The sequence below is a fragment of the Crossiella sp. NPDC003009 genome (assembly GCF_053591555.1).
The window spans coordinates 1-112,432 of the sequence record NZ_JBSFUA010000003.1; the positions used below are offsets into that span (position 1 = coordinate 1).

113 protein-coding genes and 4 tRNA genes are annotated in these 112,432 nt (G+C 70.1%); 26 read left to right on the forward strand and 91 right to left on the reverse strand.

From position 1 onward, the window contains the following. Positions 1–169 precede the first annotated feature (169 nt). The 9 genes from truA to ACWDY5_RS03965 form a co-directional block, all read right to left on the reverse strand. On the reverse strand, positions 170–1,030 hold the full coding sequence (truA, locus tag ACWDY5_RS03925; RefSeq protein WP_449720857.1) for a tRNA pseudouridine(38-40) synthase TruA: 861 nt from the start codon (positions 1,028–1,030) through the stop codon (positions 170–172). Next, entirely contained in the window at positions 1,027–1,584 is a 558-nt protein-coding gene (gene rplQ / locus ACWDY5_RS03930; protein WP_283661792.1) for a 50S ribosomal protein L17, read from the reverse strand. The genes truA and rplQ overlap by 4 nt, the downstream gene beginning before the upstream one ends. Positions 1,585–1,647: 63 nt before the next feature. Continuing rightward, entirely contained in the window at positions 1,648–2,700 is a 1,053-nt protein-coding gene (locus tag ACWDY5_RS03935; protein ID WP_252480575.1) for a DNA-directed RNA polymerase subunit alpha, read from the reverse strand. Between the two features lie 133 nt (positions 2,701–2,833). Next, on the reverse strand, positions 2,834–3,439 hold the full coding sequence (gene rpsD, locus ACWDY5_RS03940; protein ID WP_252480574.1) for a 30S ribosomal protein S4: 606 nt from the start codon (positions 3,437–3,439) through the stop codon (positions 2,834–2,836). Between the two features lie 22 nt (positions 3,440–3,461). Beyond that, positions 3,462–3,869 carry a 30S ribosomal protein S11 gene (gene rpsK, locus ACWDY5_RS03945; RefSeq protein ID WP_252480573.1) on the reverse strand — a complete coding sequence of 136 codons (408 nt, stop codon included), beginning with the start codon at positions 3,867–3,869 and terminating at the stop codon, positions 3,462–3,464. 31 nt (positions 3,870–3,900) lie between these two features. Continuing rightward, entirely contained in the window at positions 3,901–4,281 is a 381-nt protein-coding gene (rpsM, locus tag ACWDY5_RS03950; RefSeq protein WP_185000400.1) for a 30S ribosomal protein S13, read from the reverse strand. A 181-nt stretch (positions 4,282–4,462) separates the two neighbouring features. Continuing rightward, positions 4,463–4,576, reverse strand: a complete 114-nt coding sequence (rpmJ, locus tag ACWDY5_RS03955) for a 50S ribosomal protein L36 (RefSeq protein ID WP_010148647.1) — start codon at positions 4,574–4,576, stop codon at positions 4,463–4,465. A gap of 55 nt (positions 4,577–4,631) precedes the next feature. After that, positions 4,632–4,853 (reverse strand): translation initiation factor IF-1, encoded by a 222-nt coding sequence (infA, locus tag ACWDY5_RS03960; RefSeq protein ID WP_029136093.1) that lies wholly within the window; start codon positions 4,851–4,853, stop codon positions 4,632–4,634. A gap of 259 nt (positions 4,854–5,112) precedes the next feature. Continuing rightward, positions 5,113–5,301, reverse strand: a complete 189-nt coding sequence (locus tag ACWDY5_RS03965) for a hypothetical protein (RefSeq protein ID WP_252480571.1) — start codon at positions 5,299–5,301, stop codon at positions 5,113–5,115. A 155-nt stretch (positions 5,302–5,456) separates the two neighbouring features. On the opposite strand from ACWDY5_RS03965, the gene ACWDY5_RS03970 reads away from it, so the two are divergent. Together ACWDY5_RS03970 and ACWDY5_RS03975 are read left to right on the forward strand one after the other, a co-directional pair. Further along, positions 5,457–6,002, forward strand: coding sequence for an RNA polymerase sigma factor (locus ACWDY5_RS03970; protein ID WP_449720858.1), 546 nt, complete (start codon positions 5,457–5,459; stop codon positions 6,000–6,002). After that, on the forward strand, positions 6,002–7,030 hold the full coding sequence (locus tag ACWDY5_RS03975) for a CU044_5270 family protein (protein WP_449720859.1): 1,029 nt from the start codon (positions 6,002–6,004) through the stop codon (positions 7,028–7,030). Before ACWDY5_RS03970 ends, ACWDY5_RS03975 begins: the two co-directional genes overlap by 1 nt. Positions 7,031–7,078: 48 nt before the next feature. Here the strand turns inward: ACWDY5_RS03975 and ACWDY5_RS03980 are convergent, their stop codons facing one another. The 30 genes from ACWDY5_RS03980 to rpsL all read right to left on the reverse strand — a co-directional run bounded on the left by ACWDY5_RS03980 (position 7,079) and on the right by rpsL (position 25,991). Further along, complete coding sequence (locus ACWDY5_RS03980; RefSeq protein ID WP_449720860.1) at positions 7,079–7,660, reverse strand: peptidase inhibitor family I36 protein; 582 nt, start codon at positions 7,658–7,660, stop codon at positions 7,079–7,081. 40 nt (positions 7,661–7,700) lie between these two features. Further along, entirely contained in the window at positions 7,701–8,411 is a 711-nt protein-coding gene (locus tag ACWDY5_RS03985) for a LuxR C-terminal-related transcriptional regulator (RefSeq protein WP_449720861.1), read from the reverse strand. Between the two features lie 156 nt (positions 8,412–8,567). Beyond that, the gene (gene map / locus ACWDY5_RS03990; RefSeq protein WP_449720862.1) at positions 8,568–9,359 is read right to left on the reverse strand and encodes a type I methionyl aminopeptidase; all 792 of its coding nucleotides are present in this window, start codon (positions 9,357–9,359) and stop codon (positions 8,568–8,570) included. Positions 9,360–9,372: 13 nt separating this feature from the next. Further along, positions 9,373–9,924 carry an adenylate kinase gene (locus ACWDY5_RS03995; protein ID WP_252480566.1) on the reverse strand — a complete coding sequence of 184 codons (552 nt, stop codon included), beginning with the start codon at positions 9,922–9,924 and terminating at the stop codon, positions 9,373–9,375. After that, entirely contained in the window at positions 9,924–11,237 is a 1,314-nt protein-coding gene (gene secY, locus ACWDY5_RS04000) for a preprotein translocase subunit SecY (RefSeq protein ID WP_252480565.1), read from the reverse strand. Before secY ends, ACWDY5_RS03995 begins: the two co-directional genes overlap by 1 nt. Positions 11,238–11,512: 275 nt before the next feature. Then, positions 11,513–11,959: a 50S ribosomal protein L15 gene (gene rplO / locus ACWDY5_RS04005; protein WP_252480676.1), complete on the reverse strand. Its 447-nt coding sequence runs from the start codon at positions 11,957–11,959 to the stop codon at positions 11,513–11,515. Further along, positions 11,956–12,141: a 50S ribosomal protein L30 gene (gene rpmD, locus ACWDY5_RS04010; protein WP_252480675.1), complete on the reverse strand. Its 186-nt coding sequence runs from the start codon at positions 12,139–12,141 to the stop codon at positions 11,956–11,958. The genes rplO and rpmD overlap by 4 nt, the downstream gene beginning before the upstream one ends. 5 nt (positions 12,142–12,146) lie before the next feature. Beyond that, positions 12,147–12,788: a 30S ribosomal protein S5 gene (rpsE, locus tag ACWDY5_RS04015; RefSeq protein ID WP_247755561.1), complete on the reverse strand. Its 642-nt coding sequence runs from the start codon at positions 12,786–12,788 to the stop codon at positions 12,147–12,149. A 34-nt stretch (positions 12,789–12,822) separates the two neighbouring features. Beyond that, a complete protein-coding gene (gene rplR / locus ACWDY5_RS04020) occupies positions 12,823–13,224 on the reverse strand; it encodes a 50S ribosomal protein L18 (protein ID WP_449720863.1) in 402 nt (133 codons plus the stop codon). A 2-nt stretch (positions 13,225–13,226) separates the two neighbouring features. After that, a complete protein-coding gene (gene rplF / locus ACWDY5_RS04025; RefSeq protein WP_449720864.1) occupies positions 13,227–13,766 on the reverse strand; it encodes a 50S ribosomal protein L6 in 540 nt (179 codons plus the stop codon). Positions 13,767–13,781: 15 nt separating this feature from the next. Then, a complete protein-coding gene (rpsH, locus tag ACWDY5_RS04030) occupies positions 13,782–14,180 on the reverse strand; it encodes a 30S ribosomal protein S8 (protein ID WP_247755558.1) in 399 nt (132 codons plus the stop codon). Positions 14,181–14,268: 88 nt separating this feature from the next. Next, positions 14,269–14,454, reverse strand: coding sequence for a type Z 30S ribosomal protein S14 (locus tag ACWDY5_RS04035; RefSeq protein ID WP_185000420.1), 186 nt, complete (start codon positions 14,452–14,454; stop codon positions 14,269–14,271). A gap of 3 nt (positions 14,455–14,457) precedes the next feature. Further along, entirely contained in the window at positions 14,458–15,021 is a 564-nt protein-coding gene (gene rplE, locus ACWDY5_RS04040) for a 50S ribosomal protein L5 (protein ID WP_252480562.1), read from the reverse strand. Between the two features lie 2 nt (positions 15,022–15,023). After that, entirely contained in the window at positions 15,024–15,338 is a 315-nt protein-coding gene (gene rplX / locus ACWDY5_RS04045) for a 50S ribosomal protein L24 (protein ID WP_252480561.1), read from the reverse strand. A 1-nt stretch (position 15,339) separates the two neighbouring features. Then, positions 15,340–15,708: a 50S ribosomal protein L14 gene (gene rplN, locus ACWDY5_RS04050; protein WP_209707277.1), complete on the reverse strand. Its 369-nt coding sequence runs from the start codon at positions 15,706–15,708 to the stop codon at positions 15,340–15,342. Positions 15,709–15,792: 84 nt separating this feature from the next. Next, a complete protein-coding gene (gene rpsQ / locus ACWDY5_RS04055) occupies positions 15,793–16,071 on the reverse strand; it encodes a 30S ribosomal protein S17 (RefSeq protein WP_252480560.1) in 279 nt (92 codons plus the stop codon). Further along, positions 16,068–16,325, reverse strand: a complete 258-nt coding sequence (gene rpmC, locus ACWDY5_RS04060; protein WP_449720865.1) for a 50S ribosomal protein L29 — start codon at positions 16,323–16,325, stop codon at positions 16,068–16,070. Before rpmC ends, rpsQ begins: the two co-directional genes overlap by 4 nt. Beyond that, positions 16,325–16,744 (reverse strand): 50S ribosomal protein L16, encoded by a 420-nt coding sequence (gene rplP / locus ACWDY5_RS04065; protein ID WP_185000430.1) that lies wholly within the window; start codon positions 16,742–16,744, stop codon positions 16,325–16,327. The genes rpmC and rplP overlap by 1 nt, the downstream gene beginning before the upstream one ends. 3 nt (positions 16,745–16,747) lie before the next feature. Further along, positions 16,748–17,587 carry a 30S ribosomal protein S3 gene (gene rpsC / locus ACWDY5_RS04070; RefSeq protein WP_252480559.1) on the reverse strand — a complete coding sequence of 280 codons (840 nt, stop codon included), beginning with the start codon at positions 17,585–17,587 and terminating at the stop codon, positions 16,748–16,750. Continuing rightward, complete coding sequence (gene rplV, locus ACWDY5_RS04075) at positions 17,587–18,003, reverse strand: 50S ribosomal protein L22 (RefSeq protein WP_252480558.1); 417 nt, start codon at positions 18,001–18,003, stop codon at positions 17,587–17,589. Before rplV ends, rpsC begins: the two co-directional genes overlap by 1 nt. Positions 18,004–18,043: 40 nt before the next feature. Next, complete coding sequence (gene rpsS, locus ACWDY5_RS04080; RefSeq protein WP_252480557.1) at positions 18,044–18,325, reverse strand: 30S ribosomal protein S19; 282 nt, start codon at positions 18,323–18,325, stop codon at positions 18,044–18,046. 18 nt (positions 18,326–18,343) lie between these two features. Further along, entirely contained in the window at positions 18,344–19,177 is an 834-nt protein-coding gene (gene rplB, locus ACWDY5_RS04085) for a 50S ribosomal protein L2 (protein ID WP_247755555.1), read from the reverse strand. A gap of 21 nt (positions 19,178–19,198) precedes the next feature. Continuing rightward, a complete protein-coding gene (rplW, locus tag ACWDY5_RS04090; protein WP_283661799.1) occupies positions 19,199–19,498 on the reverse strand; it encodes a 50S ribosomal protein L23 in 300 nt (99 codons plus the stop codon). Then, positions 19,495–20,187, reverse strand: a complete 693-nt coding sequence (gene rplD, locus ACWDY5_RS04095) for a 50S ribosomal protein L4 (protein WP_252480555.1) — start codon at positions 20,185–20,187, stop codon at positions 19,495–19,497. Before rplD ends, rplW begins: the two co-directional genes overlap by 4 nt. After that, complete coding sequence (rplC, locus tag ACWDY5_RS04100; protein WP_449720866.1) at positions 20,187–20,837, reverse strand: 50S ribosomal protein L3; 651 nt, start codon at positions 20,835–20,837, stop codon at positions 20,187–20,189. Before rplC ends, rplD begins: the two co-directional genes overlap by 1 nt. A gap of 48 nt (positions 20,838–20,885) precedes the next feature. Continuing rightward, positions 20,886–21,191 (reverse strand): 30S ribosomal protein S10, encoded by a 306-nt coding sequence (rpsJ, locus tag ACWDY5_RS04105; RefSeq protein ID WP_003938093.1) that lies wholly within the window; start codon positions 21,189–21,191, stop codon positions 20,886–20,888. Between the two features lie 394 nt (positions 21,192–21,585). Continuing rightward, positions 21,586–22,779: an elongation factor Tu gene (gene tuf, locus ACWDY5_RS04110; protein ID WP_252480553.1), complete on the reverse strand. Its 1,194-nt coding sequence runs from the start codon at positions 22,777–22,779 to the stop codon at positions 21,586–21,588. Between the two features lie 179 nt (positions 22,780–22,958). Continuing rightward, a complete protein-coding gene (gene fusA, locus ACWDY5_RS04115) occupies positions 22,959–25,058 on the reverse strand; it encodes an elongation factor G (RefSeq protein ID WP_449720867.1) in 2,100 nt (699 codons plus the stop codon). Positions 25,059–25,146: 88 nt separating this feature from the next. Next, positions 25,147–25,617 (reverse strand): 30S ribosomal protein S7, encoded by a 471-nt coding sequence (gene rpsG / locus ACWDY5_RS04120; RefSeq protein ID WP_252480551.1) that lies wholly within the window; start codon positions 25,615–25,617, stop codon positions 25,147–25,149. After that, a complete protein-coding gene (gene rpsL / locus ACWDY5_RS04125) occupies positions 25,617–25,991 on the reverse strand; it encodes a 30S ribosomal protein S12 (RefSeq protein WP_086785056.1) in 375 nt (124 codons plus the stop codon). The genes rpsG and rpsL overlap by 1 nt, the downstream gene beginning before the upstream one ends. Positions 25,992–26,401: 410 nt before the next feature. Between rpsL and ACWDY5_RS04130 the strand changes: the two genes are divergently transcribed. Genes ACWDY5_RS04130 through ACWDY5_RS04160 form a run of 7 tightly spaced genes read left to right on the forward strand, consistent with a single transcriptional unit; the run spans position 26,402 to position 40,919 of the window. Beyond that, positions 26,402–26,920 carry a YbaB/EbfC family nucleoid-associated protein gene (locus ACWDY5_RS04130; RefSeq protein WP_252480550.1) on the forward strand — a complete coding sequence of 173 codons (519 nt, stop codon included), beginning with the start codon at positions 26,402–26,404 and terminating at the stop codon, positions 26,918–26,920. Next, a complete protein-coding gene (locus ACWDY5_RS04135) occupies positions 26,920–27,237 on the forward strand; it encodes a WXG100 family type VII secretion target (protein WP_449720868.1) in 318 nt (105 codons plus the stop codon). The genes ACWDY5_RS04130 and ACWDY5_RS04135 overlap by 1 nt, the downstream gene beginning before the upstream one ends. Positions 27,238–27,281: 44 nt before the next feature. Then, the gene (locus ACWDY5_RS04140; RefSeq protein WP_449720869.1) at positions 27,282–35,819 is read left to right on the forward strand and encodes a WXG100-like domain-containing protein; all 8,538 of its coding nucleotides are present in this window, start codon (positions 27,282–27,284) and stop codon (positions 35,817–35,819) included. Then, positions 35,812–36,816 (forward strand): nucleoside hydrolase, encoded by a 1,005-nt coding sequence (locus tag ACWDY5_RS04145; protein ID WP_449720870.1) that lies wholly within the window; start codon positions 35,812–35,814, stop codon positions 36,814–36,816. The genes ACWDY5_RS04140 and ACWDY5_RS04145 overlap by 8 nt, the downstream gene beginning before the upstream one ends. Positions 36,817–36,819: 3 nt before the next feature. Next, positions 36,820–37,812: a type VII secretion system-associated protein gene (locus tag ACWDY5_RS04150; protein ID WP_449720871.1), complete on the forward strand. Its 993-nt coding sequence runs from the start codon at positions 36,820–36,822 to the stop codon at positions 37,810–37,812. A gap of 6 nt (positions 37,813–37,818) precedes the next feature. Next, positions 37,819–39,816: a glycohydrolase toxin TNT-related protein gene (locus tag ACWDY5_RS04155; protein WP_449720872.1), complete on the forward strand. Its 1,998-nt coding sequence runs from the start codon at positions 37,819–37,821 to the stop codon at positions 39,814–39,816. Then, positions 39,813–40,919, forward strand: a complete 1,107-nt coding sequence (locus ACWDY5_RS04160; protein WP_449720873.1) for an ADP-ribosylglycohydrolase family protein — start codon at positions 39,813–39,815, stop codon at positions 40,917–40,919. Before ACWDY5_RS04155 ends, ACWDY5_RS04160 begins: the two co-directional genes overlap by 4 nt. 73 nt (positions 40,920–40,992) lie before the next feature. Here the strand turns inward: ACWDY5_RS04160 and ACWDY5_RS04165 are convergent, their stop codons facing one another. The 4 genes from ACWDY5_RS04165 to ACWDY5_RS04180 form a co-directional block, all read right to left on the reverse strand. After that, positions 40,993–44,904, reverse strand: a complete 3,912-nt coding sequence (locus tag ACWDY5_RS04165) for a DNA-directed RNA polymerase subunit beta' (protein WP_449720874.1) — start codon at positions 44,902–44,904, stop codon at positions 40,993–40,995. A 99-nt stretch (positions 44,905–45,003) separates the two neighbouring features. Next, positions 45,004–48,489, reverse strand: coding sequence for a DNA-directed RNA polymerase subunit beta (gene rpoB / locus ACWDY5_RS04170; RefSeq protein WP_449720875.1), 3,486 nt, complete (start codon positions 48,487–48,489; stop codon positions 45,004–45,006). A 783-nt stretch (positions 48,490–49,272) separates the two neighbouring features. Next, complete coding sequence (locus ACWDY5_RS04175) at positions 49,273–51,885, reverse strand: helicase-associated domain-containing protein (protein ID WP_449720876.1); 2,613 nt, start codon at positions 51,883–51,885, stop codon at positions 49,273–49,275. A gap of 25 nt (positions 51,886–51,910) precedes the next feature. Beyond that, positions 51,911–52,276, reverse strand: coding sequence for a hypothetical protein (locus ACWDY5_RS04180; protein ID WP_449720877.1), 366 nt, complete (start codon positions 52,274–52,276; stop codon positions 51,911–51,913). Between the two features lie 461 nt (positions 52,277–52,737). On the opposite strand from ACWDY5_RS04180, the gene ACWDY5_RS04185 reads away from it, so the two are divergent. From ACWDY5_RS04185 to ACWDY5_RS04200, 4 genes are read left to right on the forward strand one after another with little or no spacing between them, the layout of a single operon-like run. Further along, positions 52,738–53,868, forward strand: a complete 1,131-nt coding sequence (locus tag ACWDY5_RS04185) for a DUF6346 domain-containing protein (protein ID WP_449720878.1) — start codon at positions 52,738–52,740, stop codon at positions 53,866–53,868. Next, positions 53,865–54,311, forward strand: coding sequence for a YbaB/EbfC family nucleoid-associated protein (locus tag ACWDY5_RS04190; RefSeq protein ID WP_449720879.1), 447 nt, complete (start codon positions 53,865–53,867; stop codon positions 54,309–54,311). Before ACWDY5_RS04185 ends, ACWDY5_RS04190 begins: the two co-directional genes overlap by 4 nt. Next, positions 54,311–54,619, forward strand: a complete 309-nt coding sequence (locus tag ACWDY5_RS04195) for a hypothetical protein (protein ID WP_449720880.1) — start codon at positions 54,311–54,313, stop codon at positions 54,617–54,619. Before ACWDY5_RS04190 ends, ACWDY5_RS04195 begins: the two co-directional genes overlap by 1 nt. Then, on the forward strand, positions 54,616–55,623 hold the full coding sequence (locus tag ACWDY5_RS04200) for a hypothetical protein (RefSeq protein ID WP_449720881.1): 1,008 nt from the start codon (positions 54,616–54,618) through the stop codon (positions 55,621–55,623). Before ACWDY5_RS04195 ends, ACWDY5_RS04200 begins: the two co-directional genes overlap by 4 nt. Here the strand turns inward: ACWDY5_RS04200 and ACWDY5_RS04205 are convergent, their stop codons facing one another. The 14 genes from ACWDY5_RS04205 to ACWDY5_RS04270 all read right to left on the reverse strand — a co-directional run bounded on the left by ACWDY5_RS04205 (position 55,624) and on the right by ACWDY5_RS04270 (position 68,842). Continuing rightward, the gene (locus ACWDY5_RS04205; protein WP_449720882.1) at positions 55,624–56,493 is read right to left on the reverse strand and encodes a hypothetical protein; all 870 of its coding nucleotides are present in this window, start codon (positions 56,491–56,493) and stop codon (positions 55,624–55,626) included. 13 nt (positions 56,494–56,506) lie between these two features. Next, positions 56,507–57,055 carry a hypothetical protein gene (locus ACWDY5_RS04210; RefSeq protein WP_252480535.1) on the reverse strand — a complete coding sequence of 183 codons (549 nt, stop codon included), beginning with the start codon at positions 57,053–57,055 and terminating at the stop codon, positions 56,507–56,509. A gap of 17 nt (positions 57,056–57,072) precedes the next feature. Beyond that, entirely contained in the window at positions 57,073–58,329 is a 1,257-nt protein-coding gene (locus ACWDY5_RS04215; protein WP_449720883.1) for an MCE family protein, read from the reverse strand. Next, complete coding sequence (locus tag ACWDY5_RS04220) at positions 58,329–59,525, reverse strand: MCE family protein (protein WP_449720884.1); 1,197 nt, start codon at positions 59,523–59,525, stop codon at positions 58,329–58,331. The genes ACWDY5_RS04215 and ACWDY5_RS04220 overlap by 1 nt, the downstream gene beginning before the upstream one ends. Beyond that, positions 59,522–60,709 (reverse strand): MCE family protein, encoded by a 1,188-nt coding sequence (locus tag ACWDY5_RS04225; protein WP_449720885.1) that lies wholly within the window; start codon positions 60,707–60,709, stop codon positions 59,522–59,524. The genes ACWDY5_RS04220 and ACWDY5_RS04225 overlap by 4 nt, the downstream gene beginning before the upstream one ends. After that, positions 60,706–61,689 carry an MCE family protein gene (locus ACWDY5_RS04230; RefSeq protein WP_449720886.1) on the reverse strand — a complete coding sequence of 328 codons (984 nt, stop codon included), beginning with the start codon at positions 61,687–61,689 and terminating at the stop codon, positions 60,706–60,708. Before ACWDY5_RS04230 ends, ACWDY5_RS04225 begins: the two co-directional genes overlap by 4 nt. Continuing rightward, the gene (locus tag ACWDY5_RS04235) at positions 61,686–62,711 is read right to left on the reverse strand and encodes an MCE family protein (RefSeq protein ID WP_449720887.1); all 1,026 of its coding nucleotides are present in this window, start codon (positions 62,709–62,711) and stop codon (positions 61,686–61,688) included. Before ACWDY5_RS04235 ends, ACWDY5_RS04230 begins: the two co-directional genes overlap by 4 nt. Further along, on the reverse strand, positions 62,708–64,072 hold the full coding sequence (locus ACWDY5_RS04240; RefSeq protein ID WP_449720888.1) for an MCE family protein: 1,365 nt from the start codon (positions 64,070–64,072) through the stop codon (positions 62,708–62,710). Before ACWDY5_RS04240 ends, ACWDY5_RS04235 begins: the two co-directional genes overlap by 4 nt. Beyond that, positions 64,069–64,908 carry an MlaE family ABC transporter permease gene (locus ACWDY5_RS04245; RefSeq protein ID WP_283661823.1) on the reverse strand — a complete coding sequence of 280 codons (840 nt, stop codon included), beginning with the start codon at positions 64,906–64,908 and terminating at the stop codon, positions 64,069–64,071. The genes ACWDY5_RS04240 and ACWDY5_RS04245 overlap by 4 nt, the downstream gene beginning before the upstream one ends. Next, positions 64,908–65,696, reverse strand: coding sequence for an MlaE family ABC transporter permease (locus tag ACWDY5_RS04250; protein ID WP_252480527.1), 789 nt, complete (start codon positions 65,694–65,696; stop codon positions 64,908–64,910). Before ACWDY5_RS04250 ends, ACWDY5_RS04245 begins: the two co-directional genes overlap by 1 nt. Beyond that, positions 65,693–66,817 (reverse strand): ABC transporter ATP-binding protein, encoded by a 1,125-nt coding sequence (locus ACWDY5_RS04255; protein ID WP_449720889.1) that lies wholly within the window; start codon positions 66,815–66,817, stop codon positions 65,693–65,695. The genes ACWDY5_RS04250 and ACWDY5_RS04255 overlap by 4 nt, the downstream gene beginning before the upstream one ends. 247 nt (positions 66,818–67,064) lie before the next feature. Then, a complete protein-coding gene (gene rplL, locus ACWDY5_RS04260; protein WP_449720890.1) occupies positions 67,065–67,451 on the reverse strand; it encodes a 50S ribosomal protein L7/L12 in 387 nt (128 codons plus the stop codon). 60 nt (positions 67,452–67,511) lie between these two features. Further along, positions 67,512–68,078, reverse strand: coding sequence for a 50S ribosomal protein L10 (rplJ, locus tag ACWDY5_RS04265; protein ID WP_252480524.1), 567 nt, complete (start codon positions 68,076–68,078; stop codon positions 67,512–67,514). A 227-nt stretch (positions 68,079–68,305) separates the two neighbouring features. After that, the gene (locus ACWDY5_RS04270; protein WP_449720891.1) at positions 68,306–68,842 is read right to left on the reverse strand and encodes a DUF6886 family protein; all 537 of its coding nucleotides are present in this window, start codon (positions 68,840–68,842) and stop codon (positions 68,306–68,308) included. A gap of 56 nt (positions 68,843–68,898) precedes the next feature. Here ACWDY5_RS04270 and ACWDY5_RS04275 point away from each other — a divergent pair, with 56 nt between their 5' ends. Next, complete coding sequence (locus tag ACWDY5_RS04275) at positions 68,899–69,519, forward strand: hypothetical protein (protein ID WP_449720892.1); 621 nt, start codon at positions 68,899–68,901, stop codon at positions 69,517–69,519. 65 nt (positions 69,520–69,584) lie between these two features. Here the strand turns inward: ACWDY5_RS04275 and rplA are convergent, their stop codons facing one another. From rplA to ACWDY5_RS04300, 5 genes are all read right to left on the reverse strand, one after another. Continuing rightward, positions 69,585–70,301 (reverse strand): 50S ribosomal protein L1, encoded by a 717-nt coding sequence (rplA, locus tag ACWDY5_RS04280; RefSeq protein ID WP_252480521.1) that lies wholly within the window; start codon positions 70,299–70,301, stop codon positions 69,585–69,587. 92 nt (positions 70,302–70,393) lie between these two features. Continuing rightward, the gene (rplK, locus tag ACWDY5_RS04285; RefSeq protein WP_185000499.1) at positions 70,394–70,828 is read right to left on the reverse strand and encodes a 50S ribosomal protein L11; all 435 of its coding nucleotides are present in this window, start codon (positions 70,826–70,828) and stop codon (positions 70,394–70,396) included. A 118-nt stretch (positions 70,829–70,946) separates the two neighbouring features. Then, positions 70,947–71,741: a transcription termination/antitermination protein NusG gene (gene nusG / locus ACWDY5_RS04290; protein ID WP_449720893.1), complete on the reverse strand. Its 795-nt coding sequence runs from the start codon at positions 71,739–71,741 to the stop codon at positions 70,947–70,949. A gap of 71 nt (positions 71,742–71,812) precedes the next feature. Next, the gene (gene secE / locus ACWDY5_RS04295; protein ID WP_252480519.1) at positions 71,813–72,211 is read right to left on the reverse strand and encodes a preprotein translocase subunit SecE; all 399 of its coding nucleotides are present in this window, start codon (positions 72,209–72,211) and stop codon (positions 71,813–71,815) included. Between the two features lie 34 nt (positions 72,212–72,245). Beyond that, positions 72,246–72,318, reverse strand: a tRNA-Trp gene (locus tag ACWDY5_RS04300). A gap of 212 nt (positions 72,319–72,530) precedes the next feature. On the opposite strand from ACWDY5_RS04300, the gene ACWDY5_RS04305 reads away from it, so the two are divergent. After that, the gene (locus ACWDY5_RS04305) at positions 72,531–73,733 is read left to right on the forward strand and encodes a pyridoxal phosphate-dependent aminotransferase (RefSeq protein ID WP_449720894.1); all 1,203 of its coding nucleotides are present in this window, start codon (positions 72,531–72,533) and stop codon (positions 73,731–73,733) included. 72 nt (positions 73,734–73,805) lie between these two features. Here ACWDY5_RS04305 and ACWDY5_RS04310 read toward each other — a convergent pair whose 3' ends face one another. The 6 genes from ACWDY5_RS04310 to ACWDY5_RS04335 form a co-directional block, all read right to left on the reverse strand. Next, positions 73,806–74,243 carry a MaoC/PaaZ C-terminal domain-containing protein gene (locus ACWDY5_RS04310; RefSeq protein WP_252480517.1) on the reverse strand — a complete coding sequence of 146 codons (438 nt, stop codon included), beginning with the start codon at positions 74,241–74,243 and terminating at the stop codon, positions 73,806–73,808. Beyond that, the gene (locus ACWDY5_RS04315; protein WP_252480516.1) at positions 74,240–74,713 is read right to left on the reverse strand and encodes an FAS1-like dehydratase domain-containing protein; all 474 of its coding nucleotides are present in this window, start codon (positions 74,711–74,713) and stop codon (positions 74,240–74,242) included. Before ACWDY5_RS04315 ends, ACWDY5_RS04310 begins: the two co-directional genes overlap by 4 nt. Before the next feature lie 104 nt (positions 74,714–74,817). Next, complete coding sequence (gene rpmG, locus ACWDY5_RS04320; RefSeq protein ID WP_252480515.1) at positions 74,818–74,982, reverse strand: 50S ribosomal protein L33; 165 nt, start codon at positions 74,980–74,982, stop codon at positions 74,818–74,820. A 151-nt stretch (positions 74,983–75,133) separates the two neighbouring features. After that, a tRNA-Met gene (locus tag ACWDY5_RS04325) sits at positions 75,134–75,207 on the reverse strand. Positions 75,208–75,281: 74 nt separating this feature from the next. Then, positions 75,282–75,354 (reverse strand) — tRNA-Thr (locus ACWDY5_RS04330). Between the two features lie 94 nt (positions 75,355–75,448). After that, positions 75,449–78,094 carry a putative bifunctional diguanylate cyclase/phosphodiesterase gene (locus ACWDY5_RS04335; RefSeq protein WP_449720895.1) on the reverse strand — a complete coding sequence of 882 codons (2,646 nt, stop codon included), beginning with the start codon at positions 78,092–78,094 and terminating at the stop codon, positions 75,449–75,451. A gap of 369 nt (positions 78,095–78,463) precedes the next feature. Between ACWDY5_RS04335 and ACWDY5_RS04340 the strand changes: the two genes are divergently transcribed. Both ACWDY5_RS04340 and ACWDY5_RS04345 read left to right on the forward strand, forming a co-directional pair. Further along, entirely contained in the window at positions 78,464–79,477 is a 1,014-nt protein-coding gene (locus ACWDY5_RS04340) for an aldo/keto reductase (RefSeq protein WP_449720896.1), read from the forward strand. Positions 79,478–79,599: 122 nt separating this feature from the next. Next, positions 79,600–79,851 carry a hypothetical protein gene (locus ACWDY5_RS04345; protein ID WP_449720897.1) on the forward strand — a complete coding sequence of 84 codons (252 nt, stop codon included), beginning with the start codon at positions 79,600–79,602 and terminating at the stop codon, positions 79,849–79,851. On the opposite strand, the gene ACWDY5_RS04350 is transcribed toward ACWDY5_RS04345, so the two are convergent. The 4 genes from ACWDY5_RS04350 to ACWDY5_RS04365 all read right to left on the reverse strand — a co-directional run bounded on the left by ACWDY5_RS04350 (position 79,848) and on the right by ACWDY5_RS04365 (position 82,480). Further along, positions 79,848–80,684 carry a DivIVA domain-containing protein gene (locus tag ACWDY5_RS04350; protein ID WP_449720898.1) on the reverse strand — a complete coding sequence of 279 codons (837 nt, stop codon included), beginning with the start codon at positions 80,682–80,684 and terminating at the stop codon, positions 79,848–79,850. The genes ACWDY5_RS04345 and ACWDY5_RS04350 overlap by 4 nt on opposite strands. Positions 80,685–80,856: 172 nt before the next feature. Continuing rightward, complete coding sequence (locus ACWDY5_RS04355; protein WP_449720899.1) at positions 80,857–81,393, reverse strand: hypothetical protein; 537 nt, start codon at positions 81,391–81,393, stop codon at positions 80,857–80,859. Between the two features lie 436 nt (positions 81,394–81,829). Next, positions 81,830–82,234: a sigma-70 family RNA polymerase sigma factor gene (locus ACWDY5_RS04360; protein ID WP_449720900.1), complete on the reverse strand. Its 405-nt coding sequence runs from the start codon at positions 82,232–82,234 to the stop codon at positions 81,830–81,832. A gap of 165 nt (positions 82,235–82,399) precedes the next feature. After that, a tRNA-Tyr gene (locus ACWDY5_RS04365) sits at positions 82,400–82,480 on the reverse strand. 143 nt (positions 82,481–82,623) lie between these two features. On the opposite strand from ACWDY5_RS04365, the gene ACWDY5_RS04370 reads away from it, so the two are divergent. Both ACWDY5_RS04370 and rfbA read left to right on the forward strand, forming a co-directional pair. Further along, positions 82,624–83,115 (forward strand): YajQ family cyclic di-GMP-binding protein, encoded by a 492-nt coding sequence (locus ACWDY5_RS04370; protein WP_252480509.1) that lies wholly within the window; start codon positions 82,624–82,626, stop codon positions 83,113–83,115. Between the two features lie 128 nt (positions 83,116–83,243). After that, positions 83,244–84,134 (forward strand): glucose-1-phosphate thymidylyltransferase RfbA, encoded by an 891-nt coding sequence (rfbA, locus tag ACWDY5_RS04375; RefSeq protein ID WP_449720901.1) that lies wholly within the window; start codon positions 83,244–83,246, stop codon positions 84,132–84,134. On the opposite strand, the gene htpX is transcribed toward rfbA, so the two are convergent. The 4 genes from htpX to ACWDY5_RS04395 form a co-directional block, all read right to left on the reverse strand. Then, entirely contained in the window at positions 84,128–85,003 is an 876-nt protein-coding gene (htpX, locus tag ACWDY5_RS04380) for a zinc metalloprotease HtpX (RefSeq protein WP_449720902.1), read from the reverse strand. The genes rfbA and htpX overlap by 7 nt on opposite strands. Before the next feature lie 71 nt (positions 85,004–85,074). Next, on the reverse strand, positions 85,075–85,527 hold the full coding sequence (locus tag ACWDY5_RS04385; protein WP_449720903.1) for a 4Fe-4S binding protein: 453 nt from the start codon (positions 85,525–85,527) through the stop codon (positions 85,075–85,077). After that, the gene (locus ACWDY5_RS04390; protein WP_449720904.1) at positions 85,524–86,105 is read right to left on the reverse strand and encodes an NADH-quinone oxidoreductase subunit C; all 582 of its coding nucleotides are present in this window, start codon (positions 86,103–86,105) and stop codon (positions 85,524–85,526) included. The genes ACWDY5_RS04385 and ACWDY5_RS04390 overlap by 4 nt, the downstream gene beginning before the upstream one ends. Then, the gene (locus ACWDY5_RS04395; protein WP_252480504.1) at positions 86,102–86,518 is read right to left on the reverse strand and encodes an NADH-quinone oxidoreductase subunit B; all 417 of its coding nucleotides are present in this window, start codon (positions 86,516–86,518) and stop codon (positions 86,102–86,104) included. Before ACWDY5_RS04395 ends, ACWDY5_RS04390 begins: the two co-directional genes overlap by 4 nt. A 134-nt stretch (positions 86,519–86,652) precedes the next feature. Here ACWDY5_RS04395 and ACWDY5_RS04400 point away from each other — a divergent pair, with 134 nt between their 5' ends. Beyond that, positions 86,653–87,411, forward strand: a complete 759-nt coding sequence (locus ACWDY5_RS04400) for a GntR family transcriptional regulator (RefSeq protein WP_283661842.1) — start codon at positions 86,653–86,655, stop codon at positions 87,409–87,411. Between the two features lie 54 nt (positions 87,412–87,465). Continuing rightward, complete coding sequence (locus tag ACWDY5_RS04405; protein WP_449720905.1) at positions 87,466–88,437, forward strand: hypothetical protein; 972 nt, start codon at positions 87,466–87,468, stop codon at positions 88,435–88,437. A gap of 3 nt (positions 88,438–88,440) precedes the next feature. Here the strand turns inward: ACWDY5_RS04405 and ddaH are convergent, their stop codons facing one another. Continuing rightward, positions 88,441–89,325 carry a dimethylargininase gene (ddaH, locus tag ACWDY5_RS04410; RefSeq protein ID WP_449720906.1) on the reverse strand — a complete coding sequence of 295 codons (885 nt, stop codon included), beginning with the start codon at positions 89,323–89,325 and terminating at the stop codon, positions 88,441–88,443. Between the two features lie 74 nt (positions 89,326–89,399). Here ddaH and ACWDY5_RS04415 point away from each other — a divergent pair, with 74 nt between their 5' ends. The 4 genes from ACWDY5_RS04415 (at position 89,400) to ACWDY5_RS04430 (ending at position 93,873) form a co-directional block, all read left to right on the forward strand. Further along, complete coding sequence (locus tag ACWDY5_RS04415) at positions 89,400–89,852, forward strand: Lrp/AsnC family transcriptional regulator (protein WP_252480501.1); 453 nt, start codon at positions 89,400–89,402, stop codon at positions 89,850–89,852. A 61-nt stretch (positions 89,853–89,913) separates the two neighbouring features. Then, entirely contained in the window at positions 89,914–90,675 is a 762-nt protein-coding gene (locus tag ACWDY5_RS04420) for an enoyl-CoA hydratase (RefSeq protein ID WP_449720907.1), read from the forward strand. A gap of 250 nt (positions 90,676–90,925) precedes the next feature. Further along, entirely contained in the window at positions 90,926–92,806 is a 1,881-nt protein-coding gene (locus ACWDY5_RS04425; RefSeq protein ID WP_449720908.1) for a 2-oxoacid:acceptor oxidoreductase subunit alpha, read from the forward strand. Further along, a complete protein-coding gene (locus ACWDY5_RS04430) occupies positions 92,803–93,873 on the forward strand; it encodes a 2-oxoacid:ferredoxin oxidoreductase subunit beta (protein WP_449720909.1) in 1,071 nt (356 codons plus the stop codon). The genes ACWDY5_RS04425 and ACWDY5_RS04430 overlap by 4 nt, the downstream gene beginning before the upstream one ends. Before the next feature lie 49 nt (positions 93,874–93,922). On the opposite strand, the gene ACWDY5_RS04435 is transcribed toward ACWDY5_RS04430, so the two are convergent. Continuing rightward, positions 93,923–95,533, reverse strand: a complete 1,611-nt coding sequence (locus tag ACWDY5_RS04435; RefSeq protein ID WP_449720910.1) for a hypothetical protein — start codon at positions 95,531–95,533, stop codon at positions 93,923–93,925. A gap of 142 nt (positions 95,534–95,675) precedes the next feature. On the opposite strand from ACWDY5_RS04435, the gene rarD reads away from it, so the two are divergent. After that, entirely contained in the window at positions 95,676–96,614 is a 939-nt protein-coding gene (rarD, locus tag ACWDY5_RS04440; protein ID WP_449720911.1) for an EamA family transporter RarD, read from the forward strand. A gap of 1 nt (position 96,615) precedes the next feature. Here the strand turns inward: rarD and ACWDY5_RS04445 are convergent, their stop codons facing one another. From ACWDY5_RS04445 to ACWDY5_RS04505, 13 genes are all read right to left on the reverse strand, one after another. Continuing rightward, positions 96,616–97,626: a polyprenyl synthetase family protein gene (locus ACWDY5_RS04445; protein ID WP_449720912.1), complete on the reverse strand. Its 1,011-nt coding sequence runs from the start codon at positions 97,624–97,626 to the stop codon at positions 96,616–96,618. Between the two features lie 20 nt (positions 97,627–97,646). Next, positions 97,647–99,149 (reverse strand): NADH-quinone oxidoreductase subunit NuoN, encoded by a 1,503-nt coding sequence (gene nuoN / locus ACWDY5_RS04450; RefSeq protein ID WP_449721165.1) that lies wholly within the window; start codon positions 99,147–99,149, stop codon positions 97,647–97,649. A gap of 76 nt (positions 99,150–99,225) precedes the next feature. Then, positions 99,226–100,800 carry an NADH-quinone oxidoreductase subunit M gene (locus tag ACWDY5_RS04455; RefSeq protein ID WP_449720913.1) on the reverse strand — a complete coding sequence of 525 codons (1,575 nt, stop codon included), beginning with the start codon at positions 100,798–100,800 and terminating at the stop codon, positions 99,226–99,228. Continuing rightward, positions 100,797–102,758 (reverse strand): NADH-quinone oxidoreductase subunit L, encoded by a 1,962-nt coding sequence (nuoL, locus tag ACWDY5_RS04460; protein ID WP_449720914.1) that lies wholly within the window; start codon positions 102,756–102,758, stop codon positions 100,797–100,799. The genes ACWDY5_RS04455 and nuoL overlap by 4 nt, the downstream gene beginning before the upstream one ends. A 10-nt stretch (positions 102,759–102,768) precedes the next feature. Next, positions 102,769–103,068, reverse strand: coding sequence for an NADH-quinone oxidoreductase subunit NuoK (gene nuoK / locus ACWDY5_RS04465; protein WP_252480493.1), 300 nt, complete (start codon positions 103,066–103,068; stop codon positions 102,769–102,771). After that, entirely contained in the window at positions 103,065–103,943 is an 879-nt protein-coding gene (locus ACWDY5_RS04470; protein WP_449720915.1) for an NADH-quinone oxidoreductase subunit J, read from the reverse strand. The genes nuoK and ACWDY5_RS04470 overlap by 4 nt, the downstream gene beginning before the upstream one ends. Beyond that, positions 103,940–104,479: an NADH-quinone oxidoreductase subunit NuoI gene (gene nuoI, locus ACWDY5_RS04475; RefSeq protein ID WP_449720916.1), complete on the reverse strand. Its 540-nt coding sequence runs from the start codon at positions 104,477–104,479 to the stop codon at positions 103,940–103,942. The genes ACWDY5_RS04470 and nuoI overlap by 4 nt, the downstream gene beginning before the upstream one ends. Continuing rightward, positions 104,466–105,797 carry an NADH-quinone oxidoreductase subunit NuoH gene (nuoH, locus tag ACWDY5_RS04480; RefSeq protein ID WP_449720917.1) on the reverse strand — a complete coding sequence of 444 codons (1,332 nt, stop codon included), beginning with the start codon at positions 105,795–105,797 and terminating at the stop codon, positions 104,466–104,468. The genes nuoI and nuoH overlap by 14 nt, the downstream gene beginning before the upstream one ends. Beyond that, the gene (locus ACWDY5_RS04485) at positions 105,794–108,235 is read right to left on the reverse strand and encodes an NADH-quinone oxidoreductase subunit G (protein ID WP_449720918.1); all 2,442 of its coding nucleotides are present in this window, start codon (positions 108,233–108,235) and stop codon (positions 105,794–105,796) included. The genes nuoH and ACWDY5_RS04485 overlap by 4 nt, the downstream gene beginning before the upstream one ends. Before the next feature lies 1 nt (position 108,236). Further along, positions 108,237–109,532 (reverse strand): NADH-quinone oxidoreductase subunit NuoF, encoded by a 1,296-nt coding sequence (gene nuoF, locus ACWDY5_RS04490; RefSeq protein WP_449720919.1) that lies wholly within the window; start codon positions 109,530–109,532, stop codon positions 108,237–108,239. Between the two features lie 7 nt (positions 109,533–109,539). Continuing rightward, positions 109,540–110,262, reverse strand: coding sequence for an NADH-quinone oxidoreductase subunit NuoE (gene nuoE, locus ACWDY5_RS04495; protein WP_449720920.1), 723 nt, complete (start codon positions 110,260–110,262; stop codon positions 109,540–109,542). Positions 110,263–110,279: 17 nt separating this feature from the next. Then, positions 110,280–111,683: an NADH-quinone oxidoreductase subunit D gene (locus tag ACWDY5_RS04500; RefSeq protein ID WP_449720921.1), complete on the reverse strand. Its 1,404-nt coding sequence runs from the start codon at positions 111,681–111,683 to the stop codon at positions 110,280–110,282. Next, positions 111,680–112,378: an NADH-quinone oxidoreductase subunit C gene (locus tag ACWDY5_RS04505; RefSeq protein ID WP_252480665.1), complete on the reverse strand. Its 699-nt coding sequence runs from the start codon at positions 112,376–112,378 to the stop codon at positions 111,680–111,682. The genes ACWDY5_RS04500 and ACWDY5_RS04505 overlap by 4 nt, the downstream gene beginning before the upstream one ends. Between the last annotated feature and the right edge of the window lie 54 nt (positions 112,379–112,432).

The following is a 112,432-nucleotide window of genomic DNA, read 5'->3' on the forward strand; positions in this document are numbered from 1 at the left end:
TCCAACAAAGTTGCGCACAATGTGGTAGCCGCCACAGGCCGCTGTCAAGGCCGAGCCGGGACGCCCTCATACCGGGCGTATTCGGGCGTTGCGGCCGCGCCGCCAGCGGCCGAACCGGCGCGGCTATCGCGGGCGCGACATCGGAAACACGGCCCAACCCCCGGCTGCCTCAGCGGCAGCCGGGCACCGCGCGCACGTTGCGGGTCAGCTCGGCGCGGGCGGCCAGCTCGGCATCTTCCGGGTAGTCGACCCTGACCAGCACCAGCCCGTGCGCGGGGGCCACCGTGACGCCGTTGGCGCGTTCGGTGGACCGCAGCAGCTCGGCCGGCCAGCTCACCGGTTTGCGGCCGTCGCCGACCGCGAGCAGCGCGCCGACCAGGCTGCGCACCATGGAGTGGCAGAAGGCGTCCGCGGACACCGCGGCCAGGAGCACGTGTTCGCTCTCCGCACGCCATTCCAGCCGCTGGAGCTCGCGGACCGTGGTGGCGCCTTCCCTGCGCTTGCAGAAGGCGGCGAAGTCCCGTTCCCCGAGCAGCAGGGCGGCGGCCTCGTTCATCGCGGCCAGGTCCAGCTGACGCGGCACCGAGACGATCCGCCTGGCCTCCAGCGGGTCCACGCCGTAGGGCGCGGTGCCCACCCGGTACTCGTAGTGCCGCCGCAGCGCGGCGAACCGGGCGTCGAAGTCGGTGGTGACCACCCTGGCGGCGAAGACCCGCACGTCGGCGGGCAGCAGCCGGGCCAGCCTGCGCGGCAGACCGTCCACATCGGACTCGGCTGGCAGGTCGAGGTGGGCGACCTGGCCGGTGGCGTGCACCCCGGCGTCGGTGCGCCCGGCCACGGTCAGCGTGATCTCCCTGCGCAGCACCCGGGAGATGGCTTCCTCCAGCACCCCGCACACGGTGCGGCGGCCGGGCTGCTTGGCCCAGCCGGAGAAGTCGGTGCCGTCGTAGCCGAGGTCGAGGCGAACGCGCACGAGCCCGCCATCCCCAGCGGGGGTGGCGGGCTCGGCGGACTGGAGCTCAGTCGTCACTTCTTGGCGTCGTCGGCCTTCTCGGCGTCCTCGGCCTTGGCTTCCTCAGCCTTGGGCTCCTCGGCGGTCTCCGCCTTGGTGTCCTCGACCTTGGTCTCCTCGGCCTCGACGACCTCGGTACCGGTCACCGCGTCGGCCTTGGGGGCGTCCTTGGCGAACTTGGTGCCGCGGGCCTTCTCCGCCTCAGCGGTGACGGTCTTCTCGCCCACCAGCTCGATGATCGCCATCTGGGCGTTGTCGCCCTTGCGCGGCATCGACTTGATGATGCGGGTGTAGCCGCCGGGACGCTCCGCGAAGTGCGGGCCGATCTCGGCGAACAGCTTGTGCACCACGTCCTTGTCGCGGACGGTGCGCATGACCTCGCGGCGGTTGTGCAGGTCGCCGCGCTTGGCCTTGGTGATCAGCTTCTCGGCGAGCGGGCGCAGCCGCCGCGCCTTGGCCTCGGTGGTGGTGATCCGGCCGTGCTGGAACAGCTGGGTGGCCAGGTTGGCCAGCAGCAGCCGCTCGTGGGCCGGGGACCCACCGAGCCGGGCTCCCTTGGTGGGCGTGGGCATCGGTTACTCCTCTAGATCAAGCTCAACGCTGTGACGTGTCAGCGTCCACAGTGGACGGACAGCTCAGAGCTGCTCCGTCTCCGCGTAGTCCTGGCCATCGTCGTGGACGGTGTCGACGTGCCCACTTGCCCAACCCTCACCGGTGTACTCCGAGGCCGCGGCGGACGGGTCGAACCCGGGCGGGCTGTCCTTGAGCGCGAGCCCAAGGCCGGCCAGCTTCAGCTTGACCTCGTCGATCGACTTGGCACCGAAGTTGCGGATGTCGAGCAGGTCCGCCTCGCTGCGCGAGACCAGCTCGCCAACGGTGTGGATGCCCTCGCGCTTGAGGCAGTTGTAGGAACGGACCGTGAGGTCCAGGTCCTCGATCGGCATCGCGAACGCCGCGATGGTGTCCGCCTCGGCGGGCGAGGGGCCGATCTCGATGCCTTCGGCGTCGACGTTGAGCTCACGGGCCAGGCCGAACAGCTCGACGAGGGTCTTACCGGCCGATGCCACCGCGTCGCGGGGGGTGATCGACGGCTTGGTCTCCACGTCAAGGATCAGCTTGTCGAAGTCCGTGCGCTGCTCGACACGGGTGGCCTCGACCTTGTACGTCACCTTCAGCACCGGCGAGTAGATCGAGTCGACCGGGATCCGGCCGATCTCGGCGCCGGCCTGCTTGTTCTGCATGGCCGGGACGTAGCCGCGACCGCGCTCGACAACGAGCTCGATCTCCAGCTTGCCCTTGCCGTTCAGGGTGGCGATGTGCAGGTCGGGGTTGTGCACGGTGACACCGGCCGGCGGCACGATGTCGCCAGCGGTGACCTCACCGGGGCCCTGCTTGCGCAGGTACATGGTGACCGGCTCGTCCTCTTCGGAGCTGACGACCAGCTCCTTGAGGTTCAGGATGATGTCGGTGACATCCTCCTTCACGCCGGGCACCGTGGTGAACTCGTGGAGCACGCCGTCGATGCGGATGCTGGTCACGGCTGCCCCCGGGATGGAGGACAGCAGCGTGCGCCGCAGCGAGTTGCCGAGGGTGTAGCCGAAGCCCGGCTCCAGCGGTTCGATGACGAACCGGGAGCGGGTCTCGTTGACCGTGTCCTCGGCCAGCGTGGGCCGCTGGGAGATAAGCACTGTGGAACTCCTTTACCTGTCGGCGCCCGCTATTTGACGCCGTACTGGGCCTTGCCCCGGCGGCACACCCTTCGTGCCACCGGTCAGACGCAGTGCCGGGGCGACTGTCGCAAGACAGCCGCCCCGGTACACGTCACTTCGAGTAGAGCTCGACGATGAGCTGCTCCTGGACCGGGGTGTCGATCTGAGCCCGGACCGGGAGCGAGTGCACGAGCACACGCAGCGTCGACGGAACAACCTGGAGCCAGGCCGGCACCGGACGGTCGCCGAGGGCTTCCTTCGCGGCCAGGAACGGCAGCGTCGGCAGCGACTTCGGCTTCACGTCGATGATGTCGTACTGGGACACCCGGAAGCTCGGGATGTTGACCTTCTTGCCGTTGACCAGGAAGTGGCCGTGGGCCACCAGCTGGCGCGCCTGACGCCGAGTGCGGGCCAGGCCGGCGCGGTACACGACGTTGTCCAGCCGCGACTCGAGGATGATCAGCAGCGCCTCACCGGTCTTGCCGGTGACGCGACGCGCTTCCTCGAAGTAGCGACGGAACTGCTTCTCCAGCACGCCGTAGGTGAAGCGGGCCTTCTGCTTCTCCTGCGACTGCAGCAGGTACTCGGACTCCTTGATGCGAGTCCGGCCGTGCTGGCCAGGGGGGTACGGACGGCGCTCGAAGGAGCGGTCGCCGCCGATGAGGTCAACCTTGAGCCGACGAGACTTACGAGTCGCGGGACCGGTGTAACGAGCCATCGTGAATTACTCCTTCCCGCGCTTAGACCCGGCGCCGCTTGGGCGGGCGGCAGCCGTTGTGCGGCTGCGGGGTCACGTCCTGGATAGTGCCGACCTCAAGACCAGCGGCCTGGAGGGAACGGATCGCGGTTTCCCGGCCAGAGCCAGGGCCCTTCACGAACACGTCGACCTTGCGCATGCCGTGTTCAGCGGCCTTGCGGGCACAGTTCTCCGCGGCCATCTGGGCGGCGAACGGCGTCGACTTGCGGGAGCCCTTGAAGCCGACGTGGCCTGCGGACGCCCAGCTGATCACGTTGCCCGCGGGGTCCGTGATCGACACGATCGTGTTGTTGAACGTGCTCTTGATGTGGGCGAACCCATGAGAGACGTTCTTCTTTTCCTTGCGCCGGATTTTCTTGACCCCGGCGCCCGTACGGGACTTCGGTGGCATGTTGCGGTGATCTCCTAGCTAGCGCGAGGTCTTACTTCTTTCCGGCCTTCTTCTTGCCGGCGACCGTCTTCTTCGGGCCCTTGCGGGTGCGCGCGTTGGTCTTGGTGCGCTGGCCTCGCACGGGCAGGTTGCGGCGGTGCCGCAGCCCCTCGTAACAGCCGATCTCGATCTTCCGGCGAATGTCGGCCTGAACCTCGCGGCGGAGGTCACCCTCAACCTTGAAGTGGTTCTCGATGTACTCGCGGAGCTTGACGACGTCGTCGTCAGTGAGCTCGCGAACACGCAGGTCGGCGCTCAGGCCGGTCGCGCCCAGGATCTCCCGGGAGCGAGTACGGCCAATGCCGAAAATGTAGGTCAGCGCGATCTCCAACCGCTTCTCGCGGGGAAGATCGACGCCAGAGAGTCGTGCCATGCGGCGACTTTCTCCTTCGTCGTATCTCCAGGTCTTCTCCCCGACCGCCCCACGAGTCGACTCGATAACTCGTGGGCCCCGGCCTGGAGTCCGGGGGTCAGTCGCGGTACCTCAGTACCGGACAGGTTCGGGGAGGCTTGTGTGGTTTGTCGTCCGGATCAGCGACCCGAAGTGCGGGTGATCAGCCCTGACGCTGCTTGTGACGCAGGTTCTCGCAGATCACCATGACCCGCCCGTGACGGCGGATCACCTTGCACTTGTCGCAGATCTTCTTGACGCTCGGCTGGACCTTCACGGTCGTGCACTCCTGCTTGGCCGCGTGTCCTGGGGGCACCAGGACACCGTGGAGGTCACTTGTAGCGGTAGACGATGCGGCCACGGGACAGGTCGTAGGGCGAAAGCTCCACGACTACCCGGTCCTCGGGCAGGATGCGGATGTAGTGCTGCCGCATCTTGCCGCTGATGTGTGCAAGGACCCTGTGGCCGTTCTCCAACTCGACGCGAAACATCGCGTTGGGGAGCGGCTCGACTACGCGGCCCTCGACTTCAATGGCCCCGTCCTTCTTGCCCATGTCCTCCGCGTTTCGTGACGGTGATGATCTGGCAAACCCGATCAGACTAGGAAAGACCCCTGATCAGGCGGTGTACGGGCAGTCGAGGAGCCCGCTACCTTCGAGACCCTGGATGACCGCCGGGGTGCACACCAGAAGTGCGAAACACCGGTCGCCAGGCAGCTGAAGTACAGCCACGGGCACGTCGGAACGGGCACAACGAGATGCGCCGTTGCTCCAGTGTAGGCGCAGTATGCGCTGGTCTCCAAACCGGGGTGGTTCAGCCGCGCTCGCCGCGCTGCCGCTCACCGCGTCTGCTCATCCAGCTGAACAGCTCGATGGCCCCCCAGATGCCCACCGGCCAGAGGAACCAGGGGTAGATCCCCTCGCCAGTGACCAGCGCCATGCCGGCCCACACCGCGACCATGATCGCGCTGGCGATGAGCCACGTCCGCACTGATTCGCTCACGTCAGCCAGGGTGGCAGCACGCCCCGTCACCAGGCGTCATCCCCGATGGGGATTCGAGGGGGTCCCTGAGATGGAGCCTGGCCGGCCCGGCGCCCGGGTGGCGCTTGTTACGCCTCGTCCAGGTCCGGACACAGACAATGGCAAGAGGGGGTGCCATGACGAGCCCGGAGGAGCGCTTCACCGCGCTGTACGAGCGTCACTACGAGGACATCGCCCGGTACGTCCGCCGCCGCGCGCCCGATGTCGAGTGCCGGGACGCGGTCGCCGAGGTCTTCCTCATCGGCTGGCGCCGGTTCGCCGAGGTGGAGCGGACCAGGACGCCGCTGCCGTGGCTGTACGGGGTCGCGCGGCGTGTGCTGGCCAACGAGTTCCGCAGCGCGGGACGGGCGCGGAACCTGCTCGACCGGATCACCCGGCACACCGGCCCGGCCGAGGCTCCGAACCACGCCGAGGAGACAGCCGTGCGGGTGTCGGTGGCCGCCTGGTTCGACCGGTTGCCGGAACCCGACCGCGAGGCACTGCGACTGATCGCCTGGGAGGGCCTGTCCACCAGGGACGCGGCCCTGGCACTGGGCTGCAGCCCGGCGGCGCTGGCGATGCGGCTGCACCGGCTACGGCGCAGGCTGCGGCGAGAACTGGTCGCCACCACTCCACAGCCGGGCCCGGACAGGTTGGTCAACCTCTCGACAGGAGGCCAGTGATGACACGAGCACAAGACGAGCTGAGGCAGCTCATCGCCGGACTGGATCCCTCGGTCGCTGACCAGTCGAGCCCGGGTCCGGGCGAACGTGCGACTGACCTGCGCCGCATCCTCGGCTCCGAGCCGCCGGTCCGCACGCGGGGCACCCGGTCACGGCGTGTTCTGCTGCTCGCCGCAGCGGCCGCGGCCGTCGTGGTGACGGGCGCCGCCCTGCTGCCGGGGAGCAGTCCGCGCGCGCAGGCCGCGACACCGGCGCCGCTGGTCGTCGAGCCGCCGGCCGGACCGGGTCGTGCGGCCGCGGACCTCTTGCGGGAGCTGGCCACGGTCACCGAACGGCTGCCCGAGCCGCGCACCGACGGCCTGGCCGAGCACCTCCGGATGGAGAGCTGGTACCTCAACAGCCAGGTCGACCGCACCGGCGCGGTGTCGGCGGTGGTGCCCGGCGAGACGGATCGGTGGCGCTTCCCCGACGGTTCGGCCGCTGTGCGGACACAGGTCAAGGAACCGGCGTTCGACTCCACCGAGGACCGGCGGCGCTGGGTGAGCGAGGGCTCCCCCGGCTGGGACATGACGCCGAAGAACGAACGGTTCGGCCCAGGCGAAGAGGCCACGGCTTTCGACGGTCCGCCCCCTGGCGAGGCCGCTCGGTTCGCGCGCTGGTTGCGCCGGGGCTTCGACTTCGCCCAGGAGCCGTTCCGCGTCTTCACCGCGGCCACCGACGCCGCACGCACCCACGTCCTGCTCCCGCGCCAGCGTGCCTGGCTGCTCCGCGCGCTGGCGGACACCCCCGGCTTCACCTACGACGGGATGACCACCGACCGTGCCGGCCGCCGCGGCCACAGCGTCACCCTGATCGACGCCAGCGGGCCGCCCACCCGCCGGACGCTGGTCATCGACCCGGCGGATGGGCGCATCCTCGACCGGGAGGAGATGGTGACCTCCGATCCGGGGGAGCTCAACGTGCGGGTGCCCGCGGTCATCAGCTACGAGGTCTACCTGATCGCCGAGCACGCGGCAGGCCCGCGGTGAGCGCGGCGCCGCGGGCAGGGTAGTCCTGCCCGCGGCATCGCTCACGCCTCAGCCGTGCACGAGCCGGGCCCGGTCGTTGTACTCGCCGCCGACGGAGGGGCTGACCTCCCAGTACTCGACGTCGACCTGCCTGGCCCCGCCCGGCAGGTGGTATTCGAGACCGCCGTTGTCCCACCGGATTTGCCGGTTGTGGTACGAGGACATCTTGTAGTGGAAGTTCCAGATCGCGAGGTCGTGCCACTTCTCCTCATTGAAGATCAGCCGACGACCATGACCGTTCTCATGCTCGAACAGGCAGAACCACAGGTTCGAGCAGTCGTTGATATCCGCGATGCTCGCCGGAGCGACGCCGCGAGCTCGCGCCACGGACACGACCTTCGGGTCCTTGGCCTTGTCCCAGCCAACGGCCGCGTTGGCCTCGGCGTTGGTGCGGAAACACCGGGTGTCGGTATCGGAGAAGACCACGCACGACTGTGCCTCGCCCCAACCCTCCGCCAGGCTGATCTGCCTGCCCTCGAACTGCGCCATCGCCCCCATCGGCCTGGCCTCCCCGGCGGCCAGGGCGGCAGTCGTCACACCGGTCGTGATGACCATCGCACCGGCGAGCACCACGGCCAGCTGCTGTCGCATTCTCATCGAACCCCCTGAATATCGGTCTGACGAGAAGAAATTAGCGACAATCGGCGGATTTGCCCCTGTCCCGGAGACCGGTTCTCAACCTGTCCGCAAGAACAGGATTAGCCAGCGCGATGACCTGTCCTCGCCCGGTCAAGCCGAGCTTTCCGAGCACATTGGACACGTGGTATTTCACGGTGCGCACTGTGATCGACAGTCGTTCAGCCATGTTCGCGTTGGACAGCCCCGCGGCGAGCAGCAGCATGACCTCACGCTCACGCGCGGTGAGCCCCGCGTTGGCCACCAGCGAGGCAGGGCCCTCGCCTGCCGCGGCGGCCAGATCCACCAGCCGCGCGGCCAGCGGACCAGTGAGCCAGGCGTTGTTCCGGCCGACCGCGGTGACCGCCTGCGCCAGGTCGCCCAGGTTGACGTTGGCGTCAGCCAGGCCACGCGCCCCGGCTCGCAGCAGCTCGACAAGGTGCTCGTCGCTGCCTCCGGCGAGCAGGACGACCACACCGACGCCGAGTTCGGACCGGAGCCCACGCACCAGTTCCGTGGTGAGCGGCAGCACGTCCTCGGCGACGACCACGTCTGCCGCCAGCCGTCGCGCCTCCTCAGGCAACCTGGCGGCGCTGTCGAGCTCGCCGACCACCGTCAGGTCCGGCTCGGTGGCCAGCTGCGCGCGGACGCTGCGCCGCCAGGCGCGATAACGCAAGCACAGCAGTACCCGGACGCCGGCACGACGTCCTTCATCAATAACTCCCACGTCCTCGTCCCCCCTTGCCCACGACAGTTGTCGCGGGTTCAACGGGGAGCTTGGCGCAGGCGGACTTGCCCGGCCGGGTACTGCGGGCGGAATGACCTGAAGAGCGCAACGGCGCCCGGGGCCGAAGCCGCCGGGCGCCGTCGCGCGATGCTGTGGTCAGTCCTCCAGGGCGGTGAGCACCCAGGGGCCGTCCTCGGTGACCGCGACGCTGTGTTCCCAGTGCGCGGCGCGGGAGCCGTCGTCGGTGATGACGGTCCAGCCGTCCTCGAGCTCGATGGTGTCATCGCTGCCCAGGGTGACCATGGGTTCGACCGCGATGGCCATGCCGACCTTGAGCTTGGGGCCCTTGCCCGGCTTGCCGCGGTTGGGCAGGAACGGCTCCATGTGCATCTGGCTGCCGATGCCGTGGCCGCCGTAGTCGGCGACGATGGCGTAGGCCAGCCCGTCCCGCTTGGCCGCGGCCACCACCGCGGTCTCGATGGCGTGGCTGATGTCGCTGAGCCGGTTGTCCGGGCGGACCGCGGCGATACCGGCGACCATCGACTCCCGGCAGGCGTTGGACAGCTTCAGCTCCTGCTCGGTCACCGTGCCGATGGCCAGGGTGACCGCGGAGTCGCCGTGCCAGCCATCCAGGATCGCGCCGCAGTCCACCGACAGCAGGTCGCCATCGGCGAGCACCTGCTCCCGGTTCGGGATGCCGTGCACGACCTGCTCGTTCACCGAGGCGCAGATCGAGCCCGGGAAGCCGTGGTAGCCCTTGAACGAGGGCACCGCGCCGGCGTCCCGGATGGTCTGCTCGGCCAGCTCGTCCAGCTCACCGGTGCTCACCCCGGCCTTGGCCGCCGAGGCGACCGCGGCCAGGGTGCGTGCCACCACCAGGCCGGCGGCGCGCATGGCCTCCAGCTCGGTGCGAGTCTTGATCTCGATTCCGCGTCCGCGCCTGAGCACGGGCCCCGCCCTTCTACCTACGGTTGTTGAGCGCGTCCAGCGCGCGGCCGGTGATCTCTTCGACCGTGCCGACCGCGTCCACCTTCAGCAGGATGTCCGCGTAGTAGTCGAGCAGCGGTGCGGTCTCCGAGCGGTACACCTGCTGGCGCCGCCGGATGACTTCCTCGTTGTCGTCGGAGCGGCCGCGGGCGAGCAGCCGCTCCACCACGACGTCCTCGGCCACCGCGAACTCCAGCACCGCGTCCAGGGCCTCGTCGTTCTCCTTGAGGATCTGGCCGAGCACGTCCGCCTGCGCGGTGTTGCGCGGGAAGCCGTCCAGCAGGAAGCCGTTCACCGCGTCCGCCTCGGCCAGCCGCTCCCGCACCATCGAGTTGGTGACCGAGTCCGGCACCAGCTCACCGGCGTCCAGGTAGCGCTTGGCTTCCTTGCCCAGAGCGGTCTCCTGGCCGACGTTGTACCGGAACAGCTCGCCGGTGGAGATGTGCGGCACACCGAGCTTCTGACTCAGCACGGTGGCCTGCGTACCCTTGCCCGCTCCGGGCGGGCCGACAAGAACGAGTCGCACTAGCGGAGGAACCCTTCGTAGTTACGCTGCATGAGCTGGCTCTCGATCTGCTTCACCGTGTCCAGGCCGACGCCGACCATGATCAGCACAGCGGTGCCGCCGAACGGGAAGTTCTGGTTCTGCCCATCGCCGGTGACACCGAGGAAGAAGTTCGGCAACACGGCGATGATGCCCAGGTAGAGCGAGCCCGGCAGGGTGATCCGGCTCAGTACGAACTGCAGGTACTCGGCCGTCGGGCGGCCGGGGCGGATGCCAGGGATGAACCCGCCGAACTTCTTCATCTCGTCGGCGCGCTCGTCCGGGTTGAACGTGATCGCCACGTAGAAGTACGTGAAGAAGATGATCAGCAGGAAGTACAGCGTGATGTGCACCCAGCTGCGCTGGTTGACCACCTGGTCGCGCAGGAAGATCTGCCACCAGCTCGCCTCGCCCGCGCCCTGGGTCAGCCTGGTGATCAGGTCCGGCAGGTACAGCAGCGAGGAGGCGAAGATGACCGGGATGACACCGGCCTGGTTCACCTTCAGCGGCAGGTAGGTCGAGGTGCCGCCGTACATCCGGCGGCCGATCATGCGCTTGGCGTACTGGACCGGGATCCGGCGCTGCGCCTGCTCCACGAAGATGACGCTGGCGATGATGACCAGGCCGAACACGCAGATGATGGCGAAGGTGACGCCGCCCTGGCGCAGGATGTTGGCGCCCTCGGCCGGGATCCGGGCCGCGATCATGGTGAAGATCAGCAGGGACATGCCGTTGCCGATGCCGCGCTCGGTGATCAGCTCACCCAGCCACATGATCACTGCGGTGCCCGCGGTCATCGTGATCACGATGACGATCAGGCCGAAGATGCCCTTGTCCGGGATGATGTCCAGCGTGCAGTTCTGGAACAGCTGACCTCGCACCGCGAGCGCGGTGAACGCGGTGGCCTGCAGGATCGCCAGCGCGATGGTGAGGTAGCGGGTGTACTGGGTCAGCTTGCCCTGACCGGCCTGACCCTCCTTGCGCAGCTGCTCGAACCGCGGGATGACCACGGTGAGCAGCTGGATGATGATGCTCGCGGTGATGTACGGCATGATGCCCAGCGCGAAGATCGACAACTGCAACAACGCACCACCGCTGAACAGGTTCAGCAGGGTGTAGATGTTGTTGGCGTTGTCACCCTCGGCCTGCCGGATGCATTCCTGGATGTTGGGGTAGGAAACCCCTGGCGACGGCAGGGTCGCGCCCAGGCGGTAGACCGCGATGAGCGCGAGGGTGAAGAGGATCTTGCGGCGTAGGTCAGGCGTCGCAAGAGCCGAGCGGAAGGCGCTGAGCACGCAAGACCTCCTCGGCGTGGCCGGCCCGGTTGGCCGACTACTGACGGACCCGGCCCGCTGGCCGGCTGTACCTCACCTGGCGAGCGGAACTCGCGCAGTCCAGGGACGCATCGCACCACCACAGCGCGAAGCGTGCTGACGACTTTAACAGCCTGGATCTCCGTGCCCACCCCTACCGTCGGATTGACCTTGGGAATGCGTGGAACGGAGTACCGGGCCGCAAACTGGAACGGGCCGGCGGGTCGCCCCGCCGGCCCGTTCCACGAGCTAACAGCTCACAGCACGGTGGTGGAGCCACCAGCTGCGTTGATCTTGTCCATCGCGCTCTGGGAGAACTTGTGCGCGGTGACGTCGAGCTTCACCCCGCCCAGGTCCCCGTCGCCGAGGACCTTGACCAGCTTGCCCTTGCGGACCAGACCGGCGTTGACGATGTCCTCCACCCCGATGGCGCCCCCCTCGGGGAACAGCCGGGCCAGGTCGGTCACGTTGACCGGCTGGTACTCGGTGCGGAACGGGTTCTTGAAGCCCTTGAGCTTCGGCAGCCGCATGTGGATGGGCATCTGCCCACCCTCCAGGCGCGCGGGGACGTTCTTGCGCGCCTTGGTGCCCTTGGTACCACGACCCGCGGTCTTGCCCTTGGAACCCTCACCACGACCCACACGGGTCTTGGCGGTGTTGGAGCCAGGGGCCGGACGCAGGTGGTGCAGCTTGATAGTCATCAGTCAGCGACCTCCTCGACCGCCACCAGGTGCCGCACGGTGTGGACGAGGCCACGGACCTGCGGGCTGTCCTCACGGACCACCGACTGGCGGATCTTGCGCAGACCCAGGGTGCGAAGCGAGTCGCGCTGGTTCTGCTTGCAACCAATGGTGCTGCGCAGCTGGGTGATCTGGAGCTTGGCCACGAGGATCACGCCCCCTGTCCAGCTCGGGCCCGCAGCATGCCGGCCGGAGCAACGTCCTCCAGCGGCAGGCCACGACGCGCGGCGACCTCTTCAGGGCGCTGCAGCATCTTCAGCGCGGCGACGGTGGCACGCACGATGTTGATGGCGTTGTCGCTACCCAGCGACTTGCTCAGCACATCGTGGATGCCCACGCACTCCAGCACGGCACGCACCGGGCCACCGGCGATAACACCGGTACCGGGGCTGGCCGGGCGCAGGAGCACGACGCCGGCGGCGTCCTCGCCCTGGACCGGGTGCGGGATGGTGCCCGCGATGCGAGGGACGCGGAAGAAGCTCTTCTTCGCCTCCTCGACACCCTTGGCGATGGCGGCCGGAACTTCCTTGGCCTTGCCGTAGCCGACGCCGACCATTCCGTCGCCGTCACCCACGATCACCAGCGCGGTGAAGCTGAAACGACGACCACCCTTGACCACCTTCGCGACGCGGTTGATCGCAACCACGCGCTCGATGTGCAGGCTCTTCTCCTGGGGAGCTCCGCCACGACCGGAGTCGCGACGGTCGCGGCGGTCACGCCGCTCGCCACGCTCGTTGCCCTGGCCACCCGGACCGCCCTGGCCGCCGCCGAATTGCCGTGTACGTCCCGGCATCAGGCGTTCCTTCCTTCAGTGCTCTGCATGACTCTCAGAACTCCAGCCCGTGCTCGCGCGCGGCGTCAGCCAGCGCGGCGATGCGGCCGTGGTAGTCGTAGCCGCCCCGGTCGAAGACGACCTTGGCGATTCCGGCTTCCTTGGCCCTGGCCGCGACCAGCTCGCCCACCTTGGCAGCGCGAGCCTTCTTGTCGCCGTCCAGCGCGCGGATGTCCGCCTCCAGGGTGGAGGCCGAAGCCAGGGTGTGACCGGCGAGGTCGTCGATGACCTGCGCGACGAGGTGCCGCGAGGACCGGGTGACCACCAGACGCGGGCGATCCGGGGTTCCGCTGATCTTCTTGCGGAGCCGGAAGTGCCGACGCGTACGGGCCACGCGACGCAGGGTGGAGACGTCCTTGCCTGCGCGCTTGCGCTTGACGATTGTTGTCTCGCTCATGCTCACTTACCCGTCTTTCCGACCTTGCGGCGGATGTTCTCGCCCGCGTAGCGCACGCCCTTGCCCTTGTACGGGTCCGGCTTGCGCAGCTTGCGGATGTTCGCCGCAACCTCGCCGACCTGCTGCTTGTCGATGCCCTGGACCGAGAACCGGGTGGGGGACTCGACGACGAAGGTGATGCCTTCCGGCGGGGTCACCTTCACCGGGTGGCTGTAGCCGAGTGCGAACTCCAGCTCGGAGCCCTTCAGCGCCACGCGGTAACCGACGCCGTGGATCTCGAGCTTCTTCTCGTAGCCCGCGGTCACACCGACGACCATGTTGTTCACCAGGGTGCGCGACAGACCGTGCAGCGCGCGGCTGCGACGCTCGTCGTTCGGGCGCTTGACCTGGAGCACGCCGTCCTCGTCCCGCTCGACCAGAATCGGCTCGACGAGGGTGTGCGCGAGAGTGCCCTTGGGGCCCTTCACGGTGATGCTGGGGCCGTCGATCTTGACGTCCACACCGGCGGGCACGGGGATCGGGAGCTTACCGATACGCGACATGTCTACTCCCCTCCCTTACCAGACGTAGGCGAGGACTTCCCCGCCCACACCCTGCTTGTTGGCCTGCCGGTCGGTCAGCAGACCGGTCGACGTGGAGATGATGGCAACGCCCAGCCCGCCCAGCACCTTCGGCAGGTTGGTGGACTTGGCGTAAACCCGCAGACCGGGCTTGGAGACGCGCCGGAGGCCGGCGATGCTCCGCTCACGGTTGGGGCCGTACTTGAGCTCGACGACGAGATGCTGGCTCTTCTCGCCCTGCTCGGTCCGGTGGCCGGAGATGTAGCCCTCGCGCTGCAGGATGTCGGCGATCGACGCCTTCAGCTTCGAGTGCGGCATCACGACCTGGTCGTGGTACGCCGAGTTGGCGTTGCGCAGACGGGTGAGCATGTCTGCGATCGGATCGGTCATCGTCATGGTGACCTTGTCAACCTTTCTCGCCGGGGTTCCCGCACGGGCCTACGGCGAAGTGGAAATCAGCGGGGCGTGGGCCAAGCAGCCTGGATCACCAGGAGGACTTGCTCACGCCGGGAAGCTCGCCCCGGTGGGCCATCTCGCGGAGGCACACCCGGCACAAGCCGAACTTACGGAAGACCGAGTGCGGACGGCCGCAGCGCTGGCAGCGGGTGTAACCCCGAACCTTGAACTTCGGCTTGCGCGCGGCCTTCTGGACAAGCGCCTTCTTCGCCATGAATCAGTTCTCCTTGAACGGGAAGCCCAGGAGCTTCAGCAGCGCCCGGCCCTCCTCGTCGGTGCCGGCGGTGGTGACGACGGTGATGTCCATACCGCGCGGACGGTCGATCGAGTCGGGGTCGATCTCGTGGAACATCGACTGCTCGTTCAGACCGAACGTGTAGTTCCCGTTGCCGTCGAACTGCTTCGGGGACAGACCGCGGAAGTCACGGATACGCGGCAGCGCGATGGTCAGCAGCCGGTCCAGGAACTCCCACATGCGGTCGCCGCGCAGGGTGACCTTCGCGCCGATCGGCATGCCCTCGCGGAGCTTGAACTGCGCGATGGACTTGCGCGCCTTGCGCACCTCCGGCCGCTGGCCGGTGATGGTGGCCAGGTCGCGGATGGCGCCCTCGATCAGCTTTCCGTCGCGGGCGGCATCACCGACACCCATGTTCACGACGATCTTCACCAGGCCGGGGATCTGCATCCGGTTGGCGTAGACGAACTGCTCCTGCAGCGCGCCCGTGATCTCCTCGCGGTAGCGGCCCTTGAGCCGCGGAGCGATCTTCTCTGCGGTCGTCATGATCAGATGTCCTTACCGTTCCGCCGCGAGATACGGACGCGACGACCCTCGTCGTTGGTGCGGTAACCAACGCGGGTGGGCTTGCCGTCGGAGTCCACGACCATCACGTTGCTCACGTGGATCGAGGCCTCCTGGGTCACGATGCCGCCGGTCTGGGCGCCACGCTGGGTCTGCGAGACCCGCGTGTGCTTCTTGATCCGGTTGACACCTTCGACGAGGACGCGGTCGGTGTCCGGGTAGGCCTGGATGACCTTGCCCTTGGCGCCCTTGTCCTTGCCGGCGATGACGACGACCGTGTCGCCCTTTTTGATCTTCATGTCAGAGCACCTCCGGCGCCAGCGAGATGATCTTCATGAACTTCTTGTCACGCAGCTCGCGGCCGACCGGGCCGAAGATGCGGGTACCGCGGGGCTCGGTCTCGTTCTTGATCAGAACGGCCGCGTTCTCGTCGAACCGGATGTAGGAACCGTCCGGACGGCGGCGCTCCTTGACCGTGCGAACGATGACCGCCTTGACGACGTCACCCTTCTTCACGTTGGCGCCGGGGATCGCGTCCTTGACGGTGGCGACGATGACGTCGCCGATACCCGCGTAGCGACGCGACGAACCACCGAGAACGCGGATGCAGAGGATTTCCTTCGCACCCGTGTTGTCGGCGACGCGCAGTCGCGACTCCTGCTGAATCACTTACCTTCTCCTTGACCCATACTGGCGTGCCAGATTTCCGACCTGACACGCGCGGTCCCGTCCCGCTCGCGCGGGGCGGTGGTGTTACTTGGCCTTCTCCAGGACCTCGACGAGCCGCCAGCGCTTGGTCGCCGACAGCGGCCGGGTCTCCATCAGCAGCACGCGGTCACCCACGCCCGCGGTGTTGGCCTCGTCGTGCGCCTTCACCTTGGTGGTGGTGCGCAGGACCTTGCCGTACAGCGGGTGCTTCTTGCGGTCCTCGAGCGCGACCACGATCGTCTTGTCCATCTTGTCCGCGACAACGTAGCCCTCGCGGGTCTTACGGTTGTTGCGCACCTCAGTGCTCTCGACATTCTCGCTCATGCTGCACCTTCACCTTCAGCGGATGCCGTGACCTCGTCCGGCGAGACGGACAGGCCCAGCTCACGTTCCCGCATCACGGTGTAGATACGGGCGATCTCGTGCCGGATGGCACGCAGACGCCGGTTGTTGTCGAGCTGCCCGGTCGCCATCTGGAAGCGGAGGTTGAACAGCTCCTCCTTGGCCTCCCGAAGACGCAGCACGAGCTCCTCGTTGGTGAGCTCACGCAGCTCGGAAGCGGTGTTCGTCGCTGCCATCAGAACTCACCACCCTCACGCGTGACGATGCGGCACTTCATCGGAAGCTTGTGGATCGCGCGGCGGAGCGCCTCGCGGGCCACGGTCTCGTTCGGGAAGCTCATCTCGAAGACGACGCGACCCGGCTTGACGTTGGCCACCCAGTACTCCGGCGAACCCTTACCGGAACCCATGCGGGTCTCGGCAGGCTTCTTGGTGAGCGGACGGTCCGGGAAGATGTTGATCCAGACCTTGCCGCCACGGCGGATGTGCCGGGTGATGGCGATACGAGCGGACTCGATCTGCCGGTTGGTCACGTAGGCCGGCTCCAGAGCCTGGATGCCGAACTCGCCGAACGTGACCCTGGTGCCACCCTTTGCGGCGCCGGAGCGGCCGGGGTGGTGCTGCTTGCGGTGCTTGACCCTGCGCGGGATGAGCACGACTCAGCCCTCCGTCTTCTCAGCCGCGCTGCCGTTGCCGGACTCGGCCGCGGCGGGGGTGGTGTCGACCGGCTCGGTCGCGGCCTCGGCCGCGGCGCGCCCGGCCTCGGTGCTCGTCGGCGTGGTGCCGGAGGCGCCGGAGCGACGACGGCTCGGACGCTCGCGCCGCGGGGCGCGGTTGTCCGGTGCCGCGGCGGCGACGGTCTCGCGACGGCCGCCGATGACGTCACCCTTGTAGATCCACACCTTCACGCCGATCCGGCCGAAGGTGGTGCGCGCCTCGTAGAGGCCGTAGTCGATGTCCGCGCGCAGCGTGTGCAGCGGGACGCGACCCTCGCGGTAGAACTCCGAGCGCGACATCTCGGCACCGCCGAGGCGGCCACCGCACTGCACCCGGATGCCCTTGACCTGCGGCGAGCGCATGGCGGACTGGATGCCCTTGCGCATCGCGCGCCGGAAGGACACGCGGTTGGACAGCTGCTCGGCGACCATCTGGGCAACCAGCTGGGCGTCCGACTCGGGGTTCTTGACCTCGAGGATGTTCAGCTGGACCTGCTTCTTGGTGAGCTTCTCCAGCGCACCGCGAATGCGGTCGGCCTCCGCGCCGCGGCGACCGATGACGATGCCGGGCCGAGCGGTGTGGATGTCGACGCGAACCCGGTCCCGGGTGCGCTCGATCTCCACCTTCGAGATACCGGCACGCTCCATGCCGCGGGCGAACATCTTGCGGATCTTGACATCCTCCGCGACGTACTCCGCGTACTGCTTGTCTGCGTACCAGCGGGACTTCCAGTCGGTGGTGATTCCCAGCCGGAAGCCGTGCGGGTTGATTTTCTGGCCCACTACCGGCCACTCCCCTTCACGCTGGACTTGCGAGCCTTGCTGACCACCTTCGGACGGGACTCCACCTCGACGGTGATGTGGCTGGACCGCTTGAGGATCCGGAACGTGCGCCCCTGGGCGCGCGGCTGGATCCGCTTCATGGTCGGCCCCTCGTCAACGAACGCCGCGCTCACCCAGAGGGTGTCGGGGTCGAGTTCGAGGTTGTTCTCGGCGTTGGCCATGGCACTGGCGAGCACCTTCGCCACCGGACCGCTTGCGGCCTGCGGCGCGAACTGGAGCACGGCCAGGGCTTCCTGGGCGTTACGGCCCTTGATCAGCTCGACCACGCGACGCACCTTCATGGGCGTCATGCGGACGTAGCGGGCCCGCGCCACTGCGCGCGGAAGCTGCTCCACGCCTGCGGCATCGTTACCCATTGCTGTTACCCCTTGCTCTTTGTTCGTGTCACTGGCCGCGTCAGCGGCGACGCGACTTCCGGTCATCCTTGATGTGGCCCTTGAAGGTGCGGGTGGGGGCGAATTCGCCCAGCTTGTGCCCGACCATGGACTCGGTGACGAACACCGGGACGTGCTTGCGGCCGTCGTGCACCGCGATGGTGTGACCCAGCATGTCCGGGATGATCGTGCTACGACGGGACCACGTCTTGATCACCGTCTTCTTGCTGCCCTCGTTCTGCGCGTCCACCTTCTTGAGCAGGTGGTCGTCAACGAAGGGGCCCTTCTTCAGGCTGCGAGGCATCCTTCACTCCCTTCCTGCTCAGCGCTTCTTACCGGTGCGACGACGCCGGACGATGAGCTGGTCGCTTGCCTTGCGGCGGCGGGTCCGGCCTTCGGGCTTACCAGCGGGGTTCACCGGGTGGCGACCACCGGAGGTCTTGCCCTCACCACCACCGTGCGGGTGGTCGACCGGGTTCATGGCCACACCACGGACGGTCGGGCGCTTGCCCTTCCAGCGCATGCGGCCTGCCTTGCCCCAGTTGATGTTCTGGTGCTCGGCGTTGCCCACCTCGCCGACGGTGGCACGGCAGCGCACGTCGACGTTGCGGATCTCGCCCGAGGGCATCCGCAGCTGGGCGTAGGGGCCGTCCTTGGCCACCAGCTGAACGCTGGCGCCCGCGGAACGGGCGATCTTGGCTCCACCACCGGGCCGCAGCTCGATCGCGTGGATCACGGTGCCGACCGGGATGTTGCGCAGCGGCAGGTTGTTGCCCGGCTTGATGTCGGCCTTGGGGCCGTTCTCAATCGGGTCGCCCTGGCGCAGGTTGTTCGGCGCGATGATGTAACGCTTCTCGCCGTCCACGTAGTGCAGCAGCGCGATGCGTGCGGTGCGGTTGGGGTCGTACTCGATGTGCGCGACCTTGGCCGGCACGCCGTCCTTGTCCGCCCGGCGGAAGTCGATCAGCCGGTAAGCACGCTTGTGACCGCCGCCCTTGTGCCGCGTGGTGATCTTGCCGTGCGCGTTACGGCCGCCATGGCCGTGCAGCGGGCGGATCAGCGACTTCTCCGGGGTGGAACGAGTGATCTCGGCGAAGTCCGAGACGCTCGAGCCACGACGACCCGGGGTCGTAGGCTTGTATTTGCGGATGCCCATCTCTAACGCGTCCTCAATCCCTTAGGCGGCCGGGCCGCCGAAGATCTCGATGGCCTTGCTCTCGGCGGACAGCGTCACAATCGCGCGCTTGGTGTCCTTGCGCTTGCCATACCCGGTGCGGGTCCGCTTGCGCTTGCCCTGGCGGTTGATCGTGTTCACGGACACGACCTTCACACCGAAGACCTTCTCGACAGCAATCTTGATCTCGGTCTTGTTGGCATCGGGAGCCACGATGAAGGTGTACTTACCCTCTTCGAGCAGCCCGTAGCTCTTCTCCGAGATCACCGGAGCGAGCAGGATGTCGCGGTAATCGGGGATCACTTGTCACCCTCCTCTGCGACGACCTCGCTGGCGCGAGCGCTGGCCTTGACCGAGTGGCCCGAGGTCGGACCGGCGATGTAGAGCGCCAGTGCGTCCCTGGTGAACACCACGTCGTCGTTGACGAGCACGTCGTAGGTGTTCAGCTGGTCCTGCACGAGCACGTGGACGTTGTCCAGGTTGCGCAGGCTGACCCAGGTGAGCTCATCCGCACGAGTCACCACGACGAGCGTGCGCTTGCCGGTGCTGATGGACTCGATGATGCGGCGAGCGCCCTTGGTCGACGGCGCGTCGCCCTCGACCAGCGAGGTCAGCACGTGCAGCCGGCCGTTGCGCACCCGGTCGGAGAGGGCGCCACGAAGAGCGGCGACCTTCATCTTCTTGGGCGTCCGCTGCGAGTAGTCCCGCGGCTTCGGGCCGTGCGAGATGCCACCACCGGAGAACTGCGGGGACCGGGTCGAACCCTGACGGGCGCGGCCGGTGCCCTTCTGCCGGTACGGCTTCTTGCCACCGCCGGAGACCTCGGCGCGGGTCTTGGTGCTGTGCGTGCCCTGCCGCTTGGCGGCCAGCTGCGCGGTCACCACCTGGTGCATCAGCGGGATGTTCGCCTGAACGTCGAACAGCTCCGCGGGCAGCTCGATGGTGCCTTCGGTCTTGCCGTCCGGGGTCCGGACGTCAACGCTCACGGTCATCACGCACCACCCTTCGCGGCCGTCTTGACCAGCACCAGTCCACCCTTGGGGCCGGGAACGGCGCCCTTGATGAGCAGCAGGCCGGTCTCGGCCTCGATGCGGTGCACGGTCAGGTTCTGGGTGGTCACACGGGCGCTGCCCATACGGCCGGCCATGCGCACGCCCTTGAACACTCGGCCAGGGGTGGCGCAGCCACCGATGGAACCGGGCGAACGGTGCTTGGCCTGGGTGCCGTGGGACGCGCCGAGGCCAGCGAAGCCGTGCCGCTTCATGACACCCGCGTAGCCCTTGCCCTTGCTGGTGCCGACCACGTCGACCACGGCGCCGGCCTCGAACAGCTCAGCGGTGATCTCCTGGCCGACCTCGTACTCGGCGGCGTCAGTGGTGCGCACCTCGACCAGGTGGCGGCGCGGAGTCACGCCGGCCTTGCTGAAGTGGCCGCTCACCGGCTTGTTGACCTTGCGAGGGTCAATCGCGCCGAACGCCAACTGGACGGCCGAGTAGCCGTCATTCTCCTGCGTACGGACCTGAGTCACCACGCACGGCCCGGCCTTCACGACGGTCACCGGAACGATCCGGTTGTTCTCGTCGAAGACCTGGGTCATACCGAGCTTGGTGCCCAGAATCCCCTTGATCTGCCTGTCAGACATGGGTCTCGTTACTTCCTCGCCCCAAAAATCGAACGGTGCGTCCGGCTGTTACTGGATGTTGACGTCGACGCTCGCCGGCAGGTCGATGCGCATGAGCGCGTCCACCGTCTTCGGCGTGGGGTCGAGGATGTCGATCAGACGCTTGTGGGTGCGCATCTCGAAGTGCTCCCGCGAGTCCTTGTACTTGTGCGGGGAGCGGATGACGCAGTAGACGTTTTTCTCCGTGGGCAGCGGCACCGGCCCGACCACGCGAGCGCCGGTGCGCGTCACGGTTTCCACGATCTTGCGTGCGGACGCGTCGATCGCCTCGTGGTCGTAGGCCTTGAGCCGGATGCGGATCTTTTGTCCCGCCATGGTGGCTTGCCGTTCCTCTTCTCGTACCGCTGCGGTGCTGGCCAGCTGTGCCTTGGCCCGCTCGGGGGTCTTGGCCGCGCCAGGCGCCGCCTCTGTTGAGATGTCACGGTTCCCGGTCCACGCGGTCGGGCGTGTCGCGCCGTGAGGCACAGACCGGTCCCACTGACTTGAACCTGTGGGATGGGCCGCTAGGCCCGGGTCCTGCTGTCCTGGCTACGTACGCAAAGCAGCTAAGCCTCACGAACGCGGGACTACTCGTGGTGGGGCGGCCAGACGATCCATCTTGCCTGGCCGCCCCAACGAGCAACCCATACAGGATGCCACACCGGAGTATGGCGATCCAAATCGGGGCCGTGACAGGGAGAGGCAGCTCACGCCACCTCTCCCCCTGACATCACTTGACGATCTTGGTGACCTGGCCCGCACCAACGGTGCGGCCACCCTCGCGGATGGCGAAGCGCAGGCCCTCCTCCATGGCGATCGGCTGGATCAGCGCGACCTTCATGGCGGTGTTGTCGCCGGGCATGACCATCTCGGTGCCCTCGGGGAGGGTCACCACGCCGGTCACGTCAGTCGTCCGGAAGTAGAACTGCGGACGGTAGTTGTTGAAGAACGGCGTGTGACGGCCACCCTCGTCCTTGGACAGGATGTAGGAGGTCGCCTCGAACTCGGTGTGCGGGGTGACCGAACCCGGCTTGCAGATGACCTGGCCGCGCTCGACGTCCTCGCGCTTGATGCCACGGACGAGCAGACCGACGTTGTCACCGGCCTGGCCCTGGTCCAGCAGCTTGCGGAACATCTCGACACCGGTGACGGTGGTCTTCGCCGACTTCTCCTTGATGCCGACGATCTCCACCTCCTCGTTGACGTTGATGACGCCACGCTCAACACGACCGGTCACCACGGTGCCGCGGCCGGTGATGGTGAAGACGTCCTCGACGGGCATGAGGAACGGCTTGTCGATCTCGCGCTCCGGCTGCGGGATGGACTCGTCCACCGCGTCCATGAGGCCGATGAGCTTCTCGCCCCACTCCTTGTCGCCCTCCAGCGCCTTCAGCGCGGAGACGCGGACCACGGGGAGGTCGTCGCCCGGGAACTCGTACTCGGAGAGCAGCTCGCGCACCTCGAGCTCAACGAGCTCCAGGATCTCCTCGTCGTCCACCATGTCGGCCTTGTTCAGGGCGACCACGATGTACGGCACGCCGACCTGACGGGCCAGCAGCACGTGCTCCTTGGTCTGCGGCATCGGGCCGTCAGTGGCGGCCACCACCAGGATCGCGCCGTCCATCTGCGCGGCACCGGTGATCATGTTCTTGATGTAGTCCGCGTGACCCGGGCAGTCCACGTGCGCGTAGTGGCGCTTCTCGGTCTGGTACTCGATGTGCGCGATCGAGATGGTGATACCGCGCTGCTTCTCCTCCGGCGCCTTGTCGATCTCGTCGAACGGCGTGAAGGGGTTCAGGTCCGGGTACTTGTCGTGCAGAACCTTCGAGATGGCCGCGGTCAGCGTGGTCTTCCCGTGGTCAATGTGACCGATGGTTCCGATGTTGACGTGCGGCTTCGTCCGCTCGAACTTCGCCTTCGCCACTGGATTGTCCTCCTGGACTTCTTGTCTTGCCGCCGTGCCAACTGATCGTGGTCGGTCCGGCGATATCAGGGCCGGAGTGCGGACCCTGGGGAAGGCTCCCCGTTTTTGGCCCGCACGGGACGTGCGGTTCCGGCTGGAGCCTGCCCGGCCTCAGGTCGAGACCGGGCTGGCTCCCGGGGTCACTCCCCCGTCGCCTTCGCGATGATCTCCTTCGCCACGTTCTGCGGAACCTCGGCGTAGGAGTCGAACTGCATCGAGTAGTTGGCGCGACCCTGCGTCTTGGAACGCAGGTCGCTCACGTACCCGAACATCTCCGACAGCGGCACCAGCGCGTTGACCACGCGGACACCACTGCGCTCGCCCATGGACTGGATCTGCCCACGGCGGGAGTTCAGGTCGCCGATGACCTCACCCATGTAGTCCTCGGGGGTGGTCACCTCGACCGCCATGACCGGCTCGAGCAGCGCGGGGCTGGCCTGACGGGCAGCCTCCTTCAGCGCGATGGAACCGGCCACCTTGAACGCCATTTCCGAGGAGTCGACCTCGTGGTAGGCGCCGTCGAGCAGGGTCACCTTGACACCGACCAGCGGGTAGCCCGCGAGCACGCCGTACTGCATGGCGTCCTGCGCGCCCGCGTCCACCGAGGGGATGTACTCCCTGGGGATGCGGCCACCGGTGACCTTGTTGTCGAACTCGTACATCGCGCCTTCGGCGGTGTCCAGCGGCTCGACGGTGATGATCACCTTGGCGAACTGGCCGGAGCCACCGGTCTGCTTCTTGTGCGTGTAGGAGTACTTCTCCACCTTGCGGCGGATGGTCTCGCGGTAGGCGACCTGCGGCTTGCCGACGTTCGCCTCGACCTTGAAGTCGCTCTTCATGCGGTTGACCAGCACCTCGAGGTGCAGCTCACCCATGCCGGAGATGACCGTCTGACCGGTCTCCTCGTCGAGCTGGACCTGGAAGGTCGGGTCCTCCTCGGCGAGCTTCTGGATCGCGATGCCCAGCTTCTCCTGGTCAGCCTTGGTCTTCGGCTCGATCGCGACCTTGATGACCGGGTCCGGGAAGGTCATCGACTCAAGGATGATCGGCTTCTGCGGGTCGGCCAGCGTGTCGCCGGTGGTGGTCTCCTTGAGACCGGTGACGGCGTAGATGTGGCCGGCCGCCGCGTCGTCGACCGGGTTCTCCTTGTTCGCGTGCATCTGGAAGAGCTTGCCCAGACGCTCCTTGCGGTCCTTGGTCGCGTTGATCAGCTGAGCGCCCGCGGCGACCTTGCCCGAGTACACCCGGATGTAGGTCAGCTTGCCGAAGAACGGGTGCGTCATGATCTTGAACGCGAGGGCCGAGAAGGGCTCGGAGGAGTCCGCGTTGCGAACCGCCTCGGTCACGCCGTCCTGCAGCGTGCCCTTGACCGACGGCACGTCCAGCGGGGTCGGCAGGTAGTCGACCACCGCGTCCAGCATCGGCTGCACGCCCTTGTTCTTGAAGGCGGAGCCGCACAGGATCGGGTAGGCCTGGCTGTTGATGGTGATGTGCCGGATGCCGGCCTTGATCTCCTCGATGGTGAACTCGCCACCCTCGAGGTACTTCTCCATCAGCGCGTCGTCGGTCTCGGCCACGGCCTCGACCAGCGCGAGGCGGTACTCCGCGGCGCGCTCGGCCAGGTCGGCCGGGATCTCCTCGACCGCGTAGTCCTCACCCTTCTTGGTGTCGCCACGCCAGGTGAGGGCCTTCATCTGGACGAGGTCGACGACACCCTCGAAGTCGCTCTCCGCGCCGATCGGCAGCTGGATGACCAGCGGCTTGGCGCCCAGGCGCTCCTTGATGGTGCGCACGGTGAAGTAGAAGTCGGCGCCCAGCTTGTCCATCTTGTTGACGAAGCAGACACGCGGCACGTCGTACTTGTCGGCCTGGCGCCACACAGTCTCGGACTGGGGCTCGACGCCTTCCTTGCCGTCGAAGACCGCGACGGCGCCGTCCAGGACGCGCAGCGACCGCTCCACCTCGACGGTGAAGTCGACGTGACCCGGCGTGTCGATGATGTTGATCTGGTGGTTGTTCCAGAAGCAGGTGGTCGCGGCGGAGGTGATCGTGATGCCGCGCTTCTGCTCCTCCTCCATCCAGTCCATCGTCGCCGCACCGTCGTGCACTTCACCGATCTTGTAGTTCTCACCGGTGTAGTACAGGACGCGCTCGGTCGTGGTGGTCTTGCCCGCGTCGATGTGGGCCATGATCCCGATGTTGCGGACCTTGGCCAGGTCAGTCAGCACGTCGCGTGCCACGGGTCTTCCTCGTTTCCTGATTGCGTGAGGCGCGCGTTGTCAAGCGCGGGAAGGCGGATGGCGCCTGTCGGCCCCATCCGCCACGTCATCACCAGCGGTAATGCGCGAAGGCCTTGTTGGACTCGGCCATCTTGTGCGTGTCCTCGCGGCGCTTGACGCTCGCCCCGAGACCGTTGCTGGCGTCGAGCAGCTCGTTCATCAGGCGCTCGACCATGGTCTTCTCACGGCGCTGACGGGAGAAGCTCACCAGCCAGCGGAGCGCGAGGGTGGTGCTGCGCCCAGGCTTGACCTCGACCGGCACCTGGTAGGTGGCGCCACCGACACGACGGCTCTTGACCTCGATGGTCGGCTTGACGTTGTCGAGCGCGCGCTTGAGGGTGACGACCGGGTCGGCGCTGTTCTTCTCGCGGGCGCCCTCGAGCGCCTTGTACACGATCTTCTCCGCGACCGACCGCTTGCCGTCGACAAGCACCTTGTTGATCAGCTGGGTGACCAGCGGGGAGCTGTAGACCGGGTCGGAGATCAGCGGCCGCTTGGGGGCAGGACCCTTGCGAGGCATTAGCTCTTCTCCTTCTTCGCGCCGTACCGGCTGCGAGCCTGCTTGCGGTTCTTCACGCCCTGGGTGTCGAGCGAACCGCGCACGATCTTGTAGCGAACGCCGGGGAGGTCCTTCACACGGCCACCGCGCACGAGCACCATCGAGTGCTCCTGCAGGTTGTGGCCCTCACCGGGGATGTACGCCGTGACCTCGATCTGGCTGGACAGCTTGACGCGAGCGACCTTGCGCAGCGCCGAGTTCGGCTTCTTCGGGGTAGTGGTGTAGACGCGGGTGCACACACCGCGCCGCTGCGGGCTCCCCTTGAGCGCCGCGGTCTTGGTCTTCGTGACCTTGTCCTGCCGGCCCTTGCGGACCAGTTGCTGGATCGTGGGCATGGACCGTCTTTCTCTGTTCGCCTCTGGTGTGTCCGGTGGTTATGCGGGGCTCCTCCGTAACCCGAGGTCGGGCGTGTCGCCCGATTCCGCGCCCCATTTCCACCTGAGACGTCCCACTGGGATTGGGAGGATTCCGCGCGTGTCGCCTAGAAGTCAGCCCGGCTGCGACACACGAGCTGCGCCTCTCAGGCACGCGGAGCGGCCCGACGCAAGTCGGGCACGAGTAGCAAAGATACCTGGCTCCTACCTGGAGGGTCAAAACGGGGGCCGCCCCGCCTGTGGATACTCCCCGCGCAGGTGGTGGCGGGTGTGGATGCGCCGGATCGACGCACACCGTAACCGGCTTCACGGTAGCTTCCCTGTGACCCCGCCCGCCGCCGCGGTGGCCCACCAGCACGAGGAGTACCCGCATGTTCGACTTCGACGCCGAGAACGCCGAGCTGGAGGCACGCAACGCCCAGCTGCGCGATCGCGTCGACGACATGATGCGTGACCTGCGGGAGAAGACCGACAACCTGCGCGAGGCGCAGGCCAGGATGGCCGCCGTGGTGGGCGAGGCCAGCTCACCCGATGGTGTGGTGACCGCCACGGTCGGGGCCAACGGCGTGCTGAGCAAACTGACCCTCTCGCCGCGCGCCTTCGAGCGGGTCACCCCGGAGAGCCTGGCCAGGACCATCACCGGCGTGGTGCGCGAGGCCGCGGCCAACGCGCAGGAGCAGATCCAGGAGGAGCTGGCCCCGCTGGCCACCGAGGACGAGCCCATGATCGACCTGCCGGACCTGCTGCCCGGCGCGCCCTCCCTGCAGGACCTGCTCCGGATCCCGCCGATGGAAGAAGTGACGGAGAACACGAAACCGGCGCACCGCAGGCCGGAGTCGGAGGAGGACGAGGACGGCTACGGGTCGGTGTTCCGGAAGGACGGTTGGTGATGTCCGGCAAGACGCGGCAGAACGCCGACGGCATCCGGGCCGGAGCCGGCCGGCTCAGCCGGGTCGGCGACGACCTGGCCAAGGCGGCCACCAGCCTGCAGTCGGCGCTGACCGGTGAGGGGCAGTGCTGGGGCAACGACGAGTCCGGCCAGGCCTTCGCCAAGGACTACGTGCCCGCCGCGGACGCGGTGAGCAAGGGCATCGCCGACGTCGCGCAGGGTCTGATCAACGTGGCCAAGGGCCTCAACGACCAGGCGACCACCATGGAGCAGGCCGACACCGGCAGCGCGGCGAACCTCAAGGCGAGTGGCAGTTGAGCAGGGGCGCGCGCCGCTAGCGGCGGGATGGGGAGCACGAGCTCGTGGGAATCGAACTGCCTGGCTGGCTGCAGTGGCTGGCGCCCATCGTGGTGGGCTCGGAGTGGCCGGAGGGTGACGAGACCGCGCTGATGCGGCTCAGCCAGGCGTGGGAGAAGGCCTCGGGGGACGTCGAGACCGCGCTGCGCAGCGCCGAGAACGCCGTCCGTGAGGCCCGCTCGCACATGGAGGGCGACGCGGCCAAGGCCTTCGACGAGTTCTGGAAGAAGCTCGCCCAGGGCGGCGAGGGCGCCTTGCCCAAGCTCCAGGAGCTGACCAAGACCCTCAGCTCGGCCTGCAAGAACTGCTCCTTGCAAATCGAGTACGCGAAACTGTCCATCATCGCGGCGCTGATCCTGCTGGCTGCGCAGATCGCGGCCATGATCGCGGCCGCCTTCGTCAGCTTCGGCGCGAGCACCGCGGGCATCCCGGTCGCCCAGATGGCGACCAGGGTGGTCGTGCAGGGCATCTTCCGCAGGCTGATCCAGACCATCGTGCAGCGCTTCGGCACCAACCTGCTGCGCCGCCTGGTGATCAACGTGGGCATCGAGGTGGCCGCTGGGGTGGCCATCGACGCCGGCGTGCAGCTGTTCCAGATGGCCAAGGGCAGCCGCGACTCCTGGGACACCAGCCTGACCCTGGACGCGGCCAAGTCCGGCGCGATCTCCGGCCTGGTCGGCGGCGCGGTCAGCGGCGGCATGGGCAAGGCCTTCGGTGACGGCGTCGGCGACGGCATCGGCAAGACCATGGGCAAGAACGCGCTGGAAGAGGGCCTGACCGGGATGGGCTCGGCGGCCGCGGAAGGCGCGCTGAGCGGCAACTTCGACCTCAAGGACGTAGCCCTCGGCGGCACCTCCGGCGCGGTCTCCGGCGGCCTCGGCGGCGCCAAGGAGAGCTTCGACGCCAGGTCCATGGCCAACCTGGCCTCGCTGGACACCAACCTGGGCAACGTGGGCGGCACCGGCGACGGCGGCCGCGCGGCGCCCCCGTCGGCACCGCCGGCGCCCGACCTCTCCGGCCCGAGTCCGAGCCCCAGCCCGAGTCCGAGTCCGAGCTCCAGCTCCAGTTCCGGTGACTCGGGCGGCGGACCCGGTGGTTCCGGCTTCAGCGGTGGTTCCGGCGGCGGCTCCGGCGGCGCGCACAGCGGCGGGCCGGGCGGCGGCTCGGGTGACGGACCGGCTCCCCGCGGCAACCAGGACAGCACCTCGACCTCCGGCGTCGCCCCGCCAGAGGCCCCGCCGGTGCGCCCGCAGAGCGACGGCGGTCCCCAGGGCCAGCCCGCGCAGGGTCCGGCGCACCAGCAGCAACAGCAGCAGCCGCAGTTCGGCCCGACCGGTCAGCAGCCGCAGGGCGCGCCGCCACCGGGCGGTCAGCCGCCGGCGGGTGGCGGCGGCACGCCCGCGCCGCGCGGGCCGATGGGTGGCACGCCGCCGATGGGCGGCGGCCCCAGCCCGACCCCGGGCGGCGGTCCCTCGCCGTCGGGCTCCGGGCCGGCGCACTCGCCGAACACCTCGGGTCCCGGCCCGACCCCGAGCTCAGGCCCGAGCCAGTCGCCCGGCACCAGCCCAGCACCCGGCACCAGCCCCACCCCCGGCTCTGGCCCCACGCCCGGCACCAGCCCGACACCCGGCACCGGCCCGACACCTGGTTCCGGCCCCACACCGGGCACCAGCCCCACTCCCGGCTCCGGCCCCACGCCCGGCACCAGCCCGACACCCGGCTCCGGTCCTACGCCGGGCACCAGTCCCACACCGGGCTCCGGCCCAAGCCCCACCCCCGGCCACACACCGGGTCCGGGTCCCTCGCCGACCCCCGGCGGCCAGCCCGGCCACGCCCCCGGCACACAGCCCGCCCCGGGCACTCACCCGCCGGCGGGCCACGTCGGTGTGCAGCCGGTGCCGGGCGGAGTCGTGGGCCGTCCAGGTTCGACTCCTGGCTTCGGCCCCGGTTTCGGACCTGGCTTCGGCCCGACGCCGGGCCCCGCTCCCGCGCCGAGCCCGCCGCCGCCCGGCCAGCCGCCCGCGCCACCGATGAACCTGCGCCAGGACGGCGCCCCGGCCATGGCCCCGGACGCGGCGCTGATCACCACGCCTCCGATCCAGGTGGACGGCCCGGCCGCGCAGCCGCCCACGCGCCCGGCCGGTCCGCCGCAGCACGGTCCGGTCTCGCCAGGCGAGCAGCCGCCCGCGCGTCCCGCGCCGGTGACCGCCGACGGGGCGCCCGCGCCGCGCAGACCGGCGCCGCTGCCGGACCACCTGGCCGGGCTGGAGCCCAAGATCCAGCGGTCCCAGGCCGGAATCGTGTTGCACGCCTTCGAGGACCGGTTCTCCTCCGGTTCGCACGCCAGCATGCGGGTGGCGGCCGATCCTGGCCGGTTCACCGTGGACCTGCACGGCTCGGCGAACCAGGTCAAGGTCGGCGACCAGAAGCTGTCCGCGCGCGACCTGGCCGACATCATCCGGTCGAACCCGGACTGGGACGGGCAGCAGCCGATCCGGCTGATCTCCTGCCAGACCGGTGGCGGCGAGGACGGGTTCGCCGCCCAGCTCTCCCGCGAGCTCGGCGTCGAGGTGCTGGCGCCGACCAAGGACGCCTGGGTCGACGCCAACGGCAACGTCTTCGCCAGCAGCGCGCACCTGGACACCCGGCCGGGCCGCGAGTACAGCCCCGGTTGGCCGCCCAACGGCGAGTGGGCCACCTTCCGGCCGGATGGCACCAGCCAGCCGCACAACCAGCCGCACCCGCCCGGCCACGCGCCGACCTGGGGTGACAACCCGCCCAGCACGAGCCCGCGCGAGGTCTGGCGGCGCGGTGAGCACGAGCCGGCGAACAGCTCGATGGACCCTCGCCGGTTCCAGCCGCCGCAGCCGCACGCCACCCCGCCGCCGGGTAGTCCACCGGAGGCGCCCGACACCGTCCACAGTGGATCGGATGAGTCGTCCACTGTGGACACTCAGCAACCGGATGTCGAGCAGCCGCAAGCCGATCCGGATCCGCTTCCGGAGTCCACAGAGGACCGTCCGCAGGAGTTCGCGCCCGACGGCGACTACCTCGGCAACCCGGACTACCAGGCGAGCCAGGCCGATCTCGACCACATGCTCGCCTCCGACTACGGGCGTCAGCTGTTCGCGCAGGACATGGCGGACATGCGCGAGCTGGCCGAGTCCCGGCCGGAGCTGCGCGCCCTGCTGGAGCGGGTGCCCGCGGAGCAGGTCGCGGCCCTGTTCGGCTACACGGTGGACCACTCCTTCCGCGAGCTGAACGCGGCGCTGCGGCACGGCGATCCCGAGGCGCTGGCCAAGTTCGACGGCCAGATCCGGATGATCACCTCGGCGCTCAACGAGATGCCGGCCTTCGAGGGCAGGGTCACCCGCAACGTCTACTTCGACAACCCCGCGCACATCGACCTCATGGTGCAGGGCTACGAGCCGGGTTCGGTGATCACCGAACGCTCCTTCACCAGCACTACCGCTGGTGAGCGCAGCCCGGTCGGCGGCCAGGTCAAGATGGTGATCAACTCGCTGACCGGCCGGGACATCACCAGCGCGGCGCTCAAGTCCGAGGGCGAGGTGCTGTTCGCGCCGGGCACCAGCTTCGAGGTGACCGCCAGGTACCAGGACGCCAAGGGCCGCTGGGTCATCGAGATGACCGAGGTGCCCACCCCGCGCAACCCGGACGGCTCGCTGGTCAACCCGCCGATGGCCAAGCTGCCGGACGTCCCGGCGCCGAAGTCCACGCTGGCCGACACCCTGGCCACCGGCGACCGGCTGAGCCCGCTGGCGGCCCGCCTGGACGCTCCCGTCCCGGTACCGGCCCGCCCGGACGTGCCACCGCCGAGCCAGACGGTCCGCCAGGACGCCCCGCCGCAAGCGCCACCGCGGCAAGAACCGCCCGTCCAGCCCTCGGCCGGACCGCTCCCCGGCACCGCTCACCCGGACCTGCCGCCAGCCGCGCCCGCGGACCTGCCGCCACCGGGCGGTCCGGTCCGGTCCGACCTGCCACCCGGCGGACCGGCCCGGCCAGATCTGCCACCGCCCGCTGGACCGGCTCGCGCCGACCTGCCCCCTTCCGGCGGACCGGCTCGAACCGATCTGCCTCCTTCCGGCGGACCGGCTCGAACCGATCTGCCTCCTTCCGGCGAACCGGCTCGGCCCGACCTGCCACCGCCCGGCGGCTCGGGTCGGCCCGACCTGCCGCCAACGGGCGGACCAGTCCGGTCCGACCTCCCCCCAGCAGGCGGCCCGACTCGCCAAGACCTGCCGCCACCCGGCGGACCGAGTCGTCAGGACCTGCCCCCAGCGGGCGGTCCGGCCCGTTCAGACCTGCCTCCGCCCGGCGGCGCTCGCCCTGACCTGCCGCCGCCCGGCGGCGCTCGCCCGGATCTGCCGCCGCCCGGCGGACGTGCCGAGGCGGGACCGCCCCGGCACGACGCCCCGGCCCAGCCGCTGCGCCAGCCCGGGCAACCGGTCGTGCGGCACACCCTCCCGCCGGAGGGCCCCGGTCCGCGGTTCGATCCGAACCAGCAGGGCAGGCCGCAGTTCGGCGCGCCCGGCCGGCCGGTGGACCCGAACGCGGCCACCCCGCCGCAGGGCTTCCCGCGCCACGGTGACGGCCGGACTTCCCAGCCGCCGCAGGGTTTCCAGCCGCCCGGCGGGCCGCAGCGCCAGGTGGACCCGAACGCGCCGACGCCGCCGAGGGGTATGCCGCCGCAGGGGCAGCGGTTCGCGCCGCCGCCCGGGGGGTTCCCGCCGAACCAGGGCGGGATGCCGCCGCGCACTGGCGGGCCGCGCCGCGACCTGCCGCCGATGGCGCCGGGACAGGGTGGCAACCCGCCGATGCCGCCGCGGCACGACGGTGGGCCGCGTCGTGACCTGCCGCCGGCCGGTGGGCCGCGCCGGGACGCTCCCGCCGGTTTCCCGAACCGGGACAACACCGGTCGCGCGCCCGTGCCGCCGCCCGGCCGGATGCCACCCGGCCGGATTCCGCCGGGCCACACCATGCCGCCGCCTGGTGTCGCCGGGCCGCGCTTCGACGCCCCGCCGCCCCGTCCGCCCGCGCCGGTGTTCCGGCCGGAGGTCCAGCCGAACCGGTTGGACCAGGGCAGCCAGCGGGATCCGCGCACCGACTTCGGCATGGACCGCTCGCAGCCGACGAGTTTTGGGCCGGTCGGCTCCGACTACGTCGATCCGCGGGTGCAGGCCGAGCGGCAGGCGCAGCAGGACCGGGCGAACTACGACGCCAAGATGCGTGAGCTGGAGCAGCGCGCGCGGCGGGACGAGATCGACCCCAGGGACGAGATCGCGCTCAAGCACTGGAAGGCGGAGCAGGCCCAGCTCAACGCGCAGCCGAGCCAGCAGGTCCAGCCGCCGTCGGACCAAGCGCTGCCTCGGCCGACCAGGGAACGGCCGCTCGGCGAGCTGCTGAACTTCAGGCGGGACCCGGAGGCACTGGGACTGCGCGACGGCGACCTGGACCTGATGCACCGCACCAGGTCCGGGATGTCGATCTACCCGCCGCACCAGGGCGCGCACCTGGACTCCGCCCGGCTGGTCCGGCCGGATCCGCACCGGTTCACCGTCGACCTGCACGGCGGGCCGAACTCGGTCCAGTTCGGCCGCGGCCGGGTGGACGCGAACACGCTGGCCGAGGTGATCAGGGCCAACCCGGACTGGAACGGCCAGCCGATCCGGCTGCTGTCCTGCCAGACCGGGCACCAGTTCGCCGCGCAACTGGCCGCGGCGCTGCGGGTCCCGGTCACCGCGAGCCGGTCCGACGTCTGGGTCGACACCAAGGGCAACGTCTTCGCCAGCAGCAACATCGCCAGCGACGGCTCGCCGCCGCGACCCGGCTGGCCGCCGAACGGCGAGTGGGTCACCGTCGACCCCAGGGGCAACGAACACCCGCATCACGGCGGCTTCGTGCCGGGCGACCCTGGCATGTGGGGTCCCGAGGGCCCGCAGGATCCAGGGGCGGGCGCGTTCCAGCGCGGCCAGGACAGCGCGCCGGAGCCGGTGGACCCGCCGGATGGCAGGCAGGCCGACCCGGTGCCGGGCGAGCACTACACGTTCACCGACGGCACCGACTACGAGACCCAGTACGCGCACGCGCAGCTGGACAACTCGACCGGTTTCCCGGCCCGGCTGGACGACCTGCTCGGCAACGCCAGCGCCGAACTGGGTTTTGAGGTCACCAGGGCGGACTTCGAGCGGATCCGCAACACCCCGATCGAGGACTTCACGCCGGACGACGCGGTGGTCATGCACGCCATCCGTGATCAGGTCCAGGCCGCCTCCGGGGACATGCTGCAGCGTGCGCTGACCGCGGAAGCGGCCACCAACCTGTTGCTGAACAAGGTGATCCCGCCACCGCCGGACCCGCAGGCCGGCCGGTTCGGCGTGCCGAACGAGACCAAGGGCTTCACCGCCAGGTACAGCGACGTGGCGCACCTGCGCACCCCGGACGAGGTGATCGAGGGCCTTCGGCTGGACTACACCGACACCGGCTACGAGGGCCGCAACGGGCGGCCGCCGTATGAGTTCGGCGACGAGAGCGTGGTCTCGCTGCGGTTCCCGTTCGACCCCGGCACGGTGGAGGAGGCCGACGGCTCGACCCGGCAGCGGACGCCGCAGGAGGCCATGCCGGTCGCCTACGGCAACCACACGGCGGGCGCGCCGTTCCCGATGGGCGGCAGCAGCACGGTTGACCCGCCATTCGCCGGGCACGGGTTCACCGGCAGCCGGGACAACCCGGTGCCGGAGTTCGAGCTGTCCGCGCACCCGTTCACCGAGCCCGCCGAGATCTGGCTGACCAACCGCGACGGCGAGACCACGCTGCTCGGCGCGTACGACCCGGCCACCGGCCAGTGGAAGATCACCGCTGAGGGCGAGGCCTACACGCGGGCGCAGGAACAGCGGGTGGCCGACTTCCAGGCCGCCAAGGCCGCGGCCGAGGCGGAGGCCACTCCCCCGGCCGACCGCGGCGATGACGACCCGGAGGACCCACCAGCGGCCGCCGGCACCGCCGAACCGCCGCCGGGCGGACCGCCACCGCCGCCACCGGCCTTCGCCATGCCCGATCCGGAACCGGGCAGCGGTGACGGCGCGCCGGAGAACACCGACGCCACAACGGAATCCGCCACCGAGTCCACAGTGGACACTCCGACGACGGAATCGGGTACGGACGAGCCGGCCGTGGACCGGGCAGCCGAGGACGAAGCCACCGTCGAGGACACGGCCGCCGACACCCAGGACGGTTCGGCGGAACCCGAGCCGCCGCTGTCCGAGCGCGTCGGCGACCCGGAGGCGGAGGCCCGCCGGGACGAGGCCGTGGACGCCGCCGCGGACCGGCTGGGCATCACCGACCCCGAACAGCGGGCGGCGCTGGCCGACTCCTACGAGGTGGCCAGGGAGTACACCGCGCCGGTGATCGTCGACATCGCCGTGCGGATGATGGACGACCTGCGCGAGATGGTCGCGGACAACCCCGAGCACCGGGTGGTCTTCCTCGGCCGGGACGGGCACAGCCTGGCGCTGGCCGCGCGCACCCTGGACCCGGCGTTCTTCGCCGACCACTGCGGCGAGGTGGTGCTCTCCAGGGCGGTGGCCGAGACCGCGGTGCTCGACGTCGAGCGCAGCACCGGCAGGCCGTTCGAGGGCATCGAGGCCTTCCGGGACAGCCGCAAGATCGACGAGAGCCTGGTGGACGGCGCCTACGAACGCCTCACCGACTACCTGCGCGCCAGCGGCGTGCCAGTGGACGAGGCGGGGGCCTCGATCAGCCTGGTGGACACCAGCTACAAGGGCACCGTCCAGGAACTGCTCTCCGCGATCTACGACGAGGCCAGCTTCCAGGGCCACTACGCCTTCCACGGCCAGGAACCCAGCGACCCGCACCCGGACCACAAGAAGGGCTACGCGGTCGACCTGGGACCCGATGAGGGCCAGGGCAAGCCACTGGACGAGCTGCCGACCGACCCGAGCCGCACTTTCGCCCACCAGGACGCGATCGGCGTCATCGAGGAGACCCTGCACGGCACCCTGTCCAGCCCGCGCGGGGTGGGCGCGGAGGGCCCGGCCCAGGTGCCCTCGCGGCAGGAGGCCGACCCGCTGGCCGGGCTCAACCCGCTGCGGGTGGCCGCGCCGTTCACCGACCCCTCGGTGCGCGAGGGCGCGATGGAGGTCAACCTGCGCGCGGTCGGCGACTGCGCCGCGCACGTGGCGAACCGGCGGGCCGAGGGCGCGGACTGGCGGGGCGAGCTGACCGCCTCGGCCGAGCACGGCCGGGACGGGGTGCGCTCCTGGGTCGGCCAGGACGAGGCCGCCGACCCGCGATTCGAGCGGGTGATGGACTCGCTGGTGCGCAGGCACGACAAGAAGTCGGTCAACCAGATCAGGGCCGTCATCGACTCGGCCGGGCTGACCGGGGAGCAGGCCCAGCGGGTGTGGGCCGCCTACGATCAGTACGGCTCCAAGCAGGAGCGCAAGCAGTTCGCCCAGGCGTTCGAGGAGAACCCCGCGATGCTGGAGGGGTCAACCGGTGGGTGAGATCAGCGAGGACTTCGACTACGACATCAACGAGGCGCGCCAGGCGCTGATCGAGCTGAACACCCGGTTCGGCCTGCCGGAGACCCCCGGTCTGGACGCGCCGTTCCCGGCCTCGCAGCAGGGCGCCCCGCTGATCGTGGACACCGACGCCGGCGGCGACCCCGACGACGCGATCGCGCTGGTCGCCGCCGCCACGCTGCCCGAGCTGACCCTGGTGGTGACCACCGACGAGCTGCCCGGCGGCCGCCGCGCCCGGTTCGTCCGGCTGCTGCTGGACCTGCTGGGCAGGCCCGAGGTGGCCGTGGTGACCGGCCGGGACCTGGGCAACACCCGGCTGGACTGCATCGACGGGCTGGTGCCCGCTGAGGTGCCCGCCCAGCGCGAGGACGTGGTGGACGCGGTCACCGCGGTGTGCGACCGCTACCAGGGGCCGGTGCGCTGGGCCGGGCTCGGCCCGATGTCCAACCTGGCCGAGGTGCTCACCACCCGCCCCGAGCTGGCCGAGCGGCTGGTTATCACCCAGATGGGCGGGGCGCTGAACTACCGCGACCCGGAGCGGGCCGAGCACAACGTGCGGATGGACCCCGAGGCGGCCAGGGTGGTGCTGGCCAGGGCGAACCAGCCGCGGCTGGTGCTCTCCGACGTGACCTTCACCCCCGAGCTGGAGATCCGCGCGAGCGAGGACCTGCACCGGCGGCTGGCCGCGCCGGAGTCCCCGGTGTGGGCCAGGCTGCTCGCCGCGCACCTGGGCCAGTGGTTCACCCGCTTCCACCCCGGCACCATCCAGCACGACGGCCTCACCCTCACCGCCGCGCTGCAACTGCCCTTCGTCCGCCTGGTCGCCAGGACCGTGGCGCTGGACGAGATCGGCCGGATGAGCCTGGCCGACGGCGGCGCCAAGGTGCTGCTGACCAGGGCCGCGGACTACCCGGCGTTCAACCGCTGGCTCGGCATGAGGTTCGACGCCCTGCTCGATGACACCACGGTGACCAGGTAGCCGATGGCCGGTCCGCACAGCATCGAGGTGACCGCCTTCCGAGGGGCGGAGCTCGTCCCCGCGCGGGTGGAGTACCGGCGCGGCGGCGAGACCGAGGACGCCTCGGTGCGCGTGCACGGGCCGTGGGGCGTGGCCGAGGCCACCGCGCACGACGTGTTCGAGGCGCTGCTGCGGGTGCGGCGGGAGCTGGAGGCGGCGGACTGGTTCCTGGCCGTGCACGGCGCCCGGCGCGACGTGGTCTGCCTCGGCCAGGTCCGCAACTGGTCCAGCGGCACCGAGGTGCACCACCCGGAGGCCACCACGGTCGGCGCGAGCCTGTTCCTGTTCGGCCCGGCCGATCCCGCGCTGGTGGGCACCGTGGCCGAGCAGGAGGAGCTCTCCGCGGAGCACACCCCGGCCGCGGGCGAGCCGCCCGAGGTCACCGAGGAGATGCGCGCGGTGGCCCGGCACCAGCCGAACAGCTGGTTGTACTCCGTGGACGCCGAGTTCGACACCAACGGCGTGGTGCCGCCCTGGGGCGTGCGCGGCGGCTACCGGGTGGACGAGGACGGCAACTTCGGCGAGTGGGCGCCGAACCCCAGCTACCGGCCGGGCCCGCAGGCGCTGGGCTGGCCCCGGCCGACCAACCAGCTGGAACGCGATCTTGAGCTGGCGCTCTCCGGCTACGGGCCGAGGGAGACCGCGCTGCGCACCCTGCTCGACTGGGAGCTGGTCATGGTCGAGTACCCGGACCACCCCGGTGAGCTGTTCCTAGCCGAGGAGGCCGGCGGGCTGGTGCTGGACGTGTGCACCTCGGCGGAACGGCTGCCGGAGAGCTGGACCCGGTGCCAGCAGGCCCGCGGCGACCAGCTGTTGGACCTCGGCGGAGTGCGGCTCCGCCTCAACGCGGGAGTGGCCGGCGCGCTGTCGGCCACCATCCCGCTCCAGGATCTGATCGACTTCGCCGCGGGCGCCGGCGACGGAGTGCGGGGCGTGCCCGCCCAAGGGGAGAGCTGACCGAAGATGATCATCAAGCAGCGGACCTACAACGGCGAGTTCGCCTACTGGCAGGACACGCCGTACCTGCGGCGACGCCTTGGCAAGCAGCTCTACCTGGTGCCACTGGACGGCGGCGCGCCCGACGGCGACTTCGAGCGCCTGCCCGACGGCACGTTCGGCAGGCCGGTGGAGGCCCCGCTGCTGGAGTCGCGGTTCGAGCTGCAGACCATCGGCTTCATCGACGACGAGCCGTACGAGGTGGGCTACGACGAGCAGACCGAGCTGGTGCCCGTCGTCTGGCCCGGTGGCCTCACCCTGGACACCGAGTCGGCGGCCCAGCGCGGGCTGGAGATCTACGACCGGTCCCTCATCCGCGGTCAGAAGCCGTTCGAGCGGATCAGCAAGGTCGTGCAGCTGCGCTGGACCGGGATGGGCGGGACCCTCGACTGGCGGCAGTTCCCGCTGCCGGTGGAGCAGACCGAGCTGGCGGGCACCGGCCAGCCGGACCCGGCGCCGCTGCTGGCCGGGCTCACCTCGGCGCTGACCGCGCTGGCGCCGGCAGGCTGGCAGGCCATCGGGGTGGTCTGCCACGCCCTGGCCGCACACATGCAGCTGACCACGGTGGTCACCCTCGCTGACGGCGAGGAGTACTACTGGTCGCCGCCACCGCAGGTCAGCCAGTGGCTGTACCGGCTCCGGATGGCGACCTACCAGCCAGGCGCGGGCGCCTGGTTCACCGCCGACTACCGGCTGGTCGCGGGCGCGGAACCGGTGGCCGACTTCGAGTTCCACGCCGAGCCGGAGTGGCCGTTCACCGCGTACCTGAACCTGGACCCCGAGCACCGGCAGGAGCTGCAGACGCTGCCCCGGGCCAGCGACCACACCCCGGACTGGCTGCTGCGGGCCGCGCACCGGCGACAGCAGGAGCTGGTTCGCCAGGCCATGACCAGCCTGAGCGGCGAGGCGGGCCGCACCGCGGGCAAGCCCGTCCGGTCGGAGCTGGCGATGGCCCGGCTGTTCGACTACTTCGCCGAGGGCGAGCCGCCCCGCGCGTACCGGCCCGTGCTGCCCGCCCAGGAGCGGCTCAACGTCATCAGCTACTTGAGCGAGGCGCCCGTCGTGCTGTCCTCGCGCGGTTTCGCGCCGGACCTGCTGCACCCCGAGCGTGAGTCGCTGGTGCCGATGACCTATCACACCGACGGCCACTGGGTCTGGCCCGGCGCGCTCGCCTACTACCTGCGCGAGCACGGGGTCACCCCGCCGCTGGAGCTGGTCAACCACATCCGGTCCCGGTACTACGAGCCGCCCGCCTCGGTGCCCAAGCTGGTCGCCCAGGAGGCGACCTCGGTGGTCATGGAGATGCCGGAGCGGCACCCCGGCGCCAAGGACGACTGGGAGCGGGCCAGGTTCGCGGTGCGGGACTTCTGCGTCCGGTTCAGCGTCAGCCGCCGCTACGTCAGCTTCGGCGAGTACGCCGACGAGTCCTGGTGCGTGGTGCGCGAGCGGGACGACCGGTTCTCGGTGTTCTGGTGGTGGGCGAACGAGCAGCGCAAGGAGCTGGAGGCGCGCTTCGACGACGTGTCCCAGGCCGCGACCTACCTGATCGGGCAGCTGTACCTGAACTACCCGAACCTGCAGCGCGCCGAGGACGAGCCGCTGCTGCCGGAGGAGGCGCCCATCCAGGCCATGGGCGGGGACCCCGGGCTGGCCGCCTACGACCAGATCGACTCGCTGATCCTGCGCGAGGGCCACGAGATCGAGCGCTTCGGCGGGCCGGACGGCAACACCATCTTCGACGCGGGCACCGGTTTCGAGCGGACCACGCTGCCGCCGGAGTTCGCCCAGGGACCGTACGGCCGGTTCCGGCTGGCCGGCGGCGACTGGAAGATGCTCGGCGCGGTGACCAGGGCGGATGAGCGTCAGCCCGGTGGCGCGCGGGTGTACTTCCTGCCCAAGCCGCTGGGTGAGTACCTGGCCTCCGGCCTGATCGTGGAGATCCCGCCCGGCGAGGCACGGCAGTGAGCGCGCCCGTCGCCGAGACCGGGCTGCCCGGCGGCGACCGGCTGGGCCGGGCGCGGCAGGCGGTCATCGGCTGCTTCGCCGGGCAGGCCATCGGCGGCGCGGTCGGGGCAGGCGTGCAGTTCGAGAGCCTTGAGTCCTTCGCCGCCGCGCACGGGGATGCCTTCACCGGGGAGTACCCGCCTGCCTTCGGCGGCGCAGGCCGGATCACCGCGGACACCCAGCTCTCGCTGTTCGTGCTGGACGGGCTGATCCGGGCGCACTTCCGGCGCAGGCGCACCGGCGCGGCCGACCCGTTGCCCGAGGTCGAGGCCGCGCTGCGGCGCTGGCTGCGCACCCAGCAGCCCGATGTGGGCGGCGCGGACGGCTGGTTCCCGGCGCGCCCGGCGCTGGCCGCCAAGCGCTGGCCGGACCGCACCACGCTGGACGTGCTGACCACCGGCCGGTTCGGCTCCATCGAGCGCCCGGTCACCGACTCCGCGGAAAGCGGCGTGCTGCCCCGGGCGGCGGCCGCGGCGCTGTGGAGCGCGGCCGAGGAGCAGGTGTTCGAGCTGGGCGCGCGGATCGCCGCGCTGACCCACGGCCACCCCTCCGCGTACCTGTCCGCCGGGGCCTACGCGGTGATCGTCAACCGGATCCTGCGCGGTATCGGCAACCCGGTGCGCGCGGTGGACAGCGCGGTCCGGGTGCTGCGCCGCTGGCCGGGCCACGAGCCGGTCAGCACGGCACTGGAGACCGCGGTGGACTGGTTCCACCAGGGCGAGGAGGCCGAGGTCAGCGCGGCCTCGGTGCAGGAGCTGGGCGAGGGCCTGCTGGCGCCGGAGGCACTGGCCATGGCGGTGCGGGCCACGCTGTCGGACCACCGCTTCGAGCAGGTCATCGCCAGGGCCGTCGGGCACTCCGGCAACAGCTCCACCGTCGGCGCGCTCACCGGCGGCCTCTACGGCGTGCTGTTCGACTTCACCGCCACCATCCCGGTGCCGCTGCTGCGGGACCTGGAGCTGGGCGAGGAGATCGCCACCCTGGCCGACGCCGCGGTGAAGGAGTTCGGCCCGCGCCCGCCGAGCACCACCGGCTGGCTGGAGAACTTCCCCTTCGGCGACTAGCTCATCCACCAACGGGGAAGGCCCCGCCACCGAGTTCCGGTGGCGGGGCCTTCCCCGTGTGTGACTGGCTTCGTCAGCGGTAGTCGCGGCCGAAGTCGTAGTCGTCGAGCGGCACCGCCGCACCCGTGCCGGCGCCGAAGACGTCCGGGGTGTAGTAGCCGTCGTCGTAGGACGGGATCGCGTAGGCCGCGGCCCGTGCCTCCTCGGTCGGCTGCACCTGGATGTTGCGGTACTTGTTGATGCCCGTGCCAGCCGGGATCAACTTACCGATGATCACGTTCTCCTTCAGGCCGATCAGCCTGTCGCTCTTGCCGTTGATGGCGGCGTCGGTGAGGACACGCGTGGTCTCCTGGAAGGAGGCCGCGGACAGCCACGACTCTGTCGCCAGCGAGGCCTTCGTGATGCCCATGAGCACCGGACGGCCAGAGGCCGGCTCGTTGCCCTCGGCCACCATCTGGCGGTTCTGGGTCTCGAAGTCGCTGCGCTCGACGGGTGCGCCCGGGAGGAACTCGGTGGCACCGGAGTCGATGATGATCACGCGGCGGAGCATCTGGCGCACGATGGTCTCGATGTGCTTGTCGTGGATCGACACGCTCTGCGTGCGGTACACGTTCTGCACCTCGCGGACCAGGTGGAGCTGAGCCTCACGGGGACCCATGACGCGCAGCACCTCGTGCGGGTCGACCGCACCTTCCAGCAGCTGCTGACCGACGGTGACGTGGTCGCCGTCCTGGAGCGCCCGCTCGGAACCGTCCACGCTGATCGTCGCGAGCCACTGCCGCTTGGACAGCTTGTCGTAGACGATCTCCTCACCACCGTCGTCCGGCACGATGGTGATCTTGCGGAACCGGTCGCCCTCTTCGATCTGCACGCGGCCGTCGGCGTCGGCGATGGGCGCCTTGCCCTTGGGCACGCGAGCCTCGAACAGCTCCTGGACACGCGGCAGACCAGCGGTGATGTCGTCGCCCGCCACACCACCGGTGTGGAAGGTACGCATCGTCAGCTGGGTGCCGGGCTCACCGATGGACTGCGCGGCCACGATGCCGACGGCCTCGCCGACGTCCACCAGCTGACCGGTGGCCATCGAGCGGCCGTAGCAGGTCGCGCACACACCGACCGCGGACTCGCAGGTCAGCACGGAGCGGACCTTGGCCTTCGGCACACCGGCGCGGACCAGGGTCTCGATCGCCGGGTCGCCGAGGTCGGCGCCCTTGCCGATCAACAGGTTGCCCTCGCCGTCGAAGATGTCCTCGGAGGCGTTGCGGGCGTACACGCTGGTCTGCACGTGGCGGTGCTTGACGTAACCGCCGTCGGCCGTGGGCTCGATCAGCGGCATCACGATGCCACGCTCGGTGCCACAGTCGATCTCGCGCACGATGACGTCCTGCGAGACGTCCACCAGACGACGGGTCAGGTAACCCGAGTCGGCGGTGCGCAGCGCGGTGTCGGCCAGACCCTTCCGGGCGCCGTGCGTGGAGATGAAGTACTCCAGCACGGAGAAGCCCTCGCGGAAGTTCGCCTTGATCGGCCGCGGGATGTACTCGCCCTTGGTGTTGCTGACCAGACCCTTCATGCCCGCCAGCTGGCGGACCTGGGTCATGTTGCCTGCCGCACCCGACTTCACGATCACCGAGATCGGGTTGTCGTCGGGGAAGTTGTCCTCCATGACCTGGGCGATCTCGTTCGTCGCCTGGGTCCAGATCTGCACCAGCTCGTTGTTGCGCTCGGTCTTGGACAGCAGACCGCGCTGGTACCGCTTCTCGACCTGGTCGGCCTTGGCCTCGTAGCCGTCGAGCAGACCCTGCTTGGCCTCGGGCACCACCACGTCGGAGATCGCCACGGTGACACCGGAGCGGGTGGCCCAGTAGAAACCGGCGTCCTTCAGCTTGTCCAGCGTCTGGGCGACGGTGACCATCGGGTACCGCTCGGCGAGGTCGTTGATGATCTCGGCCTGGCTCTTCTTCGGCAGCTGACGGTTGATGAACGGGTAGTCCGCCGGCAGCAGGTCGTTGAACAGCACGCGGCCCAGGGTGGTCTCGGCCAGCCAGGCCTGACCCGGCTCCCAGCCCTCAGGCTCGGTGCCACGGGTGGGCAGCCGGTCGGTGAGCCGGATCTTGATCTTCGCCTGGAGGTGCAGCGCACCCAGGTCGTAGGCCATGATCGCCTCGGCCGGGGACGAGTACGCGCCGCCCTCGCCCTTGGCTCCCTCGCGCAGCTTGGTCAGGTGGAACAGACCGGTGACCATGTCCAGACGCGGCATCGCCAGCGGCCGCCCGGAGGCGGGCGAGAGGATGTTGTTGCTGGACAGCATCAGGATGCGGGCCTCGGCCTGAGCCTCGGCCGACAGCGGCAGGTGCACCGCCATCTGGTCGCCGTCGAAGTCCGCGTTGAACGCCTCGCACACCAGCGGGTGCAGCTGGATGGCCTTGCCCTCGACCAGCTGCGGCTCGAAGGCCTGGATGCCGAGACGGTGCAGCGTGGGCGCGCGGTTCAGCAGCACGGGGTGCTCGGTGATGACCTCTTCGAGGACGTCCCACACCTGCGACCGCTGACGCTCGACCATCCGCTTGGCGGACTTGATGTTCTGCGCGTGGTTGAGGTCGACCAGCCGCTTCATCACGAAGGGCTTGAACAGCTCCAGCGCCATCTGCTTGGGCAGACCGCACTGGTGCAGCTTCAGCTGCGGGCCGACCACGATGACCGAACGGCCGGAGTAGTCGACACGCTTGCCGAGCAGGTTCTGACGGAACCGGCCCTGCTTGCCCTTGAGCAGGTCGGACAGCGACTTGAGCGGGCGGTTGCCCGGCCCGGTCACCGGCCGGCCACGGCGGCCGTTGTCGAACAGCGCGTCGACGGCCTCCTGCAGCATCCGCTTCTCGTTGTTGACGATGATCTCGGGCGCGCCGAGGTCGATCAGTCGCTTGAGGCGGTTGTTGCGGTTGATCACGCGGCGGTACAGGTCGTTCAGGTCGGAGGTCGCGAAGCGGCCACCGTCCAGCTGCACCATCGGACGCAGGTCCGGCGGGATGACCGGCACGCAGTCCAGCACCATGCCCTGCGGGTTGTTCCGGGTGGCCTGGAACGCGGCCACCACCTTGAGCCGCTTGAGCGCGCGCAGCTTCTTCTGGCCCTTGCCGCTGCGAATGGTCTCGCGCAGCTTGTCGGCCTCGGCGTCGACGTCGAAGGTGCCCAGCAGCTGCTGGATGGCCTCCGCGCCCATGCCGCCGGTGAAGTACTCGCCGTAGCGGTCGATCAGCTCGCGGTAGAGCATCTCGTCCGCGATCAGCTGCTGGACGTCCAGCTTGACGAAGGTGTCCCAGATCTCGTCGAGGCGGTCGATCTCGCGCCCGGCCCGGTCCCGGAGCTGGCGCATCTCACGCTCGCCGCCCTCCTTGACCTTGCGGCGCACGTCGCTCTTGGCGCCCTCGGCCTCAAGTTCGGCGAGGTCGGCCTCCAGCTTCTGCGCGCGGGCCTCCAGGTCGGCGTCGCGCTTGTCCTCCATGCGCTTGCGCTCGACCTGGATCTCGTTCTCCAGGGTCGCCTGGTCGTTGTGCCGCATCTCCTTGTTCACCGACGTGATCACGTAGGCGGCGAAGTAGATGATCTTCTCGAGGTCCTTGGGGGCCAGGTCGAGCAGATAGCCCAACCGGCTCGGGACGCCCTTGAAGTACCAGATGTGCGTGACCGCGGCGGCCAGCTCGATGTGGCCCATCCGCTCGCGGCGCACCTTGGCGCGAGTGACCTCGACGCCACAGCGCTCGCAGATGATGCCCTTGAAGCGGACGCGCTTGTACTTACCGCAGTAGCACTCCCAGTCCCGGGTCGGACCGAAGATCTTCTCGCAGAAGAGTCCGTCCTTCTCGGGCTTCAGGGTGCGGTAGTTGATGGTTTCAGGCTTCTTGACCTCGCCGAAGGACCACTGCCGGATGTCGTCCGCGGTAGCCAGTCCGATGCGGAGCTCGTCGAAGAAGTTGACGTCTAGCACGTCGGTTCTTCCCCTTGATAGTTCGGGTTCAGAGGCTGAGTCGGGCCGGGGTGGGACGGGCTGGGCTTGCGATCAGCCCGTCCCACGCCGACGGCGAGGTCAGTTGACGATGTCGTCGACCGAAGGCGACTCGGACCTGGACAAGTTGATGCCCAGGTTCGCTGCCGCGCGCTCCAGGTCCTCATCGTCGCCGTCGCGCATCTCGATGGCAGCGCCGTCGCTGGAGAGCACCTCGACGTTGAGGCACAGCGACTGCAGCTCCTTGAGCAGCACCTTGAACGACTCCGGGATACCGGGTTCGGGGATGTTCTCGCCCTTGACGATGGCCTCGTAGACCTTCACGCGGCCGATCACGTCATCAGACTTGATCGTGAGCAGCTCCTGCAGCGTGTAGGCAGCGCCGTAGGCCTGCATGGCCCAGCACTCCATCTCGCCGAAGCGCTGGCCACCGAACTGCGCCTTACCACCGAGCGGCTGCTGGGTGATCATCGAGTACGGGCCGGTGGACCTGGCGTGGATCTTGTCGTCGACCAGGTGCAGCAGCTTGAGGATGTACATGTAGCCGACCGAGGTCGGGTACGGGTACGGCTCTCCGCTGCGGCCGTCGAACAGCTGGGCCTTGCCGTCGCCCTTGACCATCCGCTCACCATCGCGGTTGGGCATGGTCGAGCCGAGCAGACCGGTGATCTCGTCCTCGCGGGCGCCGTCGAACACCGGGGTGGCGGTGTTCGTGCCGGGGTCGGCCTGGAAGAGCTCCTCGGGCAGCTTGGCGGCCCAGTCCGGGTTCCCGTCGATGCTCCAGCCCTGCTTGGCGATCCACCCGAGGTGGGTCTCCAAGATCTGGCCAATGTTCATACGACGGGGCACACCGTGGGTGTTCAGCACGATGTCGACCGGGGTGCCGTCCTCCATGAACGGCATGTCCTCGACCGGCAGGATCTTGCCGATGACGCCCTTGTTGCCGTGCCGGCCGGCGAGCTTGTCGCCGTCCTGGATCTTGCGCTTCTGCGCCACGTAGACCCGGACCAGCTCGTTCACGCCCGGGGGCAGCTCGTCGTCGTCCTCGCGGGAGAACACCCGGATGCCGATGACCTTGCCGGTCTCACCGTGCGGCACCTTCAGCGAGGTGTCGCGCACCTCGCGCGCCTTCTCACCGAAGATCGCGCGGAGCAGGCGCTCCTCGGGGGTCAGCTCGGTCTCGCCCTTGGGCGTGACCTTGCCGACCAGGATGTCGCCGTCGCGGACCTCGGCGCCGATCCGGATGATGCCACGCTCGTCCAGGTCGGCCAGGACCTCCTCGGAGACGTTCGGGATGTCCCGGGTGATCTCCTCGGCGCCCAGCTTGGTGTCGCGGGCGTCGATCTCGTGCTCCTCGATGTGGATCGAGGTCAGGACGTCGTCCTGCACGAGGCGCTGCGACAGGATGATCGCGTCCTCGTAGTTGTGACCCTCCCACGGCATGATCGCCACGAGCAGGTTCTTGCCCAGCGCCATCTCGCCGTTCTGGGTGCACGGGCCATCCGCGATGACCTGCCCGACCTCGACCCGGTCGCCCTCGTTGACGATCGGCTTCTGGTTGATGCAGGTGCCCTGGTTGGAGCGGCGGAACTTGTGCAGCCGGTAGGTCTGGCGGGTGCCGTCGTCGGCCATCACGGTGATGTAGTCGGAGCACAGCTCCTCGATCACACCGGCCTTGTTGGCCACCATCACATCGCCGGCGTCCACCGCGGCGCGCAGCTCCATGCCGGTGCCGACCAGCGGCGACTCGGAGCGGAGCAGCGGCACGGCCTGACGCTGCATGTTCGCGCCCATGAGCGCGCGGTTGGCGTCGTCGTGCTCGAGGAAGGGCACCATCGCGGTCGCCACGGACACCATCTGCCGAGGCGAGATGTCCATGTAGTCGACCTCGTTCGGCGGGATCAGGTCCAGCTCGCCGCCCTTACGGCGAACCATGACCTTGTCCTCGAGGAAGTTCCCGTCCGCGTCGATCGGCGTGTTGGCCTGGGCCTTCACGTACCGGTCTTCCTCGTCCGCGGTCAGGTAGTCGATCTCGTCGGTGACCCGGCCCTCGCGGACCTTGCGGTACGGGGTCTCGATGAAACCGAACGGGTTGACCCGGCCGAAGGAGGACAGCGAGCCGATCAGGCCGATGTTCGGGCCTTCCGGCGTCTCGATCGGGCACATGCGGCCGTAGTGCGAGGGGTGCACGTCGCGCACCTCGAGGCCGGCCCGCTCACGGGAGAGACCACCCGGGCCGAGCGCGGACAGACGCCGCTTGTGCGTCAGGCCGGCCAGCGGGTTGGTCTGGTCCATGAACTGCGACAGCTGGGAGGTTCCGAAGAACTCCTTGATCGCGGCCACCACCGGGCGGATGTTGATCAGGGTCTGCGGCGTGATCGCCTCGACGTCCTGAGTGGTCATCCGCTCGCGGACCACGCGCTCCATACGGGAGAGGCCGACCCGGATCTGGTTCTGGATCAGCTCGCCGACCGTGCGCAGGCGCCGGTTGCCGAAGTGGTCGATGTCGTCGACCTCGACCGGGACCTCCACGCCGCCGGGGGCGGTCATGCTGGTCTCACCCGCGTGCAGGCGCACCAGGTACTCGATCGCGGTGACGATGTCGTCCTCGGTGAGCACACCGGTGGTGAACGGCTGGTCGAGGCCCAGCTTCTTGTTCACCTTGTACCGGCCGACCTTGGCCAGGTCGTAGCGCTTCTCCTTGAAGAACAGGTTCTCCAGCAGGGTCTGCGCGCTCTCCTTGGTGGGCGGCTCGCCAGGGCGCAGCTTGCGGTAGATGTCGAGCAGCGCCTCGTCCTGGCCCGCGGTGTGGTCCTTCTCCAGCGTGGCCATGAGGGTCTCGCTGAAACCGAACCGCTCGCGGATCTGCTCGGCGGTCCAGCCGAAGGCCTTCAGCAGCACGGTGACGGGCTGACGGCGCTTGCGGTCGATGCGGACACCGACGGTGTCGCGCTTGTCGACGTCGAACTCCAGCCAGGCGCCCCGGCTCGGAATGATGCGGACGCTGAACACGTCCTTGTCGGTGGTCTTGTCGACAGAAGTGTCGAAGTAGACACCCGGGGACCGCACCAACTGCGACACCACGACTCGCTCGGTGCCGTTGATGATGTACGTGCCCTTGTCGGTCATCACGGGGAAGTCACCCATGAACACCGTCTGGCTCTTGATCTCGCCGGTGTTGTGGTTGGTGAACTCCGCGGTGACGAACAGTGGGGCCGCGTACGTCATGTCCTTGTCCTTGCACTCCTCGACGGAGGCCTTGACCTCGTCGAAGCGCGGGTCGGAGAAGGAGAGGGACATGGATCCCGAGAAGTCCTCGATCGGCGAGATCTCGTTGAGGACCTCAGCGAGGCCGCCAATCGGATCCTCATCGCCGGCATCGATACGGCGCTGGAACCACTCGTCGGCGCCGACGAGCCATTCGAAGGACTGAATCTGCAGGTCAAGCAGATCGGGCACCGTGAGGGGTTCGCGAATCTTCGCGAACGAAACCCGCTTCGGCGCCCCAGGGATCCCCGACGTGGAGTTGGTCGCAGCAGTGGCCTTGGTCGCGCGGGAGACTGCCAAGATGCGTCCTTCCAGGGACTGTTGCTGGCTGGAAGCTGCCCCGGAGCTTGCGCGCCGGTGCAGTTGTCAAGGGTGCGGCGCGGCCATCATCTCGGGACCCTGGGCAGGGTGAACAGAAAATGGACAGCGCAAAGTGGCAGTCTAGCCACACAGACGGCGGCTGTCGAGCGGGGTCCAGACTGGACACCCGAACTCGTGCTTACGGACAGAGTGAACCCACCGCAGCCCGCAGTCAAGATGCCACGCGGTGATCACTCCGTTGGCGCAGGGCCAACTCACCTCACGTAACCGTTTGACCAGGTCATCCTGTGGAGAAGTACCCGAAGAGCGGGTTTTCTATACCCGATTCCGGCCTTGCCGAGAGGGGTTGAGGAACGTCACACTGGTCCGCTTGCCGACCAGAACGACCGCTCACCGCACGAATTCCCCTGGTCACGCTGCGTCCTGACGTCACGGGGAGGACGCTCCACCCGCCGTCAGCGACCGCTCGTCGCACCCTCGACCGGGTGACCCCGACCCGGTCAGCAGCCCAGACCTTGATCGATTTGTGACCCGGACCCCAGCCGGTCCCGGTCAACAGCGCCACCAGTTCGGAGAACGCGCACTCCGCGTCGCCGAACGGCAACTCCCAGCAAACCCTGCGCGGCCGGTCCTGCGCTGTCCCCGCCGCGGAAACCCTGCCCAAGGAACTTGATCAAGGATACCGGTTTCCGGGCCCCTCGGCCATGCGCCAACTGGCGCTTGACTAGGGGCAATTGCCAGCCCTCGGCCCATCGCCGCAGGTCAACGCGGCCGTCCTGCGGCCACCGGCCCGGAGATGGGCCGGGCCCAGGCGATGCGCTCCACGAGGAACTGCGCCTCGGTCTCGTGCCGGTGGCACCAGGCGAGCAGGATGCCGTGCTCCAGCGTCAGGTCGCTGACCACGCGCGGGCTGGCAGGCCCGTCCGGGCTCCGGTAGGAGATCTCCACCGGCCCGCCGGTGCTGATGGCCGCGGCCAGCCAGCCCCGATCGGGCTCGGGCAGGTCCGGCGCCTGGTACCGCAGGTGGCGGTCCGGGTCCACGGGCCCGTCCACCGCGGGCGCTTCGGCCAGCGCCTCGGCCAGCGCGGCCGGGGTCGCGGCGTGGTCCTCGGGCCGCCACGGCGCGGGCTGCGCCCGTCCCCGCCGGGGTTCCTGCGCCTCGGGCACCTCGTTGCCGGTGGCGTCCTCGCCGACCGGGGTGAACCCGGCCCGCCGCAGCTGGGCCAGGCTCTCCGGCCGCGGCCGGGGACTGACCAGCACGGTCGGCGCCACCTGCCGCAACCCCAGCCGCTCGGCAGGCCGCGAGTTCATGATCTCCAGCGCCTGAATCTCATCCGCGGTGTGGATCACGCACCCGGCGTCCACCACCCTGATCGACCCGTGCCGCCGCGCCACGTCCCGCACCAGGTACGCCAGCGGCTGGGGCACGCCGCCGGCGGCCACCTCGGCCAGGTCGGCGAGCAGCCCGTCGGCGGTGCCGCCGGCGTCCAGGGCCCGCCGGATGCTGGCCGCGGAGAACCGCCAGACCCGGGCCGCGCTGTTGGTCTCCAGGTCGGCGACGGTGTCGAGCAGCCGGACCAGGTGCTGGGCCGGGTCGCCGGTGACGATGGCGGTGAGGTCGGACTGGAGGCGGGCGGTGCCGACGGTGGCGGGGAGCAGGGCGGTGGCGGCGGCGAGCAGGGCGGCTTCGGGATCGGAGACTGATCCGGAGGCCGGAGCCGTTCCGCGCCACGAGGCCGCTTCGGAGCTCGGCACTGTTCTGCGGTGCGAGGCCGCTTCGGGGTTCGGTGCTTCTCCGGGCCGCGAGGCCGCCGCTTCCAGGTTCGACACGTGGCTGGGGTTCGAGGGCGCTTCCGGGTTCGGCGCGGGGTTGGGGGCCGACGCTGCTTCAGCGGGGCCGGTGGCGGGCGACCGGCCTGCCGGGGCCGCCGCGTGAGCGCAGGCGCGCCCGGGTGCCGTGGCGGCCAGGAGGGCGTGGCCGGCTTCGGTGAGCTGGTCTTCGGAGAGCAGGCCCAGCAGGCGGGCTTCGGTGAGGGTGGCTTGGGCGAGGGCCCTGGTGTGGTCGGTGGTGGTGAGCAGGGGGGCGTGCCAGGCGAGCTGGGCCAGGATGGCGGGGTCGGCGGCGCGTTGGTCCGGGGCGAGGCCGGCGTAGGCGGTGAGGAGGGCGTAACGCTGGGCCTTGGCGGGGCCGGGGTTGGGCACCGTGGGCGGGATGGTGCGGCCGTCGGGGGTCTGGCGGTGGGTGGGCGCCTCGGGCAGGGTCAGCCAGGTGCGGACCAGGGTGGTCCAGCGGTGCGCGGCGGGCTGGGTGCGCCAGTCGTCGTAGGCGGCGGTGGGCGCGTAGCTGTCCAGGTGGTGGCCCGCGCGGTGGTGGCCGAGCAGGTCGGCGGCGTAGGCCAGGTCCAGCCACAGGGCGGCGTGTTCCGGTGGGCAGCCGAAGGACTTGGCCAGGCGGCGCAGCTCCCTGGTGCCGATGCCGCCGGAGAGCAGCGCAGGGATGGGTTCGGCCTCGGCGTGCTCCAGCAGGGTGGTGGTCAGGCGGACCGCCTCGGCGGCGGCCACGGCGGCCTGGCTGCGCGCGAGCTCCGGAGTGGCCGGGCTGGTGGCCGGGTGGGGCGGACCGGTCAGGCGGAAGCGGCGGCGGTGCTCGGGCAGGGCGAAGCCGGCCTCGCGCGGGACCTCGGCCGCGGACTTGCCCCTGCGCAGCAGCAACCCGAGCTCGAGCAGCGGGGCCACGGTGGCGGCCAGGTCCTCGTCGGTCAGCTCGCCGTCGGTCAGGGTGACGCGGGGATGGTCGGCGAGCAGGCCGGTGAGCAGCTTGGCGGCCGGGCGGGGCAGGTCGGCCAACAGGCGGGTGAGGCGGGACCGGTCGCCGAGGTGGTCGGCGAGCCGGCGGGTCAGGGTGGACCTGGTGCCGTCGGGAGGCAGGCCGTGCCGGGCGGTCAGCGCGCGGACCTCGGCCAGCGGGTAGGGGGCGAGCAGGTCGGCGAGCGGGGCGCCCAGGCCGAGCGGGGCGGTCCACCAGGTGGCCAGCCGGGGTGGGCAGGCCAGGCCGCCGTCGGCGGTCGGCCAGACCAGGGCGAGCTCGGCGAGGCGGGCCAGTGCGGCGGTGACCAGTGGCCGGGGTGAGGCGAGGGTGCCCGCCACTTCGGCCGGGGTGACCGAGGGACCGAGCACCTGGATGGCCTGGGTGACCGACAGCGCGTCCTGGTCCAGCTCGCGCAGGGCCAGCTCCAGCGAGGTGCGGGTGGACAGGGCCTTGGCCAGGCCGTCCCAGTACCGGGGCGCGGGTTCGACCAGGACGTCCGGCCGGAGCTCGAACAACCGCACCAGCGCCGTCCGGTCGAGACCGCGCAGGTACTCCTTGAGCTTCATCGGCCTGCCTACTCCCGCGTTGTGATCAGTCCTCCCCTGCCCTGCGCATGTAGTCACCGGCGACTGAGCTGAGCTCCACGGCGCTGTCCACGTCGTCCCTGGCGAAGGCCCGGCCCGACTCGGCGATCAGCGCCAGTCCGGTGAGCAGGTCGGTGAAGGACTCCTTGGCGTCCTCGTTGGGCTGATCGCCCAGCTCCGCCTGCATCTCGCCGACCAGTTCGTCCAGCCGGTCGGCGAAGCGTCTGCCGTCCTCGCGCAGCGCCACCAGGGCCGCCCGCCGGGCATGCCACCAGTCGAGCAGTTCGTGTCTGCGCTCCGAGGGCAGCTCGGCGAGGAACGCCAGCTGCTCCTCGGTCAGCTCGGTGATCCCGTCGGGCTCGGAGTCACGCATGGGCGACGACTATGCCACAGCCACCGTTAGCATTTCGTGACCGATCGGGACTTCACAAATCCGAGCTGGTGCTACCTGGCACGACCGCGAGGAACTCACCCACTTGTCGTAGCGGGGCGGGGGTCTGGCGGTTGCGGGGCCGGCTCCGGTGGGGTGCGGGTGGGGGCGGTGGGTGTCTCTGCTGCGGTGCATGGCCTGAGAGTGCGCTGTGCCAGGTTGGCAAGGCCACTTTGGCGGGTGACACGAACGGGTGATTCGGTACTGGGGCGGCGAAGGCGACGCTGAGCTGCGGAAATGGGTGGAGCGGGCGGTCCGGGGAACGCGGTGGCGGGGAGACCGGCGCACGGGGCGGGCCGTTTGGGGTCGCGTGATTCTGCCCTGTGCCAGGCTGGCAAACCGGGCTTGGCGACTCGCACGATCGAGTGCATCCGGCTGATCCGGCTTGGCCCTACGCTGCCTGCGTGACCGACCAACCGGCGAAGGCGCGCCTGCCGCGCCCGCCAGCGGTGCTCTTCCGGCTGGGCTGTGCGGCGCTGCTCGGTGTGCTGATCTGGTTGATGGTGCTGGTGTTCCAGGCGGGCCCCGCGGCGAAGTTCCACCGGGGCGCCGCGCCTGCCGAGGACGACCTGCGCATCGGCACGGCCCAGGTCGAGCAGTGCACGAGGGTGGACCGGAGCCTGCTGGTCACCGGCCTCACCGCGTACTCCTGCCCGGCCAAGGTCCGCTGGGACAGCGGCGCGGAGCAGGGCCTGGAGCGGGAGACCGTGGTCTGGTCCCGGCACGACATCTCCGGCAGGCGACTGCCGGTCCGGGAAGGCGCGGGCAGCGCGTGCCAGGGCTGCCCGGACACCACCGTGGTGCCGGTGGACCACCCGAAGGCGGACCGGGGCGCGCGCGGCGAGGTCGACCTGTGGGTGCTCGCCGGCGTGTTCCTGCTCGGCATTCTCGCGGTCTTTCCGCTGGTGGGAATGCTGAACGGGCCTCGGCCACCGCGGGCGGACGGGCGGCAGCGGCGGCTCGCCCGGCACGTGGCCGCGGCCTTCGTGGTCTACCTGGGCATCGGTGTGCTGGTCGGCGGGATCCTGCTGCTCAACGCGGTCGACTTCCAGGCGGGGGTCCGGCCCGGCGCCGAGGTGCGCGCGACCGGCACGGCCACCGTGGACCACTGCCGGCGGGCCGACCGGAACTTCCTGCTGGTGGAGTTCACCCGCTACGAGTGCCCGGCCGAGGTGCGGTGGCGCGACGGCGCGCTGCCACCTGGCCGCACCAAGGTGGAGTCGCTGCGCGAGCTCAGCGGCCAGGTCGAGGTGCGCTCGGCGAAGGTCTCCTGCGGCAGGCGGTGCGTGGACTGGGTGACCGTGCCCGCCGACCATCCCGACCCGAGCGGCACCGTCCGCTGGTGGGTCGGCTTCGGCCAGATCGCGGGCGGGCTGCTGCTCATCGGGCTGGTCACCGGGGCCGTCTTCGCCATCTACCGGATCCGGCCGAGAGGTACCGCCACCGAGGGAACCGCATTGCCCGCGGCGTCGTCGGAGTCGCAGGGTGCGGGGGTGGCACCGAAGAGCACCGATCAGGGAGGGGCGGCCGGATGAGCCGACCGATCACCGATCCGATGGCCTGGCTCGACGCACAGGAGGCCAGGATCGAGGCGTTGCAGGCCCGCGCCGAGCAGGCCAAGGAGGCACTGGCCACGGCGAGTGCCACGGCCACCAGCCGGGACGGCGCGGTGACGGTCACGGTGAACCCCGGCGGGGTGCTCACCGACCTCCGGCTCACCGCCAAGGCGAGCGGGCTCGGGCACGAGGAGCTGGCCGCGGCGATCATGGCCACGGTCCGGCAGGCGCAGGGCAGGGCGGGCCAGCAGACCGCGGCGATCATGGCCACCGTGGTCGGCGAGGACTCCGAGGCGATGGACTTCGTCCGGGAGAACCTGCCGGAGCCTGCCGAGGAGGACGCGCCCCAGCCACCCCGAAGGCGTCCGGACGACGGCGATGACGAGGGCGGCCGCCCGATCATGCGAGAGGACGGCTGGTGATGACCGGCATCCACGGTGACCTGCCCGCGCTGCAGGCGCACGCGAAGGCGGTCGAGGCCATCACCGCGCGGGTGGACAAGGCCGCGGGCGCGGCCGCGAACGGCTCGCGCAACACCGCCGCCTGGGGCGTGCTGCTCTACCCGTACGGCGAGATCTTCGTCAACGGCCTCGGCAACCAGGTGTCCCAGCTGATCTCCGCGCTGAGCGAGACCGGCGGGGTCTGCGGCAAGGGCGTCGAGGACTGCCGGGCCAGCTACGAGCAGGTCGAAGCGGCCCTGGCCCAGATGTTCAGGGGGATCCAGAAATGAGCCAGCCCACGCCGAGCGTCCAGGCGCCCCGCCCCAAGGCGGACAGCAACCCGGAGACCAACGACCTGATCGAGAAGGAGAAGCCGGAGCACGGCTGCTTCCAGGGCAACGTCACGCTCAAGGGCGCGGGGATCGCGGACAGCCTCAATGAGGCCATCGGCGACTTCGGCCGGATCGGCGAGCCCGACTTCAGCGTCACGGAGGCGGTCACCGACGGCGCGGTGCTCGCGCTGGACGTGCTCGGCATCGTGATGAACCCCTTCGGCGAGCTGGGCAAGGCCGCCGCGGGCTGGCTGATCGAGCACGTGGACTTCCTGCGCGAGGGCATCGAGGTGGTCACCGGCGACCCGGACGCGGTGAAGGCGCTCAAGGGCACCTGGACCAACATCGCCAACGAGCTCAACAGCGCGGCGGGCGACTACGAGCGCGAGCTGTCCTCGGTGCAGTCCTGGATGGCCAAGACCCCCTCCGGCCAGATCTACCACCAGACCGCCACCGCCTACGTGAAAGCGCTGCGCGCCGCCGGCGAGAAGGCCGCGTCCGCGGCGAAGGTGGTGGAGTACTCCGGCATCGCGGTCGCCTCGGTGCGCGGGCTGATCTTCGACCTGATCGCCGAACTGATCGGCAAGTGGATCGGCAAGCTGATCGCCGCCGGGCTCACCGCGCTGTTCACCCTCGGCGCCTCCGCGGCCGCGTTCATCACCAGCGCGATCGCCGACGCCTGCGCGCTGGCCCGCAAGATCTTCGGCAAGCTGCGCAAGCTCACCGAGGCGATCGAGCAGCTGGGCGTGTTCATCCGCAAGTTCTCCAACAGCGCGGCGGGCGCGGCCGCCTCCACCAAGGCCACCAGGGCCGCGGTGGACAGCGGCATCGGCGCGGTGAACAACGTCGGCAAGCGCGCCACCGACGCCCTGGGCACCGTGGGCAAAGTGGCGGGCAGCAAGGGCACGGTGGCGGCCAAGGAAGCCGTCAAGGAGGGGACGAACGCCGAGCACCCCGGCTAGTCAGCGGGGCTGGATCTCGGTGATCTTCCACTTGCCGTCGACCTGCTGCATGTTCACCACGACCTGCAGCGCGGTGTCGCCGCGGTAACCGTCGCTGGCGCGCTCGCTGTGCTGGTCGGCGAAGACCAGGACCATGGCCCGGTCGCCCTCCAGCACCCTGACCGCGGCGGAGCGGACGATGGTGCTGTACACCAGCTTCTGCTCCGGCCCGGTCTTGCGCAGGCCGGTCAGGATGGTGTCGTAGTCCTGGGTGGCCTTGCCCATCAGCACCGCCTTGGCCGCGTCCTCGTTCTTCTGCGGCTCGGCGAAGTTGTAGGACAGCACGGTCTGGATCGCGTTGGTGACCTGGCCGACGACCTCGCTGGTGCGCGCGTTGTCGACGAGCGCCTGGTTGCTGCCGCCGCTTTCCGCCTGGAGGTACTCGGCGCGGAACCAGACGCCCAGCACGATGAGCACGGCCGCGACCAGGACCAGCGCGGCGGGCAGCAGCCAGCCTGAGCGCCGGGGCTCGGCGGGGTCGGGGTCGGGCTCGGGGTCAGCTTCGGCCGCGGGTTCCGGCGCGGGCTTGGGCTTGGCGGGCTTGGCGCTGGGGCGCGGTTTCGCCTCGGGTTCCGGGGCGGGCTCCGGCTCGGCGGGGGCCTCGGGCTCCAGCACGCCGCGCGCGGAGAGTTCCGCGGTGGCGGTGTCCTCGGCGGCGGTGTCCTCGATGGGGGCGGGCGCTGCGGGGGCGGGCGCTGCGGTGTCCTCGAGCGCCTCGGGGGCGGCGGTGGGGTCCTCGAAGCGCTCGGTGGCCGGGCGGCCCCGGGTGCCCGCGACCTTGGGGTGGCGGGCCGGGGTGCCGGTGGGGCGGTTGCGGCGGATCGGTGGCACTGCTCGGTCCTCCTCAGACGGCCGGTGCGGGGCGAACGGCGTCCAGCGCGGACAGCCGCCAGCCGTCGGGGGTCCTGGTCAGCTCGACGGCGACCCGGCCGGTGGAGACCTGGGGCTGCTCGTCGCCGGACTTGCCGGTGAGCTCCACGATGGCCAGCATCTTCGCCTTGCCCGCGCGCAGGTCCAGCTCGGTCAGCGCGCTCTCCCTGGCCTTGGCCGTGGTGACCAGCTTGCGGTCGTTGAGGTACTTCTTGGTGGCTTCCTTGTCCGCGGCCAGCGCCTCGCTGAGCGGACTGGTGGTGGCCGTCTTCAGCTGCTCGAAGATCTCGTCGTACTTGCGGTAGTCCTGGTGCAGCAGGTTGACCACGTGCTGCTGACCGACGAGCACCACCTCGTCCCGCTCCCTGGCGAACTCCAGGCCGTCGTCGGAGCCCGCGGCCGCCCACGACACCCCGTACCAGCCCGCGAACAGGGCCGCGAGCACGACCAGCACGGTGGCGCCCAGCACGAGCACGCGGCGTGGATCGGTGCCGGGACGTGGATCAGTGGATCGGTCGGTCATAACGCTCCAAAGCTCGCTCAGCCGGACAGGCCGAGCATCTGGGCCAGACTGCGCGGCGCCTGGCTGCCTGGCAACTGCAACAGCGCGAGCAGGCCGGACGCGGCGCCCGGCTGCGGCTGCCTGGCCGGGCCGACCAGCTTGGTCGAGGGCGGCGGGGTCATCGGCTTGCCACCGTAGGGCGCGTTCTGCGCCCCGCGCACGTCGACCGGACTGCCGGGGCCCTCCGCGCAGTACGCCTGGGTGTTCAGCGCGATCGGCCCGGTCGCGTTGCCCGGCCTGCGCTTGGTCTTCTCGTAGCCCTTGGTGCAGGGCGGCGGGTCGAACAGGTTGATGGCCAGGCCGAAGTGCGCGGTGCCGTCGCCGGGGGCCACCGTGAACGCGCCGCCGACCACCAGCGGGTAGGTGACCATGGCCTGTTCCAGGCCGTCCTTGCGCGGCAGCGCGACATCGACCGTGGTGAGCAGGTTCGCGGTCAGCTCGGAGATGCCCTGACCGGACTCCCGCAGCAGCCCGCTGATCTGGTCGGTGGCCTTCGGCGTGTTCTCGATCAGCCTGCGCAGGTCCGGATCGGAGGTCTTCAGCTGCTCGGCCAGCAACCGCAGGTCCTTGCTGAAGGAGGTGATCGAGGAGGACTGCTGGTTCTGCGTGCCCAGCACGGTGCGCGCCTTGCGCAGCAGCTCCAGGGTCTGCGGCAGGTTCTTCACCGCGTCCTTGGTGAACACCGAGGTGGTGTCCAGCAGCCGTTGCAGCTGCGGCCCGGTGCCGTCGAAGGCGGTGCCCAGCTCGTCCACCACGGTGCGCAGCGAGTCCAGCGGCACCGAGGTGGTCAGCCCGTCCAGGTTGGCCAGCAGCGTCTCCACCGGCGGCGGGGTGGCGGTGCGGTCCACGCTGATCACCGAGCCACCGGCCAGGTACGGCCCGGTGTCGGTGTTGGGCCGCAGGTCCACGTACTGCTCGCCGACCGCGGACCGGTTGGTCACCACGGCCTTGGTGTCAGCCGGGATCCGGTCGAAGCCTTCCTCGATGTCCAGCTCGACCTCAAGGCCGTTGTCGGTGAGCCGCAGCTGCCCGACCCGGCCGACCGTGACGCCGCGGTAGGTCACCTCGGCGTTGGTGAAGATGCCGCCGGAGTCGGCCAGCTTCATGGTCACCACGTAGCCGCGCGGCCCGAACAACCGGTCCATCCCGGCGTAGCGGGCCCCGGCGTAGCTCACCCCGACCAGCGCGATCAGCACGAACGCGATGATCTGGATGCGGATGCGGCTGGTCATCATCAGCGACCACCGCCCAGCAGCGAACCGATCAGGCCGCCGAGTCCGCCCTGCTGCGACCCGCCGCCCGGCCGGTTCGGCGTCGGCGGGGTGGGCAGCCCAGGCAGACCGGGCAGCAGCGGCGGGGCCGCGCCGGGCTGCTGTGCGCCGGGCTGCGGCGGGCCGAGCAGGCCCTGCCGGGAGCTGCCCAGGTTGTCCAGGATGCGGCTCAGGTCGAGGTCGATCTTGGCGTGCAGGTTGGTGAAGTCGCCCTTGATGCCGTCCACCGCGGAGTCCGGGAACGGGAAGGTGAGCAGCACCTCGAAGCCCTTTGGCAGGTTCTGGCCGGCCTCGGCGAGCTTCTGCAGGGTGGGTGTGAGCGCCCTGAGGTCGTGGATCACGTCGTCCTTGCTGCGGTTGACCACGTCGGTGGCCACCCCGGAGAGCCGGTCCAGCGCCTGCAGCATGCCGACCAGCTGCTGCCGCTGCTCGGCGAGCACCTTCAGGCCGGGCTCCAGCCCGTCCAGCGCCTTCTTGATGTTGCCGATCTGGCCGACCAGCGTGGCGGAGAGCCGGTTCAGCCCGTCCAGCGCGCGGGCGATCTCGCCCTTGTGCCCGTCCAGCGTGCTGACCAGCTTGTCCACGTTGCCCAGCAGCTCGCGCAGCTCCGGCTCCCGGCCGGAGAGGGCCTTGTTCAGCTCCCTGGTGATGGTCTGCAGCTGGGCCACCCCGCCGCCGTTGAGCAGCAGGGACAGCGCGCCGAAGACCTCCTCGACCTCCGGGTTGCGGTTGGTCCGCTCCAGCGGGATCAGCGCGCCGTCGGCCAGGTTGCCCTGCGGGGACTTGGGCGCGGCCAGCTCGACGAACTTCTCCCCAAGCAGGCTGGACTGGCGGAGCTTGGCATCGGCGTTGGCCGGCAGCTTCACCTCGCCGTTGACCAGCACGGTGACCTCGGCGGTCCAGCCGTCCTGGGCCAGCGCCACGCTCTCCACCCGGCCCACCGGCACATCGTTGACCTTCACCCCGGCCTGCGGGACCAGGTCGAGCACGTCCTTGAACCGCACCTTGACCCGGTACGGGTGGTCGCCGACGTCGGCGCCGCCGGGCAGGGACACGTTGTACAGCCCGGTGAACTCGCCGATGCCGCACCCGGCGAGCAGGCCGGCGGTCAGCACCAGTCCGGCCGCGCGCAGTGCCGTCTTCTTCGGGGCGATCTTCATCGCTGCCCCTTCCCTGGCGGCGTGCCCAGCAGCGGCGGCAGCTGCGGCACCTTGCCCTGCTGGAGCGAGGTGATCACATCGGCCACGCTGGGCAGCTTGACCACGCCGTCGACCACGCCGGCGAGCTTGCCGCAGATGTCGGCGAGGGTCTGCGGCAGCTCCTTCGGCGTGGTCTGCCGGAGCAGCTCGCAGACCATCACGATCGGCGGCCTGGTCAGCTCGTTGATATTCGCCCGGGTATCCAGGGTGCCACTCGCCGCGTTATAGGTGTTCTGCAGGTTGCCCAGGGCCAGCGGGGCCACGTCGAGCACCTCGGCCAGCGCGGCCCGCTGGTCCACCAGCACCTTGGTGATGCTGGCCAGCTTGTCCACATTGGACTTCAGCTGCTCCCGGTTGTCCCTGATGAAGCCCTCCACGCTGACCAGTGCGGCGGCCAGCTCGCGCACCGCGGCGCCCAGGTCCTCGCGCTCACCGGCCAGGAACCGGTTCACGTCGGCCAGCTGGGTGTTGAACTCGCGCACCTGCTTGTCGTTGGCGGCCAGCATCGAGGTGAACCTGCGCAGGTTGTCGACTGTGCCGAACAGGTCCTCCCGCGCGCCGTTGAGCGTGCCCGCGGCGTCGCCCAGCTCGCGGATGGTGTCCCGCAGCTTCGCGCCGTTGCCTGCCAGGTTGTCCGCGCTGACGTCGAGCAGCTGGGACAGCGCGCCGTTCTTGTTGGCGCCCTTGGGTCCCAGCGCGGTGGTCAGCTTGTCCAGGCTGCCGTAGACCTCGTCCAGCTCCATCGGGGTGACCGTGCGCTCGCGCGGGATCACCGTGTGCTCGCCCAGCTTCGGGCCGCCGGTGTACACCGGGGCGAGCTGCACGTACCGGTCGCTGACCACGCTCGGGTTGACCACCGCGGCGTTGGGCTGGGCTGGCAGCTCGACGTCGCGGTCCACCCGCATCTCGACCTTGACCTGGGTGCCCTGCGGCTCAACCTTGTCGATGGTGCCCACCCGCACGCCGAGCACCCGCACGTCGCCGCCCTCGTACACGCCGATGCCGGCGGAGAAGTACGCGGTGACCAGCCGTCCGGCCGGGCGGGCCAGCACCCACCACAGGGTCGCGGTGAGCAGCAGCACCACCACCGCGCCGAAGGCGATGATCCGGGCCAGGTCCGGCCTGGCCTTGAGCGGAGTGCTCATGGGCGGCACCCCTCTGGGTTGATCGGGCCGAGCGAGGGCGGCAGCAGCCCGCAGATGTAGGTGTCGAACCAGCGGCCGTTGCCCAGGGTGTTGGCGAACACCCGGACGAACGGGGCCAGCAGGTTGATGCTGCGGCCGAGGCTGTCCTGGTTGCGCTGCAACATGGTGGTCACCCGCTCCAGCTGTGCCAGCGCCGGGCGCAGCTGGTCCTTGTTGTCGGCCACCAGGCCCTGTAGCTCGGTGGACAGCTTGCGGGTGCCGTCGAGCAGCGAGCTGATCGCGTCCTTGCGCTTGCGGATCTCGGCCAGCAGCTTGTTGCCGTCGCCGAGCAGCTTCTCGAACTCGGCGTTGCGGTCGGCCAGCGTCTTGCTGATCGAGTTGGTGTTGGCCAGCAGCTTGGCCAGCTGGTCATCCCGGCTGGAGATGGTCTTGGACAGCGCGTTGAGCCCGTCCAGCGCGCCGCGCACCTCCTCCGGGGTGTCCCGGAAGGTGGTCGCGATGACCTGGAAGCTCTTGGCCAGCTGATCGGTGTCGATCTGGCCGACGGTGTTCGCCAGGCCGGTGAAGGCCTCGGTCACGTCGTAGGGCGACATGGTGCGCTCGCGCGGGATCGCCTCGCTCGGCTTGAGCGGGGCGGCGCCCTGCGGGTCCAGCGCGAGGAACTTCTGGCCCAGCAACGTCTTGATCTTGATGGCCGCGGTGCTGCGGTCGCCCACCCAGGCGTCATCCACCCGGAAGGTGACCAGCACGTGGTCCCTCTCCAGCTCCACGTCGGCGACCTTGCCGACCTTGACCCCGGCCACCCGAACCTCGTCGTCCGGCTTGAGCCCGGCGGCCTCGCTGAACTGGGCCCGGTAGCTGGTGCCGCCGCCCACGATGGGCAGGTCCTCGAGGAAGAACGCGCTGAGCAGGCCGAGGGTCAGCACGGTCAGGCTGACCAGGCCGATGGTGATCGGGTTGCGCTCGCGGAAGGGCTTCATGCCTTGCACCTCGGCTGGGTGTTGGGCATGACCGGGATCTCCACCGGCTTGTTGATGATCGGCACGGTGACCTGGCCGCTGGCCTCGCACAGGAAGAAGTTGAACCAGGAGCCGTAGGTCGCGGTGCGGGTGATCGTCTCCAGCTTCTTCGGCATCCGCTGCAGGATGCCCTCCACGATGTCGTTGCCGTCGCCCAGGTTCTTGGCCAGCTGGCCCAGCTGGTCGATGTCCTTGCGCAGCGGTTCCCGGGCCCCGTCCAGCAGTCCGGCGGTGGCGTTGGTCAGCGAGCCGAGCGCGGTGATCGCCTCGCCGATCGGCTGGCGATCCTGGGACAGCCCGGAGACCAGCTGCTGGAGCTGGCTGACCAGGCCACTGAGCTGCTGGTCGCGTTCGTTGACCGCGCCGAGCACCTGGTTGAGGTTGTCCACCACCTCGCCGATCACCTTGTCCTTGCCCGCGATGGTGGTGGTCAGCGAGGCGGTGTGCGCGAGCAGGCTGGTGATGGTGCCGCCTTCGCCTTGCAGCACCTGGACGATCTCGTAGGACAGCTTGTTCACGTCATCCGGGTTGAGCGCCTGGAACAGCGGCTTGAACCCGTTGAACAGCGCGGTCAGGTCCAGCGCCGGCCGGGTGCGCTCCAGCGGGATGACCCCACCGGGCGGCAGCGTGCCGGCGCCGCCGGAGCCCTGCTCCAGCGCGATGTAGCGCTGGCCGACCAGGTTGCGGTACTTGACCGTGGCGGTCACCGTGGCTGGCAGTTTCCGTTGCTGCTCAACGGAGAACCGGACCTCGGCCAGCCGCCGGTCAGCGACCTTGACCTCCTCCACCTCGCCCACCTTGACCCCGGCGATGCGCACGTCGTCACCGGGGTTGAGCGAGGTGACATCGGTGAACCTGGCCAGGTAGCCGGATGAGTCGCGCAGGTCGGAGTTGGCGATGGTGATCGCCAGCAGCGTGGTGGCCAGCACGGTCACCACCACGAAGACGGTGAACTTGACCAGCGGCGCGGTGAGTCCCCTCATTTCAGCGTCACCTCCGTGCCGCGGTAGGCCGGGCCGAGCACCAGGCTGGCCCAGCTGGGCACCTGCTGCGGCTCGACGCCGAGCTGTCCGGCGATCAGCGCGGCCAGGAAGTCCTGCTCGGCCGAGGAGTTCGCGATCCCGGTGTCCGCGACACCGCCGGAGGCCGCGGACGGGGCCACGTGACCGCCGTTCTGGACGTTGATCGGCGGGTTCAGGCCATCGTTGGCGCTGCGCGCGGCGGGCGGCGGCTTGCTGCCGTCCTTCACCGGGCCCTCCGGCGGGTACTGCGGGAACGGCTCCGGCCTCGGGTGGATGTCGTAGCAGCGCGGCCCGCGCTTGTCCCCGTAACGGGGCTCGTCCTGGTTCGGCACGTACTTCCCACGGTTCGCGGTGATCTCCATGGTGATCCGCAGGCCGGGCGAGCTGGTGCCCTTGCCGAAGGCCTTGTCCAGCCTCGGCACCAGCTCGGCCATCCCCTTGAGGAAGCAGGGATATTCCGGCGCGTACTTGGCCAGCACGTCCAGCAGCGGCCTGCTGTCCTGGGCCACCCTGATCAGGTTGTTGCGGTTGGCGGCCAGGAACCCGGTGAGGTCGGCCGAGGTGTTGCCCACGCTGGTGTAGAGCGTCTGCAGGTTGGTGCGCTGCTCGGCCACCGTCTTCGTGGTGGTGGTCAGGTCGGCCAGCGCCTGCAGCAACTCCGGCGCGGCCTTGTCGTAGGTGCCGCTGACGTCGGCCAGCGCGGTGATGTCCGCCTTGAGGTCGGGCAGCGCCGGGTTCAGCTCGCGCAGGTAGCGGTTGAGCAGGGTCAGCGTCTCGCCCAGCTGGTCGCCGCGCCCGTCCAGCGCGGTGGCCATCGAGCCGAGCGTGCTGGCCAGCTTCTGCGGCTGCACCGCCTGCAGCACCGGCATCAGGTTGGACAGCACCCGCTCCAGCTCGATCGCCGAGCTGCTGCGGTCCTGGCTGATCACATCGCCCGCGGCCAGGTGCCCGCCGGCCGGCTTGCCGGTGGGCACCAGCGCGACGTACCGCTCGCCGAAGAGGGTCTTGGGCAGCAGCCGGGCGGTGACGTCCTTGGGGATCAGCGCCAGCTTGTCCGGCTGCAGGGCCAGCTCCAGCTCGGCGCCGTCCCCCTTGCTGGAGACGCGCTTGACCTCGCCGACGATGAGCCCGCGCACCTTCACGTCGGACTCGGTCATCAGCTGGTTGCCGATGTGGTCGGTGCGCAGCGTGACCGCCGCGGTGCGCTCGAAGTCGCCGCGGTAGACCGCCACGGTGAGACCGAGCAGCAGTGCGATGACCGCCAGGAACACGACACCGAGGAGTCGGCGGCGCAGGACGGACAAGGTGGAGCGAGCGGTCATCCAGCGATCCTCACGGTGGTCGTCGTGCCCCAGATCGCCAGGCTGAGGAAGAAGTCCAGCAGCGCGGTGGTCACGATCGCGGTGCGCACGGCCCGGCCGACCGCGACGCCCACGCCGGCCGGCCCGCCGCTGGCCCGGTAGCCGTAGTAGCAGTGGGTCATGATGATGACCACGCTGAACACGAGCACCTTGCCGAAGGACCAGAGCACGTCCTCCGGTGGCAGGAACAGGTTGAAGTAGTGGTCGTAGGTGCCTGCCGACTGCCCGTAGAACTCGGTCGTGATCGTGCGCGAGGCCAGGTAGGAGGTCAGCAGGCCGATCACGTACAGCGGGATCACCGCGACGAACCCGGCGATGATCCGGGTCGTCACCAGGAACGGCAGGCTGGGCACGCCCATCACCTCCAGCGCGTCGATCTCCTCGGAGATGCGCATCGCGCCGAGCTGGGCGGTGAAGCCGGAGCCCACCGTCGCGGAGAGCGCGAGGCCGGCCACCAGTGGCGCGATCTCGCGGGTGTTGAAGTAGGCGGAGACGAACCCGGCGAAGGCCGAGGTGCCGATCTGGTTCAGCGCCGCGTAGCCCTGCAGGCCGACCACGGTGCCGGTGAACAGGGTCAGGCCGATCATCACGCCGATGGTGCCGCCGATGACCGCGAGCGCGCCGCTGCCGAAGCTGACCTCGGCCAGCAGCCGCAGCGTCTCCCGCATGTAGCGGCGCAGCGCGCGCGGCACCCAGGCCAGCGCCCGCAGGTAGAAGGACAGCTGGTCGCCGAGCGCGTCCAGGCCGTGCAGGGGCCGGTTCGCCGCGTTCCGGAGCCGATCGCCGAGGGTCACCATCACATGCCCTTCGCCGGGACGAGCTGCAGGTACACCGTGGTCAGCACGAAGTTGACGAAGAACAGCAGCAGGAAGGTGATCACCACGGACTGGTTCACCGCGTCGCCGACGCCCTTGGGGCCACCGGCCGGGTTGAGCCCGCGGTAGGCGGCCACGATGCCCGCGATGAAGCCGAAGATCAGCGCCTTGATCTCGCTGATCCACAGGTCCGGTAGCTGGGCCAGCGCGGAGAAGCTGGCCAGGTAGGCCCCTGGGGTGCCGCCCTGCATGACCACGTTGAAGAAGTATCCGCCGAGCACGCCGACCACGCTGACCATGCCGTTGAGCAGCACGGCGACCAGCATCGCGGCCAGCACCCTTGGCACCACCAGGCGCTGGATCGGCGAGACGCCGAGCACCTCCATCGCGTCGATCTCGTCCCTGATCTTGCGCGAGCCCAGGTCCGCGCAGATCGCCGAGCCGCCCGCGCCGGCGATCAGCAGCGCGGTCACGATCGGGCTGGCCTGCTGGATCACCGCCAGCACGCTGGCCGCGCCGGTGAAGGACTGCGCGCCGATCTGCCTGGTCAGCGAGCCGAGCTGGAGCGCGATGACCGCGCCGAAGGGGATCGCGACCAGCGCGGTGGGCAGGATGGTGACGCTGGCGATGAACCAGCACTGCTGGATGAACTCGCGGAACTGGAACGGGCGCTTGACCATCGCCCTGGTGGTGTCCAGGCCGAGGGCGAACATCCGGCCGGTCTCGGCCAGCGCGCCCGCGCCGGGGAACTTCGCCGTGGGCCTGGTCATGGCTGGCCTCCCGGCCTGGTCCACGGCGAGGGCTGCCACGGCTCCCGCGACTGCGGGCTGGGCGGCTGGGTCAGCTGCTGCGTGCGCTGCGGCGCGGCCGCACCCGCGTAGACGCCGAAGTAGGCCTGCTCGTCCGGGGTGAGGCTGGCCACGATGGCCTGCTGCGCGATCGGCGGCAGGGTGTGCAGGATGCGCATCACCCGCTCCTTGCGGCGGCGCACCGCGGCCCGCACCGGCAGGCCGGGGCTGACCTCGATCTGCGGCACGATCCCAGTGCCGCCACCGCCCTTGGGCCCGCCGAGGTTGCTGCCGCCGTTGGCGGCCAGCGCGGCGAGCTCAGCGGCGGCCTGGGCCGCGTCCTTCTCCTCGCTCATGCCGATCGGGCCCTCGCGGCGGCCGTTGAGGAACTGCTCCACCACCGGCTCGGTGGAGGTCAGCAGCACCTCGCGCGGGCCGAACATGACCAGCTCGCGGCGGAAGAGCATGCCGATGTTGTCCGGCACGGTGCGCGCGGTGCCGATGTCGTGGGTGACGATCAGGAAGGTGGCGTCGATCTGCGCGTTGAGGTCGACGATCAGCTGGTTCAGGTAGGCCACCCGGACCGGGTCGAGGCCGGAGTCCGGCTCGTCGAACAGGATGATCTCCGGGTCCAGGATCAGCGCGCGGGCCAGCCCGGCCCGCTTGCGCATACCGCCGGAGATCTCACCCGGCAGCTTCTTCTCCGCGCCGATGAGGCCGACCATCTCCATCTTCTCCAGCACGAGGCGGCGCACCTCGGCCTCGCTCTTGCGGGTGTGCTCACGCAAGGGGAAGGCGATGTTGTCGAAGAGGTTCATCGAGCCGAACAGCGCGCCGTCCTGGAACAGCACGCCGAAGAGCTTGCGGATCTCGTACAGCTTGTGCTCGGAACAGCTGCAGATGTCCACGCCGTTGATCATCACCCGGCCGTGTTCCGGCCGGAGCAGCCCGACGAGCGACTTGAGGAAGACCGACTTTCCGGTACCGGAGGGGCCCAACAGCACGCTGATCTCGCCTGGCGGCAAGGTCAGCGTGACATCTCCCCAGATGGCCTGCCTGCCGAAGGACTTGCTCAGGCCTTCGACGACCACCTCGACGCCCATCGCACCTCCCGCTTTACCGCGGCTCGTCCGTGCCTGCCCAGGGACAGATCGACGCCGTAGCGACCGGCGTCACACTGGTGCAACGAGCGTTGCCGCAGCAAGTTACTGCCCAGTTGGGTTAGCGGTCACAGGTGTATAACGCGATCGGACAAGGTGCGCACACACGACAGCGGGGCGGGCTCCCGGTAGGGAACCCGCCCCGCTGCGTAGCTACGCTGCTGTGCTCAAGCGGCCGAGGCCGCTCGGATCACTTGACGGTGATCTTGGCGCCAGCGGCTTCCAGCTTCTCCTTGGCGGCCTCGGCGGCCTCCTTGGCGACCTTCTCCAGGACCGGCTTCGGCGCGCCCTCGACGAGCTCCTTGGCCTCCTTCAGGCCCAAGCCGGAGACGATCTCACGCACGACCTTGATGACCTGGATCTTCTTGTCACCGGCGGACTCGAGGACGACGTCGAACTCGTCCTGCTCCTCGGCGGCCTCGGCCGGAGCGGCGCCCGGGGCGGCGGCGGCAAGGGCGACCGGCGCGGCGGCGGTGACCTCGAAGGTCTCCTCGAACTCCTTCACGAACGCGGAGAGCTCGAGCAGGGTCATTTCCTTGAAGACGTCGAGCAGCTCTTCGGTGCTGAGCTTCGCCATTGTGGCGTTCCTCTCAATACGTTGCGACGCGGTGATCACGCGGCGCGGTTCGGTGTTTGGTCAGCTCTCGGCAGGCGCGTCGGCGGCGTCGGCCGGCGCCGCGGCGCCACCCTCCGCAGCACGCTTGTCCGCCAGGGCCTGCGCCAGACGCGCGACCTGCGACGCCGGAGCGGCGAACAGACCGGCGGCCTTGGCCAGGTTGCCCTTCATCGCGCCCGCCAGCTTGGCGAGCAGCACCTCACGGGACTCGAGGTCCGCGATTCGGTTGACCTCATCGATGGAGAGCGGCTTGCCCTCCATGAAGCCACCCTTGATGACAAGGGCCTTGTTGTCCTTCGCGAAGTTGCGCAGCGCCTTCGCGGCGTCGACCGGCTCACCCTCGATGAAGGCGATCGCGGTCGGGCCGACCAGCAGGTCCGCGAGGCTGGCCATGCCGGCATCCTCAGCGGCACGCTTCACCAGCGTGTTCTTCGCGACGGTGTACGTGGTGCCCGTACCGAGGGCACGACGCAGCTCCGTCAGCTGCGCCATGGAGAGCCCGCGGTACTCGGTGACAACCGTGGCCGAGCTACCACGGAACTTCTCCGTGATCTCGGCGACGGCCTGAACCTTGTCGGGCTTCGCCATGGTCGCCTCCTCTCCAAGCTCTGATGAATGGGGCCCGGAGACGACGAACGCCCCGGCGCACAGGCACGGGGCGTGAAAGACGCGCGAGTGAACGCGCGAAACTTGCCTCGTCCTCCTGCGCGGGCCGCCCTCGTGATCACGGGGCCTTCGTCTCCCGATCCGGAGAACCGGACAGGGAAAGACCAGCGGTCTTTGGTGGAACTGCGACCAGACTACGCGACGGCCTGTCAAGGCTCCAAATCGGCCGGGCGGGGCAGGGCGTTGCGCATCCGGATCATGGAGAACTCCAGCCCGCTCCGCTCCACCAGCCCGGCCACCGGCCACAGGTTCGGCGCCAGCCGCAGCTCGATCCCGGCCGCCGCGTGCAGCGCCACCACATCCCCCACCGGCTGTACCGCCAGCGGCCGCACCGCCTCCCGCGCGGTCAGGTACCAGCGCGGGTTGGCGCACCGCCGGAACGGCCCCGGCGCGAAGGCGTACCGGAACAGCCGCACCCCGCACACCCGCGCCCACCACCCCCACTCCACCACCGCGACCTGCCGAGCCCCACCAAGCAGCGCCAGCGCCGCCGGCGAGGGCTGCCGCCCCGGCTCCGGCCGGAACAACACCCGCGGACAGTCCCTCGGGAACCAGAAGTCGCTGGCCCTGGCCTCCTCCACGGCCCACACCGCGGGCTCGGGATCGCTGGAGGTGGGCGCGCGGTGCGGGCGGAACTCGGTGATGCCGGGGTCCTCGGAGAAGTGCCATACGGGTGCTTCGGCCACCAGGCCAGCATGCCGGGTGACCGAGACGGCACCATGTGTCAGGACAGGAGGTAGTGGTGGACCGACAGTTCGATGACCAGGGCACCCCGGCCAAGCGTGAGCTGGAGCTGCGAGAGGTCGAAGACCGCATCGTGCAGCGCCTGGAAAAACGCCTGCCGAAGCAGCGGACCTGGCGCAACCGGCTGATCAAGTACGGGGTGATCGCGGCGGTGCTGATCCTCGCCTACTTCTACTTCTTCAGCTGCGAGGACAGCCCGCTGCGCGGCGGCGGAGGTGCCAACGGCGGCGCGGGGCAGCAGGACCAGACCGTGCAGCAGACCTCGCCCAAGGAGGCGGTGCGCACCGTCTACCACTACGTGGCCGGTGATCCGAAGCAGGCCTGCGCGGTGTTCTCCGCGGCGGGCAAGGCCGCGTTCGCGAAGAGCTTCGGGGTCGCCGACTGCGCGCAGGCGGCGCAGGCGGCCGCGGCGAAGGTCACCGACAAGGCCCGCTACGCCAACCCGGACATTCCGGAGAACGCCGCCTTCACCAGCGGGAGCACCTCGGAGGTCCGTTCCTGCGACCTGGGTGTCACCGGCGGGGAGCGGCTCGGCGTGTTCATCCTGACCAAGCAGGGCGACGGCGGCTGGCTGATCACCGGGCACGAGAAGGAGACGGCGGACTGCCTGACCGGCTGAGCCGGAACGAACGAAAACGGGGCGCCCTCCTCGCGGAGAGCGCCCCGTTCCGGGTTTGCGGCCGATCAGGCGGTGGCCTCGTCGGTCAGCAGGTTGCGGGTGCGGGCCGGGTCGACCGGGATGCCCGGGCCCATGGTGGTGCTGAAGGTGACCTTCTTGACGTAGCGGCCCTTGGCGGCCGAGGGCTTGGCGCGGAGGACCTCGTCCAGCGCGGCCGCGTAGTTCTCGACCAGCTTGTCCTTGTCGAAGGAGGTCTTGCCGATGACCAGGTGCAGGTTGGCCTGCTTGTCAACGCGGAAGTTGATCTTGCCGCCCTTGATGTCGTTGACGGCCTTGGTGACATCCGGGGTGACGGTGCCGGTCTTCGGGTTCGGCATCAGGCCGCGCGGGCCGAGGATGCGGGCGATCCGGCCGACCTTGGCCATCTGGTCCGGGGTGGCAATCGCCGCGTCGAAGTCGAGCCAGCCGCCCTGGATGCGCTCGATCAACTCTTCGGAGCCGACCGCGTCCGCGCCTGCGGCTTCGGCCTCAGCGGCCTTGTCGCCGACAGCGAAGACGATGACGCGGGCGGTCTTGCCGGTGCCGTGCGGCAGGTTCACGGTGCCGCGGACCATCTGGTCGGCCTTGCGGGGGTCCACGCCGAGGCGGATGGCGACCTCGACGGTCGCGTCCAGCTTGACCTTGGAGGTCTCCTTGGCGAGCTCAGCGGCCTCGAGCGGGCTGTACAGCCGGTCGCGGTCGATCAGCTCGGCTGCCTGGCGGTAGGCCTTGCTGCGCTTCATGGTGCTGTCCTTTTCTTCAGGTCAGTTGTGGTAGCGAGCCAGCGCCTGGCTCTCCCACGGGGTGATCAGGTGGTGCGAAGAACGGCGGGAACTCAGCCCTCGACGGTGATGCCCATGGAGCGGGCGGTACCGGCGATGATCTTCGCGGCCTGGTCGATGTCGTTGGCGTTGAGGTCGACCATCTTGGTCTGGGCGATCTCGCGCACCTGGTCCATGGTCACCTTGGCGACCTTGGTCTTGTGCGGCTCGCCGCTGCCCTTCTCCACGCCCGCGGCCTTCAGCAGCAGCCGGGCAGCCGGCGGCGTCTTCAGCGCGAAGGTGAAGGAACGGTCCTCGAACACGGAGATCTCGACCGGCACCACGGTGCCACGCTGCGACTCGGTCGCGGCGTTGTAGGCCTTGCAGAACTCCATGATGTTGACGCCGTGCTGACCCAGCGCGGGGCCAACGGGCGGTGCCGGGTTCGCCTGACCGGCGGTGATCTGCAGCTTGATGATCGCTGTCAGCTTCTTCTTCTTGGGCGGCATCTCGTCTTTCCTTCTGCCGTGTTGAGGTGGGCGCCGAGCCACGGTGCCCACCGGATGTCCACGTCGAGGTTTGCCTGACCCCGGCGCGGCCGCCGCGCCTCCTGCCGAGGCGGCGCGGTCAGATCTTGGAGACCTGGGTGAACGACAGCTCGACCGGAGTCTCGCGGCCGAAGATCGACACCAGGACCTTGAGCTTCTGCGCGTCCGCGTTGACCTCGCTGATGGTCGCCGGGAGGGTGGCGAACGGTCCGTCCATGACGGTGACCGACTCGCCGACCTCGAAGTCCACCTCGATGGTGGGCTTGGCGGCGGTCGCGCTGGTCTGCTTGCCGCCCTTCTCGGGCTTGGCCTGCTCGACCCGCGGGAGCAGGAACTTCAGCACCTCGTCCAGCGTCAGCGGGGACGGCTTGGAGGTGGCGCCGACGAAGCCGGTGACACCGGGGGTGTTGCGCACCGCGCTCCACGAGGTGTCGGTCAGCTCCATGCGGACCAGGATGTAGCCAGGCAGCACCTTGCGCTGCACCAGCTTGCGCTGGCCGTTCTTGATCTCGGTGACCTCTTCGGTCGGCACCTCGACCTGGAAGATGTAGTCCTCCTGGTCCAGGGTCTGGATCCGGGTCTCGAGGTTCGCCTTGACCTTGTTCTCGTAGCCGGCGTAGGAGTGCACGACGTACCAGTCGCCGGGCGCGTGCCGCAGTGCCTCACGCAGCTCGTCGGCGGGGTCGCCTTCCTCGGCGACGGGCTCGGCGAGCTCCGCCTCCTCGGTGGCCTCGTCTTCCGAGTCTGCGACCTCAGCGGACTCCTCGGCGTCCGTACCGGCGTGCTCGACCTGCGCGGAGTCACCCTCGATGCCGGGGCGCTCCTGCTCGTCGGTCACGCCGGCCACTTCCTGGCCGCCGTCGTGTGAGGTCACAGTCGGTCTCGCTTCCTATCGAACGTTGCTCGTGTGGCCGACGACCTCACGCCGACCCCAGCGGGCGGGCGTCACTTGTTGTCGAACAACCACGTCACGCCTTGCACGAAGGCCAGGTCAAGGCCGGTGACCAGCGCCACCATGAAGGTGACGAACACCAGGACCACGGCGGTGTAGGTGACCAGCTGCTTGCGCGTCGGCCAGATGACCTTGCGCAGCTCGGAGAACACCTCGCGGAAGAAGCGCCCGATCCGCTTGATCGGGTTGCCCTTGCTCTCCTTGGTCCGCCGGGCGGGCGTGGGCCTGCCCTTGGCGCCCTTGGCCTCGGACTCGTCGGCCTTCTTCGCGGGACGAGCCCGTTCCGGCCGGGCGGAGGCACGACGTTCACGCCGCGACGCGGCGGTAACAGGGCGGGAGGAGTCCTTCTTCTCGTCCTCCGGCCGCGTTTCCTGCTCGCGGTCTTCGCTCACGCCGCCGCCCTTCGCTCGACCGACCACTTTGACGCAGGGGCGACAGGACTTGAACCTGCAACCTGCGGTTTTGGAGACCGCTGCTCTGCCAATTGAGCTACGCCCCTTCGCAATCACTGCCCAGCCTACAGGCCCGCAACCGCGATTTAGGCCGTCTTCCACCACCCCCACGTGGGGCGTGGGGCTCGGTGTTCGGACGTCCCAGTTCGATGAGTGTAGAGCACACCTCACCGAAGTCCCCAACCGCGTGGTCGGAAGGGGTGTCGACGCCCGAAAAGCGGTCGCCGCGCCCCCCGTGGGCTCTGCCACGATGCCGGTCATGGGCGCACGCATCTCAGCGCGGATCGGCGGCATCGCCCCGTCCGCCACCCTCGCCGTCGACAGCAAGGCCAAGGCCCTCCAGGCCGAGGGCCGGCCGGTGATCGGCTTCGGCGCGGGCGAACCCGACTTCCCCACTCCCGGACCCATCGTCGCGGCGGCCGAGGCGGCCTGCCGGGACACCCGCAACCACCGCTACAGCCCACCCGGCGGCCTGCCCGAGCTGCGCGCCGCGATCGCGGACAAGACCAGGCGCGACTCCGGCCTGGACCTGGCGCCGAACCAGGTGCTGGTCACCAACGGCGGCAAGCAGGCCGTCTACACCGCCTTCGCCACCCTGCTCGACCCCGGCGACGAGGTCCTGCTGCCCGCCCCGTACTGGACCACCTACCCGGAGTCGATCACGCTGGCCGGCGGCGTGCCGGTGGTCGTGCCGACCGACGAGTCCAGCGGTTACCTGGCCACCGTCGAGCAGCTGGAGGCTGCGCGCACGCCGCGGACCAAGGTGCTGCTGTTCTGCTCGCCGTCCAACCCCACCGGCGCGGTCTACCCGCCGGAGCAGGTGCGTGCGATCGGCCGCTGGGCCGCGGCCAACGACATCTGGGTGCTCGCCGACGAGATCTACGAGCACCTGGTCTACGGCGGAGCCGAGCACGTCTCGATGCCGGTGGTCGTGCCGGAGCTGGCCGACCGCTGCGTGGTGGTCAACGGCGTGGCCAAGACCTACGCGATGACCGGCTGGCGGGCCGGCTGGCTGCTGGGCCCCAGCGACGTGGTGGCGGCCGCGACCAACCTCCAGTCGCACCTGTGCTCCAACGTCGCCAACGTGGCCCAGCGGGCCGCGCTGGCCGCGGTGTCCGGCCCGCTGGACGCGGTGGCGGAGATGCGCGCGGCCTTCGACCGCCGCAGGCTGCTCATGGTGGACCTGCTGACCAAGATCCCCGGCGTGACCTGCCCGGCCCCGCAGGGCGCCTTCTACGCCTATCCCAGCGTGCGCGAGCTGCTCGGCAAACAGATCCGCGGCCGCCGCCCGGCCAGCAGCCTGGAACTGGCCGAGCTGGCGCTGGAGGAGGCCGAGGTCGCGGTGGTGCCCGGCGAGGCCTTCGGCACCCCCGGCTACTTCCGGCTCTCCTACGCCCTGGGCGATGAGGACCTGGTCACCGGCGTGACCCGCCTCGGCGAGCTGCTGGCCGAAGCGCGCTGACAAGACGGAAAAGGGGCACACCGGCCGTGCTGGCCGATGTGCCCCTTCCCGGCGCTGATCGCCTGGGCCCGCTCAGGCCAGGCGCACGATGGCGTAAGCCCGCCCGAAGATCGACTGCCCGGCGAACTTGGCGGTGATGTCCACCCGCACGGTGTTGTCATCGCGCTTCTCACCGACCTTGGCGACGACCTCCACGGTGGCGCCCTCGTCGTCGTCCGGCACGACCACCGGGCGACCGAAGCGCACCTGGTAGTCGATGATCGCGGCCGGGTCACCGGTCCAGTCGGAGACGATCCTGGCCACCATGGCCATGGTCAGCAGCCCGTGCGCGACCACCCCTGGCAGGCCTGCGGCCTTGGCGGCCCGGTCGCTCCAGTGGATGGTGTTGCAGTCGGTGGACACCCCGGCGTAGCGGACCAGGTCGCGACGGGTGATCTTCAGCTGCAACGGCGGCAGCTGGAAGCCCTTCTCGACGTCGTCGTAGCGCGGCAGCGCGGTCGCGATGCTCATGCGGAGGCTCCCCCTTCGGCCACCGGCTTCTCGCCGCGGACGATCAGGGTGGCGATGGCGGTGCAGATCGCCTCGCCGTCCTCGGTCAGCAGCTCGGAGCGCAGCGTGATGTAGTCGTTGCCCATCCGGGCGGAGATGTCGTCGACGTGCAGCTCGCAGATCAGCCGGTCACCCGGCTTGATCGGGCGGTGGTTGATGAACCGCTGGCTGCTGTGCATCATCCGGCTGTAGTCCAGGCCCAGCTCGGGGTCGTCGGTCACCACGTGGTGGGAACGGACGGCGAGCACGGTCGCGAACGTCGGCGTCGCGACGATGTCGGAGTGCCCGAAGCTCTTGGCGACCTCGGGATCCCGGTAGGCCCGGTTCAGGTCACCGATCGCGTACGCGAGGTCACGGATACTCTCGCGGCCGACTTCGTAAACCCACGGAAGCCGGTATGAGCGTCCTACGAAAGACTGGTTAAGCGCCACGGCGGGCAGAGTACCCGGTAACAAGAAAGCTGCCCTGCTCCGAACAGGGCAGCTTCTCAGCCTGCAGACTTAAGTGTTCAATACCCCACACCGGGGCCCTACACTCAGCGAGTCTCCTTGTGCGCACGGTGCGTGCCACAGTTAGGACAGAACTTCTTGATCTCCAGACGATCCGGGTCGTTACGCCGGTTCTTCTTGGTGATGTAGTTCCGATGCTTGCACTCTTCACAGGCCAAGGTGATCTTCGGCCGAACATCAGTGCTAGCCACGAGGCAGCCCTCCCAAGGACGAAACGACCCCGCCACGCGACGGGGGGTCCGGGGGCACACCCCCGGCTGGGGGTCTGGGGGCTCGGCCCCCAGTGTGATGCGAAGCGAGACCCGGTCTGCCGCAAGGCAGACAGGGCTCACCCATCTCGCGTAGCGGTGGCCGGACTTGAACCGGCGACACAACGATTATGAGCCGTTTGCTCTACCAGGCTGAGCTACACCGCTATCCGAGGAGACCAGGTCCCCTCACACGGACAGGCCGTGGCGATCATTGGATGATCACCCCGGCCCACCCGTAGAGCCCCAATACGGAATCGAACCGTAGACCTTCTCCTTACCATGGAGACGCTCTACCGACTGAGCTATTGGGGCGTTGCGCTTGTCCTGCTTGGCGGTTCAGGCCCTCCGAGCGGGACGTGGAGAACTTTACAACAGCCCTCCCCCAGAAGCGAAATCGGGGGGTGGGTCATCTGACCAACGTGAGCACCATCTCGTCGTGACGGCCCCTGGCGCGCACCGTGCGGGCCCGCAGCCAGGCCTCGAAGCGGTCCTCCGGCAGCGGCCGGGAGATCAGGTAGCCCTGGGCGATGTCGCAGCCCATGCGCACCAGCGCCTCCTTGGCCGCGTCCTCCTCGACGCCCTCGGCGACCACCTGCAGGCCGAGGGAGTGGCCCAGCTCGACGATGGAGCGGACCACGGCCAGGTCGCCGAGGTCGGTGCCCATGCCGAGCACGAAGCTCTTGTCGATCTTGACCTCGTCCACCGGCAGCTGGCGCAGGTAGGCCAGCGAGGAGTAGCCGGTGCCGAAGTCGTCCACCGCCAGCACCACGCCGAGCCCGTGCAGCCTGCGCAGCACCGGCAGGCAGCGCTCGGGGTCGGCCATCACACCGGACTCGGTGAGCTCGAAGGTCAGCAGCCGCGGCGGCACGTCGTGCCTGCTCAGCGCGTCGGCCACCTTGTCGGGGAAGGTCTCGTCCTCCAGGTTGCGCACGGACAGGTTGACCGCGACGGACAGCCGCAGGCCGCGGTCCAGCCACTTGCGGATGCGGATCAGCGCGCACTCCATGACGAACCCGGTGAGCGCGTCCACCAGGCCGGTGGCCTCCACCGCCGGCACGAACTCGTCCGGATCGACCCGGCCGAACTCCGGGTGCACCCAGCGCACCAGCGCCTCCACCCCGACCACCTCGCGGCTGGGCAGGGCCACCTTGGGCTGGTAGTGCACCTGCACCTGGCCGCTGTCCAGCGCGTGCCGGAACTGGGTGACCAGCTGGAAGCGGCGCAGGAAGCCCTGGGTCATGCTGGGCAGGTAGCTGCGCACCGAGTCCCCGCTGGAGCGGGCCGCGCGCACGGCCACGTCGGCGTGCTGGAGCAGGGTGTCCACGTCCCGCACCGGGCTGCCGTCCTCGGCGATGGTGGGCACGTAGCCGACCACCGCGGTGGCCTCCACGGTGAGCCGTTCCACCGGGTAGGGCGCGGCGACCTGGGCGCGCAGCTTCTCCGCGATGCCGTGCGCGGCCTCGGTGGTGCAGTCGACCAGCAGCGCGGCGAAGGTGCCGCCCTCCAGCCTGGCCAGCGGCACGTCCGCGCCGAGCGCCTCCCGGATGCGGCGGCCGGCGGCCACCACCATCCGGTCGCCCCACGCGTGCCCGAGCGCGTCGCTGACCTGGCTGAGCACATCCAGGTCCAGCCGGATGACCACCGAGCGCGGGGACTGCCGCAGCGGTTCGGCCGCGGCCTCGCGCAGGCCGGGCCGGTTGAGCAGGCCGGTCAGCGGGTCGTGATAGGCGTCGTGCCGGAGCCGGGCGAGCAGCCGCCGGTTGTCCAGCGCGGTGGCCAGGTGGCTGGCCAGGGTGCGCAGCAGCCGGACGTCGGCCCGGCCGAACCCGCGCCAGCGGCTGAGCCGGTCGTGCGTCTCCACCGCGCCGAGCAGCTGGTGCGCGCCGCGCAGCGGGACCACCAGCGCCTCGTGCGCGCCGCGCCGGGTCAGCGCCTCACGCACGTCGTCGGCGGCGTCCACGGTGCGGAAGTAGCGGACGTGGCTGCCGGGCAGCTGCAGCATCGGGTCGTCGCGCAGCTCCACCGCGTCGTTGGCCGGCGCGCCCTCGGGCAGCGGTTCGCCCGCGACCAGGCTGCGCACGCCCGCGGGCGGGTCGGGACGCAGGTGCAGCACCACCCTGGTGGCGTTGAGCTGCTCGCGGATGCGCTCGGCGATCTGCTGCCACTCGACCGTGCTGGTCGGGGTGTGCAGCTCGGTGTAGCCGTTGTCCGCGCCGGTGGGTCTGCTGACCGCCTGCTGGCCGGAGCGGGCCACGGTGAGGCTGACGTCGCTGAGCGCCTCCAGGTCGCGCTGGTCGCGCAGCAGGCCGGAGTAGGCGCGATAGAGCAGCACCAGTGCGGCGGAGACCAGCACCACCAGCACCCAGCCCCATGCGGTGCTGCGCACGATCTCGTAGCCGACCAGGCCGGTGGAGGTGTTGAGCAGGCCGATGACCAGGGTGCGCAGGCCGAGCCGGGCGGCGCCGGCCACCCGCATCTCGCCGCCGAGCACGTACACCGCGGCCAGCGCGAAGATCACGCTGACCAGTGGGGAGGTGACCGTGCCGAACACCGCGCCCAGCCACTGCGGGCCGTCGGTGATGGCGCGCTGCACCAGGGTGGCCACGGTGAACGGGACCGCGATCTCCAGGCACATCACGCCGGCGTTGTAGACCACGTGGTCGCCGCCGCGCCTGCCGAGCTGGGCGCCGAGCCCGGCGACCAGGTGCGCGGCCAGCACCACTTCGAACGGGGCCACCAGCAGGCCGATGACCAACGGGATCTCGGTGAAGGAGATGGTCCAGCCGACGGTGCGCACGTCGACGTCGATGGTCAGCTGTTCGGCCAGCAGGAAGGCGGCGGCCAGCAGCGGGCCGATCCAGAGCAGCTGCGCGTCGAGCTCGGTGGGCAGCCAGTAGGAGACCGCGGCCGCGGCGCTGACGCCGACCAGCAGCACGACCATGGAGAACCGGGTGAACGCCCGGCCGCGGGCGGCGTGGTCCAACGGGCTCGCCAGCGGACGCGGTGCGTCAGGGGGCGAGTCCGGGTCCAGTGGCCGTCGGCGATCCGACATCCACCCTCCTTACACCTCGATTTGCAGCTTGCAAACCGCATCAACAGCCGATCGTGACTGACGTACGGCCGCTTGACCAGAGCGATGACGGAGCGTTCTCACCCAACTGGCGAAGGCGCCCGGGTAGTGGTGTCACAGATGGGGGAGCAACGCAATGACACCGGGGGGTTTGACCTGCAACTTAGCCCGATCAGATGAAGGTCAACCGGCCCTGAGTGTGAACGTCTGGCCACCACAAGGGTCACTCCGCGTGGTTTCGGCCACAGCCCAGCGGCTCCCCGGACGACCGCACGCTCATCACCTCAGCTGCTCAATGACATCTTTTTCTCCTATTGGACTGCGCCAATGTCTCGAAGAAGAATCGGCCGCATGACAAGCGGAGCACTTCCCACCGTCCCCCTCGGCCGCACCGGCATGGACATCACCAGGGTCGGCTTCGGCGCCTGGGCCATCGGCGGCGCCGGCTGGGCGTACAGCTGGGGAGCCCAGGACGACGCCGACTCGATCGCCGCCATCCGGCACGCGGTCGCGGGCGGCGTCAACTGGATCGACACCGCCGCGGTGTACGGCCTCGGCCACTCCGAGGAGGTCGTCGCGGCCGCGCTGCGGGACATCCCGGCAGCCGAGCGCCCGTACGTCTTCACCAAGTGCGGCATGGTCTGGGATCCGGCGAACCCGGCCACCGAGCCCACCGCCGTCGCCGCGCCGGCCAGTATCCGCCGCGAGGTGGAGGGGTCGCTGCGCAGGCTGGGCACGGAGCGGATCGACCTGTACCAGGTGCACTGGCCGGCCGGGGACGGCACGAGCCTGGAGGAGTACTGGCAGACGATGCTGGACCTCAAGGCGGAGGGCAAGATCCGCGCGGCCGGGCTGTCCAACCACAGTGTGGAGCAGCTGACCCTGGCGGCGAAGCTGGGACACGTGGACACCCTGCAGCCGCCGTTCTCCGCGATCCAGCGCGACACGGCCGCCGAGGTGCTGCCGTGGTGCGCCGCGCACGAGACCGGGGTGATCGTCTACAGCCCGATGCAGGCCGGTCTGCTCACCGGCGCGTTCAGCCGGGAACGGGCGGCCGCGCTGCCCGCCGACGACTGGCGCTCCCGCAGCGACCACTTCACCGGCGCGGGACTGACCGCGAACCTGGTGCTGGCCGAGGCGCTGCGGCCGGTGGCGCGGCGGCACGGGGTGAGCCAGGGCGCGGTGGCGGTGGCGTGGACGCTGTCCTGGCCAGGGGTCACCGGCGCGATCGTGGGCGCGCGCAACCCGGCGCAGATCGACGGCTGGCTGCCGGCCGGCGCGCTGGAGCTGACCGGGGCGGACCTGGCGGAGATCACCGAGGCGATCATCAGCACCGGCGCGGGCAGCGGTCCGGCACGGCCCTGACACGGCCCGGACACGATCGGCAACGGCCAGGACACAGGACGGTGACGCCGGTTAACCCCGCCATGACTGTCCACGATGGACAGACCACCTGGAGATCAACAATCAACAGGAGGTCCGGCTTCGTGGAGGTTCGCATCACGCACATCCACCTGAGCGGTGGCGAGACCTACCGGCACATCCAGTCGGTGCGCTGGCAGAACGCCGACAACAGCAGTGAGTGGGACACCGACAGCACGGCCACCATGGTCAGCCGCCTCCGCCGCGGCTGGCGGATGTTCATCTGGAGCGGCTGGAGCAAGGTGGAGGTGGTGGCGGTCGGCGGCCGGTACCTCAACACCGAGGCGGGCGAGCTGATGAAGCTGCCCCGGTTCTAGCCGGTGTTCTTCTGGCCGTAGCGGCGGCGCAGGTGCACCTCGACCAGGTTGAGGAAGGCGTCCACCTCGTCCGGGTCGTAACCGGAGCCGGTGTGCTCGGTGAACCGGACCCGGCGCACGTCGTGCGGGGTGAGCGTGTCCGCGCCGATCAGGGTGCCCTCGATCCGGTCCAGGAAGGCGTCTACCTCGTCCTCGTCGTAGCCGCGGCGGTCGCCCCCGGCCAGGTGGAACCCGACGTTGTGCACGTCCTCGGCGGTCAGCGCCGCCGGGGACGGGCCACCGCGCACCGGGACCAGCTGCGGCCGGGGCGCCGCGGCCCGCTGCAGGGCCACCGCGACCTGGTCGAGGAAGGCGTCCACCCCGCCCCGGTCGTAGCCACCCCGCCCCACCGGCGCCGCCGAGAACTCCACCGCCTGAACCTGTTGCGGCGTCAGGTCATCCGCCCCGCGCAAGGTCGCCTGCACCCGCGCCAGGAAGGCGTCCACCTCGCGCTCGTCGTAGCCGGCCGCGCCCGGCTTGGGCCGCTGGAACCCGACCTCGGCCACGTCCGCGGCGGTCAGCCTGCCCTGCTCGGCCAGCGCCCGCTTCTCCAGCACCGTGGCCACCAGGTCGAGGAACAGCTCGACCTCGTCCCGGTCGTAGCCGTTGCCGTCCACCGGCGCAGGCGGGAACCGCACCTTCAGCACGTCCTGCGCGGTGATGCCGTCCTGCCCGCGCAGGGTGTCCGCGATCCGCACCAGGAACGCGTCCACCGGCGGCTCGTCATACCCCTTCACATCCGACGGCGGCCGGTGGAACCGGACATCACGCACGTCCTCGGGAGTCAGCGTCATGGCGCCTCCAGGAGACCTAAGTGCGGCCATACTGCCCCGGTTTCGACACGACGGAACTCCGCCTGTCGGCCCAGCCACACACCCCCATACGGATGGCGGCGGCAGGCGGTTCACCCGCCGCCCCAAGGGCGTGGCGAGGAGCTCCTAGACCGCTCACCACACCTCCTGTCACTCAGCGGCGACCGCTGATGATCACCACGGTCCCGCCGGGTTCCGGTTCGGCCAGCCGGTCCACTCGCCAGGCGCCCGCGCCGCCGGCCAGTCTGCCCAGGTTGACCAACAGTTTCGGCCGGGCCGGGCCGGTGAGCACCACGCGGTTGCCTGCCGCCGGCTCGGCACCACCGCTGGGCTCGAACAGCAGCTCGCCGCGCGCCCCGGTACGCAGTGAACCGGGGATGCCCGAGATCGCGACCTGAACCCGGCTGCCCGGCGGCAGGGCCGTCAGACCGGTGTCCACCGTGACTGTGTCCTCTTCGACCGCACTGACCACGCCGACCAGACCGGTCGGGCCTGCCACCAGATCTCCGATGGCCACCGGGTCGCCGGGTTCGGGGCGGATCCGCGCCGTGCCGGGGCCGGTCAGCGCCTCCAGCGTGCCGGCCTGGATCGCCGGGTCCGCGGTGCCCGCGGCCAGCGGCTCCGTCGTCCACGTGCTTCCGGAGGACAGCGTGAGCCGCGTGTTCCAGGCGCCGGCTCCGGCGGGCAGCACCGCCCAGATCGCGGCGTCGGCCGACCACCAGCACGTTGCGCCGCAGGCCGGTGGAGGCCTGGGCGAAGAGGAGGTGCACCCGGTCGGCCTGCGCGATGCCGCGCCCGGCCTGCCGCCACACCTGTTCGGCCCGCCGGGACAGGTCCCGGTCCGCCGCCAGCTCGCCGCGGGCCGGCCACTGCCCCACCGGGGCCGCCGCGGTCACCCGCTCCGGCGCGGACGCGCCACCGAGGACGGACCAGAGGCCGGCTGTGGTCACGACCACGGTGGCCACCACGGCCAGCAGCGCCACCCGCTGCCTGCGCTGCTCGGACCGCCTGCGACGGCATGCCCTGATCACCTCGTCCACCTGACCTTGCCCGCAGTTCGGGCCCGAGCCGCGCGGTGGCCAGCTCCACGCGCAGCCGCGACTCCACCAGGTCCTGTCCCGGTGCGTTCACCACAACTCCCTGATCCGAGCCAGTCCCCTGCTGGTCAGCGACTTCACCGTGCCGACCGTGCAGCCAAGCTCCCTGGCGGTCTGGGGCTCGGACAGGTCGAAGAGGAACCGGGCCACCACCGCCGCCCGTTGCCGCGGCGGCAGCAGTCGCCGCACCGCAAGGACATCGCCACGCTCGGCCACCGAGGGCGAGAAGTCCTCCACCCGCTCAGGCGCCGCGGTGATCCGCCACTGCTTGCGTGCGGCGGCGCGGAGGAACTCGTGCAGCACCGCCTTGCGGGCATAGGCCATCTGGTTGTCCACGGCGACGCGCCGCCATCGGCGCAGGCAGCGCAACAGCGCCTCCTGCACGACCTCCTCGGCGTCCCACCGGCTGCCGGTCAGGATCGGCCTCCACCGCACACCCCCCTCCCGTTCCCTGGACCTTCCCCCTACAGGCCCTAGACCCGGTGAAGGCACGGAACGGTTGCCACCCCATTCGGGTGACGTCAGTGGCTCAGAGTGCGGCCAACACGAGAACACCCCCGTGACCTGTTCTTACCGGTCACGGGGGTGTTCTCGCTGGTGTGGCAGGTGAAGGATTCGAACCTTCGGAGCTTTCGCGACGGATTTACAGTCCGCTCCCTTTGGCCACTCGGGCAACCTGCCAGTGCAGCTGATCTCTCGGCTGCAGGAAGCAGCTTACATACCCCTGGGCAGGGGCGTGCAAGCGGGTATCCAGCGGGTACCGTCTTGGCCCTCAGGAGCCTCCTTCGGGGGCTTGAGTTCACAGCTGGGAGAGGTGCGGCAACGTGGCGGACCCGTCATTCGACGTGGTGAGCAAGGTCGAGCGGCAGGAGGTGGACAACGCGGTCAACCAGGCCACCAAGGAGCTGTCCACCCGGTTCGACTTCCGGGGTGTCGACGCGAAGGTCAACTGGGTCGGTGAGGACGGGATCGCGATCCAGGCGGAGACCGAGGAGCGGTGCCTGGCGGCGATCGAGGTGCTCAAGGAGAAGCTGATCAAGCGGGGGATCTCGCTCAAGGCGTTCGAGGTGGGCGAGCCGCAGCTGTCGGGGAAGATCTACAAGGTCACCGGCAAGGTCATCGAGGGCATCGCATCGGACAAGGCCAAGGAGATCGCCAAGGCGGTCAGGGACGAGGGTCCCAAGGGCGTCCAGGCGCAGATCCAGGGTGACCAGCTGCGGATCACCGGCAAGAAGAAGGACCACCTGCAGGACGTCATCGCGATGCTCAAGTCCAAGGACTTCGGGATCGCGTTGCAGTTCACGAACTACCGCTGACGCGTGGGCCGCCCCGGTCGCGCGCCGGGGCGGCCAAGCGGGGATGGCATCGAACACTCTTCAACCGCAGCTCCACCCATCTGGACTACCGTGGTTTTCACCAGCGTCGGTAGGACAAGGTGGGGGCGATGAAGGGGATCATCCTGGCCGGGGGCAGCGGAACTCGGCTGCACCCGATCACCCAGGCGGTGTCGAAGCAGCTGCTGCCGGTCTACGACAAGCCGATGGTGTACTACCCGCTGTCCACGCTGATGCTGGCCGGCATCCGGGAGATCCTGCTCATCTCCACGCCCGCCGATCTGCCGATGTTCCAGCGGCTGCTGGGCGACGGCTCCCAGTTCGGGCTGCGCCTGTCCTACGCCGAGCAGCCCCAGCCGAACGGGCTGGCCGAGGCGTTCATCATCGGCGCCGACTTCGTTGGCGACGACGACGTGGCGCTGGTGCTGGGCGACAACATCTTCTACGGCCAGGGTTTCTCCCGGCAGCTCCAGCAGCTGGTCGGCGGCCTCGACGGCTGTGTGCTCTTCGGCTACCCGGTCAAGGACCCCGAGCGCTACGGCGTCGGCGAGGCGGACGCGGACGGCAACCTGGTCTCCATCGAGGAGAAGCCGAAGCGGCCCCGGTCCAACCGGGCGATCACCGGGTTGTACTTCTACGACAACGAGGTGGTCCGGATCGCCAAGGAGCTGACCCCGTCGGCCCGTGGCGAGCTGGAGATCACCGACGTCAACCTGGCCTACCTCAAGCAGGGCCGGGCCAAGCTGCTCGACCTGGGCCGCGGCTTCGCCTGGCTGGACACCGGCACGCACGACTCGCTGCTGGAGGCCGGGCAGTTCGTGCAGGTGCTGGAGCACCGGCAGGGCGTGCGGATCGCCTGTCTTGAGGAGATCGCGCTGCGCATGGGCTACATCGACGCCGACGCCTGCTACGCGCTGGGCGCGGGGCTGGCCAAGTCGGGTTATGGCCAGTACGTGATGGACGTGGCGCTCAACGCCGGCGCCAGCCCGGCGGCTCAGTAGCGGCCGTAGCCGCCGCTGCGGGCCATCTCCTCCAGCCGCCGGATCCGGTCCTCGATCGGCGGGTGGGTGGAGAACCAGCGCGCCATCGACTCGCCTGCCCGGAACGGGTTGGCGATCATCAGGTGGGACTGGGACATCAGCTGCGGTTCCGGCGCCAGCGGCGCGGCCTGGGTGCCGAGCTCCAGCTTGCGCAGCGCCGAGGCCAGTGCGAGCGGGTCGCCGGTGAGCGCCGCACCCGACTCGTCCGCCTGGTACTCCCGCGAGCGGCTCACCGCGAGCTGCACCACACCGGCGGCCACCGGGCCGAGGATGGCGATCAGCAGCACCGCCAGCGGGCCTGGCCGGTCCTCGTCGCTGCCGCCGAAGAACCCGGCGAACATGGCGATGTTGGCCAGGAAGGTCACCACGCTGGCCAGCGCGCCAGCCACCGAGGAGATCAGGATGTCCCGGTTGTAGACGTGCGCCAGCTCGTGCCCGAGCACCGCGCGGAGCTCGCGCTCGTCCAGCAGCTCCAGGATGCCGGTGGTGCAGCAGACCGCGGCGTTGCGCGGGTTGCGCCCGGTGGCGAAGGCGTTCGGCGCGACGGTCGGGCTGATGTAGAGCCGGGGCATCGGCTGCCGGGCCGAGGTGGCCAGCTCGCGCACGATCCGGTACATCCCCGGCTGCTCCCACTGGGAGGCCGGCCTGGCGTGCATGGCGCGCAGCGCGAGCTTGTCGGAGTTGAAGTACGCGTAGGCGTTCACCGCCAGCGCGCCGAAGAGCGCGACCCACAGCCAGACGCCGCCGAAGAGCGAGCCGACCAGGATGATCAGCGCGCTCAGCCCGCCGAGCAGCAGGGCCGTCTTGAGCCCGTTGTAGTGACTTCGCATGGTCCCTTCGGCCTCCTCCCGGCCTCGTCGGACGAACCGGCCTACTGACCAGTCAACGTGTGAAAGGGGCGTCAGGTTCCTGGGCGGCCCGGCCTGCCGCCCCTTGGCGCGGCCTCCGGGGCCGGTTCGGCCGCCGGGTCCAGCGGTGGCGGCGGGGGCGCGGCGGCCACCCACTCGCCCAGCCGGTCCCGTTCGTGCACCAGTTCGGCGACCGCGCCCTCGCCTTCGGCCGACCCGGTGCCGGGATAGCCGAAGTCGGGGGCCCAGTGCAGGGCGTCGAACGGGCAGACCTCCACGCAGATCCCGCAGTAGAGGCACTGGCCGTAGTCGATGGCGAAGCGGTCCAGCACGTTGACCTGCCTCGGCCGGGCGGCCCCGGGCGGCTGTGTGGTCTCGGTGTGCGAGGTGATGTGGATGCACCAGTCCGGGCACTCCCGCACGCACAGCATGCAGACCGTGCAGTTGGCCTCCAGCAGCGCGATGACCCCCCGGGTCCGCGGCGCCAGGTCCTCGGGATTGGTCACTGGTCTCCCTCTTCTCGACGCGGTCCCCACTCGGGGCCGGGCACTCCTGGCGGCGCGATCCGCCTGCGGCTGGGCGCGCCGGAGCCGTCCTCGCCGGGTTCCAGCCTGCCCGGCCACGGCCGCACCACCCTGGCGGCCAGCACGAAGTCCTTGCGCAGCGGGTGCCCGGCGAAGGAGTCCGGCAGCAGCAGCCGTCGTGGGTCCGGGTGCCCGGTGAGCTCCAGGCCGAACATCTCGGCCGCCTCCCGCTCGTGCCAGGCCGCGCCCGCCCACACCCCGGCCACGCTGGGCAGCGGCGTGCCCGAGGGCACCTCGGTGCGCAGCAGCAGGCCGGTCCACGGGCCGGGCCGCAGCACGTGCAGGGTCACCGCGTGGCTGGCGCCGACCGCGCCGGGGCGGCCGGCGTCCTCCGCGCCCAGCCAGTCGAACAGCACGCAGCCCAGGTCCTCGCGCGCGTGCCGGGCCGCGGCGGCCCAGGACGCCACCGGCACGTGCGCGGTGCTCTGCCCGAAGGCCGTCTTCACGGTGACCCCCGGCAGCAGCGCGGCCAGCTCCTCGGCCGTGGCCAGCGCGGTCATGCCCGCACCAGCTTGTGCAGCGCGACCATGCCCTCCAGCAGCGCCTCCGGGCGCGGCGGGCAGCCGGGCACGGCCACGTGCACCGGGAGCAGCTGGTCGATGCCCTTGGTGACCGCGTAGGAGTCCCAGTACGGGCCGCCGGTGTTGGAGCAGGCGCCGACGGAAAGCACGTACTTCGGTTCGGGCATCTCGCGGTAGGTGGCCAGGATCGCGGGCAGCATCACGTCGGTCACCGTGCCGGAGACCACCAGCACGTGCGCCCGCTCCGGCCCCCCGGTGGGTTCGATTCCGTATCCGGCCAGGTCGGCGCCATGCAGGGCGGCCATGACCTCCACCCCGCAGCAGGCGAGGCCGAGATCAAGGACGGTGACCTGGTAGGAGGTCCCCCAGTCCAGCTCAACAGCGGTGTTCACAGCTGCCGAGGGTAAAAGACCGCCCACTTGGAGCAGCGATTGACATGGGTTTTGTAGGCGGACCGTAGCTAGTTGATTACGGAAAGAGAGTACCCTGGCCAACGGCAACTGCGACTCGAGAGGGGCCGATCCCAGTGGCTGAGGCGGGCTCTGCGTACCGGGTTAAATTCCGCGGCATAGCCGACGAGCTCCGATCCGCGATCTCCTGCGGCAAGTACCCGCCCGGCTCGCGCCTCCCCGGCGAGAACGAGCTCATGGAGCGGCACGGCGCGGCGAGGATGACGGTTCGGGCGGCGTTGGAGGTTCTGAAGAACGAGGGTCTGACCTGGTCCCGCCGGGGCTCGGGGGTCTACGTCCGGGACGACCGGCCGATCAGGCGCAACTCGCCGCAGCGCCTGCGCGGGGACCGCAGCGCGTCCTGGCCGAGCCGGTGGGAGACCGACCTGACCGGCCGGACGCTGACCATCGACAGTGTCGAGGTGGCCGAGGAGCAGGCGCCGCACTACGTGGCGCGGGTGCTCGGGCTGCACGAGCCAGCCAGGGTCTGGGCGCGGCGGCGGCGCAACCTGGTGGACGGCCACCCGGTGATGCTCTCGGTGTCCTACTTCCCGGCCTCACTGGTCGCCGGTTCGGCGCTCACCAGGGCCAATCCGGGTCCTGGCGGGGTGTACGCCCGGCTCCGCGAGCTGGGCAAGCCTGCCGCGGCCTTCCGGGAGGAGATCCGGGCCAGGATGCCGCGCGGCGAGGAGGCCAAGGCGCTGCGGCTGGAGCCGGGCACCCCGCTGGTGGTGATCGTGCGCACCGCCTTCACCACCACCGGCGAGGCGATCGAGGTCACCGAGATGACCCTGGACGCGGGTTCCTACGTGCTGGAGTACGAGTTCCCGGCCTGAGCAGCCAGACGTAACGCCGGTCGCGGCGGCCTCGACACCGATCCCGGGGTGGACGTGGCAGAGACACCGAGCCCGGAAGACGGGCAGCGGCGACCGGCGCCGAGCTTCGCCGACTGGCGCAAGGAGCTGTTCACCGCCTTGGGCGCGCTGGTGGGCCTGGTGACCGTGACGGTCACCGGGTTCAAGGTGGACCCGGCGACCCCGGACGGCCGCCGGGTGCTGACCGTGGTGGTGCTGTTCGGCGTTGGCGCCTTCCTGCTGGTGTGGCTGGCCTGGGGCCGCAGGCACGGCCGCCACGGCAGGCCGCGCAGCCTGCTGCTGGCCGCGGGCTGTGTGCTCGCGCTGGCCGGTGGGCTGGTGCTGGCGCTGCCCCGCGCCGAATCGTCCGGCCAGCCGCCTGCCGCCTCCCAGGGCGCGGGCAGCGGGCAGACCAGCGTGCCGGCCACCGACGCCCCGCCGAGCTCGACCTCGGCCGGGCAACCGGGCAGCAGCACTCCCGGCCCCAGCTCCAGCCCCAGCGGCCTGCCGGGACAGCCACCGCCGACCGTCACCAGCACGACCGGCTCCGCGACCAGCTCGCCGGCGCGGCCCGGCCCGTCACCCAGCACCACCGACCGCCTGCTGGACGGCCCCGGCCCGGCCACCGGGCAGGCGCCGCCGGTGAGCCACCAGCACGAGGTCACGCTGAACACCACGCCCGGCGACGACTCGGTCTGGATGGACTACTGGCGGCAGCAGCACGAGCGTGACGGCGACCTGAACATGGACCGGAACGGGATCTTCACCGCGCTGGGCGCGCAGCTGACCGTCATGTCCGGCAGCGCGGAGCCGGACTGGTTCGCCTGCCGCAACGCCACCGGCATGACCACCCGCGCGGAGTTCTCCGCACTGCGGGTGGACGGGCACCTGTGCGCCCGGAGCCGGGAGGGTCGCTACGCCCGGCTCCGGGTGATCGCACTGCCGAGCTCGCCGAACAGCAACGGCCGGTTCATCTTCTACGGCCTGGTCTGGCACCGAGGGCCGTGAAGGTCAGCCACGCAGCTCGAGGGTGCAGCACTTGGGGCCGCCGCCGGACTTGCGCAGCTCGGAGATGTCCACGTACTTCGGCTCGAAGCCGCGCATCGCCAGGCGTTCGCCGAGGGCGGTGGCCTCGGTGGGCAGGATGACGTTGCGGCCGTCGGAGACCGCGTTGAGGCCCAGGCAGGCCGCGTCCTCGGCGGTGGCCAGCACGGCGTCCGGGAACAGCCAGCGCAGCACCTGCTGGGAGCCGGTGGAGAAGGCCTCCGGGTAGTAGACGACCAGGCCCTGCTCCGGGCGGTCGTCGAGCACCGCGAGGGCGGTGTCCAGGTGGTAGTAGCGCGGGTCGACCAGCTGCAGGGAGACCACCGGGACGCCGAGCACCTCCTGGGCCTCGGCGTGCGCGCCGGGGTCGGTGCGGAAGCCGGTGCCGGCCAGCAGCAGGCGGCCGGTCCAGGCGAAGTCGCCCTCGGCCTCGTTGACGCTGGCCGGCATGACCACGTCGCGGTAGCCGTTGGCCAGGAACCACTGGCGGAAGTGCTCGGCCTCGTCCGCGCGCTGCGGGGCGCGGAAGCGGGCGCCCAGCACCCGGCCGTCGACCACGGTGCCGGAGTTGGCCGCGAAGACCATGTCGGGCAGGCCTGGGGCGGGCTCGATCACCTCGACCTGGTGGCCGAGGGACTCGTAGGCGGATTTCAGGGCAGTCCACTGCTCCAGCGCCCGGTCCGCGCTGACCGGCTGGCTGGGGTCCATCCAGGGGTTGATCGAGTACTCCACCGTGAAGTAACGCGGCGGGCACATCAGGTAACGACGACGAGTCGGCGTGCGGACCGCTGGGGCGGCGGTCGCGGAGGTCTCCACCGAGGCGGCGGGCGAGACGTCGAGAGCGGAGGACATGATTCGAAATGTAAATGGCCACCTGACGTTCGTTCAACACCGCATTGTGCCCGGATTGGGGCAGAATGTTGCGCATGGACACCATCGACCATCGAATCATTTCGTGCCTGGTCGCCGACGCCCGATCGAGCTACGCGGAGATCGGTTCCAGCGTCGGTCTGTCCGCCCCCGCGGTGAAGCGCCGGGTGGACAAGTTGCTGGATACGGGCGTGTTACGTGGCTTCACCGCGGTGGTCGACCCGGAGGCGCTCGGCTGGGGCACGGAGGCCTTCGTGGAGGTGCACGGACAGGGCAACGTGACCCCCGGCAAGATCCGCGCCGGGCTGGAGTCGCTGCCCGAGGTGGTCGCCGCCTACACCGTCTCCGGCTCGGCCGATGCCATCGTGCACCTGCGTGCCGGGGACATCCACCACCTGGAGACCGCGCTGGAGCGGCTGCGCGCGCTGGACTTCGTGGACCGCACGGTCTCCACGGTCATCCTCTCCACCCTGCTGGAACGCCCGCCCGCGCCGGAGCCCCCTCGCTGAAGAGGCGTAAATCACCGGCCGGAACGGCAATTGGCCACTCCGATACGGCAGGATCACCGCCATGTCAGCTGAGGTGCTCCTGGAGCAGCGCGACCGGGTGGCGATCATCACGGTCAACGCCCCCGACCGCCGCAACGCCCTGACCCCGGCCATCTCCACCCGCCTCGCCGAGGCGGTCACCGCCTGCGAGCAGAACGGCGACATCCACGCCGTGGTGGTCACCGGCGCCCCGCCCGCCTTCTGCGCGGGCGCGGACCTGACCGCGCTGGGCGAGTCTCGCGAGTCCGGGCTGCGCACCATCTACGCCGGTTTCCTGGCCGTGGCCAACTGCGCGCTGCCCACCATCGCCGCGGTGAACGGGGCCGCGGTCGGCGCGGGCCTGAACCTCGCGCTGGCCTGCGACGTGCGGCTGGCCGGTCCGCTGGCCCGCTTCGACGCCCGCTTCCTGCAGCTGGGCATCCACCCCGGCGGCGGCATGACCTGGATGCTCAACAAGATCGTCGGTCCGCAGACCGCGACCGCGATGGCGCTGTTCGGCCAGATCCTGGACGCCGAGGCGGCCGAGAAGACGGGCCTGGTGTGGGCACGGACACCAGGTGAACCGGCAGATGTGGTGGCCGCGGCGGTAGAGCTGGCGGCCGCTTCTGCCGGAGCGCCACGGGAACTCGTGCTGGCCACCAAGCAGTCCATGCGCCGCACCGCCGCGGTGGCCGAGCACGCCGAGGCGGTGGAGGTCGAGCTGGTCTCCCAGCTCATCTCCATGAACAGCCCGGCCTTCGCCGAGCGCCTGGCCGCGATGAAGGCCCGGATCAGCGGGAAGTGACTGTTACTCTGGAGTAACACCCAGCCTCGGCACAACTATGTGGGATGACGCGTGTGACGTGCGTCTCTCTAATGAGAACACGGCAAGGGCACCCTTACCGTGTTCGAAGCGTTGTCAAGGCAGTACCAGCAACTCCGATCCGTGAGTTCCCCGACGCTGACGGTCCCTGACGCGGACTACCCTCGTTGGGGGGCATCGGTTTTCGATGGCCGATGCAGGCGCGTGAGGTGAAGAGAGGGATCGCGAGCCCATGAGTGTGAGCACCGAGGGCCACGAGACCGCGGAGGTCCGCAAGCTCGACCGAGTGGTCATCAGGTTCGCCGGCGACTCCGGTGACGGCATGCAGCTGACCGGAGACCGGTTCACATCGGAGGCAGCGGCCTTCGGCAACGACCTGGCCACGCTGCCCAACTTCCCCGCCGAGATCAGGGCGCCTGCAGGAACCCTGCCCGGGGTGTCCAGCTTCCAGCTGCACTTCGCCGACTACGACATCCTCACGCCGGGCGACCGGCCGGACGTCCTGGTCGCGATGAACCCCGCGGCGCTGAAGTCCAACATCGCCGACCTGCCGCACGGCGGGATCCTCATCGTCAACACCGATGAGTTCAACAAGCGCAACCTCAGCAAGGTCGGCTACGCCGCGGACCCGCTCGAAGACGGCTCGCTGGAGCCCTACGTCGTGCACAAGGTCGCCATGGCCACCCTGACCCGCGGCGCGCTGGAACCCACCGGGCTGTCGAAGAAGGACGCCGAGCGCGCGAAGAACATGTTCGCGCTGGGCCTGCTGTCCTGGATGTACCACCGGCCGACCGAGGGCACCGAGCGGTTCCTGCGGGAGAAGTTCGCCAAGAAGCCGGACATCGCCGAGGCCAACGTGCTGGCCTTCCGCACCGGCTGGAACTACGGCGAGACCACCGAGGCCTTCGCGGTGACCTACGAGGTCGCCCCGGCCAAGCTGGCCCAGGGCACCTACCGCCAGATCACCGGCAACACCGCGCTGGCCTACGGCATCGTCGCCGCCGGTCAGCGCTCGGAGCTGCCGGTCTTCCTCGGCACGTACCCGATCACGCCGGCCTCGGACATCCTGCACGAGCTGTCCCGGCACAAGAACTTCGGCATCACCACCTTCCAGGCCGAGGACGAGATCGCCGGTATCGGCGCGGCGCTGGGCGCGGCCTACGGCGGCGCGCTGGGTGTGACCACCACCTCCGGCCCCGGTATCGCGCTGAAGTCCGAGACCATCGGCCTCGCGGTGATGACCGAGCTGCCGCTGCTGGTGGTGGACGTGCAGCGCGGCGGCCCGTCCACCGGGCTGCCCACCAAGACCGAGCAGGCCGACCTGTTGCAGGCCATGTTCGGCCGCAACGGCGAGGCGCCCGTTCCGGTGCTGGCCCCGGCCACCCCCGCGGACTGCTTCCAGATGACCATCGACGCCGCGCGGATCGCGCTGAAGTACCGCACGCCGGTGCTGCTGCTCTCCGACGGCTACATCGCCAACGGGTCCGAGCCCTGGCTCATCCCGGACGTGGACACCCTGCCCGACCTGCGGGTCTCCTTCGCCACCGAGGTCAACGCGCCGGACGGCTCCGGCGAGTTCTGGCCCTACCTGCGCGACCCGGAGACCCTGGCCCGGCCGTGGGCCGTGCCGGGCACGCCCGGTCTGGAGCACCGCATCGGTGGTCTGGAGAAGGGCGACGGCCAGGGCAACATCTCCTACGACCCGGACAACCACGACAAGATGGTCCGCCTGCGCCAGGCCAAGATCGACGGCGTGGACGTGCCGGACCTGGTGGTGGACGACCCGACCGGCGACGCCGAGGTGCTCGTGGTCGGCTGGGGCTCGACCTACGGCCCGATCGGCGCGGCCGCGCGCCGGGTCCGCAGGCTCGGCCTCAAGGTCGCGCACGCGCACCTGCGGCACCTCAACCCGTTCCCGAAGAACCTGGGTGAGGTGCTGGGCAGTTACCGCAAGGTGCTCGTCCCGGAAATGAATCTCGGCCAGCTCGCGTTGTTGTTGCGGGCCAAGTACCTGGTGGACGCGATCAGCCACACGAAGGTGGCTGGCACGCCGTTCAAGGCCGAAGAGCTCCAGGACGTGTTCACCGAGATCATCCAGGGGGTCAAGGCATGACCGCTGTCGACATCGGGTTGCCGATCATCGGCGGCCTGGACGGTGTTCCCACCACGGACGAGAAGCAGACCGCGAAGGTCTTCAAGTCCGACCAGGAGGTGCGCTGGTGCCCCGGGTGTGGTGACTACATCATCCTCAACGCCATGCAGAGCTTCCTGCCGGAGCTGGGGCTCAAGCGGGAGAACATCGTCTTCGTCTCCGGGATCGGCTGCTCCTCGCGGTTCCCGTACTACATGAACACCTACGGGGTGCACTCCATCCACGGCCGCGCCCCGGCCATCGCCACCGGGCTGTCGGTGTCCCGGCCGGACCTGTCGGTGTGGGTGGTCACCGGTGACGGCGACGCGCTCTCCATCGGCGGCAACCACCTGATCCACGCGCTGCGCCGCAACGTCAACCTGAAGATCCTGCTGTTCAACAACCGGATCTACGGGCTGACCAAGGGGCAGTACTCGCCGACCTCGGAGGTCGGCAAGGTCACCAAGTCCACCCCGATGGGCTCGCTGGACCACCCGTTCAACCCGATCTCGCTGGCGCTGGGCGCGGAGACGAGCTTCGTCGGCCGGGCGCTGGACTCCGACCGGGCCGGGCTGACCGACGTGCTGCGGCAGGCCGCCCAGCACCGGGGCAGCGCGCTGGTGGAGATCTACCAGAACTGCCCGATCTTCAACGACGGCGCCTTCGACGTGCTCAAGGAGCCGGGCGAGAAGGACCGGCGGATCATCCCGCTGGAGCACGGCAAGCCGATCCGCTTCGGCGCCGAGGGCGAGTTCGGGGTGATCCGGGAGGGTCAGCACGGCTCGTTCGTGGTGCGCAAGGTGGACGAGGTCGGCGAGGACGCGCTGGTGGTGCACGACGCGACCCTGCAGGACCCTAGCTACGCCTTCGCGCTGTCCCGGCTGGGCGGGCAGAACCTGGACTACACCGTGACCGGTGTGTTCCGCTCGGTGCCCCGCCCGACCTACGACGACCAGGCGCGCAGCCAGGTCCAGCAGGCCGTGCAGAGCAAGCCCGCCGACCTGGCCGGGCTGCTTCGCGGCAAGGACACCTGGACCGTGCTGGCCTGACACAGCAACGAAAAAAGCCCCCCGGCGCGTCCAGGGGGCTTTTTTCGTGTCACTGCTTGTCGGGGTCGATCACCGGCTCGAACAGCGAGCGGGACCGCTCACCGCGCGGCGGCGTGGTCGGCTCGGCCGGGGCCACCGGCGGGGGCGGCGGCTGCTCGGCCGGGGTGACCGGACGCGGCGGCGCGGGCGGCACCGGCGGCATCTGGCGCGGCGGCGCGGGCACCGAGGGCGGCACCGGCGGCGCGTTGTTGCCCGAGCTGGCGGCCAGGTGCTGGAAGTAGGCGGTGTCCCTGGCCTGGAGCTCCTGCGGCGGCAACGGCCGCGGCGGGAACTGCGGCGGCGCCACCCGCTGGGCGGGCCGCGGCGAGCGGGACGGCCGGTGGTCGGCCAGCTCGGTATCGGTGACGTCCAGCTCCGGCGGCGCGCTCACCTGCGGCGCGGGCGGGGCGGGCGAGGGCACGGGGCGCTGGGCCTGGCGCGGCTCGGGGTCCTCTTCGAGGGCGTCCAGGATCTCGCTCTTGGGGATGCCGTAGGCCGGGGTCTCCGCCTCGAAGAACAGTGGGCGCTCTTCCTCGTCGGACTTGCCGGGCTGGGCGGCCGGTTCCGGGGTGCGGACCGGGGCGAAGATCGCGGTGGTGGGCTGGTCGGAGCCGCGCGGGGACTGCTGGGCGGCGGTGGGCTGGTCGTCGACGTCCTCCGGGGTGGACCACTGCTGGGTGGCGGCCGGGGCGTCGGGCTGGGCCGGGGTCTCGCGCTGGGCTGAGGTGTCGCGCTGGGCCGGGGACTCGGACTGGGCCGGGGCGTCGGGCTGGGCGGCGGTCCAGGTCAGCTCGGGGGCGGGCTCGTCGGCGTCCTGGCGGGACCACTGCTGGGCCGGGGCGGGCTCGTCGGCCGGGGGCTGGGCGGACCAGCGCTCGGTCGGGGCGGGGACTTCGTCCTCGCGCGGCTCGGGCTCGATGCGCTGGGTGGACCACTGCGGGGTGGGGGCGGGCTCCGGGCGGTCGTCCTCGGCGCGCTGAGCGGACCACTGCTGCGTCTTCGCGGGCTCCTGGCGGCGCGGGGCCTCCTCCGCCGGCTGGCGGTCCTCCTCGGCGCGCGCGGTGGACCACTGCTGGGTGGGCGCGGACTCGGGGCGCTCGTCCTCGGCACGCTGGCTGGACCACTGCTGGGTCTTCGCGGGCTCCGGACGCTCGTCCTCAGCGCGCTGGGCCGACCACTGCTGCGTCTTCGCGGGCTCCGGGCGCTCGTCCTCGGCGCGCTGCGTGGACCGCTGCTGACCGGGGGCGGGGCTGGGCTGGGACCAGGTGGGTTCGCGGCGGCGTTCCCAGGGGGCCTCGGACTGGGTGGTGGGCTCGTGGGCCGGGTCGGGGGTGAACAGGCTGGTCTTCGGCTGGGCCGGCAGGACCGTGGTCTGCTCGGAGCTGCTGGTGACCGGGCGTGGGGCGGCCACGGGGGTCTGCATGGGCTCGAAGACGATGTCGTCGTCCTCGTCGTGCTTGCGCACCACCGTGGGCGGCGGTTGCGGCCTGCGGGACCTTTCCTCTTCCAGCGCGGCCAGCTCGCGGCGGGCGGGGGTGACGAAGAGCACCCAGGTGGCCAGGCCACCGATCACGAATGCGAGCAGGCTCCACAGCCAGACCTGCCCGAACAACGACGACACCGCGACATCCCTCCGGCCTTCTCCATACTTTGCCGAACCCTAACGCGCAGGGCCGTCCGCCGCGTCCTGTTGACCAGGTGGCGGTAGTTGATGTGACGAAGTTACTTGTCGAGCGAACAGCTCTGCGGCGTAGGCTCGGCTGGTGCCGTCCTCGCCCTCTTCCTCGGCCGGTGCGGCCGGGCTGGCATGCGGGGCGGGCGCATACGTGCTCTGGGGTTTCTTCCCCGCCTTCTGGCCCCTGCTGACGCCCGCCGGTTCGGTGGAGATCCTGGCACACCGGCTGGCCTGGACCCTGGCCGTCATGGCGTTGGTCACCCTGATCCTCCGCCGCGGCAAGATCCTGCTGAGCCTCTCCCCCGCCACCTGGGCGCTGGCCGCCGCCGGGGCAGCACTCATCGCGGTGAACTGGGGCACCTACATCTACGGGGTGACCAGCGGGCAGGTGGTGGAAACCTCGCTGGGCTACTTCATCAACCCGCTGGTCTCGGTGCTCTTCGGCGTGCTGGTGTTCAACGAGCGGCTGCGCTGGCCGCAGTGGGTAGCGGTGGCCGTCGGCGGCGCCGCGGTGTGCGTGCTGACCGTCGAGCACGGGCAGGTGCCGGTGATCGCGCTGGTGCTGGCCGCCAGCTTCGGCACCTACGGGCTGCTGAAGAAGACCTCGAAGCTGGCCGCGGTGGACTCGCTGACCGCGGAGAGCGTGGTGCTGGGCCCGCCCGCGATCGTGTTCCTCATCTGGCTGGGTCTGGCGGGGCAGGGCACCTTCCTCGGCGCGGGCACCGCGCACGACCTGCTGCTGGCGGTCACCGGGCCGATCACCGCGCTGCCGCTGCTGCTGTTCAACGTGGCCGCGCGCCGGGTCTCCATGACCACGCTGGGCATCCTGCAGTACCTCGCGCCGATCCTGCAGTTCGCCTGGGGCGTGCTGGTCATGCACGAGCCGATGTCGCCGGGCCGCTGGACCGGGTTCGCGCTGGTGTGGGTGGCGGTGCTGGTGTTCACCGTGGACGGGGTACGCGCGGCCAGGGCTTCCAGGGCGGCGACGCTGCGGAGCCGGGCGGAACCGGCCCCGCAGACCTCCTGAACTACTGGGAGCGGGCCACCACGAAGTTCGCCAGCGCGGACAGCGCCGAGCGGGCCGGGCAGTCCGGCAGGTCCACCAGGGCGGCGTGCGCGCGCTCGGAGTACTCGCTGAGGGTCTTGCGGGCCTCTTCCAGGCCCGAGGACGCCCGCAGCAGCTCCAGCGCCTCCTCGACCTCGGCGTCGGTCTCCAGCGGCCGGGACAGCAGCTCGCGCAGCCGGGCGCCGGAGACGTGGTCGTCGGCCAGCGCGTAGAGCATCGGCAGCGTGCGCACGCCCTCGCGCAGGTCGGTGCCGGGGGTCTTGCCGGACTCCACCGCGGGCGAGGCGATGTCGATGATGTCGTCGGAGATCTGGAAGGCCGCGCCGATCACGTCGCCGTACCGGCGCAGCGCCTCGACCTGCTGGTCCGGCACCCCGGCGAACATGCCGCCGAAGCGGCCGGCGGTGGCGATCAGCGAACCGGTCTTCTCGTCGATCACCGACAGGTAGTGCGTGACCGGGTCCACGCCCTCGGCCGGGCCGACGGTCTCCCGCATCTGGCCGGTGACCAGCTCGGCGAAGGTGTTCGCGATGATCCGGGCCGCGTCCGTGCCCAGGTCGGCCACCAGCCTGGAGGCGTGCGCGAACAGGAAGTCGCCGGTGAGGATGGCCACCGAGTTGTTCCAGCGGGCGTTGGCGCTGAGCGCGCCCCGCCGCATCGGCGCCTCGTCCATCACGTCGTCGTGGTAGAGCGTGGCCAGGTGGATCAGCTCCACCACGACGGCCGAGGTGATGACCTCCTGGCGGCTCGGGTCGCCGAAGTGGGCGGCCAGGAGGGCGAAGAGCGGGCGGATTCGTTTTCCGCCCGCCTCCATCAGGTGCAGGGAGGCCTCGGTCGCGAAGTCGAGGTCGCTGCGGACCGAGTCCTGCAGCACTGCCTCGACCGCGGCCAGTCCGGCAAGGACCGTGGCCTCGAGGTCGGGGTCGGCCAGCACGATGCCGGCGCCCCGACCGGCCTGCTCACTCGTCGTCACACTTGCAGCCTACGTAGGCCTCAGAACGCGAACACCCCGAGGTCCGCCCAGTTGAGGGCGAACTGCGGGACGACTCCGAGCAGCAAGGTCACGGTCACACCGAGTGTGATGGCCATGACCGTGAACGCCCCCGGCACGGTGACCGTGGGACCGTCCTCCTTCGGCTCCTGGAAGTACATCAGCACGATGATCCGCAGGTAGAAGAACGCGGCCACCGCGCTGGTCACCAGGCCGACCACCACCAGCGGCGCGGCCCCGTCCTCGATCGCCGCCGCGAACACCACGAACTTGCCGATGAACCCGCTGGTGAGCGGGATGCCGGCCAGTGCGAGCAGCAGGAAGGAGAACACCGCGGCCACCAGTGGCGACCGCTTGGCCAGACCGGCCCACTGCTTGATGTCGGTCGCCTCGCCGTTGCTGTCCCTGACCAGGCTGATCACGCCGAAGACGGCCAGCGTGGTGAAGCCGTAGGCCAGCAGGTAGAACATCGTGCCGGAGAGGCCCTGCGGGGTGAGCGCGATCGAGCCGACGAGCAGGAAGCCCGCGTGCGCCACCGAGGAGTAGGCGATCATCCGCTTGATGTCGCTCTGCGTGAGACCGAGCACAGCGCCGATGACCATGGACACGATGGCCACCGCCCAGAGCACGTACTGCCACTCCCAGCTGCTGGACTTCAGCGCCACCTGGAACACCCGCAGGATCGCGCCGAAGGCCGCCACCTTGGTGCAGGCGGCCATGAACGCGGTCACCGGCGTGGGCGCGCCCTGGTAGACGTCCGGGCTCCAGGTGTGGAACGGGCCGACCGCCGCCTTGAACAGCAGGCCGACCACCAGCAGCCCGACCCCGGCGAAGAGCAGGGTGTCGGAGCGCTCGTTGCCCGCGGCCGCGTTGGCGATCGCGGCCAGGTTCACCGAGCCCGCGTAGCCGTAGAGCAGCGCCAGGCCGTAGAGGAAGAACGCCGAGGCGAACGCGCCGAGCAGGAAGTACTTGACCGCGGCTTCCTGCGAGATGAGCCTGCGCCGGCGGGCCAGCGCGCACAGCAGGTACAGCGGGAGGCTGAGCACCTCCAGCGCGATGAACATGGTCAGCAGGTCATTCGCCGCGACGAAGGTCATCATGCCGCCGAGGGCGAACAGCGCCAGCGGGAAGACCTCGGTCTGCATGCCGCTGGTGGCCGCCTGGGCGCGGTCCTGGACGGTGCCGGGGCGGATCGCGGCGTGCGCCACGAAGTAGCCGCCGCGCTCCACCGAGCGGTCTGCGATCAGCAGGATCGAGCCGAAGCCCAGCGCCAGCAGCGTGCCCCACAGGAACAGCGTGGGGTAGTCCACCGCCAGCGCCTTGGCCATCGGCAGCACACCGGTGCCGTTCTCGCCCAAGCCCTTCACGACCAGCACCACCGCGGCGGCGGCGATCGAGAACAGGCTCAGGAACACCTGCACCGACCAGCGCAGGTGCCGCGGCAGCAGCGCCTCGAACAGCACCGAGACACAGGCCGCGCCGAGCACGATCAGCACCGGCACCATGTGCTCGAGCAGGAAGTCCGGCAGGTCCAGCAGCTGCTGAGGCTGCTGTTGTGCCAGGTGAGTCAGGGTCACCACGTCACTTGCCTTCCTTCACCAGGTCCTGCTGCCCGGCCTCGGTCATCGTCGCGCCGACGGACGGGTTGATCACATCGAGCACCGGCTTCGGGTAGACCCCGAGCGCGATGATCAGCACCACCAGCGGGGTCAGCACCGCGATCTCCCGCTTGGACAGGTCAGGCACCTTGGCCTTGGCCGTCTCCGAGCTGGGATCCACCGCGGAGCCGGGGCCACCGGCCAGGCCCACCAGCGCGTTGCCGCGCACCGGGCCCTGCATGACCCGCTGGTAGGCCCACAGCACGTACAGCGCGGCCAGCACCATGCCGACCGTGGCGATGATGGTGAACACCGGCTCCCTCGGGAACGACCCGATCAGCACCAGGAACTCGCTGACGAAGGAGTTGGTGCCGGGCAGCGCCAGCGAGGAGAGCCCGGCGATGAAGAACATGCCGCCGAGCACCGGGGTGAGCTTGGCCATGCCGCCGTAGTCGCTGAACTGCCTGGAGCCACCGCGCGCGATCACCATGCCGACCACCAGGAAGAGCATGCCGGTGGAGAGGCCGTGGTTGACCATGTACAGCACCGCGCCGGAGATCGACTGGGTGCTGAAGGCGAAGATGCCCAGCGCGATGAAGCCGAAGTGCGCGATCGAGGTGTAGGTGACGAACCGCTTCATGTCGGTCTGTCCCGCGGCCAGGATCGCGCCGTAGATCACGCCGATCACCGCCAGCGTCAGCACCCACGGCGCCAGGATCCGGCTGGCGTCGGGGAACAGCGAGAGGCCGTAGCGCAGCAACCCGAAGGTGCCGACCTTGTCCAGCACGCCGACCAGCAGCACGCCGACGCCGACCGGGGCCTCGCCACCGGCATCCGGCAGCCAGGTGTGCAGCGGCACCAGCGGCGCCTTGATCGCGAAGGCGATCAGGAAGCCGAGGAACAGCCAGATCTGCACGCCCTGCGGGATGTCCTTGGCAATGCTGACCAGGGTGACCCAGTCGAAGGTGCCCTTGCCCAGCTTGCCGCTGGCCACCACGTACACGCCGATCACCGAGGCCAGCATGACCAGGCCGCCGAAGAGCGAGTACAGGAAGAACTTCATTGCCGCGTACTGCCTGCGCGGCCCGCCGAAGCGGCCGATCAGGAAGTAGGCGGGCACCAGCATCGCCTCGAAGAAGACGTAGAACAGGAACACGTCGGTGGCCGCGAAGACGCCGATCATGAAGGTCTGCATGACCAGCAGCAGGGAGAAGAACCCGGCGACCGTGCGGCCCTCCGGCAGCTTCTCCTCCCAGGCCGCGCCGATCACGATCGGCACCAGCACCGCGATCAGCGCGATCATCACCAGCGCGATGCCGTCCACGCCGAGGGAGAAGCGCACGCCGAAGGCCGGGATCCAGTCCACCCCGAAGGACAGCTGGATCCGGTCCCCGCCGGGGGTGAACCCGGCCCAGGCCACCGCGGCGAGCGCCAGCTCGGCCAGGGCGAAGCCCAGCGCGGTCAGCTTCGCCGCGCGGTCGTTGCCGCGCAGGAACGCCACCACCAGGCCGCCGAGCAGCGGCAGCAGCAGTAGTGCGAGCAGCACGAGGCCGTTCATCCCGCCAACCTCACCATCAGCAGGGCGGCGATCAGGAGGACCGAACCGCCCAGCATGCTCAGCGCGTAGGAGCGCACGAAACCGGTCTGGAGCCGGCGGACCCGGCTCGAGACGCCCCGGAGCAGCACGGCCGTGCCGTTGACCACCCCGTCGACGCCCTTGTTGTCGAAGAAGAGCAGGAACCGCGTGAGCAGGAAGCCCGGGTTCGCGATCAGCCCCTCGTTGATCGAGTTGGCGTAGAGGTCCTTGCGGGCGGCGCGCACCAGGAAGGAGACCTTCTCCGGGCGTTCCACCGGGACCGGCTTGCGGCCGAAGATCAGCCAGGCGGTGAGCGCGCCGAGCGCGGCCAGCGCCACGGTGAGGATCGGCACCAGCGCGTGCGGGATCACCCCGTGCTCAGCCACTTCCAGCTTGCCCAGTGCGGGTTCCAGCCAGGTGGCGAGCCTGCCGCCACTGGCGAAGAAGAAGCCCGCGCCCACCGAGCCGACCGCCAGCACGATCATCGGCACGGTCATGCTGGCCGGGGACTCGTGCGGGTGGTAGTCGCGGCCGTCCGCGGACTTCAGGTTCTTCCACCGCTTCTCGCCGAAGAACACCAGCAGCATCAGGCGGGTCATGTAGAACGCGGTCAGCCCGGCGCCCAGCAGGGCCGCGCCGCCGAAGACCCAGCCGCGCCAGCCGCCCTGGCCCAGCGCCGCCTCGATGATGGCGTCCTTGGAGTAGAAGCCGGACAGCAGCGGGAAGCCGATCAGCGCCAGGTAGCCAAGGCCCCAGGTGACGAAGGTGACCGGCATGTGCTTGGCCAGCCCGCCCATCCGACGGATGTTGCCCTCGTCGTTCATGCCGTGCATCACCGAACCGGCGCCGAGGAAGAGCCCCGCCTTGAAGAAGCCGTGGGTGAGCAGGTGCATGATGCCGATCGCGTACCCGGCCGGGCCGAGGCCGACGGCCAGGATCATGTAGCCGATCTGGCTGACCGTGGAGTAGGCCAGCACCTTCTTGAAGTCGTCGTAGGCGCAGCCGATGATGCACCCGATCACCAGCGTGATCGCACCGATGATGACCACGACCAGCCGGCCGTCCTCGGTGAGGTTGTAGATCGGGTTGGCCCGCGCCACCAGGTACACACCGGCGGTGACCATGGTCGCGGCGTGGATGAGCGCGGAGACCGGGGTCGGGCCCTCCATCGCATCCGGCAACCAGGCCTGCAGCGGGAACTGGCCGGACTTGCCACAGGCGCCCAGCAGGAGCAGCACCGCGATCGCGGTTACCACGCCCGGGGAGAGGTCGCCCGCGCGGGCGAAGACCTCGGTGTACTGGGTGGTGCCCAGGTCCCGGAACATCAGGAAGATCGCCAGCGCCAGGCCGACGTCACCGACCCGGTTCATCAGGAAGGCCTTCTTCGCCGCGGTGGCCGCGGCCGGCTTGTGCTGCCAGAAGGCGATCAGCAGGTAGGAGGCCAGGCCGACGCCCTCCCAGCCCAGGTACAGCGTCACGAAGCTGTTGCCCAGCACCAGGACCAGCATCGCGGCCACGAACAGGTTCAGGTAGGCGAAGAACTTCCGCCGGTCCGCGTCGTGGCTCATGTAGCCGACCGAGTAGATGTGGATCAGCGAGCCCACACCGGTGATCAGCAGCACGAAGGTCATCGACAGCGGGTCGATGCGCAGGCCGAACTCGACCTTGAGCGCGGCCACGCTGAACCACTCGAACACCGGCAGCTCGGCGACCCTGGAGCCCGCGTCCTTGCCGATGGTCTGCACGAACAGCACGGCACCGTAGACGAAGGACAGGATCGCCATCGCGCTGCCGAGCAGGTGACCCCACCCGTTGGTGCGCTTGCCCCCGACCAGCAGCACGGTCGCGCCGATCAGCGGCAGCAAGATCAGCAGCCAGGCGTACTGGGCCGCGCCGGTGGCCTCCACCACCTCGGTGGCGGCCAGAATGTTTCCCTTCACCGTCTGCACCTCAGTACTTGAGCAGGTTGGCGTCGTCGACCGAGGCCGAACGGCGGGTGCGGAAGATCGACATGATGATCGCGAGTCCGACGACCACCTCGGCCGCCGCGACGACCATCACGAAGAAAGCCATCACCTGGCCGTCCAGCGCGCCGTTGATCCGGGCGAAGGTCACCAGGCTCAGGTTCACCGCGTTGAGCATCAGCTCGATGCACATGAACACCACGATGGCGTTGCGCCGGACCAGCACGCCCACCGCGCCGATGGAGAACAGCAGCGCGGACAGCAGCAGGTAGTAGGTGGGGGTCATGCCTTCCCCTCCTCAGCGCCGGACTTCTCGTCCTTGGTGGACGGTCCGGTGAGCGCGTGCGCGTCCGGCTGCGGGCCGGCGCCCTTGACCTCGGTGATGTCGTCGGCGAGGCGCTCGCGCGAGGTGGACTCGATGATCTTGGACAGCGACTCCGGGGCGACCGAGCCGTCCGGCAGCAGGGCCGGGGTGGCCACCGAGTTGGCGGTGGCGAACACACCGGGGCCGGGCAGCGGCGACGGCCGGTCGTGCTCGCCGCGCAGGCGGGCCTCGACCAGCTCGCGCTGGCTGCGCTTGGTGGAGTGTTCCTTGTCCACGAAGGCCAGCAGCATCGCGCCGAGCGCGGCGGTGATCAGCAGCGCCGAGGTCAGCTCGAAGGCGAAGACGTAGTCGCGGAAGATCAGCTGCCCGAGGCCGAGCACGTTGCCCGGTCCCTGGCTGCCGTTGACCTGGGCCAGCCCGGCCGAGGGCACGTCGGTGAACGCGCGGGACAGCGCGGCCACCAGCAGGGCGGCCAGGCCGAGACCGAGGAAGGTGGCCGTGAGCCGCTGACCGCGCAGCACCTCCACCACCGAGTCCGAGCTGTCCTTGCCGACCAGCATCAGCACGAACAGGAACAGCATCATGATCGCGCCGGTGTAGACGATGATCTGCACCACGCCGAGGAAGGGCGCCTGCTGCACGATGTAGAGCACGCCGAGGCTGAGCATGGTGAGCACCAGCCACAGCGCCGAGTGCACCGCGTTGCGGGCGAAGAGCATGCCCATGGCGCCGATCAGCGATACCGGGCCGAGCACCCAGAACATGATCTGCTCGCCGATGCCGACCACGTCGGCCGCCGGCGGCGCCTGGGCGAGGATGGCGATGACGGAGCTCAACGCACGGCCCCCTCGGCGGGCTTTTCTCCGCGAGCGAGCTGCGGCCCGTTCACGTAGTAGTCCTGCTCGTTCTCACCGAGGCGCATCGGGTGCGGCGGCTGCTCCATGCCTTCCAGCAGCGGCGCCATCAGCTGTTCCTTGGTGTAGATCAGGTTCTGCCGGTTGTCATCGGCCAGCTCGAACTCGTTCGTCATGGTCAGCGAACGGGTCGGGCAGGCCTCGATGCAGAGACCGCAGCCGATGCAGCGCAGGTAGTTGATCTGGTAGATCGCCCCGTAGCGCTCGCCGGGCGAGTAGCGGGCGTCCTCGGTGTTGTCACCGCCCTCGACGAAGATCGCGTCCGCCGGACAGGCCCAGGCGCACAGCTCGCAGCCGACGCACTTCTCCAGCCCGTCCGGGTGCCGGTTCAGCTGGTGGCGGCCGTGGTACCGCGGCGCGGTGACCTTCATGACCTCGGGATATTCCTCGGTGACGACCTTCCGGAACATCGTCGAGAAGGTGACGCCGAAGCCCTTGATGGGATCAAGAAGTCCCATCGCCAGCCTCCTTTCCGCCTTCGGTGCCGATCGCGGCCGGCGTGGAACTCTGCTGCGCGGCGGCCACGGGGGTCCGGCGCTTGGGGGGCTTGGGCACCGCCAGGTCCAGCGGCGGGATCGGGTAGCCGCTGCCGGCCACCTGCACCCGCTCCTCCCGGATCTCGCGCTCCGGGATCAGGAACACCAGCAGGATCAGCACGGCCAGCGCGGCCCCGCCGAAGATCAGGATCTGGGTGGAGCTGATCGAGTCCCAGTTCTCCCGGATGTACTTGACCACGGTGACCGCGACGAACCAGACCAGCGCGACCGGGACCAGGACCTTCCAGCCCAGCTGCATGAACTGGTCGTAGCGCAGCCGGGGCAGGGTGGCGCGCAGCCACACGAAGAAGAACAGGAAGGCCAGCATCTTGCCGATGAACCACAGCACCGGCCACCAGCCGGTGTTGAACATGCCGTCGGCGATGTAGCTCAGGCCGAAGGGCGCCCGCCAGCCGCCGAGGAACAGTGTGGTGGCCAGTGCGGAGACGGTGGCCATGTTGATGTACTCGGCGAGGAAGAACATGGCGAACTTCAGCGAGGTCGAGTACTCGGTGTGGAAGCCACCGACCAGCTCCGACTCGGCCTCGGGGAGGTCGAACGGGGCGCGGTTGGTCTCACCGACCATGGAGATCACGTAGATCAGGAAGCTGGGCAGCAGGGTGAAGACGAACCAGACACCCGACTGCGCGTTCACGATGTCGCCGGTGGACAGCGACCCGGCGAACAGGATCACCGAGACGATGGCCAGGCCCATCGCGATCTCGTAGGAGATCACCTGCGCGGCCGAGCGGAGCGAGCCGAGCAGCGGGTACGGCGAGCCGGAGGACCAGCCGGAGAGCACGATGCCGTAGACGCCGACCGAGGCGCAGGCCAGCACCACCAGCACGCCCACCGGCACGTCCGCGATCTGCAGCGCGGTCTGCACGCCGAACATCTGGACCTCGCCGCCGAACGGGATCACCGAGAAGGCGAGGAAGGCGGGCACCGCGGAGATGACCGGGGCCAGGAAGTAGACCCACTTGTCCGCCATGACCGGCCGGATGTCCTCCTTGAAGGCCATCTTCAGCGCGTCGGCCAGCGACTGCAGCATGCCGAAGGGGCCTGCCCGGTTCGGGCCCGGCCGCTGCTGCATGAACCCGACGATCCGGCGCTCGCCCCAGACCAGGCCGATCACCAGGACCACCAGGAAGGCGAAGACGGCGACGACCTTGATCAGGCTCAGCCACCACGGGTCGTCGGCGAGCAGAGCGCCGATCTCCCCGGCTGCGAGGGGGTTCATGCGTTTCCTCCGTCGGTGACGGTGACGAGGGCCCCGTGCCCGGCGCCCAGGGTGCGGCGCACGGTGGACGCGCCCGAGTTGCCCGGCAGCCAGACCACCTGCTCCGGCAGGTCGGCCAGCTCCAGCGGGAGCGTGATCGCGCCGGCCTCGGTGGCCACGCTGACCGGCTCGCCCTCGGCCAGGCCGAGCTTGGCCGCGGTGGCCGGGGCCAGCCTGGCCACCACCGGGCGGGCGGTGCCTGCCAGGTTGGGCTCGCCGTCCTGCAGCGAGCCGTTGCCCAGCATCTGCGGCCAGCTGGCCAGCACCAGGTGGCCGTTGGTCAGCGCGGGCGCGCCTGCCTCGGCGGCCGGGGTGAACACCGGCCGGGCGCCGCGGTGGGCGCCGAGCCTGGCCAGGTCCGCGGCCGCGGCGGCCGGGGTCTGGGTGAACAGGTCGGAGTCCATCTCGATCGCCAGGGTGTCCAGCACCCGGCAGTCCGGGACCACGCCGGCGACATCCAGCGCGGCCTTGAACTCGCGGCGGCGGCCCTCCCAGTTGAGGTAGCTGCCCGCGCGCTCCACCGAGGCGGCCACCGGCAGCACCACGTCGGCGTGCTCGGTCACCGCGGAGTGCCGCAGCTCAAGGGAGACAACGAAACCAGCCGCCCGTACCGCCGCAAGCGCAGCGGCTGGATCAGCCATGTCGCCGGGGTCGACGCCACCGACGAGCAGCGCGTCCAGCTCGCCAGCCGCGGCTGCGGCCAGGATGCCGGCGGCGTCCCGGCCCGGGGTCTCCGGCAGCGAGCCGGCCTCGACGCCCCAGGCCAGCTCGATCTCGGCGCGGGCTTCCGCGTCGGTGACCGGGCGGCCGCCGGGCAGCAGCGTGGGCAGCGCACCGGCCTCGACCGCGCCACGCTCACCGGCGCGGCGGGGGATCCAGGCCAGGGTGGCTCCGGTGCTGGTGGCCAGCTCGACCGCGGCCGAGATCAGGCCGGGCACCTCCACCGCGCGGGCGCCGAGCAGCAGCACCGCGCCGGGGTTGCGCAGCGAGGTGTGCACGTCCTCGGGCAGCGCGCGCAGTGCGGCGGGCTCGCCGCCGGGCACCGCGGGGATCAGCGTGCCGTAGGTCTTGCGCACCGCCGGGGTCGTGTACTGGCCGAGGTGGAAGACCTTGGTCCGGCCCGTGCGCGCCGTCTTGCGCAGGCGCAGGAACAGGATGCCCGCCTCTTCCTCCGGCTCCAGGCCGACGCAGAGCACCGAGGGCGCGGCCTCGACCACGCCGTAGGTGACCCCGGTCTCCGGGGTGACGCCCACGATCGAGGAGGACAGCAGCGCCAGCTCCTCGTCGGAGTGCGGGCGGGACCGGAAGTCGATGTCGTTGGTGCGCGCGGCGACCCTGGCGAACTTGCTGTAGGCGTAGGCGTCCTCGACGGTCAGCCGGCCGCCGGGCAGCACGCCGACGCCCTTGCCGTCCCTGGCCTTGGCCAGGCCCTCGGCCGCGACGCGCAGCGCCTCGGTCCAGGACGCCTCGACCAGCTCGCCCTGCTCATTGCGCACCAGCGGGCGGCGGATCCGGTCGGGCAGGGTCGGGTAGACGAAGGCGAAGCGACCCTTGTCGCACAGCCATTCCTCGTTGACCTCGGGGTCGTCGCCGGCCAGGCGGCGCATGACCTTGCCGCGCCGGGTGTCCACCCGGGTCGCGCAGCCGCCGGCGCAGTGCTCGCACACGCCGGGGGTGGAGACCAGGTCGAACGGCCGGGAACGGAACCGGTAGGCCGCGCTGGTGAGCGCGCCGACCGGGCAGATCTGGATGGTGTTGCCGGAGAAGTAGCTCTGGAACGGCTTGCCCTCGGCGATGCCGATCTGCTGCTGCGCCCCGCGTTCCAGCAGCTCGATGAACGGGTCACCGGCGATCTGGTCGGAGAAGCGGGTGCAGCGCTGGCAGAGCACGCAGCGCTCGCGGTCCAGCAGCACCTGGGTGGAGATCGGGATCGGCTTCGGGAAGGTCCGCTTGGTCTCCACGAACCGGGACTCGGTGCGGCCGTGCTTGAGCGCCTGGTTCTGCAGCGGGCACTCGCCGCCCTTGTCGCAGATCGGGCAGTCCAGCGGGTGGTTGATGAGCAGCAGCTCCATCACGCCCTGCTGCGCCTTGTCCGCCACCGGCGAGGTGTGCTGGGTGCGCACCACCATGCCGTCGGCCACCGTGAGCGTGCAGGAGGCCTGCGGCTTCGGCATCGGCCGGCCGCCCATCTCCACGTCCACCAGGCACTGGCGGCAGGCGCCTGCCGGTTCGAGCAGCGGGTGGTCGCAGAAGCGCGGCACCACGATGCCCAGCCGCTCGGCGGCGCGGATGACCAGCTCGCCCTTGGGCGCGATCACCTCGCGCTCGTCGATGGTCAGCCGGACATGGCCCGCGGGCACCGGGGTGCTCTCGGTGTTCTTCTCGGGTGCGACGGTCATGTCAGTGCGCTCCTGCTCCGGCCAGTTCGGCCTGCGCGTTCCCGGCGTTCTTCGCGCACAGCTCGAGGAACTCGTGCTTGAAGTACTTGATGGCACTGGTGATCGGGCTGGTCGCGCCGTCACCGAGGGCGCAGAACGAGCGGCCGAGGATGTTGTCGCAGACGTCCAGCAAGGTGTCGATGTCGGCGGGGGTGCCCTCGCCGCGCACCATCCGCTGCAGGATCTGCACCAGCCAGTAGGTGCCCTCCCGGCAGGGGGTGCACTTGCCGCAGGACTCGTGCTTGTAGAACTCGGTCCACTTCATCACGGCCCATGGCACGGACACGGTCTCGTTGAAGATCTGCAGCGCCTTGGTGCCCAGCATCGAACCGGCCTCGGCCGCGCCCTCGAAGTCCAGCGGCACGTCCAGGTGGTCGGCGGTGAACAGCGGGGTGGAGGAACCGCCCGGCGTCCAGAACTTCAGCGGGATGCCGTCCTTCATGCCACCGGCCAGCTCCAGCAGCTCGCGCAGCGTGGTGCCCATCGGCGCCTCGTACTGGCCGGGGTTGGTCACGTGCCCGGACAGCGAGTAGATCGTCGGGCCAGGGGACTTCTCCCGGCCCATCTCGCGGAACCAGCCGGAACCGCCGTTGACGATGTAGGGAACCGAGGCGATGGTCTCGACGTTGTTCACCACAGTGGGAGAGGCGTACAGACCCGCGGTGGCCGGGAAGGGCGGCTTGAGCCGGGGCTGGCCGCGCTTGCCCTCCAGCGAGTCCAGCAGCGCGGTCTCCTCACCGCAGATGTACGCGCCGGCGCCGGCGTGCACCACGATGTCGAGATCGAAGCCGCTGCCCAGGATGTTCTTGCCCAGGTACCCGGCGGCGTAGGCCTCCTGCACCGCGGCGTTGAGCCTGCGGATGCAGTGCAGGACCTCGCCGCGCACGTAGATCGCGCAGAAGTTGGCCCTGATCGCGTATGAGGTGATGATGCAGCCCTCGATCAGCGAGTGCGGATCGGCCATCATCAGCGGGATGTCCTTGCAGGTGCCCGGTTCGCCCTCGTCGGCGTTGATCACCAGGTAGTGCGGCTTGCCGTCGCCCTGCGGGATGAAGCCCCACTTCAGGCCGGTCGGGAAGCCCGCGCCGCCGCGACCGCGGAGGCCGGAGTCCTTGCACAGCTGGATGAGCTGGTCCGGGTGCGCGCCGAAGGCCTTGCGCAGCGCGCTGTAGCCCTCCAGCTGCTCGTAGGTGCGCAGCGTCCAGGAGTTCGGGGAGAGCCAGCGCTTGGTGAGCACCGGCGTCAACGGCTCGGGCATGCCAGCCTCACTTCTTCTCGGGGACGGCCGGGAGCGGGACGTCCTCCGGCATGACCGGGGCGGTCCAGCCGCGCTCGTTGGCCATCTTGGCTCCGCGCAGGGTCTCCACCGCGGCCGAGGGTCCGGCCACGTCCTGCTCGCGGCCCTCGAAGAAACCGGCGAGCTGGAGCTCGGCCTGCTTGAAGTCGGTCAGCGGGGCGCCGCGGGTGGGGTTCGGCTTCTCCCCCCGCTGCAACGCCTTGACCAGCTCCAGCGCCGACTCGGGCGTCTGGTTGTCGTAGAACTCGTAGTTGACCTGGAGCACCGGGCCGAGGTCGCAGGCGGCCAGGCACTCGGCGTGCTCGATGGTGACCGAGCCGGGGGTGCCGGGTTCGCCCGCGGTCTCCTCGTGGCCGACGCCGAGGTGCTCGCGCAGCTTGCCGTAGATCGCGTCCCCGCCCAGGGCCGCGCACAGCGTGTTGGTGCAGACGCTGACCAGGTGCTCGCCGCAGGGCTTGCGCTTGTACATGGTGTAGAAGGTCGCGACCGCGCTGACCTCGGCGGTGGCCAGGTCGAGCTGCTCGGCGCAGAAGGCGATGCCCGCCTGGCTGACGTGGCCCTCAACCGATTGCACCAGGTGCAGCATGGGCAGCAGCGCGGAGCGGCTCATCGGGTAGCGCGCGATGATCTGCCGCGCCTTGTCAACGATGTCCGCGAACTGCGAGGTGTCCACGCTGTCCACTTCGGACATTCGCTCTGGGGTCCTTGTCATCGGTCCACACCACCCATCACCGGGTCGATCGAGGCCACCGCGGCGATCACGTCGGCGACCAGGCTGCCCTCGCTCATCGCGGGCATCGACTGCAGGTTCACGAAGCTGGGTTCGCGCACGTGCACGCGCAGCGGGCGGGTGCCGCCGTCGGAGACCAGGTGGTAGCCCAGCTCGCCGCGCGGGGACTCCACCGGCACGTACACCTGCCCGGCAGGCACGTCGAAGCCCTCGGTCACCAGCTTGAAGTGGTGGATGAGGGACTCCATGGACTGGCCCATGATCTTGCGGACGTGCTCCAGCGAGTTGCCCATGCCGTCGGAGCCGATGGTCAGCTGCGCGGGCCAGGCGATCTTGCCGTCCTCGACCATCACCGGGCCCGGCTCCAGCTTCGCCAGGCACTGCTTGACGATCTTGAGCGACTGGTGGATCTCCTCCACCCGCAGCAGGTAGCGGGCGAAGCAGTCCGCCTCGGTGGAGGTGGGGACCTCGAAGTCGTACTCCTCGTACCCGCAGTACGGCTCGACCTTGCGCAGGTCCCAGGGCAGCCCGGCCGAGCGCAGGATCGGGCCGGTGATGCCCAGCTGCATGCAGCCGTCCAGCGGCAGGTAGCCGACGCCTTCCAGGCGGCGGCGCCAGATCGGCTGGCCGGTGAGCAGCTTGTCGTACTGCGGCAGCCGGGAGTGCATCACCTTGAGGAAGTCGGTGATCTTCTCGTGGTAGTCCTCCGGCAGGTCCTGGGCGAGCCCGCCCGGCCGGATGAACGCGTGGTTCATCCGCAGGCCGGTCAGGTGCTCCAGCAGGTGCAGGACCTCTTCGCGCTCGCGGAAGCCCGCGGTCATCGCGGTCAGCGCGCCCAGCTCCATGCCGCCGGTGGCCAGCGCCACCAGGTGCGAGCTGATCCGGTTGAGCTCCATCAGCAGCACCCGGATCACCTGGGCGCGGCGCGGCGCGGTGACGCCGAGCAGCTTCTCCACCGCGAGGCAGTAGGCGGCCTCGTTGTGCAGCGGCGCCAGGTAGTCCATGCGGGTCACGAAGGTGACGCCCTGGGTCCAGTTGCGGTACTCGACGTTCTTCTCGATGCCGGTGTGCAGGTAGCCGATCACCGAGCGGGCCTGGGTGACGGTCTCGCCCTCCAGCTCCAGCACCAGGCGGAGCACGCCGTGCGTGGAGGGGTGCTGCGGACCCAGGTTGATGACGATGCGCTCGTCGTGGGTGGCGTCCTCCAGCACCTCGTCCCAGTCACCGCCGCTGACGGTGTAGACCGGGCCCTCGGTGGTCTGCCGGGAGTCGGCGGCGTACGGGTCGCGCCCGCCGGTGGCGGTGTCGGCGACCGTGCTGTCGCTGCCCGTGGCGCTGGTGTCGGTGCCGTCGGTGACGTCGGCGAGACGTTCGTGGCTCATGAGTAAGACCGCCTCTGGTCCGGCGGAGGAATTTCCGCGCCCTTGTACTCGACCGGGATCCCGCCGAGCGGGTAGTCCTTGCGCTGGGGGTGGCCGTCCCAGTCGTCCGGCATGAGGATCCGGGTCAGCGCGGGGTGGCCGTCGTAGACGATGCCGAACATGTCCCAGGCCTCCCGCTCCTGCCAGTCCGCGGTCGGGTAGACCTCGACCACGCTGGGCACGTGCGGGTCCTCGATGTCCATGGCGACCTCGAGCCGGATCCGGCGGCGGTAGGTCATCGAGGTCAGGTGGTAGACCGAGTGCAGGCGCTGCGGCACGTCCACGCCGTAGTCCACGCCGGAGACCGAGCTGCACAGCTCGAAGCGCAGGGCCTGGTCGTCGCGGAGCAGCCGGCACAGTTCCAGCAGGTGCTCGCGGCGGACGTAGAAGGTGATCTCACCGCGGTCCACGGTGATCTGCTGGACCGCCTCGGCCGGGATGCCCTTCTCCGCCATGGCCATGGACAGCTCGTCGACGAACTCGTCGAACCAGCCGCCGTAGGGGCGCTCGCTCGGCGCGGGCGCGTAGGCGGGCAGGCGCAGGCCGCCGAAACCGGAGGTGTCGCCGGAGCCGGAGACGTTGAACATGCCCTTGCGGTTCTTGCCGGCCACGACACCGCCAGCGGCGAGGTGCTCCTCGTGCTGGGCCTCGGTCATGTCCGCCGAGCTGTGGGCTTCGCCCTTGGGCTCGGGGAGGTTCGCGTCAGTCAC

Bases quoted from the DNA above. Each gene is read 5' to 3' on its own strand.
- rplQ (WP_283661792.1), bottom strand. From the start codon at position 1,584: ATGCCCACGCCCACCAAGGGAGCCCGGCTCGGTGGGTCCCCGGCCCAC.
- rpsD (WP_252480574.1), bottom strand. From the start codon at position 3,439: ATGGCTCGTTACACCGGTCCCGCGACTCGTAAGTCTCGTCGGCTCAAG.
- rpsK (WP_252480573.1), bottom strand. From the start codon at position 3,869: ATGCCACCGAAGTCCCGTACGGGCGCCGGGGTCAAGAAAATCCGGCGC.
- rpsM (WP_185000400.1), bottom strand. From the start codon at position 4,281: ATGGCACGACTCTCTGGCGTCGATCTTCCCCGCGAGAAGCGGTTGGAG.
- infA (WP_029136093.1), bottom strand. From the start codon at position 4,853: ATGGGCAAGAAGGACGGGGCCATTGAAGTCGAGGGCCGCGTAGTCGAG.
- ACWDY5_RS03970 (WP_449720858.1), top strand. From the start codon at position 5,457: ATGACGAGCCCGGAGGAGCGCTTCACCGCGCTGTACGAGCGTCACTAC.
- ACWDY5_RS03975 (WP_449720859.1), top strand. From the start codon at position 6,002: ATGACACGAGCACAAGACGAGCTGAGGCAGCTCATCGCCGGACTGGAT.
- ACWDY5_RS03980 (WP_449720860.1), bottom strand. From the start codon at position 7,660: ATGCGACAGCAGCTGGCCGTGGTGCTCGCCGGTGCGATGGTCATCACG.
- rpsE (WP_247755561.1), bottom strand. From the start codon at position 12,788: ATGCCGGGACGTACACGGCAATTCGGCGGCGGCCAGGGCGGTCCGGGT.
- rplR (WP_449720863.1), bottom strand. From the start codon at position 13,224: ATGAGCGAGACAACAATCGTCAAGCGCAAGCGCGCAGGCAAGGACGTC.
- rplF (WP_449720864.1), bottom strand. From the start codon at position 13,766: ATGTCGCGTATCGGTAAGCTCCCGATCCCCGTGCCCGCCGGTGTGGAC.
- rpsH (WP_247755558.1), bottom strand. From the start codon at position 14,180: ATGACGATGACCGATCCGATCGCAGACATGCTCACCCGTCTGCGCAAC.
- ACWDY5_RS04035 (WP_185000420.1), bottom strand. From the start codon at position 14,454: ATGGCGAAGAAGGCGCTTGTCCAGAAGGCCGCGCGCAAGCCGAAGTTC.
- rplE (WP_252480562.1), bottom strand. From the start codon at position 15,021: ATGACGACCGCAGAGAAGATCGCTCCGCGGCTCAAGGGCCGCTACCGC.
- rplX (WP_252480561.1), bottom strand. From the start codon at position 15,338: ATGAAGATCAAAAAGGGCGACACGGTCGTCGTCATCGCCGGCAAGGAC.
- rpsQ (WP_252480560.1), bottom strand. From the start codon at position 16,071: ATGAGCGAGAATGTCGAGAGCACTGAGGTGCGCAACAACCGTAAGACC.
- rpmC (WP_449720865.1), bottom strand. From the start codon at position 16,325: ATGGCAGCGACGAACACCGCTTCCGAGCTGCGTGAGCTCACCAACGAG.
- rplV (WP_252480558.1), bottom strand. From the start codon at position 18,003: ATGGGTAACGATGCCGCAGGCGTGGAGCAGCTTCCGCGCGCAGTGGCG.
- rpsS (WP_252480557.1), bottom strand. From the start codon at position 18,325: ATGCCTCGCAGCCTGAAGAAGGGCCCCTTCGTTGACGACCACCTGCTC.
- rplB (WP_247755555.1), bottom strand. From the start codon at position 19,177: ATGGGCATCCGCAAATACAAGCCTACGACCCCGGGTCGTCGTGGCTCG.
- rplD (WP_252480555.1), bottom strand. From the start codon at position 20,187: ATGACCGTGAGCGTTGACGTCCGGACCCCGGACGGCAAGACCGAAGGC.
- rplC (WP_449720866.1), bottom strand. From the start codon at position 20,837: ATGTCTGACAGGCAGATCAAGGGGATTCTGGGCACCAAGCTCGGTATG.
- rpsJ (WP_003938093.1), bottom strand. From the start codon at position 21,191: ATGGCGGGACAAAAGATCCGCATCCGGCTCAAGGCCTACGACCACGAG.
- rpsG (WP_252480551.1), bottom strand. From the start codon at position 25,617: ATGCCTCGCAAGGGTCCTGCCCCCAAGCGGCCGCTGATCTCCGACCCG.
- rpsL (WP_086785056.1), bottom strand. From the start codon at position 25,991: ATGCCCACGATCCAGCAACTGGTCCGCAAGGGCCGGCAGGACAAGGTC.
- ACWDY5_RS04130 (WP_252480550.1), top strand. From the start codon at position 26,402: ATGTTCGACTTCGACGCCGAGAACGCCGAGCTGGAGGCACGCAACGCC.
- ACWDY5_RS04135 (WP_449720868.1), top strand. From the start codon at position 26,920: ATGTCCGGCAAGACGCGGCAGAACGCCGACGGCATCCGGGCCGGAGCC.
- ACWDY5_RS04150 (WP_449720871.1), top strand. From the start codon at position 36,820: ATGGCCGGTCCGCACAGCATCGAGGTGACCGCCTTCCGAGGGGCGGAG.
- ACWDY5_RS04155 (WP_449720872.1), top strand. From the start codon at position 37,819: ATGATCATCAAGCAGCGGACCTACAACGGCGAGTTCGCCTACTGGCAG.
- ACWDY5_RS04175 (WP_449720876.1), bottom strand. From the start codon at position 51,885: ATGAAGCTCAAGGAGTACCTGCGCGGTCTCGACCGGACGGCGCTGGTG.
- ACWDY5_RS04180 (WP_449720877.1), bottom strand. From the start codon at position 52,276: ATGCGTGACTCCGAGCCCGACGGGATCACCGAGCTGACCGAGGAGCAG.
- ACWDY5_RS04190 (WP_449720879.1), top strand. From the start codon at position 53,865: ATGAGCCGACCGATCACCGATCCGATGGCCTGGCTCGACGCACAGGAG.
- ACWDY5_RS04195 (WP_449720880.1), top strand. From the start codon at position 54,311: ATGACCGGCATCCACGGTGACCTGCCCGCGCTGCAGGCGCACGCGAAG.
- ACWDY5_RS04200 (WP_449720881.1), top strand. From the start codon at position 54,616: ATGAGCCAGCCCACGCCGAGCGTCCAGGCGCCCCGCCCCAAGGCGGAC.
- ACWDY5_RS04210 (WP_252480535.1), bottom strand. From the start codon at position 57,055: ATGACCGACCGATCCACTGATCCACGTCCCGGCACCGATCCACGCCGC.
- ACWDY5_RS04215 (WP_449720883.1), bottom strand. From the start codon at position 58,329: ATGATGACCAGCCGCATCCGCATCCAGATCATCGCGTTCGTGCTGATC.
- ACWDY5_RS04220 (WP_449720884.1), bottom strand. From the start codon at position 59,525: ATGAAGATCGCCCCGAAGAAGACGGCACTGCGCGCGGCCGGACTGGTG.
- ACWDY5_RS04225 (WP_449720885.1), bottom strand. From the start codon at position 60,709: ATGAGCACTCCGCTCAAGGCCAGGCCGGACCTGGCCCGGATCATCGCC.
- ACWDY5_RS04230 (WP_449720886.1), bottom strand. From the start codon at position 61,689: ATGAAGCCCTTCCGCGAGCGCAACCCGATCACCATCGGCCTGGTCAGC.
- ACWDY5_RS04235 (WP_449720887.1), bottom strand. From the start codon at position 62,711: ATGAGGGGACTCACCGCGCCGCTGGTCAAGTTCACCGTCTTCGTGGTG.
- ACWDY5_RS04240 (WP_449720888.1), bottom strand. From the start codon at position 64,072: ATGACCGCTCGCTCCACCTTGTCCGTCCTGCGCCGCCGACTCCTCGGT.
- ACWDY5_RS04245 (WP_283661823.1), bottom strand. From the start codon at position 64,908: ATGGTGACCCTCGGCGATCGGCTCCGGAACGCGGCGAACCGGCCCCTG.
- ACWDY5_RS04250 (WP_252480527.1), bottom strand. From the start codon at position 65,696: ATGACCAGGCCCACGGCGAAGTTCCCCGGCGCGGGCGCGCTGGCCGAG.
- ACWDY5_RS04255 (WP_449720889.1), bottom strand. From the start codon at position 66,817: ATGGGCGTCGAGGTGGTCGTCGAAGGCCTGAGCAAGTCCTTCGGCAGG.
- rplL (WP_449720890.1), bottom strand. From the start codon at position 67,451: ATGGCGAAGCTCAGCACCGAAGAGCTGCTCGACGTCTTCAAGGAAATG.
- rplJ (WP_252480524.1), bottom strand. From the start codon at position 68,078: ATGGCGAAGCCCGACAAGGTTCAGGCCGTCGCCGAGATCACGGAGAAG.
- rplA (WP_252480521.1), bottom strand. From the start codon at position 70,301: ATGAAGCGCAGCAAGGCCTACCGCCAGGCAGCCGAGCTGATCGACCGC.
- rplK (WP_185000499.1), bottom strand. From the start codon at position 70,828: ATGCCGCCCAAGAAGAAGAAGCTGACAGCGATCATCAAGCTGCAGATC.
- ACWDY5_RS04305 (WP_449720894.1), top strand. From the start codon at position 72,531: ATGGGCGCACGCATCTCAGCGCGGATCGGCGGCATCGCCCCGTCCGCC.
- ACWDY5_RS04310 (WP_252480517.1), bottom strand. From the start codon at position 74,243: ATGAGCATCGCGACCGCGCTGCCGCGCTACGACGACGTCGAGAAGGGC.
- ACWDY5_RS04335 (WP_449720895.1), bottom strand. From the start codon at position 78,094: ATGTCGGATCGCCGACGGCCACTGGACCCGGACTCGCCCCCTGACGCA.
- ACWDY5_RS04340 (WP_449720896.1), top strand. From the start codon at position 78,464: ATGACAAGCGGAGCACTTCCCACCGTCCCCCTCGGCCGCACCGGCATG.
- ACWDY5_RS04350 (WP_449720898.1), bottom strand. From the start codon at position 80,684: ATGACGCTGACTCCCGAGGACGTGCGTGATGTCCGGTTCCACCGGCCG.
- rfbA (WP_449720901.1), top strand. From the start codon at position 83,244: ATGAAGGGGATCATCCTGGCCGGGGGCAGCGGAACTCGGCTGCACCCG.
- htpX (WP_449720902.1), bottom strand. From the start codon at position 85,003: ATGCGAAGTCACTACAACGGGCTCAAGACGGCCCTGCTGCTCGGCGGG.
- ACWDY5_RS04390 (WP_449720904.1), bottom strand. From the start codon at position 86,105: ATGACCGCGCTGGCCACGGCCGAGGAGCTGGCCGCGCTGCTGCCGGGG.
- ddaH (WP_449720906.1), bottom strand. From the start codon at position 89,325: ATGTCCTCCGCTCTCGACGTCTCGCCCGCCGCCTCGGTGGAGACCTCC.
- ACWDY5_RS04415 (WP_252480501.1), top strand. From the start codon at position 89,400: ATGGACACCATCGACCATCGAATCATTTCGTGCCTGGTCGCCGACGCC.
- ACWDY5_RS04420 (WP_449720907.1), top strand. From the start codon at position 89,914: ATGTCAGCTGAGGTGCTCCTGGAGCAGCGCGACCGGGTGGCGATCATC.
- ACWDY5_RS04425 (WP_449720908.1), top strand. From the start codon at position 90,926: ATGAGTGTGAGCACCGAGGGCCACGAGACCGCGGAGGTCCGCAAGCTC.
- ACWDY5_RS04430 (WP_449720909.1), top strand. From the start codon at position 92,803: ATGACCGCTGTCGACATCGGGTTGCCGATCATCGGCGGCCTGGACGGT.
- nuoN (WP_449721165.1), bottom strand. From the start codon at position 99,149: ATGGTGCCGGTGCTGATCGTGCTCGGCGCGGCCTGTGTCTCGGTGCTG.
- ACWDY5_RS04455 (WP_449720913.1), bottom strand. From the start codon at position 100,800: ATGAACGGCCTCGTGCTGCTCGCACTACTGCTGCTGCCGCTGCTCGGC.
- nuoK (WP_252480493.1), bottom strand. From the start codon at position 103,068: ATGACCCCCACCTACTACCTGCTGCTGTCCGCGCTGCTGTTCTCCATC.
- nuoI (WP_449720916.1), bottom strand. From the start codon at position 104,479: ATGGGACTTCTTGATCCCATCAAGGGCTTCGGCGTCACCTTCTCGACG.
- nuoH (WP_449720917.1), bottom strand. From the start codon at position 105,797: ATGAACCCCCTCGCAGCCGGGGAGATCGGCGCTCTGCTCGCCGACGAC.
- ACWDY5_RS04485 (WP_449720918.1), bottom strand. From the start codon at position 108,235: ATGACCGTCGCACCCGAGAAGAACACCGAGAGCACCCCGGTGCCCGCG.
- nuoF (WP_449720919.1), bottom strand. From the start codon at position 109,532: ATGCCCGAGCCGTTGACGCCGGTGCTCACCAAGCGCTGGCTCTCCCCG.
- nuoE (WP_449720920.1), bottom strand. From the start codon at position 110,262: ATGTCCGAAGTGGACAGCGTGGACACCTCGCAGTTCGCGGACATCGTT.
- ACWDY5_RS04500 (WP_449720921.1), bottom strand. From the start codon at position 111,683: ATGAGCCACGAACGTCTCGCCGACGTCACCGACGGCACCGACACCAGC.
- ACWDY5_RS04505 (WP_252480665.1), bottom strand. From the start codon at position 112,378: ATGACCGAGGCCCAGCACGAGGAGCACCTCGCCGCTGGCGGTGTCGTG.